The organism is Pseudomonas sp. NFACC24-1 (assembly GCF_900115235.1).
GTDB lineage: Bacteria > Pseudomonadota > Gammaproteobacteria > Pseudomonadales > Pseudomonadaceae > Aquipseudomonas > Aquipseudomonas fluorescens_AA.
Genome location: NZ_FOVS01000003.1, coordinates 1 through 114480, shown reverse-complemented (window position 1 = coordinate 114480; position 114480 = coordinate 1). Strand labels below are relative to the sequence as shown.

Annotated in this window: 106 protein-coding genes and 4 pseudogenes (1 of these 110 only partly in view); 57 read left to right on the top strand and 53 right to left on the bottom strand. The window is 61.2% G+C overall.

Going from position 1 to position 114480, the window contains the following annotated elements:
* The 4 genes and pseudogenes from BM317_RS04690 to BM317_RS04670 form a co-directional block, all read right to left on the bottom strand.
* Positions 1–271: the beginning of a HEPN domain-containing protein gene (locus BM317_RS04690; protein WP_092473270.1), read on the bottom strand. Its footprint begins 473 nt before the window's first position; 271 of the gene's 744 nt are visible here — the first part of the coding sequence; the start codon lies at positions 269–271; its stop codon lies beyond the left edge, outside the window.
* A gap of 242 nt (positions 272–513) precedes the next feature.
* A complete protein-coding gene (locus tag BM317_RS04685) occupies positions 514–1215 on the bottom strand; it encodes a hypothetical protein (protein ID WP_092473268.1) in 702 nt (233 codons plus the stop codon).
* A 96-nt stretch (positions 1216–1311) separates the two neighbouring features.
* A pseudogene (locus tag BM317_RS04680) lies at positions 1312–1656 on the bottom strand (phage major tail tube protein).
* Positions 1657–2051: 395 nt separating this feature from the next.
* Positions 2052–3008 carry a threonine dehydratase gene (locus BM317_RS04670; RefSeq protein WP_092165108.1) on the bottom strand — a complete coding sequence of 319 codons (957 nt, stop codon included), beginning with the start codon at positions 3006–3008 and terminating at the stop codon, positions 2052–2054.
* A 93-nt stretch (positions 3009–3101) separates the two neighbouring features.
* Here BM317_RS04670 and BM317_RS04665 point away from each other — a divergent pair, with 93 nt between their 5' ends.
* From BM317_RS04665 to BM317_RS04605, 13 genes are all read left to right on the top strand, one after another.
* A complete protein-coding gene (locus BM317_RS04665) occupies positions 3102–3917 on the top strand; it encodes a helix-turn-helix transcriptional regulator (RefSeq protein ID WP_092473266.1) in 816 nt (271 codons plus the stop codon).
* A 241-nt stretch (positions 3918–4158) separates the two neighbouring features.
* Positions 4159–6033, top strand: coding sequence for a 3-dehydroquinate synthase (locus tag BM317_RS04660; protein ID WP_092473264.1), 1875 nt, complete (start codon positions 4159–4161; stop codon positions 6031–6033).
* On the top strand, positions 6030–6920 hold the full coding sequence (locus BM317_RS04655; protein ID WP_092165105.1) for a UbiA family prenyltransferase: 891 nt from the start codon (positions 6030–6032) through the stop codon (positions 6918–6920). The genes BM317_RS04660 and BM317_RS04655 overlap by 4 nt, the downstream gene beginning before the upstream one ends.
* Positions 6917–7690, top strand: a complete 774-nt coding sequence (locus tag BM317_RS04650) for an EboA domain-containing protein (RefSeq protein ID WP_092165104.1) — start codon at positions 6917–6919, stop codon at positions 7688–7690. The genes BM317_RS04655 and BM317_RS04650 overlap by 4 nt, the downstream gene beginning before the upstream one ends.
* Positions 7691–7728: 38 nt before the next feature.
* Complete coding sequence (locus BM317_RS04645) at positions 7729–8613, top strand: TatD family hydrolase (protein ID WP_060741816.1); 885 nt, start codon at positions 7729–7731, stop codon at positions 8611–8613.
* Positions 8610–9839 carry a metabolite traffic protein EboE gene (gene eboE, locus BM317_RS04640; protein ID WP_092473262.1) on the top strand — a complete coding sequence of 410 codons (1230 nt, stop codon included), beginning with the start codon at positions 8610–8612 and terminating at the stop codon, positions 9837–9839. The genes BM317_RS04645 and eboE overlap by 4 nt, the downstream gene beginning before the upstream one ends.
* Positions 9829–11274: an alkaline phosphatase family protein gene (locus BM317_RS04635; RefSeq protein WP_092473260.1), complete on the top strand. Its 1446-nt coding sequence runs from the start codon at positions 9829–9831 to the stop codon at positions 11272–11274. Before eboE ends, BM317_RS04635 begins: the two co-directional genes overlap by 11 nt.
* A complete protein-coding gene (locus BM317_RS04630; protein ID WP_092473258.1) occupies positions 11253–12395 on the top strand; it encodes a hypothetical protein in 1143 nt (380 codons plus the stop codon). The genes BM317_RS04635 and BM317_RS04630 overlap by 22 nt, the downstream gene beginning before the upstream one ends.
* A gap of 10 nt (positions 12396–12405) precedes the next feature.
* The gene (locus tag BM317_RS04625; RefSeq protein ID WP_092473256.1) at positions 12406–14787 is read left to right on the top strand and encodes a hypothetical protein; all 2382 of its coding nucleotides are present in this window, start codon (positions 12406–12408) and stop codon (positions 14785–14787) included.
* A gap of 134 nt (positions 14788–14921) precedes the next feature.
* A complete protein-coding gene (locus tag BM317_RS04620; RefSeq protein ID WP_092165099.1) occupies positions 14922–15842 on the top strand; it encodes a hypothetical protein in 921 nt (306 codons plus the stop codon).
* Positions 15843–15861: 19 nt separating this feature from the next.
* Entirely contained in the window at positions 15862–17166 is a 1305-nt protein-coding gene (locus BM317_RS04615) for a hypothetical protein (RefSeq protein ID WP_092473254.1), read from the top strand.
* A gap of 3 nt (positions 17167–17169) precedes the next feature.
* The gene (locus BM317_RS04610; RefSeq protein ID WP_092473252.1) at positions 17170–18978 is read left to right on the top strand and encodes a hypothetical protein; all 1809 of its coding nucleotides are present in this window, start codon (positions 17170–17172) and stop codon (positions 18976–18978) included.
* A gap of 32 nt (positions 18979–19010) precedes the next feature.
* A complete protein-coding gene (locus BM317_RS04605) occupies positions 19011–20066 on the top strand; it encodes a hypothetical protein (RefSeq protein ID WP_092165093.1) in 1056 nt (351 codons plus the stop codon).
* A gap of 60 nt (positions 20067–20126) precedes the next feature.
* Here the strand turns inward: BM317_RS04605 and BM317_RS04600 are convergent, their stop codons facing one another.
* The 4 genes and pseudogenes from BM317_RS04600 to BM317_RS04585 form a co-directional block, all read right to left on the bottom strand.
* Positions 20127–20891, bottom strand: coding sequence for an SDR family NAD(P)-dependent oxidoreductase (locus BM317_RS04600; protein WP_092165091.1), 765 nt, complete (start codon positions 20889–20891; stop codon positions 20127–20129).
* A 279-nt stretch (positions 20892–21170) separates the two neighbouring features.
* Positions 21171–22328 (bottom strand): annotated as a pseudogene (locus BM317_RS04595) (hypothetical protein); the annotation flags it as partial.
* Positions 22246–22974 (bottom strand): ABC transporter permease, encoded by a 729-nt coding sequence (locus BM317_RS04590; RefSeq protein ID WP_256574035.1) that lies wholly within the window; start codon positions 22972–22974, stop codon positions 22246–22248. The pseudogene BM317_RS04595 and the gene BM317_RS04590, both read right to left, overlap by 83 nt.
* 7 nt (positions 22975–22981) lie before the next feature.
* Positions 22982–23935, bottom strand: coding sequence for an ABC transporter substrate-binding protein (locus tag BM317_RS04585; protein WP_256574034.1), 954 nt, complete (start codon positions 23933–23935; stop codon positions 22982–22984).
* A gap of 98 nt (positions 23936–24033) precedes the next feature.
* Here BM317_RS04585 and BM317_RS04580 point away from each other — a divergent pair.
* Positions 24034–24776 (top strand): annotated as a pseudogene (locus BM317_RS04580) (GntR family transcriptional regulator).
* 6 nt (positions 24777–24782) lie between these two features.
* On the opposite strand, the gene BM317_RS04575 reads toward BM317_RS04580, so the two are convergent.
* On the bottom strand, positions 24783–25694 hold the full coding sequence (locus tag BM317_RS04575; RefSeq protein ID WP_092165089.1) for a bifunctional helix-turn-helix transcriptional regulator/GNAT family N-acetyltransferase: 912 nt from the start codon (positions 25692–25694) through the stop codon (positions 24783–24785).
* 292 nt (positions 25695–25986) lie between these two features.
* On the opposite strand from BM317_RS04575, the gene BM317_RS04570 reads away from it, so the two are divergent.
* The gene (locus tag BM317_RS04570; protein ID WP_170866244.1) at positions 25987–27642 is read left to right on the top strand and encodes a sensor domain-containing diguanylate cyclase; all 1656 of its coding nucleotides are present in this window, start codon (positions 25987–25989) and stop codon (positions 27640–27642) included.
* Positions 27643–27646: 4 nt separating this feature from the next.
* Here BM317_RS04570 and BM317_RS04565 read toward each other — a convergent pair whose 3' ends face one another.
* Positions 27647–28312, bottom strand: a complete 666-nt coding sequence (locus BM317_RS04565; RefSeq protein WP_092165087.1) for a LuxR C-terminal-related transcriptional regulator — start codon at positions 28310–28312, stop codon at positions 27647–27649.
* Positions 28299–29099 carry a DUF3108 domain-containing protein gene (locus BM317_RS04560; protein WP_256574033.1) on the bottom strand — a complete coding sequence of 267 codons (801 nt, stop codon included), beginning with the start codon at positions 29097–29099 and terminating at the stop codon, positions 28299–28301. The genes BM317_RS04565 and BM317_RS04560 overlap by 14 nt, the downstream gene beginning before the upstream one ends.
* 223 nt (positions 29100–29322) lie before the next feature.
* On the opposite strand from BM317_RS04560, the gene BM317_RS04555 reads away from it, so the two are divergent.
* The 5 genes from BM317_RS04555 to BM317_RS04535 all read left to right on the top strand — a co-directional run bounded on the left by BM317_RS04555 (position 29323) and on the right by BM317_RS04535 (position 32236).
* On the top strand, positions 29323–29751 hold the full coding sequence (locus BM317_RS04555) for a DUF1810 domain-containing protein (protein WP_092473250.1): 429 nt from the start codon (positions 29323–29325) through the stop codon (positions 29749–29751).
* A complete protein-coding gene (locus BM317_RS04550) occupies positions 29744–30223 on the top strand; it encodes a DUF4760 domain-containing protein (RefSeq protein WP_060741778.1) in 480 nt (159 codons plus the stop codon). Before BM317_RS04555 ends, BM317_RS04550 begins: the two co-directional genes overlap by 8 nt.
* Before the next feature lie 14 nt (positions 30224–30237).
* Positions 30238–30993: an SIR2 family NAD-dependent protein deacylase gene (locus BM317_RS04545; protein WP_092473248.1), complete on the top strand. Its 756-nt coding sequence runs from the start codon at positions 30238–30240 to the stop codon at positions 30991–30993.
* Positions 30994–31093: 100 nt separating this feature from the next.
* Positions 31094–31351: a hypothetical protein gene (locus BM317_RS04540; protein ID WP_092473247.1), complete on the top strand. Its 258-nt coding sequence runs from the start codon at positions 31094–31096 to the stop codon at positions 31349–31351.
* 96 nt (positions 31352–31447) lie between these two features.
* Positions 31448–32236, top strand: a complete 789-nt coding sequence (locus tag BM317_RS04535) for a nucleotidyltransferase domain-containing protein (protein WP_092473245.1) — start codon at positions 31448–31450, stop codon at positions 32234–32236.
* A gap of 84 nt (positions 32237–32320) precedes the next feature.
* Here BM317_RS04535 and BM317_RS04530 read toward each other — a convergent pair whose 3' ends face one another.
* The 4 genes from BM317_RS04530 to BM317_RS04515 form a co-directional block, all read right to left on the bottom strand.
* On the bottom strand, positions 32321–32821 hold the full coding sequence (locus BM317_RS04530; protein WP_092473243.1) for a GNAT family N-acetyltransferase: 501 nt from the start codon (positions 32819–32821) through the stop codon (positions 32321–32323).
* Between the two features lie 411 nt (positions 32822–33232).
* Positions 33233–34477 carry a saccharopine dehydrogenase family protein gene (locus BM317_RS04525; RefSeq protein WP_041476374.1) on the bottom strand — a complete coding sequence of 415 codons (1245 nt, stop codon included), beginning with the start codon at positions 34475–34477 and terminating at the stop codon, positions 33233–33235.
* A 25-nt stretch (positions 34478–34502) separates the two neighbouring features.
* Positions 34503–35600 (bottom strand): carboxynorspermidine decarboxylase, encoded by a 1098-nt coding sequence (locus BM317_RS04520; protein ID WP_092165073.1) that lies wholly within the window; start codon positions 35598–35600, stop codon positions 34503–34505.
* Positions 35601–35851: 251 nt separating this feature from the next.
* A complete protein-coding gene (locus BM317_RS04515) occupies positions 35852–36787 on the bottom strand; it encodes a Ppx/GppA family phosphatase (protein ID WP_092473241.1) in 936 nt (311 codons plus the stop codon).
* A 222-nt stretch (positions 36788–37009) separates the two neighbouring features.
* Between BM317_RS04515 and ppk2 the strand changes: the two genes are divergently transcribed.
* The 6 genes from ppk2 (at position 37010) to BM317_RS04485 (ending at position 42409) form a co-directional block, all read left to right on the top strand.
* Positions 37010–37927, top strand: a complete 918-nt coding sequence (ppk2, locus tag BM317_RS04510) for a polyphosphate kinase 2 (protein WP_060743179.1) — start codon at positions 37010–37012, stop codon at positions 37925–37927.
* 317 nt (positions 37928–38244) lie between these two features.
* Positions 38245–39096: a putative selenate ABC transporter substrate-binding protein gene (locus BM317_RS04505; RefSeq protein ID WP_092473239.1), complete on the top strand. Its 852-nt coding sequence runs from the start codon at positions 38245–38247 to the stop codon at positions 39094–39096.
* A complete protein-coding gene (locus BM317_RS04500) occupies positions 39093–39893 on the top strand; it encodes a phosphonate ABC transporter ATP-binding protein (protein ID WP_092165069.1) in 801 nt (266 codons plus the stop codon). Before BM317_RS04505 ends, BM317_RS04500 begins: the two co-directional genes overlap by 4 nt.
* Positions 39887–40714, top strand: a complete 828-nt coding sequence (locus BM317_RS04495; RefSeq protein ID WP_092473237.1) for a PhnE/PtxC family ABC transporter permease — start codon at positions 39887–39889, stop codon at positions 40712–40714. Before BM317_RS04500 ends, BM317_RS04495 begins: the two co-directional genes overlap by 7 nt.
* Entirely contained in the window at positions 40711–41478 is a 768-nt protein-coding gene (phnE, locus tag BM317_RS04490) for a phosphonate ABC transporter, permease protein PhnE (RefSeq protein WP_092473235.1), read from the top strand. Before BM317_RS04495 ends, phnE begins: the two co-directional genes overlap by 4 nt.
* 187 nt (positions 41479–41665) lie before the next feature.
* Positions 41666–42409, top strand: coding sequence for an SDR family NAD(P)-dependent oxidoreductase (locus BM317_RS04485; RefSeq protein WP_092165063.1), 744 nt, complete (start codon positions 41666–41668; stop codon positions 42407–42409).
* A gap of 229 nt (positions 42410–42638) precedes the next feature.
* Here BM317_RS04485 and BM317_RS04480 read toward each other — a convergent pair whose 3' ends face one another.
* A complete protein-coding gene (locus tag BM317_RS04480) occupies positions 42639–43562 on the bottom strand; it encodes a LysR family transcriptional regulator (protein WP_092473233.1) in 924 nt (307 codons plus the stop codon).
* A gap of 112 nt (positions 43563–43674) precedes the next feature.
* On the opposite strand from BM317_RS04480, the gene BM317_RS04475 reads away from it, so the two are divergent.
* From BM317_RS04475 to yghU, 5 genes are all read left to right on the top strand, one after another.
* A complete protein-coding gene (locus BM317_RS04475) occupies positions 43675–44670 on the top strand; it encodes an aldo/keto reductase (RefSeq protein ID WP_092165059.1) in 996 nt (331 codons plus the stop codon).
* Positions 44671–44793: 123 nt separating this feature from the next.
* Positions 44794–45552: a substrate-binding periplasmic protein gene (locus BM317_RS04470; protein ID WP_092165057.1), complete on the top strand. Its 759-nt coding sequence runs from the start codon at positions 44794–44796 to the stop codon at positions 45550–45552.
* 1 nt (position 45553) lies between these two features.
* Positions 45554–46897: a GGDEF domain-containing protein gene (locus tag BM317_RS04465; RefSeq protein ID WP_092165055.1), complete on the top strand. Its 1344-nt coding sequence runs from the start codon at positions 45554–45556 to the stop codon at positions 46895–46897.
* A gap of 28 nt (positions 46898–46925) precedes the next feature.
* Positions 46926–47660, top strand: coding sequence for a substrate-binding periplasmic protein (locus BM317_RS04460; RefSeq protein WP_092473231.1), 735 nt, complete (start codon positions 46926–46928; stop codon positions 47658–47660).
* Positions 47661–47703: 43 nt separating this feature from the next.
* Positions 47704–48543 carry a glutathione-dependent disulfide-bond oxidoreductase gene (yghU, locus tag BM317_RS04455; protein WP_092473229.1) on the top strand — a complete coding sequence of 280 codons (840 nt, stop codon included), beginning with the start codon at positions 47704–47706 and terminating at the stop codon, positions 48541–48543.
* Positions 48544–48787: 244 nt separating this feature from the next.
* Here yghU and BM317_RS04450 read toward each other — a convergent pair.
* The 4 genes and pseudogenes from BM317_RS04450 to BM317_RS04435 form a co-directional block, all read right to left on the bottom strand.
* Positions 48788–48976 (bottom strand): annotated as a pseudogene (locus BM317_RS04450) (integrase core domain-containing protein); the annotation flags it as partial.
* A 117-nt stretch (positions 48977–49093) separates the two neighbouring features.
* Positions 49094–49351, bottom strand: a complete 258-nt coding sequence (locus tag BM317_RS04445; protein WP_256574049.1) for a DUF3077 domain-containing protein — start codon at positions 49349–49351, stop codon at positions 49094–49096.
* A 93-nt stretch (positions 49352–49444) separates the two neighbouring features.
* The gene (locus tag BM317_RS04440) at positions 49445–49735 is read right to left on the bottom strand and encodes a DUF3077 domain-containing protein (protein WP_092473227.1); all 291 of its coding nucleotides are present in this window, start codon (positions 49733–49735) and stop codon (positions 49445–49447) included.
* Positions 49736–49937: 202 nt separating this feature from the next.
* On the bottom strand, positions 49938–50228 hold the full coding sequence (locus tag BM317_RS04435) for a DUF3077 domain-containing protein (RefSeq protein ID WP_092473225.1): 291 nt from the start codon (positions 50226–50228) through the stop codon (positions 49938–49940).
* Between the two features lie 660 nt (positions 50229–50888).
* Here BM317_RS04435 and BM317_RS04430 point away from each other — a divergent pair.
* Positions 50889–51461 carry a DUF4291 domain-containing protein gene (locus BM317_RS04430; RefSeq protein ID WP_092473223.1) on the top strand — a complete coding sequence of 191 codons (573 nt, stop codon included), beginning with the start codon at positions 50889–50891 and terminating at the stop codon, positions 51459–51461.
* Here the strand turns inward: BM317_RS04430 and BM317_RS04425 are convergent.
* The 3 genes from BM317_RS04425 to BM317_RS04415 all read right to left on the bottom strand — a co-directional run bounded on the left by BM317_RS04425 (position 51450) and on the right by BM317_RS04415 (position 53336).
* The gene (locus BM317_RS04425) at positions 51450–51725 is read right to left on the bottom strand and encodes a hypothetical protein (RefSeq protein ID WP_218190542.1); all 276 of its coding nucleotides are present in this window, start codon (positions 51723–51725) and stop codon (positions 51450–51452) included. The two genes, BM317_RS04430 and BM317_RS04425, sit on opposite strands and share 12 nt — an antisense overlap.
* Positions 51726–51793: 68 nt before the next feature.
* Positions 51794–52540 (bottom strand): hypothetical protein, encoded by a 747-nt coding sequence (locus BM317_RS04420; RefSeq protein WP_092473219.1) that lies wholly within the window; start codon positions 52538–52540, stop codon positions 51794–51796.
* 124 nt (positions 52541–52664) lie between these two features.
* Positions 52665–53336, bottom strand: coding sequence for a transposase (locus BM317_RS04415; protein WP_256574048.1), 672 nt, complete (start codon positions 53334–53336; stop codon positions 52665–52667).
* Between the two features lie 148 nt (positions 53337–53484).
* Here BM317_RS04415 and BM317_RS04410 point away from each other — a divergent pair, with 148 nt between their 5' ends.
* Genes BM317_RS04410 through BM317_RS04400 form a run of 3 tightly spaced genes read left to right on the top strand, consistent with a single transcriptional unit; the run spans position 53485 to position 54996 of the window.
* A complete protein-coding gene (locus BM317_RS04410) occupies positions 53485–54057 on the top strand; it encodes a tetratricopeptide repeat protein (protein WP_170866243.1) in 573 nt (190 codons plus the stop codon).
* 22 nt (positions 54058–54079) lie between these two features.
* Complete coding sequence (locus BM317_RS04405) at positions 54080–54622, top strand: tetratricopeptide repeat protein (RefSeq protein WP_092473217.1); 543 nt, start codon at positions 54080–54082, stop codon at positions 54620–54622.
* Positions 54622–54996: a hypothetical protein gene (locus BM317_RS04400; protein ID WP_092473215.1), complete on the top strand. Its 375-nt coding sequence runs from the start codon at positions 54622–54624 to the stop codon at positions 54994–54996. The genes BM317_RS04405 and BM317_RS04400 overlap by 1 nt, the downstream gene beginning before the upstream one ends.
* 172 nt (positions 54997–55168) lie before the next feature.
* Here the strand turns inward: BM317_RS04400 and BM317_RS04395 are convergent, their stop codons facing one another.
* Positions 55169–56275, bottom strand: a complete 1107-nt coding sequence (locus tag BM317_RS04395; protein WP_092473213.1) for a hypothetical protein — start codon at positions 56273–56275, stop codon at positions 55169–55171.
* A 322-nt stretch (positions 56276–56597) separates the two neighbouring features.
* Between BM317_RS04395 and BM317_RS31345 the strand changes: the two genes are divergently transcribed.
* A complete protein-coding gene (locus tag BM317_RS31345) occupies positions 56598–58625 on the top strand; it encodes a methyl-accepting chemotaxis protein (protein ID WP_092165042.1) in 2028 nt (675 codons plus the stop codon).
* A 172-nt stretch (positions 58626–58797) separates the two neighbouring features.
* Here the strand turns inward: BM317_RS31345 and BM317_RS04385 are convergent, their stop codons facing one another.
* The gene (locus BM317_RS04385) at positions 58798–59193 is read right to left on the bottom strand and encodes a DUF4280 domain-containing protein (protein ID WP_072404866.1); all 396 of its coding nucleotides are present in this window, start codon (positions 59191–59193) and stop codon (positions 58798–58800) included.
* Between the two features lie 196 nt (positions 59194–59389).
* Here BM317_RS04385 and BM317_RS04380 point away from each other — a divergent pair, with 196 nt between their 5' ends.
* The 3 genes from BM317_RS04380 to BM317_RS04370 all read left to right on the top strand — a co-directional run bounded on the left by BM317_RS04380 (position 59390) and on the right by BM317_RS04370 (position 62595).
* A complete protein-coding gene (locus tag BM317_RS04380) occupies positions 59390–60457 on the top strand; it encodes a phosphotransferase family protein (protein ID WP_072404868.1) in 1068 nt (355 codons plus the stop codon).
* Between the two features lie 23 nt (positions 60458–60480).
* The gene (locus BM317_RS04375) at positions 60481–61248 is read left to right on the top strand and encodes an SDR family oxidoreductase (protein ID WP_003180553.1); all 768 of its coding nucleotides are present in this window, start codon (positions 60481–60483) and stop codon (positions 61246–61248) included.
* Between the two features lie 231 nt (positions 61249–61479).
* Positions 61480–62595: a Gfo/Idh/MocA family protein gene (locus BM317_RS04370; protein ID WP_092473211.1), complete on the top strand. Its 1116-nt coding sequence runs from the start codon at positions 61480–61482 to the stop codon at positions 62593–62595.
* Between the two features lie 153 nt (positions 62596–62748).
* Here BM317_RS04370 and BM317_RS04365 read toward each other — a convergent pair whose 3' ends face one another.
* Together BM317_RS04365 and BM317_RS04360 are read right to left on the bottom strand one after the other, a co-directional pair.
* The gene (locus BM317_RS04365; protein WP_092473209.1) at positions 62749–64197 is read right to left on the bottom strand and encodes an FAD/NAD(P)-binding protein; all 1449 of its coding nucleotides are present in this window, start codon (positions 64195–64197) and stop codon (positions 62749–62751) included.
* Positions 64198–64214: 17 nt separating this feature from the next.
* Positions 64215–64778, bottom strand: coding sequence for a helix-turn-helix domain-containing protein (locus BM317_RS04360; RefSeq protein ID WP_092171761.1), 564 nt, complete (start codon positions 64776–64778; stop codon positions 64215–64217).
* A 12-nt stretch (positions 64779–64790) separates the two neighbouring features.
* Here BM317_RS04360 and BM317_RS04355 point away from each other — a divergent pair, with 12 nt between their 5' ends.
* The 7 genes from BM317_RS04355 (at position 64791) to BM317_RS04325 (ending at position 72141) form a co-directional block, all read left to right on the top strand.
* Complete coding sequence (locus tag BM317_RS04355; RefSeq protein ID WP_170866245.1) at positions 64791–65795, top strand: DMT family transporter; 1005 nt, start codon at positions 64791–64793, stop codon at positions 65793–65795.
* A 276-nt stretch (positions 65796–66071) separates the two neighbouring features.
* Positions 66072–68996, top strand: coding sequence for a monovalent cation/H+ antiporter subunit A (locus BM317_RS04350; protein WP_092473205.1), 2925 nt, complete (start codon positions 66072–66074; stop codon positions 68994–68996).
* On the top strand, positions 68996–69340 hold the full coding sequence (locus BM317_RS04345) for a Na+/H+ antiporter subunit C (RefSeq protein WP_003202835.1): 345 nt from the start codon (positions 68996–68998) through the stop codon (positions 69338–69340). The genes BM317_RS04350 and BM317_RS04345 overlap by 1 nt, the downstream gene beginning before the upstream one ends.
* On the top strand, positions 69337–71022 hold the full coding sequence (locus BM317_RS04340) for a monovalent cation/H+ antiporter subunit D (protein ID WP_092473203.1): 1686 nt from the start codon (positions 69337–69339) through the stop codon (positions 71020–71022). Before BM317_RS04345 ends, BM317_RS04340 begins: the two co-directional genes overlap by 4 nt.
* Positions 71019–71507, top strand: coding sequence for a Na+/H+ antiporter subunit E (locus BM317_RS04335; RefSeq protein ID WP_092473201.1), 489 nt, complete (start codon positions 71019–71021; stop codon positions 71505–71507). Before BM317_RS04340 ends, BM317_RS04335 begins: the two co-directional genes overlap by 4 nt.
* Entirely contained in the window at positions 71504–71782 is a 279-nt protein-coding gene (locus tag BM317_RS04330) for a K+/H+ antiporter subunit F (RefSeq protein WP_003202841.1), read from the top strand. The genes BM317_RS04335 and BM317_RS04330 overlap by 4 nt, the downstream gene beginning before the upstream one ends.
* Positions 71779–72141 (top strand): Na+/H+ antiporter subunit G, encoded by a 363-nt coding sequence (locus tag BM317_RS04325; RefSeq protein WP_092473199.1) that lies wholly within the window; start codon positions 71779–71781, stop codon positions 72139–72141. The genes BM317_RS04330 and BM317_RS04325 overlap by 4 nt, the downstream gene beginning before the upstream one ends.
* Before the next feature lie 192 nt (positions 72142–72333).
* Here the strand turns inward: BM317_RS04325 and BM317_RS04320 are convergent, their stop codons facing one another.
* The 3 genes from BM317_RS04320 to BM317_RS04310 all read right to left on the bottom strand — a co-directional run bounded on the left by BM317_RS04320 (position 72334) and on the right by BM317_RS04310 (position 74522).
* On the bottom strand, positions 72334–72771 hold the full coding sequence (locus BM317_RS04320; protein ID WP_072404887.1) for a DUF3995 domain-containing protein: 438 nt from the start codon (positions 72769–72771) through the stop codon (positions 72334–72336).
* Positions 72772–72909: 138 nt separating this feature from the next.
* Positions 72910–73920, bottom strand: a complete 1011-nt coding sequence (locus BM317_RS04315; RefSeq protein WP_092473197.1) for an ABC transporter substrate-binding protein — start codon at positions 73918–73920, stop codon at positions 72910–72912.
* Positions 73921–74072: 152 nt separating this feature from the next.
* Positions 74073–74522, bottom strand: coding sequence for a hypothetical protein (locus tag BM317_RS04310; RefSeq protein WP_060741745.1), 450 nt, complete (start codon positions 74520–74522; stop codon positions 74073–74075).
* 784 nt (positions 74523–75306) lie between these two features.
* Here BM317_RS04310 and BM317_RS04300 point away from each other — a divergent pair.
* Together BM317_RS04300 and BM317_RS04295 are read left to right on the top strand one after the other, a co-directional pair.
* On the top strand, positions 75307–75537 hold the full coding sequence (locus tag BM317_RS04300) for a hypothetical protein (protein ID WP_060741744.1): 231 nt from the start codon (positions 75307–75309) through the stop codon (positions 75535–75537).
* 87 nt (positions 75538–75624) lie between these two features.
* Positions 75625–75861, top strand: coding sequence for a DUF2789 family protein (locus BM317_RS04295; RefSeq protein ID WP_060741743.1), 237 nt, complete (start codon positions 75625–75627; stop codon positions 75859–75861).
* Between the two features lie 185 nt (positions 75862–76046).
* Here BM317_RS04295 and BM317_RS04290 read toward each other — a convergent pair whose 3' ends face one another.
* The 14 genes from BM317_RS04290 to iolC all read right to left on the bottom strand — a co-directional run bounded on the left by BM317_RS04290 (position 76047) and on the right by iolC (position 93265).
* On the bottom strand, positions 76047–77651 hold the full coding sequence (locus BM317_RS04290) for a methyl-accepting chemotaxis protein (protein WP_092473195.1): 1605 nt from the start codon (positions 77649–77651) through the stop codon (positions 76047–76049).
* Between the two features lie 179 nt (positions 77652–77830).
* On the bottom strand, positions 77831–78235 hold the full coding sequence (locus BM317_RS04285) for a TraR/DksA family transcriptional regulator (RefSeq protein ID WP_003202859.1): 405 nt from the start codon (positions 78233–78235) through the stop codon (positions 77831–77833).
* A 328-nt stretch (positions 78236–78563) separates the two neighbouring features.
* Entirely contained in the window at positions 78564–79586 is a 1023-nt protein-coding gene (locus BM317_RS04280) for an ABC transporter permease (RefSeq protein ID WP_060741741.1), read from the bottom strand.
* Positions 79587–79798: 212 nt separating this feature from the next.
* Positions 79799–81352 carry a sugar ABC transporter ATP-binding protein gene (locus tag BM317_RS04275; protein ID WP_072404897.1) on the bottom strand — a complete coding sequence of 518 codons (1554 nt, stop codon included), beginning with the start codon at positions 81350–81352 and terminating at the stop codon, positions 79799–79801.
* Positions 81353–81426: 74 nt separating this feature from the next.
* Complete coding sequence (locus tag BM317_RS04270) at positions 81427–82353, bottom strand: sugar ABC transporter substrate-binding protein (protein WP_092171806.1); 927 nt, start codon at positions 82351–82353, stop codon at positions 81427–81429.
* A gap of 51 nt (positions 82354–82404) precedes the next feature.
* Positions 82405–82557, bottom strand: coding sequence for a hypothetical protein (locus BM317_RS30685; protein WP_170842345.1), 153 nt, complete (start codon positions 82555–82557; stop codon positions 82405–82407).
* Positions 82558–82699: 142 nt separating this feature from the next.
* Positions 82700–83752, bottom strand: coding sequence for a Gfo/Idh/MocA family protein (locus tag BM317_RS04265; protein WP_092171810.1), 1053 nt, complete (start codon positions 83750–83752; stop codon positions 82700–82702).
* A 139-nt stretch (positions 83753–83891) separates the two neighbouring features.
* Complete coding sequence (locus BM317_RS04260) at positions 83892–84902, bottom strand: bifunctional inositol 2-dehydrogenase/D-chiro-inositol 1-dehydrogenase (RefSeq protein ID WP_092171815.1); 1011 nt, start codon at positions 84900–84902, stop codon at positions 83892–83894.
* A gap of 33 nt (positions 84903–84935) precedes the next feature.
* Positions 84936–86867, bottom strand: coding sequence for a 3D-(3,5/4)-trihydroxycyclohexane-1,2-dione acylhydrolase (decyclizing) (iolD, locus tag BM317_RS04255; RefSeq protein WP_092473372.1), 1932 nt, complete (start codon positions 86865–86867; stop codon positions 84936–84938).
* Positions 86868–87033: 166 nt separating this feature from the next.
* Complete coding sequence (locus tag BM317_RS04250; protein ID WP_092473192.1) at positions 87034–87855, bottom strand: TIM barrel protein; 822 nt, start codon at positions 87853–87855, stop codon at positions 87034–87036.
* Positions 87856–87889: 34 nt separating this feature from the next.
* On the bottom strand, positions 87890–89392 hold the full coding sequence (locus tag BM317_RS04245) for a CoA-acylating methylmalonate-semialdehyde dehydrogenase (RefSeq protein ID WP_092473190.1): 1503 nt from the start codon (positions 89390–89392) through the stop codon (positions 87890–87892).
* 30 nt (positions 89393–89422) lie between these two features.
* The gene (iolB, locus tag BM317_RS04240; protein WP_092171832.1) at positions 89423–90232 is read right to left on the bottom strand and encodes a 5-deoxy-glucuronate isomerase; all 810 of its coding nucleotides are present in this window, start codon (positions 90230–90232) and stop codon (positions 89423–89425) included.
* Positions 90229–91119 carry a myo-inosose-2 dehydratase gene (iolE, locus tag BM317_RS04235; protein ID WP_092473188.1) on the bottom strand — a complete coding sequence of 297 codons (891 nt, stop codon included), beginning with the start codon at positions 91117–91119 and terminating at the stop codon, positions 90229–90231. Before iolE ends, iolB begins: the two co-directional genes overlap by 4 nt.
* A 208-nt stretch (positions 91120–91327) precedes the next feature.
* Positions 91328–93265 (bottom strand): bifunctional 5-dehydro-2-deoxygluconokinase/5-dehydro-2-deoxyphosphogluconate aldolase, encoded by a 1938-nt coding sequence (iolC, locus tag BM317_RS04230; protein ID WP_092171840.1) that lies wholly within the window; start codon positions 93263–93265, stop codon positions 91328–91330.
* 313 nt (positions 93266–93578) lie between these two features.
* On the opposite strand from iolC, the gene BM317_RS04225 reads away from it, so the two are divergent.
* The gene (locus BM317_RS04225; RefSeq protein WP_003202885.1) at positions 93579–94502 is read left to right on the top strand and encodes a MurR/RpiR family transcriptional regulator; all 924 of its coding nucleotides are present in this window, start codon (positions 93579–93581) and stop codon (positions 94500–94502) included.
* A gap of 29 nt (positions 94503–94531) precedes the next feature.
* Positions 94532–95143 (top strand): glutathione S-transferase, encoded by a 612-nt coding sequence (locus BM317_RS04220; protein WP_092171844.1) that lies wholly within the window; start codon positions 94532–94534, stop codon positions 95141–95143.
* A 224-nt stretch (positions 95144–95367) separates the two neighbouring features.
* On the opposite strand, the gene hcnC is transcribed toward BM317_RS04220, so the two are convergent.
* From hcnC to hcnA, 3 genes are read right to left on the bottom strand one after another with little or no spacing between them, the layout of a single operon-like run.
* Positions 95368–96627, bottom strand: coding sequence for a cyanide-forming glycine dehydrogenase subunit HcnC (hcnC, locus tag BM317_RS04215; protein ID WP_092473186.1), 1260 nt, complete (start codon positions 96625–96627; stop codon positions 95368–95370).
* A complete protein-coding gene (gene hcnB / locus BM317_RS04210; RefSeq protein ID WP_092473184.1) occupies positions 96620–98029 on the bottom strand; it encodes a cyanide-forming glycine dehydrogenase subunit HcnB in 1410 nt (469 codons plus the stop codon). Before hcnB ends, hcnC begins: the two co-directional genes overlap by 8 nt.
* Positions 98026–98349: a cyanide-forming glycine dehydrogenase subunit HcnA gene (gene hcnA / locus BM317_RS04205; protein ID WP_072404983.1), complete on the bottom strand. Its 324-nt coding sequence runs from the start codon at positions 98347–98349 to the stop codon at positions 98026–98028. Before hcnA ends, hcnB begins: the two co-directional genes overlap by 4 nt.
* Before the next feature lie 276 nt (positions 98350–98625).
* On the opposite strand from hcnA, the gene BM317_RS04195 reads away from it, so the two are divergent.
* Complete coding sequence (locus BM317_RS04195; RefSeq protein ID WP_039592999.1) at positions 98626–99309, top strand: response regulator transcription factor; 684 nt, start codon at positions 98626–98628, stop codon at positions 99307–99309.
* Positions 99287–100672, top strand: coding sequence for a sensor histidine kinase (locus BM317_RS04190; RefSeq protein WP_092171861.1), 1386 nt, complete (start codon positions 99287–99289; stop codon positions 100670–100672). Before BM317_RS04195 ends, BM317_RS04190 begins: the two co-directional genes overlap by 23 nt.
* 172 nt (positions 100673–100844) lie before the next feature.
* Here the strand turns inward: BM317_RS04190 and BM317_RS04185 are convergent, their stop codons facing one another.
* The 4 genes from BM317_RS04185 to BM317_RS04170 all read right to left on the bottom strand — a co-directional run bounded on the left by BM317_RS04185 (position 100845) and on the right by BM317_RS04170 (position 105887).
* Positions 100845–101093, bottom strand: a complete 249-nt coding sequence (locus tag BM317_RS04185) for a DUF1652 domain-containing protein (RefSeq protein WP_092171864.1) — start codon at positions 101091–101093, stop codon at positions 100845–100847.
* Between the two features lie 239 nt (positions 101094–101332).
* Positions 101333–102817: a PAS domain S-box protein gene (locus BM317_RS04180; RefSeq protein WP_092171868.1), complete on the bottom strand. Its 1485-nt coding sequence runs from the start codon at positions 102815–102817 to the stop codon at positions 101333–101335.
* 213 nt (positions 102818–103030) lie between these two features.
* Entirely contained in the window at positions 103031–104314 is a 1284-nt protein-coding gene (locus tag BM317_RS04175; protein WP_092171872.1) for a Zn-dependent hydrolase, read from the bottom strand.
* An 88-nt stretch (positions 104315–104402) separates the two neighbouring features.
* Positions 104403–105887 carry an NCS1 family nucleobase:cation symporter-1 gene (locus BM317_RS04170; protein ID WP_092171876.1) on the bottom strand — a complete coding sequence of 495 codons (1485 nt, stop codon included), beginning with the start codon at positions 105885–105887 and terminating at the stop codon, positions 104403–104405.
* A gap of 608 nt (positions 105888–106495) precedes the next feature.
* Between BM317_RS04170 and hydA the strand changes: the two genes are divergently transcribed.
* The 3 genes from hydA (at position 106496) to preA (ending at position 110752) form a co-directional block, all read left to right on the top strand.
* Complete coding sequence (hydA, locus tag BM317_RS04165) at positions 106496–107935, top strand: dihydropyrimidinase (protein ID WP_092171880.1); 1440 nt, start codon at positions 106496–106498, stop codon at positions 107933–107935.
* A gap of 174 nt (positions 107936–108109) precedes the next feature.
* The gene (locus tag BM317_RS04155; RefSeq protein ID WP_092473180.1) at positions 108110–109477 is read left to right on the top strand and encodes an NAD(P)-dependent oxidoreductase; all 1368 of its coding nucleotides are present in this window, start codon (positions 108110–108112) and stop codon (positions 109475–109477) included.
* The gene (gene preA, locus BM317_RS04150) at positions 109478–110752 is read left to right on the top strand and encodes an NAD-dependent dihydropyrimidine dehydrogenase subunit PreA (RefSeq protein WP_092171891.1); all 1275 of its coding nucleotides are present in this window, start codon (positions 109478–109480) and stop codon (positions 110750–110752) included.
* Positions 110753–110897: 145 nt separating this feature from the next.
* On the opposite strand, the gene BM317_RS04145 is transcribed toward preA, so the two are convergent.
* Positions 110898–111518, bottom strand: a complete 621-nt coding sequence (locus BM317_RS04145) for a TetR/AcrR family transcriptional regulator (RefSeq protein WP_060741719.1) — start codon at positions 111516–111518, stop codon at positions 110898–110900.
* Positions 111519–111736: 218 nt separating this feature from the next.
* Between BM317_RS04145 and BM317_RS04140 the strand changes: the two genes are divergently transcribed.
* Positions 111737–112864, top strand: coding sequence for an RHS repeat-associated core domain-containing protein (locus tag BM317_RS04140; RefSeq protein WP_092171895.1), 1128 nt, complete (start codon positions 111737–111739; stop codon positions 112862–112864).
* 163 nt (positions 112865–113027) lie between these two features.
* Here the strand turns inward: BM317_RS04140 and BM317_RS04135 are convergent, their stop codons facing one another.
* Positions 113028–113396, bottom strand: a complete 369-nt coding sequence (locus tag BM317_RS04135; protein ID WP_092171899.1) for a DUF6124 family protein — start codon at positions 113394–113396, stop codon at positions 113028–113030.
* A gap of 813 nt (positions 113397–114209) precedes the next feature.
* Between BM317_RS04135 and BM317_RS04130 the strand changes: the two genes are divergently transcribed.
* Positions 114210–114480 (top strand): OprD family outer membrane porin (locus BM317_RS04130; RefSeq protein WP_139236011.1); only part of this gene is annotated, 271 nt, incomplete at its 3' end.

The following is a 114480-nucleotide window of genomic DNA, read 5'->3' as shown; positions in this document are numbered from 1 at the left end:
TATCCAACCCAGCTTTCAGAAGCAAGGCGACGAGCGATTCGTCTGGCCTGTGCTTTTTCAGGTATGTGGCAAGCTTTTCGACAAAGACGTCAGTCACGTACGCATCTAATGCGGCAACCGCTAAAACGACCGCCCCGCGAATAATGTCTTTCGGCGCGGCGGGCACCTCCGCATCTGCTTCGTTCAGACCATGAATTGTCGTGTATGCATCGACCAGGGTGTCACAGCGTCTGACCGTTTTATGAAATTTTGCGAATGCTTTCGACGCCATCCCAGTCTCTCCATCATCCCTTTGGATATCATATTGCCATTATTTTTGGCCAAAGGTAAACCTACTGCTTTAGGGAATGTATTCAGGACTGATCCGGGTCAATTTCAGGTACGAGATTTGCCGACAAGTCAGGTTTTCTGGGAGCTTTCACTTTGCTTCGGGGGGAGCTCAGGTCTGCAGGCTTGTCAAAGCGCGCACAAGCTGTTGGTGGCGCTTTGTAGGGGGGCTCAAAGAGCGTTAAATCATGAACCGTTTGGTATGGCGGGCACCTTCGCAGCGCCTAAGTTAGTTAACGCTGCATCCAGCCTTCTTAGATAACTAACCGTAGATTTATCGTAGTGCTGTAGTAGCTCCTTGGCACTCTCTTCGGTTCGGCTCTTGGACTCTAATGCGTCGAATAGCTCTCCGGCTTTTCTGTCCTTGATGTCTTCATTGATCATGTCTTGTTTGAAGGTCACAAATCGGGCATAGCACTCGATCTGGGCTGAGAGTTTCGCCATATCAAAATCCTTGTCCTCTCCCGGTGGCGAGCAAACATCGGGGGAGGAAAAATTATCTACAGGACGAATGTCTATTTCATCGATATGAATCAGCTCATTTGCCTTATTTTTGCCAAAGTAACGCGACAACTTAAAATGCTCGGCGATCAGTTGCTGACGCCAGCCTCGGTGGAATTGCCTGTAGTCATCCCACGGCCCTTTGGAAAATTCTTTCCAACCTTTTTTATTCATCTCTCTTAATAATTTATCGAGGGCGTTGTAGCCATCGTACAATAGGCGGCTGGTTTCTTGCGCCGTTGCTTGGGCGCCATCCAGAAATTTAGCTTTGTCCGCTCGTTCATCTTGGTGAGCCTGCTGGCAGCTCGTGCCCATCAGAGTTATCGCAGCAGTGAACAGTGAAGCCGCGGCAGTCTGCGACAGTCTGCGGCCACGTAGAGTCAGCATCGGTGATCATCCTGTTTTACGAAATTCACGCTCAATATCGGCTGACGTCCCGGCTTCGTGAGTCACTTCCTTACAACCCTCGAATGGCAATGAAATTTAAGCCTGCCCTATGTTTTTCCGGTACTTGGCCAACTGATCCTCCCCACTTACCCGAAAAATATTCGCCAGATAATCCAGCAACACCACCTCATCCCCATTGATCATCTGCCTCACATGCGTAACGGCACTGCAACTGCACGCTCTTGAACGGCGTGACCAGCTTCTTGGCCGCCTCAAAGTAAAAGCTGTTCCAAGTGATTTTCCCTTCCAGCTTGTCGATACCATCGGGCAGTTCGATCAGCCCGACCATGCCGAGCCCTGAAAGTCGCTCATCACGGTTTTGATGGTGCCCAGGTCGATCTCTTCACACTTGCCAAAGAAGCTGGTGCCGTCGAGGTAGATGTTGGCGTTTGAAATACGGTGTGCGCTAATCGCAGGTCATGGTCGCCATCATCATCGGCATGTTGGCGTTCATCGGCATTGGCATCTGCATGGCGTTCATCATGGTGGTGTTCCCTGTAAGGTTCGAGAGTCGGACAAGCTGATGGGGCGGATTCTAAGCATTGACCCGGGCCCGACAAGATGGCGATCGAACAGCAGGAATGAACGTTCAGACAGGCTTACCGGAGCGACACACGCCAAGTCGTCTGCTGCTGCATGCGCTTCGTTTTCATTGCAGACACTTTCCAAGCGACAGCTTCGATTCTTCGGTCATGGATATGCCATCCAAACCTATATCAATAACCGTAAGAAATAATCGATCTAAATATCCCCCAAGGTTTCCCGCCACGAGGGGCTCAGCCAATCAACCGGGCATACACCGGCCGATCGATATTCCCACCGGACAGAATGACCCCCACCTTTTTCCCCTGCATCGCTTCACGTTCCTGCATGAGTGCCGCCAAGGCCGCGGCACCTGCGCCCTCGGCCAGGTTATGAGTGTCGGTGTAATACACCCGCATGGCCTCGGCTATTTGCGCGTCGCTGACCGCGACGATCCGCGCCGCAGCGGCCCCATAGATGGCAAAGGCCTCGGGAATGGGTCTGCGCACGGCCAACCCGTCCGCGAAGGTATTCGCCGAAGCGGTCTCACACAGTCTTCCCGTTTCAAATGACAACTTCGCCGCGACGGCCTCGGTGGACACCACGCCCACCACTTGGGTTTTCAGCCCCAAGGCATCGCGGGCGGCGATGACTGCGCAAATCCCCGACCCACAGCCTATCGGCACGTAGACCGTGTCGAGGTCCGGCACCGCCTTGAACAGCTCAAGCCCATAGGTCGCCACGCCCCTGACCAACTCCGGATGGAACGGCGGCACCAAGTAGAGGCCTTGGGCGTGGGCCAGGCGTGCAGCTTCTTTCCGGGCCTCATCGAAATCGCGGCCATACTCGACCACCTCGCCACCAAAGCCACGCATGGCATTGTTCTTCTCCACCGAGTTGCCTTGCGGCACGACGATCAACGCTTTCAGACCCAAGGCGGTGGCCGCCAGCGCCAGGCTCTGGCCATGGTTGCCGCGCGTCGCCGTGACGATGCCTTTCGCCTCGGGATGCTCGCGCTTGAGCCAGTGCACGAAGGTCAGGCCGCCGCGCACCTTGAAGGCCCCGGTCGGGGTGTGATTCTCGTGCTTGACCCACACCGTGCAACCCAGCCGCTCAGCCAGCAACGGCCAGGCGTACTGGGCAGTGGCGGGCATGAATTGATAGAGATGGCGGGCAGCGTGTTCGATGTCGTCGCGGGTCAGTGTGTGCATGATGGGCCTCCTGGTTTTGCCCAGTCTAATCAGCGCGACGGCGACGGGGCTTTCAGAAAACTGACCTGACTTTCAGGCCCGCTCTTCATTACTATGCTGTTCATGAGCCCGCGAAACCACCCACCGCCGCCCCTGTCTGAACCGGTCCGTCGTATCGAGGCTGGGCCCTGGGCGATCGAGTTGCTCCCCGGCTGTGCCTACGCGACCCGCTACGTCGCGACCCAGTCGGCGATCGGCTTTGCCTTCGACAGTCAGCGCGGCCTGCACGCCATCGGCAGCGACCACGTGTTGCCCTTCGAGGCGCTGCCCAACGGCCTGGCATTCGTTCCCGCCGGGTGCGACGTGTTCTCCGAATCCCCCCGGGGCGGTGAATACCTGCGGATAGTGCGCACCGACGGCATGGCGTTGCCGGCGAAACATGCGTTCAACAATCGTATTGACCCGCAGGCCATCACCCTCGCCTTGAGAATGCGCAGCGCACTGCTGCGTGCCACAGCAGAAGACGATTGGGAAGCCTGGGCGCTCGGGCTGGCTGAGCGAGTGAAGGACCACAAGCGGTTTTCGGCACACTCCCAAGGTTCGATCACGGGCGGCCGGATGCGCCTGCTCGATGAGTTCATCGACGCCGGTCTCGACGGCCCGCTGGGGGTCAAGGAAATGGCGGGGCTGCTTGGCTTGTCCGAAGGTTATTTCATGCGGGCGTTCAAGCAGGCAACCGGCAAAAGCCCACACAGCTACCTGATCGACCGACGCCTCGCCAAGGCACGGGCGCTGATGCACGATTCAACCGCCCGACTGACTGATATCGCCCACGCCTGCGGCTTCAATTCCCAGGCGCACATGACCACGCTGTTCAAGCAACGCCTGGGCGTCAGCCCGGCGCAACTGCGCGGGTATTCGAGGCCCTGAACCCTCTGGGCAATGGGTTGATGGGGGCACCTGAGGGGCGAAATGGCGCCCCAAACCAAATTGCCATCAGATGGCCTTGCAAAAACACCCTGGCCGTCTAGATTCAAACCTGTCTCCAACCAGATCTTCAACCACACCTGACAGCCCCTCGGGCGAGAGCGTCTATTGGCCTGAAAAACACACTTGGCGTTGCTTTCAATTACTGACACGGAATCAGTCATATCAACAAGAGGGATGCTTGATGAAGCATGGCCGTGGGTATCGTTCGCGCTCGCAAAAAGGACCAGCCGGACATTTCTGGCTGTCATTGGTTTGCTTTTCAGGCCTGGTGATCGCCAGCTTCCTGTTGTTCGAACAACAGATCCAAGATTTCCTGACCCATCTCAACCTGTACCTGCCCTCGACGCCCGCGCAGAAACTCAACCTGGCCTTGCTGCTGATTGCCCTGCTGGCACTGGACGTGGTGTTGCCGGTGCCGTCGAGCATGGTCGCGCTGCTGGCCGTGGCGATGCTTGGCAGCCTGGGTGGATACCTGGTGATTTTCGTCGGCCTGTGCCTGGGGGCCGGGCTGGGTTATGCGCTGGGAGCCGGCTATTTGCGCCTGCTGTCCGGCCGCCTGGGCCTGCATCAGCGCCAGCCGGGGCAACTGGCCTACCGGTTGGGCACGCTGTCGTTGATCTGCCTGCGCGGCGTCCCGGTGCTGGCGGAAACCTCGGTCGTCGCCGCCGGCATGCAACGCTACCCATTGCGCGCGTTCATCCTGGTCACCACCCTGGCCAATGCCGGCCTCGCGTTGGCCTACAGTGCCATCGGCACCTTTCTCGTCGAACAGAACGCGCTGCTGGTGACCCTGCTCGCCAGCATGGTATTGCCCGGGCTGTTCATCGCCGGGTACAGCCTGTTCAAGAACATTCGCCGGCGCGACACGGGGCAACCCTTGCACGGGCGCTTCAAGGTCAGCTACGACTACCCGGTAGTGTTCACCGATCATCTGTTCGACCCGCTCAATCCCTGCCTGCATCGTCAGCTCACCGCCGGACACCGCGGCCAGGTAACGGTGCTGGTGTTCGCCGATGAACAACTGCTGCACAGCGCTCCGCACCTGCTGGCACAGATCAATACCTACTTCGCCAGCCATTTTCCGGACTTGCATTTGCAGGCGCCCCCCATCGCGGTCCCGGCCGGCGAATCGAGCAAGGATTCCCAGGTGTTGCAGCAGCTGTACAGCGACATGCTGCAACATGGCCTGGACCGGCATTGCTATGTGCTGGCCCTCGGTGGCGGCGCCGTGCTCGATGCGGTGGGCTACGCCTGCGCCACCTTCCACCGCGGCATTCGCCTGATCCGCATCCCAAGCACCGTACTCGCCCAGAACGACGCCGGTATCGGTGTGAAAAACGGCATCAACGCCTTTGGCCAGAAGAACCTGCTGGGCGCTTTCTACCCCGCCACCGCGGTCATCAACGATTTTCAATTGCTGACCAGCCTGAGCCGACGCGACCAGATCGCCGGGCTGGCCGAGGCCGTCAAGGTGGCGCTGATCAAGGACCAGGCGTTTTTCCAATGGATGGAGCAACAGGCCGACGCCCTCGCCCACTTCGATCACGCGGCCAGCCGCTACGCGATCCGCCGCTGCGCCGAACTGCACCTGGCGCACATCACCGGTGCCGGTGATCCCTTCGAACGCGGTAATGGGCGGCCATTGGACTACGGGCATTGGGCCGCCCATAAATTGGAAAACCTCAGCCATCACCGACTGCGCCATGGTGAGGCCGTCGCCGTGGGCATGGCCCTGGATGGACTCTATGCCAATGCCCTGGGGCTGTTGAGCGACGCCGACAGCGACCGGGTGCTGCGCCTGCTGCTCAAGCTCGGTTTCTGCCTGAACCCGCCGGAGCTGACCCTGAAAGATGCACAGGGACGCTCGCAGGTTCTGCTCGGGCTGGAAGAGTTCCGCCAGCATCTGGGCGGGCAACTCTCCATCCCCATGCTCAGTCGGATCGGCGAGTCGGTGGACTTGCATGAAATCGATACCGCGCGAATGGAGCAGGCGCTGCAACGGCTCTGCACTCAGGCCGACCCTGCACTCACACTGAACGAGAGCTGTGCGCAATGAACCCGTCTTCGCCGGACCTCAAGACCTGGATGACCCTCGGCCGCGTGTCCAACCTGCCCACGGTGTGGACCAACACCCTGGCCGCCGCCCTGCTCGCCAGCAGCGCAGGGGCCCTGGCACCGCCATCGTCCCTGGTGTGGCTCCTGCTGCTGGCGGCACTGTCGCTGCTGTACCTGGCCGGCATGCTGTTGAATGACCTGTTGGACGCCGACTGGGATCAACGACACCACAATCCGCGCCCCATCACCCTGGGCCTGGTCAGCCGCCAGCAAGTGCGGTTGGCCACGGCCCTGCTACTGGTGCTGGCCGCGGCCGCGCTGCTGGGCCTGAGCCGGTTGATCGAACAACCGCACTGGCTGCTGGGCAGCGCCACGCTGTTGGTGGGTTGCATCCTCGGCTACAACCTGCTGCACAAGAAATATGCCCACAGCGTCTGGCTGATGGGGGCCTGTCGTTCGGCGCTCTACCTCACCGCCGCGGCCAGCCTGGCGATGCCACCCGAACCGATCTGGCTCTGTGCCCTTTTGCTCGGCGTCTACATCAGCGGCCTGACCTACCTGGCCCGCCAGGAACACCGCAATCAACTGATCAGCCGCCTCCCGCTGCTGCTGATGTTGAGCCCACTGGCGTTGGCGATCTACGCAGACAACGCCTGGTTCTGGCCAGTCCTGCTGATATGGCTTGGCTGGTTGGGCTGGCACTACTGGCGCAACCTGGCCAACCCGCGGCAACGGCAGGTCCGCGCCTTTATCGGTGCGGGCCTGGCCGCCCTGCCGCTGTTCGATGCCCTGGTGCTGGCCGTCGCCAACCAGCCGCTGGGCAGCCTGTTATGCGTCCTGGTGTTTTTCCTGCTTCCTCATTTCCAACGCTGGATCAAACCCACATGAACACGGACGTTACAGCATCGGCATCGGCAGCCCTCGACATGCGCCAGGATTGCCTGAACGAACAACGCCGGCATTTCACCCAGTCGCTCGATGAAACCGAGCGGCAATGGTGGCTCTCGGCGCAGGCGCAACTTGCCCAACGCCCGGACGCCAACACCGCGGCGTTCCTGAGCGGCCAGTGCAAGCGCCACCTCAAGGAGCGAGCCCAGCCCGGCACCGACGGCTGGAGCAATGTCCAACTGGCGCGGGCATTGCTGCTGGCCCAGGTCCTGGAGCTGCAACCCAGCGCCGGGCAAGTGTCCTTGCTGCGCCAGTTGTTCCTGTGGGGCGACGACCAGGAAAAGATCGCCACCTTGAAGGCCCTCGACTGGCTCGACAGCGGTGGGCTCTGCCTCGGGCTTGCACTTCAGGCCGGACGCACCAGCAACAGCCAGGTGTTTGCCGCCCTCGCCCTGGACACCGCCTACCCATCGCGTCACTACGACGAACGGGCCTTCAACCAACTGGTGTTGAAAGCCCTGGGCATGGGCCTCGATGTACATCGCCTGATCGGCCTGACGCAACGACAAAGCGTCACGCTCAACCAGTTGGCCCTCGACCTGTTGGACGAACAACTCGCCGCCGAACGAACGGTGTCTGTCGGACTGCCCCACGTGATTGCCTTTGCCCTGCTGAGCCCGGCGCAACGTCAGCGCCTGGCCGGGCTGACCCAGCAACAACGCTTGCCGCCGCCATGGCAGGCGTACCTGGGTGGCACTTTGCCGAACTGATACCCGCCCCTCCCCTGCCTTTTTGACGAGGATTCACCATGCTCAAGTACTTCGACCCGCATATCCATATGGTCAGCCGCACCACCGACGACTACCAGAACATGGCGGCCGCCGGCATCACCGGCGTGATCGAACCGGCCTTCTGGCAGGGCCAGGCCAGGACCAGCGTCGGCAGCTTCATCGACTACTTCGACACGCTGTTGGGCTGGGAGCGTTTTCGCGCCAGCATGTTCGGCATCCATCACTTCTGCACCATCGGCCTGAACCCCAAGGAGGCCAACGACTTGTCGGTGGCCAATGAAGTGCTGGAGATCCTGCCGCGCTACCTGGTGAAAGATGGCGTGGTGGCAGTGGGTGAAATCGGCTACGACGACATCACCCCGGAAGAGGATCGCTTTCTCGCCGCCCAATTGGAGCTGGCCAAACAATTCAACTTGCCGGTGCTGGTGCACACCCCCCACCGCGACAAGATCGGTGGCACCAAGCGCACACTCGCGGTCATTCGCGAGGTCGGCATTGCCGAACACCTGGTGATCATCGACCACCTCAACGAACTGACCCTGCCCCTGGTGCTCGACAGCGATTGCTGGCGCGGCCATTCCATCTACCCCAACACCAAGATGTCGGAACAGCGCATGGTCGCGCTGCTGCAGCAGTACGGCACGGAAAAAATGGTGGTCAACAGCGCCGCCGACTGGGGCATCAGCGACCCGCTCAAAGTGCCCAAGACCGGCCAGGCGATGCTGGCCGCCGGCTTCAGTGAAGCCCAGGTCGAACAGGTGCTGTTCCACAACCCCGTGGACTTTTTTGCCCAGAGCGGCCAGTTGGACAAAACCCTGGTCAGCACGCCCCTGCCCATCGATCAGCGGCGACAGTGGCAGGACAACTCTGCCCTACGGGGCCAGGAGCCGGTGATCAAATGAGTGCCCGCACGGGTTGGACGGCCACGCAGATCGGCTATTGCAGCAACGTGCACCCGACCCATGACCTGGGCGGGCTGCGCGCTTCCACCGAACGGCATTTCCAGACCGTGCGTACACTGCGCGGGCTCGACACGCAGGACAGTGGATTGTGGATCAGCGCCGTCGCCGCCGCCGAGCTCCAACAGGCGTCCGCCCGTGCAGATTTCCTCGACCTGCTGCAACGCAGCGGCCTACGCCTGACCTCTCTCAACGGTTTTCCCTACGGCCAATTTCACCAGGGCGCGGTGAAAGCCGACGTCTACCTGCCCAGTTGGGCCGATCCGCAGCGGCTGGCGTACAGCCTGGACCTGGCTCGATTTCTCGCCCAGGCCCTGCCAGCGGACTGTGCCCAGGGGGTGATCTCCAGCCTGCCGTTGGGCTATGCCGCCCACTGGAGCCCGACGTTACAGCAACGTGCCGAGCAGCAACTGCGCGAGCTCACCGCCGCGCTGGCCCGGTTGCAACGAGAGACAGGCAAGAAGATCGTGATCTGCCTGGAAATGGAGCCCGATTGCGTGCTGGAAAACACCGACCAGGCCATCGCCTTCTTTCGTCAGTGGCAAGCCACGGACCCGCACCATGAACACCTGGCACTGTGTTTTGACGTCTGTCACCAGGCCGTGATGTTCGAAGACTGTTATCAGTCACTGGACCGATTGCGTCGGGCCCGGGTCCCCATCGGCAAGATCCAGCTATCCAATGCGCTGATTTGCCACCTGCCTGAGGATGTGCAGCGGCGCGAACAGGTGCTCAAGACATTGGGCGGTTTTGCCGAACCCACCTACCTGCATCAAGTCAAAGCCCGCGCTGGGCAGGAGCGGTTATCGGCCTGGGCCGACCTTCCCGCGGCCCTGTACGAGTGTGAGCAGGACGGCCACGCCCCTCCCGAGCTGAGGATTCACTTCCACATTCCGTTGTTCAGCGAACACCTGCTGTTGCCCGAACTCAGCGGCAGCCAGGTCGCCCTGGCGCAGACCTTCGACTTTCTGGCCGACCATGGGGATTTTCGCCCGGTACTGGAAGTGGAAACCTACAGCTGGGGCGTCCTGCCCAGCCAGTTGCGCCCCACCACCGAGCACACCCAACTCCAGGGCATCGCGGCGGAGTTGCACTGGGTCGAGGGTCAGTTGCAGCAGCGCCAGTTGCTGCAACCCCAAGCGCTGGAGGCCTGCGCCGATGTCCTCTGAACCTGCGCGCCAGCCGTTGCTGCTGATCAACGTGGTCGGCCTGACGCCCGCACTGCTGGGGGCCGCGACGCCCTGCATCAATGCCCTGTTGAAAACGGCCAGGATGGCCACGCTGCAACCGGTGTTCCCGGCGGTCACCTCCACGGTGCAAGCCTCGATCCTCACGGGCCAGCCACCGTCGGAGCACGGCATCGTCGGCAACGGCTGGTATTTTCGCGATCAGGCCGAAGTGCGTTTCTGGCTGCAACCCAACGCACTGATCCAGGGGGAAAAAGTCTGGCAGACACTCAAGCGCCAGTACCCCGGGTTTCGCTGCAGCCAGTTGTTCTGGTGGTACAACATGTATGCCGACGTGGATGCCGCCATTACCCCACGGCCGCATTACCCGGCCGATGGCCGCAAGATGTTCGGCCTGTATTCGACGCCGGCCTCATTGCACGAGCATATCGAACAGCAGATCGGCGAGTTTCCCTTTCCGAGCTTCTGGGGACCGGCGGCCGGCATCGCCTCGAGCCGCTGGATCGTCGATTGCGCCATCGCCGAATTCCAGCTCGACCGCCCCGACCTGCAGTTGATCTACCTGCCCCATCTCGACTACAGCCTGCAACGCCTGGGCCCCGATCATCCGTCGATTGCCGACGAGGTGCGCGCCATCGACAGCGAAGTCGGGCGTCTGCTGGACTTTGCCCAAGCACAGGGCGCGGCGGTGATGCTGCTGTCCGAATACGGGATCGAAGCCGTCACCCAATCCGTTTCCATCAACCGGTTGCTACGCGCCGAAGGCTTGTTGCAGGTCCGCCAATCGCTGACCTGGGAGTTGCTCGATCCCGGTGCCAGCGCGGCGTTTGCCGTGGCCGACCATCAGGTCGCGCACATCTACGTGAAGCAGGCGCGCGACATCCCTCGCGTCAAGGCGCTGTTGCAGCGCCAGGCCGGCATCGAGCAAGTGCTGGATAAAACCGAACAACGGGCCTGGCACCTGGATCATCCGCGCAGCGGCGAGCTGGTGGCCGTGGCCTCCGCCGGTTGCTGGTTCGATTACTACTACTGGTTCGACGACCGCAAGGCCCCCGACTTTGCCCGCACCGTGGACATCCATCGCAAGCCAGGCTACGACCCGCTCGAGCTGTTCATCGACCCGGCCATTCGCTTCCCGAAATTGAAAGTGGCACGCCGCCTGCTCCAGAAAAAGCTCGGCTTTCGCTACTACATGGACCTGATTCCGCTGGACACCCGCCTGGTCCGCGGCAGCCACGGCCGGCTGCCCGCGAGCGAAAAGACCGGCCCGCTGCTCATCACCAATTGTGATCTGTCGTTGCCACAGCACCTTGCGGCCACGGCGGTGAAGCAACTGCTCCTGGAACACTTCCGGGGGCGCCCTCATGTCGATACGGCGAATGCCAAGGAGCTTCCATGCGGCGAGCCATTTCCATAACCGTTCTCAGTGCCCTGGCCGGTTTGGCCCAGGCACAGGACACCAACGACTTCGATTGCAGCAATTTCCTGCAGTTTGGAGCAGACATCAACAAGACCCGGACCGCGTTTGCCCAGAGTCCCGAGACCATGGCCTGGAACTGGTTCGTCTGTTTGAACCAACCCAGCACCGCGCAAAGCAGCAATCTCGTGTGGGAGACGATGAAGCCTTCGGACCAGGTCTACCTGCCCAACGGCGCGCCACCGGGCACCTATGACAGCTCAGCGCCGCTCCCGGCCGCAGTGATGACGCAAGCCAAGGCGCAGGGCATGGACCTGTCCCGATCCTTCCATAACATCAATGCCACCCAGCAGGTCGATGGCCTGATCCTGCAAATGGGGGGTGCCGTGCCCGATGCCCAACAAGGCCAGCCCGTACGCTTTCAGTTACTGATGGGCAAGGACACGTTCGATTACATCGTGAAGAAGCAGGTCTACAACGTGAACGGTCAGGCCGCCCTGGCCAACGACCTGGACTTCCCCCCCACCGCCTGGGAGTTGAAAGCCGCGTGGCTGTGGATCGGCACGGACACGACCTACCGACAAACCCTGGTGAACGACGGCTACTACATTGCCCAGGCCTACTACCAGCAGGACGACGGTACCTATCAGGTCGGCTATGTGGCATTGAGCGGCCTGCACGTTGTCAACAAACTGAATGCCGACTGGGTCTGGACCACCTTCGAAAACATCAACAACAGCAAGTACACCGTAACCAATGCCCCGACGCCGGCGCCGATGACCAACACCACCGGGCCGACTGCGGCCGCCAAGCCGGTCAATGCCAGCTTCCAGGCCAATAACCGGAGCCTGTCGAAGTACGAGTTGATCGGGGTCGAGTTCCAGCCCATCACCCAGGTACTGGCCAATTCACAACTGGAATCGGCATTCCAGAACACCTCCTCCTGCCTGGCCTGCCACGGCACCGCCGCCTACTCGAACGACAACGGCTACTTCAATTTCGCTCTGAACCAGGGGGGCGGCATCGTCTACCCCACCACCCCGCTGCCGCCCTCGGCATTCGATGGCTACAAAAAACTGGACTTTGTCTGGTCGCTGAAACGCGCCCAGTGGCAACGCTAAGGAGCATGACATGAGCGTATTGAATTTCCCCCGTATCTACCTCAACGGCCATATGTTCTGGAACCCACCGACGGCCAACAATAACGACGTGTTTCCGCTGTATGACGCGGTCAACGCGGACATCAACTGGCCGTTCATGAGCCACTTCGACATCAACGCCACGAACGCCCCCGCCCAGTTGATGCCCTGGGCCATCAAGCCCTTGGCAATGGCAGACCTGCCAACCTATGTGCTGCAGGTGCCGACCAATGCCAACCCGAACAACTACCCGTACATGCCCGCCGAATGGGATCTGTTTGGCGACAATGCCTGCGGCACGGTGAGCTACAAAGGGACTCGCTCAACGATCATTGGCGGCGAGCTGCAGGCCAACACCTACATCACCGAGGATGCGCTGGTTGGCAGGGACTACCAATTGCTCGGCAATCCCTTTGGCAGCAACACTCCGACGGCCGCGCGCTTCGTGGACGTCAGCCCGTGGCAGAACACCTTCACCGCGTTGTATTTCGACAAGCTGATGCTGGGGGATGCCACGTGTGGCCTGACCCTCAATCGCCAGTATCGGATGATGGATCGCTTCCTGAACTTCAATTGGGCCAGCACCTTCCGGGGCCTGGTGTATGTCACCACTACCTGGCAGACCTGCTTTCCCCAGGAAAACCTGGAATGGGTCATCGGCGATTCGGCGTTGCTGAATAACCTTCAGCAGCAGATGAAGCTGCAAGGTGCACAGGGCCTGATGTTCAGGTTCTCCACCTACCTGACCTGCTATGACAGAAACGGTGTTTTCAACGACTTCCCGTACGTCAACACCCGTTCCAACGCCCCCTCGGATACGGCTCGTCTGCAAGCGATGTATCAGAAAGGCCTGGACAACGTTTCCGGTATTTTCTTCAACCCGGCCTACAGCCGCACCGCCGCCACCCTGGGCCTCTGGTTCGCCGACGAATACCCCACCGCCCCCGCCGGCCGGCGCCTGGTGCCCGCGCAGGCCGTCGCCGTCGCCAAGCCAGGCGCGGCGGCCCAAAACACCAAGCTGGGCGTGACCTCGGTGCAGATTACCGGCAACACCCTGTCCCTGGATCTGGCCAACACATTCCCGTTCTATCCGATAGAGCCCGATGCCCCCATCCTGATCGCCGAAAAATTCCAGGCCGGCGACTATCAACTGGGTGTACGCCAGAATGACGTATTCACCCCGGTGGTCGACTTCGGTTTCGCGCAGTATCAACAGTCAGCCTTCGACCAACGCTCGGGGCTGCTGGACTTCACCCTCAGCGACGCGGACAAGGCGACCTTGCAATCAGCGCCGCTGGAGCTGCAACAACAGGGCCCGGCCCCGGCGGCATCGGTGGTAGCCGCCACTGCGCAGACGTGGACCGCCGAGGTCATCGAAAGCGGCAGTTTCATCGACGTGGGCGACCACAAGACGTTGACCATCATGGTGCAGAACAATGGTGTGCCGGCCGCCAACACCACGTTGTGGGTCGCGGAATACGGCAACCCCTACATGGTGACGACCAGCGACTACTACCTGGCATTCAGTAATGCGGCGAACTTCACGCTGTTCTATGACGATCCGACAGACCGTAACCTGAATCACGCCAACCTACCGCAGTTCAATGATGCGCCCCCCGTACCGAATTACCTGGCCACTGGCAGCGGCCGCCGGCTTACCGACCTGCAGAACATGCATCGGCCGACGAGCACACCGGTTGGGTACCAGGATTTCCTCAATGGTCCGGGCAAACCGATTGCGGTCAACTTACGCCCTTGCCTGGCATTCGACGCCGGCGTCTACGTCACTGGAACACTGAGCGACTACCCGGCCACCCAGGTGGATTACTCCTATGTAACGACGACTACCGACGCCAACGGCATCGCCCAGGTGAGCTTCAGGGCCGTGGCCCCGGGCTTCCCGACCTTGCGTTTTTTCGTCAAGGAAGGCGACAGCGATCCGGTCATCCCCTTCAGCTTCCCCGTTCCCCAAGCCTATATCGACTTCCTCGCCCCGCTCCGCGTCCTGCCCTTGGACCTGCAGCTGCAACAGGACTTCATCAACTACTGGAACACCGTCTACAAGGATCAGAACGCCGCCACGCAGCTGTGGGAGGGCTTCCTCTACCCACGCATCCTGCAGACCTTCTATTACCTGTACCCCATCATGAACAAGTACATGCCGCTCAACTCCCAGGCACGCGTCGAAGGCGCCATCGACCAGTTGATTGTGCTGATCAGCAAGCCCTACCAGGAAGAAAGCACGCTCTCGATGCCCATCACCCGTGACATGTCCCAGAGCCGCCGCGCGGTATTGGAGCTATGGGCCAAGAAGCTGGTGAAGCGCAACTATCCGCCACAACAACTCAAGATGAGCGACTACGACAACCTCTGACCGTAACGCTGTTATCCAAGGAGGATAAACCACTGTGGGAGCGAGCTTGTGTAGGAGCTGAGCCTGTGGGAGCAAAGCTTTGCTCCCACAGGCTCGCCCACAGTGTCACCCGGTATTTTTCAAAGGAGTGACCTATGAAAACCAGTATCTTGAACCGGCTGTTGCTGTTGATCCTGCTGTTCAGCCCACCGCTGTTTGCCCAGGACAGCGGTGCCGTCTACTTCACCATGGGCGTGCACAACACCGAGGGGTGCAACGAACAGAACGGCAACTGCATCGCCAAACGCGCACCGGGCGACCCTTCCGATCCGTTCTTCCCGGCGTTCTGGATCAGCGATTGGACGATGTACCGGGTGATGCACAACTACGAAAAAAACCCGCCGCCCTACAGCAATCCGCCCTCCACTCTGACCCCGGCGGACTACACCGTCTCTCGAGGCACCAGCTATTACGACACGGCTTATATACCGGCCGATGGCGACGGCTTCGGTGCGATGATGGAGCACTATGAGAAGTACTGCCTGCCGATCTTCCCGATCAAGAACAACAATTACACCTGCTCCTTCGTGTCCCTAGGCAACAAGGCGTACTTCCTGACCTATCCGCAGGATCGCCCCAAGGACATGCCCGCCTGCTGCATGTTCTCGCCGATGAATCATCCGCCGCGCCAAGACTTCATCCAGCACCTGCCCTACAGCGCCGAGCGCAGCCAAAACCTCGACGCCAGCGTGCAGGCCTACGCGCTGGACCTTCAATCACCACAGGGGCCGATCCTGTTCGGCTATGCCTTCTACAAAAAGATGTCGGGGCAACCGCCCTACCGGCAGCCCCAATCGTTCTTTTTCTCCGGTGACACCAGCGTCGCCAATGCCCCCATCGTCAGCCAGAACTACACCAACTTCCGCATCGCCAGACCGGACCCGGCCCAGACCTGGGCGCAGGTGGCCGCGATGTGCCCGGCGAATCCGCCGCCCTGCCAGTTGTTCGAGCCACCGGCTTCCCAGAGCAACGGGCAAAAGGCGCAGTGGAACAAGCTCATGCAGCGCAAACCCTGAGCAATGACGGAGAATCGCCATGAACACTTCACTGCGTTTCATCCTGGTACTACTGGGTCTGGCCAATCTTCCGGCCCTGGCCCTGGAGCAATCCCAGGAACAAGCCATGCCACGGCCGCAGGCCTCCAGCCTGAATTGCCAGCCCCCCAGCACGGCGCCGGCGGCCACCGCCAGCCAGGACCTGTTCGATCAATACAGCTGGCAGCTGTTCATCGCCGTGAACTGGCCCGCCCAGGCAGGGCAGCGCGGGGATCCCGACTGCAGCAAGCAACCGGGGGACCCTGGCTACACCGTCTGGCAGACCTACAAGACCGTGGAAGAAATCTTCCTGCCACGGGGGGCCGATCCAGGCCCCTGGAACACCCCGCAACTGGCCAAGAGCCTGGGCATCATCAACATCGCCGCGCTGAAGAACAGCTCCCAGGTGAATGCCGTCGACCAGGCCGTCGGCGGCTGGCTGATCGACCAGGCCGGCAACCCGACCTACTACGACATCTCGGCCAACGAGACCTCCTACAACTACATCGTCGCCAACCAGTTCTATAACGCCGACGTGGTGTCCAAAGCCAACAACATCACCTTTCCCTACGGGGTCATCGAGGTCAAATCGAGCTGGCGCATCCTTACCACGCATGACAACGCCAGCCGCTACCTGACCATGCTTGCACGCGTGGCCACGTTCGACGACCAAGGCCAGCGCACCGGCGTCACCGAGGCCTACCTGGGCCTGGTGGGGTTGCACATCATCACCAAGGTGAACGGTTATCCGCAGTGGATCTGGTCGACCTTCGAACAGGTCGACAACGTTCCGCCCAAAGTGCTGGTGAACGGCGTATGGGTCGACCAGCCGGTAGCCGGCACGGCCTATTCCTACTTCAATCCCAACGCGCCGGCAGCCAGCCTCAACCAGTCACCCTGCGACTGGCAGACCCAGGGCGCACACCTGGTCTGCGTGCCCAAACCCGGCACCACCTTCCAGACCCCGAACCCGTTGAACCGGTTCACCCCGATCGCCGAGATCACCAACCAGGTCAACGCCCGTTACCGCAGCGACCCGGACCTGCAACGCAGCGTGTTGAAGTACTACCAACTCATCACCACCCAACGCCCGCTGATGCCGGACAACCCCAGCAACCCACTGGGCCAGCCGACACCCGCCCTCTCGGCCAACGTGACCATGGAAAGCTACATCCAGCCCAACAGCAGTTGCATGAATTGCCACTCCATGGCGACCCCGGTCAAGAGCCCCTACAAATCCGATTACTCCTACCTGTTCAAATTCGCCAATTCGCCTGTCGGCAAAACCATCAAGGACGAGGAATAACTCATGAGCATCCTGAACGGACCACGGCTGAATTTCTGGGGCGGCATCCGCACGGACGTCAGCCTGCCGAACAACTCCCCGACCATTCCCTACGATGGCAACGATGACTGGCCGCTCTTCGACCTGACCACCTCGACCCTGGCACCGGGGGCCCAGTCCTACACCGACGACCAGTTGAACAACATGATCAATGCCCCCACCGGCAACTACTACACCGCCGGTGGCTGGAATCACTACGGGCAGCATGTCGTCGACATGCAGAACGCCTTGATCAGCTCCCAGGGCACTCCCGGCAGCATCAGCACCAGCGGCGACCTGGTGGGCCAGGCCGTCTACCTGCTCGGCTCGGTGGACCCGGTGACCGGCCAGGGGCCCGTCTCCGGCCCGATGATGGTGGACCTGGACCCCACCGCCTCGACGACCACCCAGATCTTCGTCGGCGGCCTGCAAATCGGCGGCAACGACAACATCCAGTTGCTGATTCGCAGCGACACCGTGTGCAGCAGTTTCTACATGAAGAAGCGTGTGCTGGAACCAGAGCAAATGGATGCCCCGGGCTCCTTCCGCTTCAGCGGCACATTTCAGCTGACCTTCCCCCTGAGTAGCGTCGTCAACTGGAACCAGAACAGCGGTGGGCTGCGTTCGATCATCCAAGCGCCGGGCGCAACGGGTATCGTCCTGCGTTTCGTCATGTTCGAGATGTGTCCCGCGATGACCACCGAGCAACTGGACGCCGACTACGCCGCTGGCCGGTACACGCCCAACCCGAGCATCGGCAGGGTCATCGGCACACTGGCCCCGGCCTTCACCGACGAGCCGCTGAACTGCCAGCCGGGCCGGCAGCTGATTAACCAGTGCACGGGGAACGCCGGCTATGCCGAACTGAGTGACAGTGGCCTCCTGAGCATCGACATGGTGAATGTCATTCCGAAGAAAACCTTCCGGGCTGTACGGGACGATATCACCAGCCCCATCGGGCCCAACGCCGATTACGGGACCGTGACCATCAGCGCCGGCACCACCACCCTGACCACATTAGACCCGACCAGCAGTCCCTTGGTTGACTACTACGTGTACGGCGGCATCGTCGACGTGCCCCTGACCACCAGTCAGCAGCAGACGGTGCGGACCACGGCACTGGCCATTACCGCGCCCGACAAGGTTTGCAACACCACACTTAATGCCACCGAATCGACCTATCGGATCTATGCCAACCAGCGCAACGTCTACCTGGAGGATTACCCCAACGGCCTGTCGATCACCCTGCAGGTCCGGTACCTGGGCGGCGCGGTGCCCAGCACCACCGAAATCGACCTGAAGGCGGCGGCTCCCGCGGTCTATGATCAACCGCAATACTGGGACTTCCTCGACTTCCCCGATTCGTTGACCGTCGACAGTGGCCAGCTTTCCGTCAGCTTCCCGGTCACCCTCAAGCCGGGCAGCGCCGCTCAAGCGGGCTTCGTCGCCCTGACCTGCACGGTCAACGATTTCCCCAGCAGCGCTTACTTCACCAACTTTCGCAAATATGCCCAGACTGACTTCGGCATTCCCCAGGGCACGACCATCACCTGGCCGCTGATGTACCCCAACGTGCTGCGCTTTCACTACCTGGCCTTCCCCGCCATGTCCCGCTATATCCCGCTGAATCAGCCCGACGCCATCATGGGCGCCAAGAACCCCATCCTCGCCCGCACCTCGGATGCGTACAAAGGCACCACGCTGTTCATGCCGGTGGTGCGCTCGATGTCGCCCTGCCAGCGGGCACTGCTGCGGGCCTACCTCACCGGTGAACCGTGGCAACCGCCGCAATGACCGCGTCCCCCTTTTGTTCACGGAGAGAGCCTATGTCAGTTCCCCTTCAGATCCCCGCACACCCGGAGGAAAGCCTGCGCCCCAGCACCCTTGTCGCCGAGGACCTGCTGAACCCTCGTGGTCTCTGCCTGCAAGCCGACGGCAGCCTGCTGCTCACCGAAGCAGGTTCCGGGCTGCCCGACCAACCTTTCAGCGGCCGTATCAGTCGACTGCGCCCGGATCCGCAGCAGCCCGGCGCCTACCTGCCCCGCGAAACCCTGGCGCAAGGGTTTCGCGCCATGAACATGCAGGCACGCATGCTGCGCGATGAAATCATGGGGCTGTCGGACATCGCCTACGGTGACGGACGCTGCCTGGCCAGCCAGACCGATTACGTCGCGGGTTCCAAACTGCTGGACCTGCAATTCACGCCGCCCGAGCCGGTCTTCCATAGCCGCGGCAATCTGAACGCGCTGTGCTACCACCCGACCCGCCGCAGTTGGCTGGCCGTCAAGCCCGATACCAATCAGTTGGTGGAGTTCGTCGCGGGCCAAGAGGAGCGCGTGCTGGCTCAACTGCCCGAACTGGATCAAGGCCAGGAAGCCGTTCCCGTGACCCTGGTGTACGAACCGGCGACAGACGCTGTGCTGATCAGTCTGTTCTCGGGGGAACTGCACGGCGACCCGAGCCGCAAGGGCATCGACTTTGCCGAAAAGGCCGGCCAGGTGATCCGGGTCTGGCCCGCCAGCGCCGAGATCGACCTCCTGATTCGCGGCCTGCAACTGCCCACCGGGCTGGCACTGCGCCCCAACGGCCAGCTGCTGGTGCTGGAACTCTGCGAGCGCTTGCAACAACCCCTGCTCCCCGACTGGAACGGCGAACCCCTGCATGGCGGCTTCACCCGGTTCAGTGGGCGACTGCTGAGCTGCGACTTGCAAACAGCCCAGGTCACCGTGCTTGCCCGAGGCTTGGATACCCCGTCCAACCTGTGCCTGTTACCCGACGCGGTACTGGTCAGCGAAGGCATGGGCCTGGTCGGACGACCACTGCCTACGCCCGAGAATAGCGTGGTCCCTTTGAGAGGCAGGCTTCGTCGGGTGCAACTCTGACAACAACACCGGCCGGGTGCACAGCCCGGCCGGTGCCCCAGGTGTCATCCACTACTCGCTTCAGCCTGCGGTAACGGTCATGCCGCCGTCGGCCATGACCACCGCCCCGACCACGAAACTCGCGCGATCGGAGGCCAGGAACGCAACCACCTCGGCAATTTCTTCCGGCTGCGCGGCGCGGCCGATGGGCGCGGCTTCACCGTGCTGGGCGAGGAACGCCGGACCGTCCTCGACCACGTCATTGAGGATGTTGGTGACCACATCGCCAACACCGATGGCATTGACGCGAATGCCATGCTCGATGACTTCCAGTGCCAGGGTGCGCGTCAGTTGTGCCAGGGCGCCTTTGGACGCGGTGTAGGCGGCAATGGTCGGGAAGGCAAAATAGGACGCGTAGGACGCAATGTTGACGATGGCCCCCGACTTGTTCGGCATCATCGCCTTGACCGCTTCGCGCGAATGCAGGAAAGCGGCCGTGGCGTTGACCGCCTGGATGCGCTCCCAGTCCTGGCGCGTCATGTCGATGACGAGTTTATTGATGATGATCCCGGCATTGTTGACCAGGATATCCAGCCGGCCGAACTGCTCGACGGCCAGGCCGACAGCGCGCTCGGCGGCGCCATCCGCGGTGATGTCGGCTTCCAGAGGCACCAGCCCGGGACGGGCCAGCTCATGGACGGCGGGGTTGATGTCTTCAGCGATTACCTTGGCGCCGCGGGCATGCAACAGCAATGCGATGGCCTTGCCGATGCCACTGGCGGCGCCAGTGACCAATGCAACCTTGCCTTGGACTTCGTGGGGAATGTTGTGTTGGATATCGGTCATGATCGCTCTCCTGCGTGAGCGGGCAGACGAGACATTCGCCCGCCCGGCGCCCGTGGGCGCTGTCGTTATCGACGACTTCACTTTCTCGCAATGGCGACTGCCAGGCTTTCGCAGGCTTGCTGGGACTGTCGGGGTTTTGCGCAAATATGGCCAGAGATGGCCACCGCCGGGCTGTGTAGGCGCTGGCGAAGCCTGCGATCTTTTGATCTTGATCTTGATCTTTCACTTGAGATTCAAGTGTCTGGGGAAAGATCGCAGCCTCGTTGCACTCGACAGCTCCTACAAGGTCAGGAACAGCGCGGAGGTCCAGACCCGTGACTGATCCCGCTGGCGGGCACAGATGAACAACGGGTGTTCACGCCCTGGATCAAGCCCCAGGCGGGCCAGTTCGATGCGCCCCTGCAACTCACGGGGCAACGGTGCAGCGGTCATCCGTTCCAGGGACAGCTTCAACTCCGCGCCCGGCAACTCTTCGACCACTTGCGATTGCGCCAACAACTCATCGCCGGACAGCTCCATCACCACCGTCGGTGCGTGCACGCAAGGTTGCGGTTCGGACGGGTCGCCGACCTTGACGTAATTGTCGATACGGCTGTGGATCTGCAGCGTGGCGCCGGCCAGTTGCGACAAGTCGATTTCGATGCTGTCGGTATCGCCGTTGGTGTCGGTGCGAAACGCCAGGACCGTGGCGTCCTTGCGCCATACGGTCTGCTCGGGATGGTCGAGGCCCAAGGCGCGGAAACCATTGATGACCGCGCCGGTGATACGGATTTCGCCAGTCCAGTACGCGCCGCGATAGCGGTCCTTGATCCGCGCGCCACCCAGGCGCAGGCGAATGCGTTGCGCGCAGAAACCCAGTTCCTGGTGCAGGTTGCGCGACCAGATCAACTGGTCGCCATCGAACAGATCGACCTGCTCCCACCCGGCCTCTCCCAGCAGTCGATAGTCCAGGGGGGCATTCGCATCGGCAGTGAAGACTTCACCCATGAAGTGCTTGCCCTGGCGCAGGCTGGCGAACGAACGCTCCCCGGTCGTGGCGAAGGTACGGCGGGCGCGCAAGGCCTTGCCGACACTGGCGCGGTCGAAAGCCTCGGCGACCACACCCGTCAACCCGCCACGGGAGCCGAACACCGCCGTGGCCGGAACGCCGCCCGCACAAGAGTTACCGCACCATTCGGTTCCGGGATAACACACGAATCGGCCCGGCTCATTGAGCTCGTGGATCAGCTTGACCGCCTGGTCCCAGCGTTGCTCGGTGATATTGAAGTCATTGGCGGTGTAGCCGAGGACGTCGAGCCCGGCGACATCGCGACCGTAGCTGAGGTTGTACAGCGTGTCGTTGGTGCCCACCGTGTCATCGGAGTGCACATGCAGGTCGGCATAGAGCGGGCGCAACGCCGTACCGGCCGGGTCGACAGTGACAAAGGCCTGGGCCCCGGCTGCTGTTGCCGATCTGCCCGCCCGTGGCGACCATCCAGCCGATGCCGCGGGAAGCGCCGATCATTTCCGCCGCGACCAGCGCCCGCCAGCCCTGGCTGAAGCCGATGCGCAAGGCGGCGGTCACGAACAGCAACGAGGCCGGTAAATAGACGTGGGCCAACAGTTGCCAGGCGTTGGCACCCAAGGTCCGTGCCGCGCGAACTTCACCGCCGCGGATGCTCTGCACGCCCTCCTGAATGGTCACCGCCATGGGGAACATCGCGGCAATGAAAATCACCAGCACGATGGAGACATAACCCAGGCCGAAAATGATCATGATCAGCGGCGCCCAGGCAATCGGCGGGATGGCCATGAACAGGCTGTTGAGCGGCGAGATGAAATCGCGAAAGCGCGAGGACAGGCCAGCGGCCGTGCCCAGCAGGAGCGCAACGATCACCGCGGCGCAAAAACCACCCAGTTCTTCCAGCACGCTGGCCTGCAGGTGCTGCCACAGCGAACGATCCCCCAGCCAGCGTAGCGCCTCGCGGGCAACGTCCCAGGGCTGCGGCAGGATATAGGTGGGAAAGCGGCTCGCCAGGGCGATCCAGATCAACAACAGGAATGGCAGCGACGCCCATCCCCAATTCGGTTTTGGCAAGGACATGACGGACTCAGTGCGCGGCTTTTTCCAGGTAGGAGGTATCCACGATCTGTTCGGTCTTGAGCGTGGTGTCGATAAAACCCAGGTCGTGGGAGTAATCCATCAGGCGCTGGATGAACTGGATGTCCGCCGCCTGCAAGTCCGCCGACCAGCCCAGGCGTGTCCGGGCCTGGGCGACGATAGCTTCGGGGGCGATGGTCTTGCCGTCCGGGCCTTGCACCGCTTCGAGCTTGAACGCCTCGGCGATGAGCCGGTTCGATTCGGCGGGATGTTCATTGAGGAAGGCGATGGCCTTGCGATGGGCGCGCAACAGCTTCACCACGTCATCCGAACGCTCCTGCAAGGTTTTCGGCAAGGCGATCACCACGTACCACGGGTACTGGGGCAGCGCCTGGTTGACGTCCAGCAGGATCCGGCTCGAACCGCGCAACACCGACTGGCTGACGAAGGGTTCCCAGGAAAATGCCGCGTCGATGCCACGTTCAAGGGCAGCGTTCATGTTGCCCGGCGGCATGTCGATGATGTCCAGGTCCTTGTCGGGATCGAGCCCGGCCTTTTCCTTCAGGACAAAACCACGCAGCAGCACATCCATGCCACTGCCCTTCTTGACCCCGGCGAGCTTTTTCCCCTTGAGCGCTTCCAACTGGGTGATCGGACTCTTGGCGTCGACAATCACCGCGGCCTGGCCGTAATTGACCTTCGCCAGGATCCGGCTTTGCAGCCCGCGGGAAAACCACTGGTACACCGGTGGGGTGCCGACATAGGCCACGTCCAGTTCACCGGCGGCCAGTGCCTGCTGGATCACCGGGCCATCGCCCAAGGCCTTGAGGTCGACGTTCAAGCCTTCTTCGCGGTAGTAACCTTGTTTGTCGGCGATCAGCGCCGGGACGTTGGCCATGGCGAAGACATAACCCACGCTGTTGCATGCCACCGGAAAGCTGGTGCGGCAACCGCTGCGCGGCATTCTCCAGACCGACCAGGCGCAGGTACTGCCAATAATCTATTTTTATAACCTTAGAAGTGAAGGCCCCCTACCCTCACTCAAGGCCATGGAAGCTGACAGTGTCCACCTCCATTCTTCGCGACAGCACCACCTCGCTCTACGAACAGATCGCCCATCAACTGCTGGAAGAAATCCAGCGCGGCGACTACGAACCCAGCGGCAAGCTACCGTCCGAGGCGCAGTTGGGCGAACGGTTCGGGGGGAGCCGCGTCACGGTTCGCCTGGCCGTGGACAAACTCAGCGACGACGGCGTGGTGGAGCGCAAGCAAGGCAAAGGCACATTTGTCGCGGCCAAGCAGGTACGCCACGGCCTGGATGCGTTGCGCAGCTTTCATGAGGCGTTGTTGTTGCAAGGGCTGCAACCGAGCACGCAGGTGCTCAGCCATGCCCTGCAGCCCGTTCCGGAAACCCTGCGGGTCTGTTTGAGCAAGCGCACGACTGCCTGCTTCTGGAGCGCCTGCACTTCGTCGATGACGAACCCATCGCATTGGGACGCAGCCACCTGCCGGCAGAGTTGGCCTGCGTGGCCTGGGCTGAGGTCGAACATCAGCCGATCTATTCCATTCTCGAATCGATCACCGGCCTGGCGGTCAGCCGCGCCGACCTGGCCATCAGTGCACAGGAAGCCGACAAAAGCCTGGCCAGCGCGCTGCACGTCAAACGCGGCGCCGCGCTGCTGGTCATGAAGCGCACGTCCTACTTCGCCGACGGCCGTTGCTGCGACCGCACGACGTTTTTCATCCGCCCGGAACGCTATGCCTTCGTGCTCAGTGGGGTGTTCAAATCCAATACCGCCACTTGATACGATTCAAATTGGCGCGATGGTTGGACCCGGCCTGACAAAACACTGTTCAGTGACCTGTCGCCCCCATTGCTGCCCCTCTTGCTCCTGCTCCAACCTGAAACCGAACGCTTCATACAGCTTGCGAGCAGCGTCGAGCCCCTGGAACGTCCAGAGGATCGTTGAGCTAAAGCCCCACTCGTCGCAGAACTTCATCGCTTCGGCCAACAGGCGCCTGCCAGCCCCCTTGCCGCGCGCCGAATCATCCAGGATGAAGCAGCGCAGCACCGCACTGCCGCCCTCGCCTTCGCCGTCGATGGCAATCGAACCGACTATTCGTTCGCCATCCAGGGCCACCCAGACCTCATTGCGCGGATTGTGCAGACGCCCCATCAGCTCGGCCATGTCCGATGCAACCAGGCTTTCGAACAACTGGCCGAAGTTCGAATGCCTGGAGTAGTAGTCCGCATGCATTTGCACAATGCGGCCAATGACGCCAGGACGGTAGCCACGCGCAATCTCCAACTGCGCCGGCGCAGGCGGCGCTGTACCGAGCCGATGAGCGTGTAGCGCGCTGGCATAGCAGGCAATCCCCTCACTAACGGCCAGACATTGCCCACTGGATAAGTGAGACATGGCCGCGACAACCTGTTGCGTGGCGAAAGCATCGATGGTTCGGAGGGTGTTTTGCCCCTGGGCGGTGAGTCGCAATCTCTTGGCCCGCGCATCCTGTTCATGGGCAACTTCTTCGATCTCGCCGGCCTCGATGAGCTTGCGCACCATCCGGCTCACGCTGGATTTTTCCAGGCCGAGCAGCTCGACAAGCTCGCCCGCGGTCAGGGATTGGCGATTGCCGAGCTCCACGATGGTGTGCACCGACGACGGCGGATAACCCGTCGCAGCCAACGTGGTGTGCATGAACCCCAGCTCTCGCACCATGAGACGCGACGCCGAACGAATTTTCTCAATCAGGGCTGGCGGGCAATGGTTCACGGGGACCTCGGATGCGATGGGTATTTAGTTGTACCGCACAACTAAATACCCATCCGTGCGTTCAGTCAAGCTTTCCGTTGGCTGGCCTATCAGCGATAAGGCGGGTAGTGACATTGCTCCTGTCGTCGCGCTCAGCGGTGAGCGGACCAGTACCCCAAACTGGAAAATTTTGAGAGGATGCGTGCCAAGAACGCCATGGAATAAAGGCCTTCCAATCCCATCCCCATGGCGGCCCGACATGTACATCCCTCTCTTCCAAAGCTTGCGGGCACGCTTCGCCATCGTCGTGGCGCTGGTGGTGCTGCTCCTCAGTTGCATCTTCGGCACCGTTATCGGCGAGTCCTCCATTTCGCGGCTCAAGGAGCAAACCGGGCTGCAACTGAGCGAATATGCCTACTCGATGATCGATCGCCTCGATCGCGACATGAGTAACCGTTCAAAAGCGCTCACGGTCCTGAGCAAGCTGGAAACCCTGCGCAACACGGCGAGCCCCGGCGAAGCACGCGCCCTGCTCGACCACCTTAGCCAGCAGTTCCCGAACTATTCCTGGATCGGCCTCACCGACGCCCACGGCAAAGTGGTCGCATCGACCAACGGGGTGCTCGCAGGTGCCGACATCTCGCAACGGCCGGTCTTTGCCAGGGCGCGTGAAGAGACATTCATTGGCGATGTTCACGAAGCCGTCCTGCTGGCCAAGTTGCTGCCGAATCCTTCCGGGGAAACGATGAAATTCGTCGATATCAGCATGCCAATCAAGGACGTCGCCGGAAATCTCACGGGGGTGCTCGCAACGCACCTTTCCTGGGAATGGGCCGCGGAAGTCGGTCGATCGCTTTTCGACCCCTTGCAGGAGCGCCTGCCTGGCCTGGAGTTCCTGGTCATCAGCAAGGACGGCACCGTCTTGCTGGGCCCCAAGGACATGATCGGCAAGCCCGCCGGGATCACGCTCGATGGGCGCGGACAAAGCTGGTCGGTCGAGCGCTGGCCGGACGGTAAGCTCTATATGGCAGGTGCGGCGCAAAGTGTCGGCGTCGACGACTATCCCGGCCTGGGCTGGACCGTGGTGACACGCCAGCCCGCCGAGATCGCCTTTGCGGCTGCACGTGAGATGCGCAATGAAATACTCCTCTGGGGCGGTCTGCTGTCCATCCTGTTCGCGGTCATCGGATGGATCATGGCAGGTATTCTCACCGGGCCGGTGAACGTCATCGCCGAGGCTGCCGCGCGCCTTTCCGAAGGCGCCGATGTGGGGATTCCCTTGCTCAAGGGGACGCGCGAAGTCGAAACGCTGAGTGTCGCGATCCGGCACCTCGTTGACAGCCTCACCCGAAAAAGGGGTCAGTTGGCCGTGGTCGAGGGTATCGCCTACCGCGATGTCGTCACCGGCCTGCCGAACCGGGCAGCCTTGGAAAAGTACATAGAGGCGGTACGCAGCGAGGTCGACGTACAGCCTGGCTTCGGCGTGCTGTGCCTGGATCTGGACGGGTTCAAGCCCATCAACGATTGCTTCGGCCATGCCGTCGGCGATGCATTGCTCCAGGAGGTCGGCCTCCGGCTCCTGGGCGCTGTGCGCGATGGCGACATCGCTGTGCGCCACGGCGGGGATGAATTCGTATTGCTGCTGCGCCTGCGTACCGGAGAATCCTTGTCCAGCATGCAGGGCGCCGCCCAGCGCATCATCGCAAAACTGGCCGAGCCGGTCATACTGGCCGGGGAGTCGATCACGATCGGCTGCAGCATCGGCGGGACGCTGTGGACCGGCGGTGAGTTTGCCGATGCGCTGGTCCAAGCCGATGAAGCGCTCTACCGGGCCAAGCGCGCGGGCAAGTCCCAGGCGAAATTCCATGACACCTCGCGCACCGACGAGGCTGCCCATGCCGGTTCGAAGGTCTGAGGCGCTAGCGCAAGGTCTGAAGCGCCTCGCGCCCGGCAAAACGGGCAGCGGCCACCGCCCTGTTGGGAACGTTCAGCGCACGGATCAACGAAGAGACATGAATGCGCACGGTGAAGGGAGAGATCTCAAGCGCTGAGGCGATTTCCTTGTTGGTCTTGCCTTCGGCGATCAATTGCCAGACCTCTCGCTGCCGTGACGTGAGCCGGCTCATATCATCGTCGGAACCCAGTAGGAGCGGGCCCGAAGGCTCGTACTTGACCAGCACTTCGCCACGGCGAATATCGGCGATGGCCTGGCCGACCTGGTCGGGAGAAAGGCTCTTGCCGACAAACCCGTCCACACCGGTGGCCATGACACGGCCAATGACATCGCTGTCATCCAGGGTCGAAACCACAATCATCACGGTGTGCTTGAGTGCCTGGCGCAACTGCGCGAGCTCGCTGATGGAGCCCAGGCCGGGAAGACGTATTTCAAGAATCAGCGTATCGAGAGGTTGTCCATTCGTTGCCAGCGTCCGTACTTCCTCCAGGCTGCCTGCTTGTTCGATCACTGCGTCAGGTATCAGGCGCTCCAGCAACACCATCATCCCCTCTCGGAACAGCGGATGCTCATCTGCCACGATAATCCGGCAAATCTTCCGACCCGAGACGCGTCTCTCATCGTGTCCCATACTGCATCTTGACGACTTCACTGATTCTCTGCGCAACGCCATTGGCCGGAGGCGTGACGGATCGGATCGACTGACCACGATAAGGTCCGTCCGCGGGAAACCAATTCTGGACAACGACAACCTGTTTCGGCTGCTCGGCCGAAACCGGGCCCGTGGAGATTTCATTGGTGAACTTGCAGGTATCAAACGTCCCCAGGGCCGTCTTGATCGTTTCACGCCCGTTATAAGTCAGCTTCTCGACGACATCGAACTCGACCGTTCCCCCGGCGCTCACCGCTTTGTTTTTGTAGCTGACGGTGACGGTCTGCCCAGGTTGCAGATCAATCGGTGTGGAAGCGGGAGGCTGGTAGATGGTGGTCATCAACGATGCCCCGGCACCATGGCGATCACCGTAACGAATCAGTCGACCGTCCTTGATTTCGGCGAAGGTCGTCGTCAGGAAAAACGGCGCATTGTTCAGGAACGACGTGTGCACCGAGGCCACCGGATTGGCGCCGGCAAACGCCTCGCGCCCGAGCGCCTCGGTTTTACCGCGACTGGTGGCTGGCGACAGGTTGTCGCGACTTTCATACTCCACCACCGTCCCGGCCTGGAAATCCGCCTCGTTGGTGCAAGCCGCCGAGGATGTCTCACTGGCCGTGGAAGCCGACGCACCGGCGATAAAAGAACCCCAGCCACTGGCGACAAGGGCCGAGACGGCAAATGCCGTTGCGAGGCGCTTGCGATAAGCCGGGCAGATGTTGGACTTTCTGGCAGGTGTGCTTTTCAAAAACAGATCCTTGTTCAAGTAGGCTCGTTGCGACCGGTCGAAAGCCGATAGCGTCCATAGGTTAGGGTCGAGTGCCGACCGGCGCTATAGCGCAAGTGTGCTATAGGCTTTGCCCTCGTTCTGGATGGGGGGATGATTGAGACTACCGATACGCGCCGGACCATGACATCATAAAGCCACCATTTTGTTCGAGCCTGGACGCGCTTCATTCTTCAGCCTTGAAACCGTATCAGGGGCTCGTATGACCGAATCACTGGAGCGCTTTGTCCAGGCGCAAGCGTCAACCTATGACCGCGCTTTGCACGAGCTACGGCACGGCCGCAAGGAAGGCCACTGGATGTGGTTCATCTTTCCCCAATTACGCGGCCTGGGTATCAGCGAGAACGCCACCTATTACGGCCTGCGCAATCTGGAAGAGGCGCGCGACTATTTGCATCACCCGCTTCTGGGACCACGACTCGAGCGCGCAACCCGCGCCGTCCTGGACTCGGACGTCGCGGTAGAGAAACTCCTGGGGACACTCGACGCCATGAAATTCGCGTCCTGCATGACGCTGTTCGCAGCGGCCGCGGGCGAGCATTGCGTGTATGCCCAGGCGCTGGAGGGTGAGGTGAATGTCGACTCAAGAACACTGGAACTACTGAAGGAGCAAGAGAGAAAAAATGTCTAATTACGAAACATGGACGTTGGTGGTACAGGTGGCCGTGGCCCTGGTGGCCCTGCTGTCGATGTACCTGGTTGTTCGCCAGGTGGTCATCCTGACGGCACAACTGAAGGCGACTCAACAGGCTTCCGAGGCCCAGAGCATCATTTCGATTGTCGAGTTCCTGCAAGCCAGCCAGGCCCGCGATGCCCGGCAAGCGGTTCGCGCCACGCTGTCGACCCTGCATCATGACCAATGGGACGCCACCCATGTCCAGCATGCCTCGCTGACCTGTGCGAACTACGACGTCGTCGCGGCGTTATTGCGGGCCGACTTGATCAAGAACAAGCACATCATCATCGAAAACTGGGCGCCGAGCATCAAGCACTGCCACCAGATACTTGCCCCTTTCATTGAGACAAAACGCGCCCAGCCCGGCGGCGACCGAAAGTACTGGAGCAACTTCGACTGGCTGCGCGAGCAGTGCTCTAAGGTCTGACGGGGGTTGTGACAGTGAATCCAGAAGCCATTTTCGCTGAAACGGTGAAACGCCTGCGAGCGGCCAGGCACCTTGCCATTTTTACCGGTGCCGGCATTTCCGCACAAAGCGGTATCTCCACCTTCCGTGATCCTTCGACCGGCCTCTGGGCACGTTACGACCCAAAGAAACTGGCCACCCCCGCCGCTTTCGCCAAAGATCCTGCACGGGTATGGGCATGGTACAGCTGGCGCCGAACGCTGGTTAACCAAGCGCACCCCAATGACGCGCACCGGGCAGTCGCCAGGCTGACCGAGAACTTGCCCCGCGTGACCGTCATCACACAGAACGTCGACGACCTGCTCGAACGAGCCGGATCCAAGGAGGTGATTCACCTCCACGGTGATCTGGCCAGCGCCCGTTGCTTCCAGTGCAATCGTCCCTACCTGGGCGCATTGCCCGTGGATGTCGGGCCCGACTGCGACAGCCTGGAACCCCCGCGTTGTCCACACTGCGACGGCCGGATCCGCCCCAATGTCGTCTGGTTCGGCGAGGGAATGCCGGAACGTGAACTGGACCTGGCCTTCAGCGCGGCCCGTGACTGCGACGTCATGCTCTCCATTGGCACTTCTGGAGAGGTCTACCCGGCGGCACGGATTCCAACATTGGCAACCGAGCATGGCGCCTGGCTGGTGCATATCAATATCAAACCGATGGGGGCCGCTTCCGATAAAACACTGGTGGGCGATGCGACATACTGGTTGCCGAGGCTGGTCGAGGCGTTGGGCTGATGCTTCCTGCAAAACCCGCCCATGATCCCAAAGAACGCCCTCGACGCGATGACCAAAGGCGCCCCCCCTGACGCCGCAACAACTGCTTGTCAGGCATCAAATGCTGGCAACCGCCTGGACAGACGCCGGTACCTTCGTGCTGGCCCTGCCCCGTCTGCGCTCAGCCAACGACAGCCGCCCCGTGTGGACCCAGATCAACCTGGCTGCCAGCAATTGGATCGCCGTCCTGAGGCGCCTGCAGCAGCACTGGGCCTCAGGGGCCGACGCCGCTGAACTGAACCAGGACCTCGTCGCAGCACGGGCCGGTTATGACGAGTTGCTGTCGCGCTATAACGCTGCGGTGGAGCATCAGTATTGATTCGTCGAAATTGTTACTTGGATAGCCCGGTTTTAACAGTCGCGCCATCACAAATAGTGTTATTGCACACAACATTCATCTGATTAGAGTGAGCATATGGTTTCCATAGCTGTTCGCGAAGAAGTTCAAGACCGTCTCCGCCGTGCTGAAAATGAACATGAGGTGAAGGTCCTGCTCGCCGTAGAGTCAGGCAGTCGTGCCTGGGGATTCGCGTCCCCCAATAGTGACTATGACGCACGCTTCATCTACGTCAATAAACCTGAGTGGTATCTCTCGGTCGGCCTCGAGGAGCAACGCGACGTCATCGAGTACCCGATCATCGATGACATGGACATCAATGGCTGGGATCTGCGCAAGGCCTTGAGACTGTTTTGGAAGTCAAATCCGGGGTTTGTCGAGTGGGTGCAGTCCACCATCATCTACGAACATTCCGGCTCCTTTCACGAGCGCGCCAAAGCGTTGCTACCGCAGGTGTACTCGGTTGAAAGCGGTATCTACCATTATCGCAGCATGGCGAAGACCAATTTCAGGGGGTACTTGCAGTCTCCTGAAGTACCGCTGAAAAAATATTTCTACGTCCTGCGGCCATTGCTGTCGGTACGGTGGCTGGAGCGCTTTAATAAACCTGCCCCCATCGAGTTTGACGCGCTGCGCCAAGTCATCGACGGTGAGCCCGAATTGCACCGGGCCATTGATGACTTGCTTGCGATCAAGCGCGCATCGCCAGAAATGGGACTTTCGCCGCAGATCATGCCTATTCAGAGATTCATTGAGCGGGAGCTGCATCGACTTGAAGCTGTCAAGCCGACCCGCAGCGAACGTAAGGAAGTCGAGCCGCTCCTGTCGGAGCTGTTTCGCTCAGTACTGAAGGAAACGTGGGATTAACCCAAGACATTGGCTTTATCGATTCGCCAGGACGGATTTAAAACGTACAAGCGACTCCTGACACTGTCCGGCGTGAACCGGGTTCTAGATCGAAAGCGCAAAACGGCCTCCACCCTCGACGGCCTCGCTACCCGACAGAGCTTCAGGCACAAACCCGCATCGCTCAAGGACCTTCCTTGAGCCGATGTTGTTCTCATAGACATAAGCCACCAACTGCGTAAGCCCCCAACGCATCCGCGCCGCCTCGATCAGATGTTTCAGGGCCTGCGTTGCCAGCCCTTGCCCGCAAGCGCGTTGATCAATGCGATAGCCCACCTCGGCGCAACCGCGTGGTGAATGAATGCCTTTCAAATTCGCCCGCCCCACTATTCTCCCGCTGGCGTCTTCGATCACAAACGGGTGCCAGGCGCCCACGGCGAAATCGGCCAGATAGCCTTCAATGTGCTCGGTGACGCCCGTCCATGAATAAAAGGCAGGGTCCCGTGCGTCGATCTGCGACTCGAACCATTCACGGTTATGGATTTCAAAGGCCAGCAGCGCTTGCACATCGGTCATTTGCAGCTCGCGAATTCTGAAGGGTTTCACTGATTGCTTCTCCTGGGCCGTGAAGCGCAATCGTAAGGTCGAGTGATCGTCATGACGAGATTTTCTGCTTGGACGGTCCTTTGTTAGGGGCCGCTGCACTTTGTAGGAGCTGGCGAAGCCTGCGATCTTTTGATTTTTCGCTTGGAGACTCAAGTGTCAGGGGAAAGATCGCAGCCTCGCTCCGCTCGACAGCTCCTACCACGTGCGCCCTGTGAAGCAGGCGCCCTCGCCGCGGGGTTATTTGATGGGGGCCCTAAACGAAAAATGCCCCGTACCTTTCGATACGGAGCATTTCTTCAAGGCTTCCCGCGGATTGCCAGGTATTCACGCGACGGTGAGTCTTCTGGTTCAATCGTCTGCAGAATCCAGAGCGATTCTGCAGTTCCTATCGGGGAACCCGCCTGGAGTCCTTCAGGCGTTCTGGTTCCAGGGACGGTCGCCATGTTCGTCCTTGATGCGTGTCGGCAGGCCCATCACATCCAGCGCCTCGAGGAACGCCTCGGCAGGCAGCTCTTCGACGTTGACCATGCGCTGCACGTCCCACTCGCCACGGGCCACCAGCAAGGCCGCAGCCACGGGTGGCACGCCGGCGGTATAGGAAATGCCCTGGCTGTCGGTTTCGGCGTAGGCATCCTCGTGGTCGGCCACGTTGTAGATGAACATCTCGCGCGGCTGGCCATCCTTGACGCCCTTGACCAGGTCACCGATGCAGGTCTTGCCGGTGTAGCCCGGCGCCAGCGAGCTCGGGTCAGGCAGCACGGCCTTGACCACTTTCAGCGGCACGACTTCCAGACCTTCGGCGGTCTTGACCGGTTGCTCGGAAAGCAGGCCGAGGTTCTTGAGCACGGTGAACACATTGATATAGTGCTCGCCGAAGCTCATCCAGAAACGCACGTTGGGCACGTCGAGATTCTTCGACAGCGAGTGCACTTCGTCGTGACCGGTCAGGTACAGGTTCTGCGAGCCGACCACTGGCAGGTCGTCGGTACGCTTGACCTCGAACATGGTGTTGCTGGTCCACTGGCTGTCCTGCCAGCTCCACACCTGTCCGGTAAACTCGCGGAAATTGATTTCCGGATCGAAATTGGTGGCGAAATATTTGCCATGGGAGCCCGCATTGACGTCGAGAATGTCGATCGAATCAATGCGGTCGAAATGCTGTTGTTGCGCCAGGGCCGCATAGGCATTGACCACACCCGGGTCGAAGCCCACGCCGAGAATGGCGGTGATGTTCTTTTCCTGGCACTCCTGGAGATGGTTCCACTCGTAGTTGCCGTACCAGGGCGGCGTCTCGCAGACCTTGCCCGGTTCTTCGTGGATGGCGGTGTCCAGATAGGCCACGCCGGTATCGATGCAGGCACGCAGCACCGACATGTTGAGGAAGGCAGAGCCGACGTTGATGACGATCTGCGACTCGGTTTCGCGAATCAGCGCCTTGGTCGCTTCGACATCCAGAGCGTTCAGTGCAAAGGCCTTGATGTCGGCGGGTTGCTTGAGGCTACCCTTGGCCTTGACGCTGTCGATGATGGCCTGGCATTTGGAGATGTTGCGCGACGCGATAGCAATACGACCGAGTTCGTCGTTGTGCTGCGCGCACTTGTGGGCCACCACCTTGGCGACACCTCCTGCACCAATGATAAGTACGTTCTTCTTCAATTTTTTTATTTCTCCTTCCGCCAGCTCAAGAGAGGCTGGACAAGTAGTCGTCGTAAACAAACTCGCGAACCACCTCGACGCTGCCGTCGAGTTGCTTCACAACGATGGACGGCATTTTCAGGCCGTTGAACCAGTTTTTCTTGACCATGGTGTAGCCCGCTGCGTCGATGAACGACAGCCGATCGCCGATGGACAGCGGACGATCGAATTGGTACTCGCCAAAGATGTCCCCAGCCAGGCAGGATTTGCCGCACACCATGTAGGTGTGTTCACCCTCGCTCGGTGCCAGCTTGGCGTTCAGGCGATAGATCAGCAGATCGAGCATGTGTGCCTCGATGGAGCTGTCCACCACGGCCAGGTGCTTGCCGTTGTAGAGCGTGTCGAGCACGGTGACTTCCAGCGACGCGCTCTGGGTGATCGCGGCCTCGCCCGGTTCCAGGTAGACCTGCACGCCATACTTCTGCGAGAAGGCCTTGAGCCGTGCGCAAAAGGCGTCCAGGGCGTAGCCCTCACCGGTGAAATGGATGCCGCCACCGAGGCTGACCCACTCGACCTTATGCAATAGATGACCGAAACGCTCCTCGATCGTGCCCAGCATCTGGTCGAACAAACCGAAATCGCCGTTCTCGCAGTTGTTGTGGAACATGAACCCGGAGATATGCTCGATGACCTGTTCGATTTTCACCGGATCCCATTCGCCCAGGCGGCTGAACGGTCGCGCCGGGTCGGCCAGCAGGTAATCGGAGCTGCTCACTTGCGGGTTGACCCGCAGGCCGCGGACCTTGCCGGCCGACGCCTCGGTGTAGCGCTGTAACTGGCCGATGGAGTTGAAGATGATCTTGTCGCAGTTGGCGAGCATCTCCTCGATCTCATCGTCGGCCCAGGCCACGCTGTAGGCGTGGGTCTCGCCCGCGAATTTCTGCCGGCCGAGCTTGAGTTCATACAGCGACGACGACGTGGTGCCGTCCATGTACTGCTGCATCAGGTCGAATACCGACCAGGTGGCGAAGCACTTGAGCGCCAGCAAGGCCTTGGCCCCGGACTGCTCACGCACGTAGGCGATCTTCTGCATGTTCGCCAGCAGCTTTTGTTTGTCGATGAGGTAGTACGGCGTTTTGATCATTTTCGAGGCCTCCGGGCAAGGCGAGCCAAAAAAGGATGCGCATTGTGCCTTCACTGACTGCAGATCGAAAGAGCGAAAAGCCCCGTTCGCGCAATCATCCTGATCCAAAACCACGCTTTGCGATCACCGGACATACCGGCCGCCCAGGCGACGAAATGCTGAATCTGGCAAAGGGAGGATAAGCAAAGAGCGCTGACGCTCGACTTTGAGCCGTCGCGGATAACCGGCCTTGCACAACAGGCCATGGGGGATCAGTGTTTATGCATCAGGTCATGCAGGACACCAAACCTCAGGCCCGCTTCGCAAACGATCATGTCTGTAACACCGAAGACCTTGAACGCCGCCAGCATGATCGCCAGGCCACCGGGCAGGATGCCCAGGCGATGGCTCTGCAAGCCGGCCAATCTGAGGCGGTCGACATGGCCGACTTCCAGCAGCCGCAACGACAGGCGCAACAACCCGCTGTAGGTAATGCCGCCTTGTCCAACGTCATTGAGACCATTGGCCTTGAGCACTTTGGCCAACATCCGCGCCGTACCGGAAGAGCCAATCACCTGCTGCCAGCCCTGCGCGCGATAACGCGCCGCCACCGCTTCAAACTGCAGGACGGCCACGCGTTCAGCCTCCAGCAGCGCTTGAGCGGTGATGCGTCCGCCCGCAAAGTAACGCGCGCCAAAGGTGCCGCTGCCGATGGCAATGCTTTCCGTCAACAGCGGCTGAGCACCCTGCCCCAGAATCAGTTCGGTCGAGCCTCCGCCGATGTCCACCACCAGTCGCGTCCGCTCGACACCGGGCACCGCATGGGCGACACCGGCATACACCAGCCGGGCCTCTTCATGTCCGGACAGCACGTCGATCCGAAACCCCAGGTGCCGCTCGGCACTGGCCAGGAACAATTGGGCATTCGCCGCTTCACGCACGGCACTGGTCGCCACCGCCCGTACCCGTCCGGCTTCAAAGCCACGCAGTTTTTTGCCAAATCGGGCCAAGGCTTGCCAGCCTCGATCCAGCGCCAGTTCATCCAGGGCCCCGGCTTGCAGGCCTTCGGCCAATCGGACCGGCTCGCGCAGGGTTTTCACTTCCTGGATCACCCGTTGTCGATTGCGCTTGACCGACTGGCCAATCATCAGGCGAAAGGCGTTGGAGCCCAGGTCAATGGCCGCGAACAGGGGGGCGTCGCCTTTCATAGCGGTGTTCCTTGATTCATCAGCCAGCAGGCACAAGCGCTGCGGGCATCCCACGATGGTTTGCGAAGATCCTGCCATGGGTTCGATGACACCTGGATGACACCCATTGAACCCCAGTAACTGTTTTAGCCATGGGCAGCACATGAAGCACAGATGACCGTCACTACTATGTAACAAATTGCAATTAGCGTGGATGGCGCCTCCACGACCGAGTTTTCCATCATGCTTTCCACCCAGGACACCTTGGTACAACGCATTCACCGGGAATTGCTCGATCACAGCGACGAAGAACTGGAGCTGGAACTCTCCGAAGACGGGCATGACCTGAACGCCTTGTTCGATGAACATGCCCCGGATAGCAGCGAGAAAGAAATCCGACGCCTGTATTTCAGCGAGCTGTTCCGCCTTCAGGGTGAATTGGTGAAGCTGCAAAGTTGGGTAGTCAAGACCGGGCACAAGGTCGTGATCCTGTTCGAAGGGCGTGACGCCGCCGGCAAGGGTGGCGTGATCAAGCGCATTACCCAGCGGCTCAATCCCCGGGTGTGTCGCGTCGCCGCCCTGCCCGCTCCCAACGACCGTGAACGGACTCAATGGTACTTCCAGCGCTACGTTTCGCACCTGCCGGCGGCGGGTGAAATCGTGCTGTTCGACCGCAGTTGGTACAACCGCGCCGGCGTCGAGCAAGTCATGGGGTTCTGCACCGACGAACAGTACGAAGAGTTCTTCCGCACCGTGCCGGAATTCGAGCGGATGCTCGCCCGCTCCGGCATCCAGTTGATCAAGTACTGGTTCTCCATTTCCGACCAGGAACAGCACCTGCGCTTCCTCAGCCGTATCCATGACCCGCTCAAGCAATGGAAGCTCAGCCCCATGGACCTGGAGTCCCGCCGGCGCTGGGAGGCCTATACCAAGGCCAAGGAAATCATGCTCGAACGCACCCACATCGCCGAGGCGCCCTGGTGGGTGGTGCAGGCCGACGACAAGAAAAAAGCCCGGCTCAACTGCATCCATCACCTGCTTGGGCAAATGCCCTATGAAGAGGTGGAACTGCCGACCATCGAACTGCCGCAACGGGTACGCCAGGAAGACTACTCCCGCAGTCCGACGCCACCGGAGCTCATCGTGCCCCAGGTCTACTGAGACCCGCCAGGCAAGCCCCCCACAAGCGGTTCTGACCTCGTGTTCGCCAGGGCCTTACGATCGAGGCCTCGGTTCTCCCGCCCGCCACAGCCCAGTGTGGGAGCGAGCTTGCTCGCGATAGCGCAGGATCAGTGACAAGGTTCGTGACTGACACGCCGCTATCGCGAGCAAGCTCGCTCCCACAGGGGATTGGGTGAGTTCACCGCCAGAAACGGTTAACATCCCTCTCCTTCGTCTACCCTCACAGAACGGCGTACCGCCATCCATGTGGGCGTGATGCTTCGACATTCCTTGCCTTTCTCTACCGGAGATCTTCCATGCTCAAGCCGTCCCTGGCATTGGCCGCTGGTGTTGCCCTGTCGTTTTGCAGTTGGCTGGCGCAGGCCGCCGACACCCTGAAAGTCAGCGCGATTCCCGATGAGGCCCCGACCGAACTGCTGCGCAAGTTCAAGCCGCTGGGGGCGTACCTGGAACAGAAAACCGGCATGAAGGTGGAGTTCGTCCCCGTGAGCGACTACCCGGCCGTGGTCGAGGCACTGGCCACCGACCGGATCGACATGGCCTGGCTGGGGGGCTTCACCTTCGTCCAGGCACGCCTGAAAACCGGCAACGCCATCCCGCTGGTCCAGCGCGAACAGGACGCCCAATTCACCAGCAAATTCATCACCGCCGACCCCGCCGTCAAATCCCTGGCCGACCTCAAGGGCAAGACCTTCGCCTTCGGTTCGGTATCGTCGACATCGGGCAGTCTCATGCCGCGCTATTTCATGCTCCAGGACGGCATCAAGCCAGAGAGCTACTTCAGCCGCGTCGGCTATTCGGGCGCCCACGACGCCACCGTCGCCTGGGTCCAGGCCGGTAAAGTGGATGCCGGGGTACTGAATGCCAGCGTCTGGGAAAAACTGGTGGCGGCCGGCAAGGTCGACACGAACAAGGTCAAGGTCTTCGCCACCACCCCCGCCTACTTCGACTACAACTGGACGGTGCGCGGAACCCTCGACCCTGCGTTGGCGGCCAAGATAAAGGCCGCCTTCCTCGCACTCGACCCGGCCAACCCCAAGGACAAGGAAATCCTCGACCTGCAAGCCGCCAGCCGCTTCATCGAAACCAAGCCTGAGAACTACAAGGGCATCGAGGAAGCCGCACGCGCCGCCGAACTGCTCAAATGACCCTGCGACTGACCCAGGTCAGCGTTACCCATGCCAACGGCGTCCAGGCGCTGCGTGGCATCGACCTGCACATCGGCGCCGGCGAACAGGTCGCCATCATCGGCCCGTCCGGCGCTGGCAAGTCGAGCCTGCTCAACCTGCTGGCCACCGCCCTGCGCCCGGGCAGCGGGGAGCTGCAGCTGCTCGGCGAACACGCCTGGCAGCTGTCGGCCCGCCAGCGTCAACGCCTGCGCGCGCGCATCGGCCTGATTCACCAATCGCCGCCCCTGCCGCCGCGCCAGCGTGTGGTAACGGCGATCCTTGCCGGAAAGCTCGGTCAATGGGGCATTGGCAAAAGCCTGTTGAACCTGTTGCACCCGCTGGATATTCCAGGCGCCAGGGCGGCATTGGCCCGGTTGGACCTGGGCGACAAACTGTTCGCCCAATGCCAGCAGCTGTCCGGCGGACAATTGCAACGCGTGGGCATTGCCCGGGTGTTGTACCAAGCGCCGGAGGTGTTGCTGGCCGACGAACCGGTTTCGGCCATGGACCCGGTATTGGCCGAGCACACGCTTTCGGTGCTTTGCCGCCACGCCCGGGAACACAACGTCACCCTGGTCGCCAGCCTGCATGCGGTGGAACTGGCCTTGGCGCACTTTTCCCGGGTCATTGGCCTGCGGGACGGGCAGATCCTGTTCGACTTGCCAACCGAGGCGGTCGACCGTCCGTTGCTCGACACGCTCTACGCCAACGAACAACTGCAGTCTTCACCAACAACGCCCCCCGCGTCCTTGAGCGTGCAGATTCCCCGATGCTGACCCGCGATACCCGAGACCCTGCCACCCGCCCTCGCCTGCTGCTCAGTCTGCTGGCGCTTGTGTTGCTGTGGCCAGGCATCCAATTCAGCGAATTGGACCTCGGCGTGCTACTCAAGAGCGATAGCCAGAGCGAAATGGGCCGGTTCGTAGCGGCGTTCTGGCCGCCCGCCCATGGCGACGAATTCGTGGAACTGCTGTGGCAGGCCACCTTGCAGACGCTGGCGATCGCCACGGCCGGCATGGCCTTGGCGTTGCTGTTGGCGGTGCCCGCGAGCCTGCTGGCCAGCCGCGCCCTATCGCTGTCAGCGGCCTCCCGCGCCGGCCATCCGGGCTATTGGGGCCAACTGCTGCGCTGGCCGGTACGCGGCTTGTTGATCTTCTTGCGCAGCGTGCCGGAAATCGTCTGGGCCTTGCTCTTCGTGCGCGCCGTCGGCCTCGGCCCAACGGCCGGTGTACTGGCGATTGCCATTACCTACAGCGGCATGCTGGGCAAGGTCTACGCGGAAATCTACGAATCGGTGGACCAGCGCCCGGCCCACGCGCTCTTGCAGTCCGGCAGCAGCCGGCTGGCGGCCTTCGGCTATGGGATCCTGCCCAATGTCGCGGCGGAACTGTTGTCGTACACGGTGTACCGTTGGGAATGCGCGATCCGCGCCTCGGTGGTGATGGGCTTCGTCGGTGCCGGAGGGCTGGGCCAGCAAATGGACCTGTCGCTGCGAATGTTCGCCGGCGGTGAAGTGGCCAGCCTGCTGCTGACGTTCCTGGCACTGGTGCTGCTCGCCGATCAACTCAGCCGCCTGCTGCGCTGGAGGCTGGCATGAATCGCCTGATCAACACGGTCATGGTCCTTTGCATCGGCGCGGCGGTCATCGCCTCGTTCGCCTACCTGGGCATCGACCTGGGCGAGCTCGGCGACAGTGGCAATCTGCAGCGGATGGGGGCTTATGCGCAACGCTTTCTCAGCCCGGACCTGAGCCCGGGCCACTTGAAGGCGATAGGTCACGGCGCTCTGGAAACCCTTGCCATGTCCGCCCTCGGCACCCTGCTCGCGGCGGTGTTCGGCCTGCTGTTGGCCTTGCCTGCGGCCGGACGCTTCGGCTGGCCTTTGCAGAGCGCGTCGCGCCTGGTGCTCAACGCCTTGCGCGCGGTTCCGGAGCTGGTGTGGGCCGCGCTGATGGTCCTGGCCGCCGGTCTCGGCCCCAATGCCGGCACCCTGGCACTCGCCCTGCACACCACCGGCGTACTCGGTCGCTTGTTCGCCGAGGCGTTGGAAAATACCCCTTGCGAACCGGCCGACGCCATCCGCTTGCAAGGCGGCAACGCCGTATTGGCGTTCTGCTACGGGACACTGCCCAACCTGCTGCCACAACTGCTGGCCTACGTCCTGTATCGCTGGGAAAACAACATCCGCATGGCCAGCGTGCTCGGCTTTGTCGGTGCCGGGGGGCTGGGGCAAATGCTCTATGTCAGCCTCAGCCTGTTCCAGGAAGCCCAGGGCAGCACGGTGATTCTGGCGATGCTGTTGCTGGTTCTGGCGGTCGATACGTTGAGCGGCTGGAGTCGCCAGCGTTGGGTAAAGGCTTGAAGGCTGTTGCACAGCAACGAGCAGGAAATTGGTCATAAAGACCAAGAACCAGGTCTTAATGACCATGCTTCATCCGAGTCAAAATAACCCAACAACCGCCAACCCATTGACGGACAAGGCATTATTAACTGGCACACTTTCTGATCAGGTCTTCTGCCCCTTTTGGCGAACTTGGGAAGAAAGCCACATGAGTAATGAATTCAAGCCTGGTCTTAGTGTAGTCACCGGTGCCAGTTCGGGTATTGGCCTAGCCGTCACCCAACGTTTGCTGGAGCGCGGCTCCAACGTGATCGCGATGTCGCGACAGATCGGTGGTCTCGGCGAACTGGTCGAGCGGTTTGGCGACAGGCTGTCCTGGCTGCCCGGCGACGTGACACAGGCGACCGACCAGGCCAAGCTGGCACAACTGGCCGCCTCCATCGGCCCGGTGGATTGCCTGGTACCCAATGCGGGAATCGCGCAACTGGCCGACGGCCTGGACCTGGCCGCTTTCGACAGGCAATGGGCCGTCAATGGCGCGGGCGCCCTCAATACCCTGAGCAGCCTGCGCGAGCACCTGGCAGCCGAGGCGTCCGTGGTGTTCATCGGCACGTTCCTCGAACAGGTCACCTTCCCGGGGTTGGCCGCGTACATTGCATCGAAAGCGGCCTTGCGCGCCCAGATGCGCACCCTGGCCGTTGAACTGGCGCCTCTTGGCGTTCGTCTCAACATGGTTTCGCCGGGGCCTACCTCCACACCGATCTGGGGCACCCTGGGCCTCGATGCAGAGGCTTTGGGTTCAGTGGCCAGCGCCGTCAACCAGCGCCTGCTGAACGGGCAATTCCTCGAACCCGGAGCCGTGGCAGATGTCATCCTGTTCCAATTGGGCCAGGGTGCACGGGGCGTGTATGGTCAGGACTGGGTGGTGGACAGCGGCTACACCTTGCGTTGATTGCGGCGCGCCCTGGCTAGAAGAGACAGTATGTTTGGCTGCGCATGTAACCCTGTGGGAGCGAGCTTGAACGCGATAGGGTCGGGCCAGTTAACATCAATGCCGGGCGGGTCGCCGTCTTCGCGAACAAGCTCGCTCCCACTGGTCGTTCTTTCGTGCCGAGCTGTGGCGAGGGAGCTTGCCCCCTCGCCACAAGGGCGGTCGGTCCTCCCCAAGGGGTTCAGCAACCTTACGCCCTCTCCATCAACGCCCGTTGCCCATCCGCCTCTCCCTGCAACAACTCAACCACCCAATCGATAAACACCCGAACCCTGGGCGACAGCTGTCGATGGGGCGGGTATACCGCTGAGATCGGCCATGTCGGCACGCCGTACTCGCTCAACACTTCAACCAGCCTGCCCTCGGCCAATTGCCGCTGCACGTGGTAACGCGGCACCTGGATCAAGCCGAATCCCGCTTCACAGGCCGTTACATAAGCGTCGGCATTATTGACGGTCAACTCACTCGGCAATTGCATTTCGCGCACCCGCCCTGTCACCTCGAATTCGAACGGGAAGAACCGTCCATTGCCAGACGCAAAGCCGATGGCCTGGTGCGCCGGCAGGTCCTCCAACCGCCAAGGCGTGCCGACGCGAGCGAGGTAGCCGGGGCTGGCGCAGGTCAGCTGGTGCAGCCGCACGATGGGCCGCGCGACCAACCCTTGATCAAGGACAGTGCCGGCGCGGATTGCACAATCCACGCCCTCGCGCTGCAGATGGACCTGGTGGTCATGAAAGCCCATGTCCAGTTGCAACGCCGGGTAGCGGCGATAGAAATCCGGCAGGCGCGGCAGGATCCAGGTGCAACCAAAGGCAATGGGCATGTCCACCTTCAAGGTGCCGCGCGGCTGGCTCCGTTGCACCGACAGCGAACTTTCCAGGTCATCGAGGTCGTCCAGCAACTGGCCGCAGCGCTGGTAATACGCTTGACCGTCGAGCGTTGCGCGCACCTGCCGGGTGGTGCGCTGCAACAGTTGCACGCCCAGATGGGCTTCCAACTGCTGGATCAACAGGCTGACGGTGGCACGGGGTAACCCAAGGTCATCGGCCGCCTTGCCAAAACCGCCCAGCTCGACGATACGCCGGAACACTTGCATGGCCTGTAATCGGTCCACTGTCGCGCCTCATTATTTAGATATCCCGAATAGTTAAACCAATAATCGAGGATTTATCCAGAAAACCACTTGCTGGAGACTGCACAGGTCGTTCACTTCAGGAGCTATCAGCATGAAAACCCGCCAACTCGGCCAATACGGCCCTAACGTTTCGCCCATCGGCCTGGGCTGCATGGGCATGTCGGACTTCTACACCACGGGCGTGGACGAGGCAGAAGCGATTGCCACGCTCCACCGCGCCCTGGAATTGGGCGTGACGCTGTTCGACACCGCCGACATGTACGGGCCGTATACCAATGAGGAGCTGCTCGGACGCGCCTTGCGAGGCAAGCGTGAAAGCCTGTACCTGGCGAGCAAGTTCGGCCTGGTGCGCAGCAGCGATCCCCATGCCCGCGGCGTCAACGGCCGCCCCGAATACGTCCGGCAATCGGTCGACGGCAGCCTCAAGCGCCTCGCCACCGACTACCTCGACCTTTACTACCAGCATCGCATCGACCCTGAAGTGCCCGTCGAGGAAACCATCGGCGCCATGGCCGAGCTGGTCCAGGCCGGCAAGGTCCGCCATATCGGCATCTCGGAGGCCAGCGCCGAGACCATCCAACGGGCCCACGCTGTGCATCCGCTGGCGGCGGTGCAAAGCGAATACTCGTTGTGGTCCCGCGAGCCTGAACACAATGGCGTGCTCGATACCTGCAAGCGCCTGGGCATTGCGTTCGTTGCCTACAGCCCCTTGGGCCGAGGCTTCCTGACCGGCGAACTGAAATCGCCGGAGGATTTTGCCGCCGATGACTATCGCCGCTTCAACCCGCGCTTCCAGGCCGACAACTTCAAGCGCAACCTGGCGCTGGTCGAACGGGTCAAGGCCTTGGCCGCGGACAAGGGCATCAGCGCCTCGCAACTGGCCCTGGGTTGGGTATTGGCCCAGGGTGACCACGTCATTCCGATCCCGGGCACCAAGCAGCGCAAGTACCTGGAGAGCAACGTGGCGGCGGCTTCAGTGGTGTTGAGCGCTGACGAACTGGCCCGGCTGGATGGGATTTTCGCAGGCGAAGGTGTGGTAGCGGGCGACCGATACCAGGCGCAGACCATGACGTTGTTGAACGGTTGATCCGTCGGCTGGGCTGTCGGTTTCGACAGGCCGGACTCAAGCAGGCGCCAGCCCAGCCGATAACCCTATCAATAATAGCCCCAGGCTTCGCCGGGCTCTGCCAGTTGCATAGGGTAACGATCAATGAGTTTGCCGCTGAATCGCCTGCTGACGTGGGGCGTCCTGATGTTCCTCGCTGCAAGCGCTTGCGCGGCAGAGACACCCCTGCGCATCGTGACGGAGGAGCTGCCGCCCTACAACATGACGCAGAACGGACGCGTGACCGGCATGAGCACCGAAGTGGTCCAGGCCGTGCTCAAGGAGGTCGGCATGGACGCGCCTATCCAGCCCATGCCCTGGGCCCGGGCCTACGAACTGGCGCTCAACGAAAGCAATGTGTTGATCTATTCGATCGTCCGCACGCCTGCTCGCGAATCGCTTTTCCAGTGGGTGGGCACCATTGGCCCGACGCAGTGGTACATCTACTCGCTGGCGGACCGACCGGTAAAACTCGACTCGCTGGCCGACGCCCATGGTCACCAGATCGCCACGGTCAATCAGGACGTGGGCGAGCAATACCTGGTCTCGAAGGGCTTTCGCATCGGCGAGGAACTGCAGTCGAGCACCAAGTACGAACACAACTACCGCAAGCTCAAGGTCGATCACGTGGAGCTGTGGATTTCCAACGAGCTCAACGCGCTGTACCTGACTCGCCAGAATGGCGAAGACCCGGACAAGGTGCTGATCCGCTCGCTGGCGCTTCCCGAACTGAGCAGCCCGGACGGCCTGAGCATGGCGTTCAGCCGCAAGACGCCGGCCGAAACGGTGGAGAAGTTCCGCGCCGGCCTTGAGACCATCCGTCGCAATGGGGTCTACGACGCCATCCTGCGCAAATGGTTATGACATGGGGGACTCTTTCCGCACGGCAGCGTCCCAGCCACCACCGACCAAGGCGTTCAGTTCCCTGGGCCGGCGCCTGGTGCTGGCAACGCTGTTGTTCTGCCTGTTCTTTACCCTGGCGATGGTCACCTGGCGCACCTGGCTGGCCTGGGAAAACAACCTGGCGGAAATGAATTCGGAGCTGGCCCTGATCGATCAGGTGTTCCAGAACACCTTGGCCTACGCCATTTGGGAACTGGACCGCGAATCCCTCGACCAGCAAATCACCAGCGTCGCCGCGGCGGCCCCCGTGGGGCGCGTGGTGTTGAACATCCTGCGTCCCGGGCAAGCGCCGGAAGTCATCGAACTCAATCGATACGCCGTCGGTCAATCGGGCGTGGTGCCGGTGCTGCATCGCCAGCTCATCGCCGAGCCCTACGCCGGGGCCCATGAGAAAGTCGGTGAACTGACCATCGAAGGCGACAACAACCTGCTGTGGGAGCGTCTCTGGAGCGAAGCACGCAGCATCGTCATCACCCAGCTCATCCAGTCCCTGCTGCTGGCCGGATTGGTCATGACCATGTTCAACCGCCTGGTGACCGTGCATGTGGTGCATATCGCCCGTCACCTGGGCGAACTCGCGCCACATACCCTCAAACATCACCTCAAGCTGCAACGGGCGGTGAATCGCCAGGACGAACTGAGCCTGCTGGAATTCCAGGTCAATGAACTCCAGGACAATCTGTACGCCCACCTCGAACGCCAGCATTCGGACGAACTGGCCCTGGCCGCCAGCCGCGATCAAATGGCCGAACTGGTGGAGGCACGCACCGCGGAACTGAAGGCGGCCAACCAGTCGCTCGAAGCGCTGTCCCGTCACGATGCCTTGACGGGCCTGGCCAATCGTCGCTACTTCGACGAATTGAAGGAAATCGAGTTTCGTCGGGCCATCCGCCACAACACCCCGCTGGCCGTACTCATGTGTGACGTCGATTTCTTCAAGATCTACAACGACACCTACGGCCACATGCAGGGCGATCTGTGCCTGAAAGAGATCGCAGAAACCCTGCGCAGCGTGTTCGGCCGCTCAGGCGAACTGACCGCCCGCGTAGGCGGCGAAGAATTCGTCGTGGTCCTGCCCAATGTCGACGCCGCACAGGCCTGCCAAGCGGCTCAACGCTTTCGCACCAGCCTGGCGGAACGCGAGCTGCCCCACAGCGGTTCCAAGGTCTCGCCTTTCGTCACCGTGAGCATCGGCGTTGCCGAGCTGGACCCGGAGACCATGGACCATTTCGATCAATTGCTGCAACGCGCCGACCAGGCGCTGTACCGGGCCAAACACCAGGGACGCGACCGCGTTGCCCTGTAAAGACCACCGCGCGCCAAGAGGTCTGCATATGCACATTCGCCTGACACTCTGCTCATGCCTGCTACTCGCCTCGATCAGCCTGGCAAGCCACGCCGACACAATCGAAGTCGTCACCGAAGACTCCTTGTACGCCTATCAGCGTGACGACAAGGTCGTCGGGCCGGGCATTCGCATTGCCGAGGAGACACTCAGAAGCGCGCAGCTCACCGACTACAGCCTGTCGCTGTACCCGTGGGCCCGGGCCTACGAAAAAGCGCTGCACGAGCCCAACGTACTGATCTTCCCGCTGGACCGCACCCCGGCCCGCGAGACATTGTTCAAATGGGTGGGTGAAATACACCGGGTGGCGAGCCGGCTCTATAAACTGCGTGATAACCGCGACATCACCGTCAGCAGCCTCGAGCAGTCCAAGCAGTACAGCATCGGCGTGGTGCGAAACGACGCCAAGCAGATTTACCTGCAGCAGCGCGGGTTCACCCGGCTGGTCATCTCGGCCAACAACCACGACAACTTTCAGAAACTGCTCAATCGCCAGATCCAATTGCTGCCGATGCCAGAGAACACCGCACGCCTGATGAGCCAGGATGCGCACGTGGATTTCGCTTCTCTGGAAGAGGTCTATACCCTCGACGAACAACCCCACAGGGTCCACTTGGCCTTCAGCCTGAGCACGTCGGACGAAGTCGTCGCCAAGGCCCAGCGCGCATTCGAAGAACTCAAAGCTTCCGGTGAAGTCGCACGCATCATGAACGAACAGCGGTAGACTCTGGGGGATCACACCGCAAGCAACGATGAGGTATGTCCCGATGAGTAAAGCGTCCTACGTTCCGCCCAAGGTCTGGAAAAACGACGCCCCGTCTGGCGGCCATTTCGCCAGCATCAACCGCCCTGTCGCCGGGCCGACCCATGACAAAACCTTGCCGGTTGGCAAGCACCCGCTGCAGCTCTATTCCCTGGCCACGCCCAACGGCGTGAAGGTGACCATCCTGCTGGAGGAACTGTTGGCGCTGGGTCATACGGGCGCGGAGTACGATGCCTGGCTGATCCGCATCAACGAGGGCGACCAGTTCTCCAGCGGCTTTGTCGAGATCAACCCCAACTCCAAGATCCCGGCCCTGCTGGACCGCAGCGTGGAACCCGCCATTCGGGTCTTCGAATCCGGCTCGATCCTGCTTTACCTGGCGGAAAAATTCGGCGCCTTGCTGCCCACCGATCCGGCGGGCCGCACCGAAACACTGAACTGGCTGTTCTGGCAGATGGGCTCTGCCCCCTACCTGGGCGGTGGTTTCGGGCATTTCTACGCGTATGCGCCGGAGAAACTCGAATACCCGATCAATCGCTTCACCATGGAAGCCAAGCGTCAACTCGACGTCCTGGACCGCCGCCTCGGCGAAAGCCAATACCTGGCAGGCAACGACTACACCATCGCCGACATCGCGGTCTGGCCCTGGTATGGCCAACTGGTGCGCAACAACGTATACGGCGCCGCCGAATTCCTCAGTGCCCACGAATACACCCATGTGCAGCGCTGGGCAGAAGACATTGCCAAGCGCCCCGCCGTCCTGCGCGGACAGCGGGTCAACCGCACGTGGGGGGATGAGGCGAGCCAGGTGCCGGAGCGGCATGGGGCTGGGGATTTGAGCTGAGGCCAGGTCGCACGCCGGCTCGGTGATGAACCTGGATTCCTCAACTGACACAGCCCCCCTGTGGGAGCGAGCTTGCTCGCGATAGCGGTGGATCAGTTGGCCTCGATGCTGGAGTGCCGACGTCATCGCGAGCAAGCTCGCTCCCACATTGGATCGGTGATGAACCTCGATTTCTAGACTGGCACCGCCCCCCTGTGGGAGCGAGCTTGAACTGGTCAAGTAATTCTGGACACCAGTTAAGGTTTCACGCCGCCAGTTTCTCCATAGCTACCGGCGACCGGTAATCGTTGTAGCTATGGAGCCTGACGTTGTTGTAACGCATCACATAACGCTGCACATCCACACGAGCTTCATGCTCCGAGCTGTAGCCATCTTCTGGCACCCACTCTGACTTCAGGCTCCCAAAGAAACGCTCCATCGGGGCGTTGTCCCAGGGGAACCGGGGACAGACCACGATTTGAGTTCCTGTAATCGGTCCGCCCCATAATCGTGGTCTACCCCGTTTTTCCCCGTTCCGGCGAATCTAATGCTTGCTGTCTCGATGTGTCCGTTAGCTATTGGAGTGTCTTGATTCCTCAGGCCTAACCGTCATGACTTTCACTACATCATCAATCACTGCTTTGCTCATCTCCATTAAATAATGAGCGGCCCAAGCATGGCGGTCCGTTTTCCTTTCGAAAGTGGCGTCCTCTGCAAGCCGGTAGGCGAGATGCAGGAGATCTGACGCTTGTTGCAACGCTTCATTTAACGGAACGCCGCCGTTAACGCGAGGGAACCGGGGACAAGGGAACCGGGGACAGACCACGATTTGAGTTCCTGTAATCGGTCCGCCCCATAATCGTGGTCTACCCCGTTTTTCCCCGTTCCGGCGAATCTAATGCTTGCTGTCTCGATGTGTCCGTTAGCTATTGGAGTGTTTTGATCCCTCAGTCCTAACCGTCATGACTTTCACTACATCATCAATCACTGCTTTGCTCATCTCCATTAGATAATGAGCGGCCCAGGCATGGCGGTCCGTTTTCCTTTCGAAAGTGGCATCCTCTGCAAGGCGGTAGGCGAGATGCAAGAGATCTGACGCTTGTTGCAACGCTTCATTTAACGGGACACCGCCGTTAACGCGGAACAGCGGACGGTCGGAGCAATAATGGAATGGGGTGTAGCCGATAGTTTTTGCTTCTGCCTGTTCGGTCATTTGCTATCTCCACTGACTGAGATGCAGCGGGACCGCGATACAGAGTTGCGGAGCAGATGAGGCCGTTTTCTTGATCTATTGATATGGGGAACCGGGGACAGACCACGATTTGAGTTCCTGTAATCGGTCCGCCCCATAATCGTGGCCTACCCCGTTTTTCCCCGTTCCGGCGAATCTAATGCTTGCTGTCTCGATGTGTCCGTTAGCTATTGGAGTGTTTTGATCCCTCAGGCCTAACCGTCATGACTTTCACTACATCATCAATCACTGCTTTGCTCATCTCCATTAGATAATGAGCGACCCAGGCATGACGGTCCGTTTTCCTTTCGAAAGTGGCATCCTCTGCAAGGCGGTAGGCGAGATGCAAGAGATCTGACGCTTGTTGCAACGCTTCGCTCAACGGAACACCGCCGTTAACGAGGAACAGCGGACGATCGGAGCAATAATGGAATGGGGTGTAGCCGATGGTTTTTGCTGCTGCCTGTTCGGTCATTTGCGGTCTCCACTGACTGAGATGCAGCGGGACCGCGATACGGAGCTGCGGAGCAGATGAGGCCGTTTTCTTGATCTTTTGATATGCATTGTTCAACTCCCTTGATTCGAAGAGCTGCCGCATCCGTTACCAAGCGAATGGGTGGCAGCTGTGCGCAGGTTGGTAAACCGGGGAATCAAGGAAACCGGCACGTCAGAAGACGTCCCACGCACAGCTGCCATAAAACAAAATCGCAGGCCTGAAAGCCTGCAATCCTGTCTGTGCACTGTTACGCCTTATTCCACCGGGTTACCAAGCCCGGTCGCTGAATGTGCAGCGACATCCAGAGCGTAACGCGACAGAAAACCTCCGGCGAGAGGCTTAGGGCCAGAATAGTGCTTTTGGTGGGATTTTCAGAAGTTTCCTACGCGAGGGCCCAATGTTCGCAGTCCCTCAGGGACAGACACGTTTTGAGGACGCAGCTGAAATTTTCGAAGAACCTTGGAGAGGCTTGGCCGCGCGTTGTGAGCAGAGGTACATCAAGAGGCGCGGATATCGCAGTAGATTTGTGGGGATCCCTCAGGACCTGTCCCCGTTTCTCCCCGTTAAATCTTGGAATTTTATGTAGCAAAGGAGGAAAAATTAGAGAAAAATAAAATCTTCCACTTCCGAAGAATACATATGATCACATCAATTCCAACGCAACAGATTCGCGCCGTTTACAACAACACCACGATCCGAGTTTACCAAGCCTACTCCGACGTCATCGCCGACAGCGCACTGGAATATCAAACGTTTGTCGCGCCCCCCTTCAAGATCGAACGCATGACGTGGATCAAGCCTTCGTTTCTTTGGATGATGTATCGTGCTGGCTGGGGATTTAAGGACGAAGGCCAAAAACGTATCCTTGCCATCGATATAACCCGAGAAGGTTTCGAGTGGGCACTGGCACATAGCTGCTCTAGCCACTCTGCCCCTAACATGAGCCACGAGGAATGGAAACAACTTAAAAATCGCTCCCCTGTACGTATTCAGTGGGATCCGGAGCGCAATCTATTACTGCAACCGCTGCCGTATCGCGCCATCCAGATTGGCCTCAGCCAAGAGGCCGTCCAATTATATATTAAAGAATGGATTCAGCGAATTACTGACATAACACCACTGGCCCACAAGATCAATTCACTTGTGATAAACCAGCAGATGGATGAAGCTAAAAAACTACTACCTCCTGAGAGTCCACTTCTAGGAATATGAACCAAAAGGTCCATATACTACTTTGTTGTTCTGAATCACCTCTTCAAACTCAAACTGAGTTGGCAGAGACTCAAAGTGATCAGGCCATTGCTCTTTTATGTGCTCAGACCAGTCTTCAGAGCTCATCTCAAGGATTGGCTGCAAAATTTCAACTGGATAAAGGCCATCATCAGAGAGTCGCCTTAGTGCTTTCTGAGATGCATCAACATAATCAACTCCAGATACATAACAACGTACATATGCGCCAGAAAAATCAGACGGCATGATTGACGACTCAAATGGTTTAACATGAAAAGGAATAATAAAAACTATCGCCACCTTAATGCCTCGACTTATAAATCTTTCGGATCGATGATACGGACCGTATTCGGCCTTATGGCATCCCTTAGCCATTGAAAATGCTCAGGAGTCCTCAGGCCAAATTGATCCGACGCCTTATTAATATCAACACTTAAAGGAGAAGTCGGATATAACCCTACATCGGGGGCTTTGTCGTAAATAGCCGTCGCCCTTAGCCGCTCATAAAAGGACACATCAACCTCCACTGCAGTAACAGTTGCCTTACCGCCGCGATTTTCCAACGCGAACTCCTTCGCTCTCTCCGGCTGACCGATATTAATGAAAAGTGCACGCTCATCACCTTTCTTAGTAGCAACGACTGGCACGGAGCCATCCGACGCAATGCGTGGAGCAAAATCTGCGTCATCAACTCGATACAAGGTAACCGTCTCGCCACCACTATTTGCGACACTTTTACCACTTATATGCCTCACATACTGCTTGGCTCCATCCACCGCAGACATGACGCGACCAACGAGCGTTTCTACACCAAAAACTGTACCACTAGCAAGGATGCCGGCATTGTCAGTTCGTACGCCTTTAGTCTGGTAGTATTCACTGACCTTTTCTATGGCGTAATCTCGAGCCTGATCCAGCGCCGATCCGAGGATTGCCTGAGTCGCTACGTCGCGCATGGCAGCAAACGGCCCCATCACCGCATAGCTGACCGCCTGTGCCGCATAGCTAAGCAGCTTGGTTGCCCCCTCATGCTCAGCAGCGAAGTTACCGAAGCCGACCAACCTTTCATGGACGACTGGAGTAAGGTCGTTCGCCCAGTCTACCCAAGTGTTGTTTCCATTGAGACTCGCAACACCTTCCAGATCACCAACCGAGAGGACAACGGGGACAGACCACGTTTTCCAACTAAGACAGTGATCGTTTTCCCGGACGTCCCGGGTGGCCTCGTTGAGCTCGGCGTCCGATCATCGCTTCAATTTCTGCAGCAAATCGCGAGCCACCGAGCACATAGTTACCATTGGTGGCGGCCCGAATTTGGTCAACCATCCCTACTCCCAACTCGTCTCTAAAAAGGTCCCTGTAAGCCTCTGCACTCGATGTATTTGGCCCTCCAAGCGACAGATACTGAGAGTGCGGGGTAATAAAATATGAAAATTCTGATTGTGCGTTAACACGATAACTCGACCAACGATATTCCGCCGGATGCACTACCATTTTTGCCCGAACAGGATTCATTTCTATATAACGATAGCAGGCCAAAACATAACTTTCACTTTGGACAAGGCATGAGCGAAAGCGCCCCTCCCATAGAGTTCCACTGCGCCCATATGTACGATTCACGTACTGAACATATCTCTGTCCTATCCCCTTCATAAGCGAGCCTGCACTACTTTGCTCTTGAGGGCTAATCAATAAATGAACATGGTTACTCATCAAGCACCACGCGTGAACTTCACACCCACTTTTGCTGGCTTGCTCTGCGAGCAACTCCATATAAAAAACATAATCATCATCCGAGAAAAAGCAAACCGATCGATTATTCCCTCGCTGAATTAGATGCAAGGGTACACCCGGCATTAAGACGCGTGCTCTGCGTGGCATATATGGAGAGTCCTTTTATACAAGTCGAGCCAAAAGCTTAGCCAACTCAAGAAAGGACATCACCTCTTTCTATTTCCTACTATTTCAGCCAATCAGAACACGCTACAGCAAACGTATAGAAAACGTGGTCTGTCCCCGTTTTCGCAACATCACTGCATCACGCAACGCCTGGCTTCATACAGTCGCAGTGCATCCTGAATGCGGCCGGGCATGGTCCGGGCTGGCTCGACTGGAATTCAATGAACTGGAATTCGACGCGGCTGAAGAGCATCTCAAGACGGCGGTCAAGTTCATGCCAGACCACATCGGTACCTGGCATCTTTTGGCCTGGATCTACATTTTGCGAGGGGACAGCATTCAGGCCCGCCGGGCGCTCGACTGCTCTTACGCACTGGACCGAAATTTTGGTGAAACCCATGGTGGATTGGCAATCGTCGACATCCTGGAGGGAATGACGGAGCGCGCCCAAAAAGGTATTCGCCGTGCACTCAAACTCAAACCTGACGGTTTGTCGGCTCGATACGCTGAAGCCCTTCTCCTCCAGCAAGCCGGACACCCAGAAAAGGCAGCCCAAGTAATCGATCAAGTTCTTGACCGTACGAGACCCGACAGCAGCGACACTGGCAGGGTCCTGATGGAGAACTGGCTGCAAACACACCAGAACAAGATTCCTGACCGTCATCCGGACCAACACTAAGCCATCCCACGCGGAGCCCCACATGCTGGACGCATCGGAATATCTACACTTGGCCATCAATGCCAGCCAGAACGGTGACCACCACGCCGCCCTGAATTATCTGAACGCAGCACTTGAAATAGAACCGAAGAATGCAGCGGTCCATTACTTTCGCGCCGCCGAACATGCCGAGCTCGGCATGCTGGAGCGTGCACATGCGGAAATGATCGAGGCACTTGAACTAGATCCCGAGATGGATATTGCGCGGTTCCAATTGGGTTTGCTCAGCCTTCAATTATCGAAGCTGGATGAGGCCCGAAACGCCTTCAACTCACTGCTGAACACATCGCAAGATATGAGCCTCAGGGAGTTCTCCGGGGCCTATCTGGAACTGCAAGACGAACGTACGTCGAACGCTATCACCCGTCTGACTCAGGGCCTGACAGATTGCCCTAATCCGGCATTAAAGGCAGATATGGAACGAGTGCTGGCCAGTCTTTCAGACCCTGCCGCCCACACCACTCCTGATCCTACCGAACCTGCGGTATTTCTTGGCGCCTACCGCAACGCCTTCGAGACGCCCTGATGAGCAAGATCGATTCGACTCGCCTCTCCCAGGTCCTGGCTGCGCTGGCCAAGCCTAAGGAACGAGTAACATCGAGCGCAACAAACAACACCAGCGCCGCCAAGACCAAAAAGGGCGAAAAAGATCTCGAAGTGCTGCGCGTACATTTGCAAAGTCGTCTTCGAGACCTCAAAAGACATACTGAAGATTTCCACGAGGCAGCCCCAGTCATCACCGTGCAGGAAATCCTGCGCTGGGAGTTCGGCGAAAGCATTCTGGAACATCCCGAATTCGGCAGCATTTCAAAAAAAGTCGCTGAAACCATGCTGGAAGATCAGGCATTGGAGAGGGCCATCTACGGGATCGTTGATCGGATGGTGTCGCCTGAGCCCTGACCGGAAGATCCGGGAGCGCGGCCCCCTGATATAGGCCTGTGCACGACATCGGATGAGCTGTGCAACGGTGCAAACGCGCTGTACTCAATGGCGGCGGATTAGCTGGCCTCTGATGCTGAATATGCCGACGTCATCGCGAGCGAGCTCGCTCCCACAGTTTTTCGTCAAATGTTCAGCGGTTGGCTTCCAGCTTGTACCCATCACCCGCCGACGCCGGAGTCGTCTCATTGGCCAGGGCAAAAACGCACTCGTCCAGATAAGGCCTGACCTCCGCCCATTTCTTGCGATCGGCTATAAAGCCCCGCAGCTTCTTGCCGGCATCCACGACATCCGGCTCATGGGCCATCAACATGAGCCTGGCGACTGAACTGGCGTCATCGTCCTTGTGCTTGGCATGATCCTGCCGAGCGTAAGAGTGAAACTCCTCGATCCGCCCCAGCACAGCCTCGGCACCGCCCATGCACTTGTCACCCAGGATCTCTTCGCGCCGCTGCGCATGTCCACCGGCAAAGCTGTCCTGGACAAGATGAAGCAAACTGCCAAACGCCACCTGATTCACATTCGCCCGCAACCATGGACGCCCCACCGCAAAAAGATCCTGCACGGTTTGTCCGTTATTGAAATGCTGTTCCCAGCCTTCGATCTGGATGTCTTTCAAATAGGTATTGAGGGGGTAGGTACCATCGGCAACCCCCCAGGCGAACTCGGCCCACATCATGATTTCGCGCTTGGTCTTCTCTGGCGCGTCGCCCTCTTGGGACGCCATTGCATGCAAGAATTGCAGGTCGCCAAAATGCGAACGGGAGATGTAGTTCCCCGCCCCCATGAACGCCATCGGATCGGAAGCGCTTATGTCCTCGGCTTTCTCGAAGAGATTGACCCAGCACCGCGTCTGCGAGATGAAACCAACCGAGTAGCGTCCATCGCAGCCCTTGGTCTTGGCATCTTCCGCGCCAGGCATGAACACCGGATCATCGTTCCAGCGAACCCCGGCAATGACATAAGCGCCGGCGTTCTCCAGGTTGGGGTTACTGCAATCCTGCCAATCCCCGTCACACCCATAGATCTTCTGCGTCAACGCCTCGTGGGCAGGATCGGAAAAGTTATGCAGCGCGAAACTGGCGAAAGGCACCGTCGCCTTATAGGAAACCCCGTATTTCTTGGCCATCTCCCGTTCAGCCAACGTGCCATCCGGCGAGAGTTGAAAAGCGTTGGCCTGTCCGATGCAACCCAACAGAACACCCCAGACAACTCCTGACACGGCTTTGTGTTTGTTCATGAATCGTCTCTGCAAAGGGCGGTAACGGGCAGGTTCTCGTGCCTGGGGCGTGGTGAATGGCAAGACGCCATCGTCGATAGCATAGCGGGTGGGGCTTTGTCGTCCAGCGAGCAAACGCTGATTTTTTCCGCAGGTTTCCCGGGACCAATACGAAAGTCGCCATCCAACAGACGGAGTAAACCCCAACCAAAAGCCCCTATGGACCGCCCCCGCAAATAGCACAAGCTCACGCCCATACAAGTCCCCAGCCGTGATCGCTACAGGGAAAGGACTCCGCACGCATACCTCGTACGCGTCACGTCGCGCTCAACCGAGTCCTGCCATGAACCTATCGAATCTCTTCAACAAAGCCCGAGCCCGCACACAAGGGGCGGTCAGCGTGGCCTGCACGTTGAGCGAACTGGACCGGGCGCTGGCCAACGTACGCATCACACCGGTATTGATCGCCGGGTTCGTCTCCCCTCACCTGGACATCGACCGGGTCGCCGCCAAGGTCAAGCAGCGTTTTCCCCAAAGCGCCATCAGCTTGTGCACGACGTCGGGTGAGCTGTGCAACGGTGCGAACACGCTGTACTGCCAGACCGGCGAGACCTGGGACCGGGTGGTGCTGCAGCTGTTCGACACCAGTGTGATTGCGTCAGCCGAGGTGGTGATGGTGCCGCTGGAGTGCGAGGACATTCGCGGTGGCGGCAAGCGCCTGGCCATGCGTGAGCGAATCGCTCGGTTGGTGAATAACATCAAACAGGCGCAGGTGAGCACGCCCATTGACCATCGCGATACCTTGGCCTACGTGGTGTTCGATGGTCTTTCGGCTTCCGAGTCGTTCTTTATGGAGGCGCTCTATGAATCAGGCCGTTTCCCCTGCCTGTTCGTCGGCGGCTCGGCCGGTGGCAAGGCGGATTTCAAGAAGACCCTGATCAGTGATGGGCAGCGCAGTTACCAGAACCATGCGCAGATTGTCTTTTTGAAAACCGCGGTGGATGTGCGCTTCGGGGTGTTCAAGAGCCAGAACTTCCAACCTGCCGGGCTGACATTCAGCGTGCTCACCGCGTCGGTCGAAGACCGCACCATCGACCAGGTCATCGACAGCCGTGGAAACATCAAGAGCATGGTCCAGGCGCTGTGCGAGGCCTTCGAGTGCAGTGCCCAGGCGCTGGAAAAGAAGCTGGCCGATTATTCATTCGCCATCCGCGTGGGTGATGAGCTGTTCGTCCGTTCCATTGCCCGCATCGACCATCAGCAGCAGATCATCCAGTTGTTCTGCGACGTGGCGCCCGGCGAAGAGCTGGTGATGGTCAAGCGCACGCCCCTGCGCGAGGCGACCCGGCTCGACTACGAGAAATTCCTCAAGGGTAAAGGTGGCCAGCCGGTGGCCGCCATTCTCAACGATTGCATCCTGCGCCGTCTCAACAACAGCAGCGACCTGGGCAGCATGGCCGGTATTTTCGGGGATGTGCCTCTGGCCGGCTTCTCGACGTTTGGTGAAATCCTCGGTTTGAACCTGAACCAGACACTCACGGCGATTTTCTTCTTCAGGGTCACCAAGGGCGCCGGGTTTGTCGACGAGTACGTCGATCACTTCATCACTCACTATGGCGAGTTCAAGGCATTTTTCCTGCGCCGCCAGATCAAGAAGCTGGCGGGCCTGAACCATGTCGTGGTCAAGCAGATCATGGCGTTCAAGATGAATGACTTCAGCAGCGCCTTGGACACTCGCGGCCTGGACCAGACGATCCTGCCGGTGTTCGACGGCCTGACGGACCTGGGCCAGGTATTGGCGCAGGCCAGCCAGCAACAAGCGCTGATGGCGACGCAAATCAAGCATTACTCCGGCGAACTGCACCTGTCGATGGATGACCTGACGGGCACCATCGACCGGCAAAACAGCGTGGCCGAGCAGGCCGGCACCACCGTCGAGCAGCTTGCCACCCAAGCGGGCGAAGCGGTGGTCGGTGCCCGTGCGCTCGCCAGCTCGAGCTTGCGTATCCAGTCGATCGTACAGGTCATCCAGCAAATCGCGGGGCAGACCAACCTGTTGGCCCTCAACGCCGCCATCGAAGCAGCGCGGGCCGGTGAGATGGGCAGAGGCTTTGCGGTGGTGGCCGATGAGGTCCGCAAGCTTGCGGAAATCACCCGCCAGAATGCCGCGGAAATCGGCGTGGACATCGACCTGCTCTCGACGGAGATCCAAGGCGTCGCCCAACAGATCGAAGACCAGTCCGTCGCCGTGAGCGCCCTGCGGGAGATGCTCGATGCCCTGGAAGACTCCAGCCGTACCACCGAAGGCACGGCACAACGCACGAAGGCCATCGCCGACACCTTGACCGGGCTGACCCACGCCAATGCGTGAGGCCGAGTCGCCCCGGCGATGGATCAAGATTGAGCGATCAGCACACTTCCCTTTGTGGGAGCGAGCTTGCTCGCGATGACGTCGGCACAGTCAATCACCGCAAACTGATCTACCGCTATCGCGAGCAAGCTCGCTCCCACAGGGAATTTGTGGTTGCTCACAGGCGTCACCGTCAGGGAATCAACATCTGCACCTGCCCCGGCACGACGATCTTGATCACCCCGGCCCAGGTGCACATCAAGGTGCTGTTGGCGTCGATGGCCGGCATGTTGCCCAGCAGCAAGGTCGGTGCGCCGCCGGGGATCCATGGCGCCGCAGTGGCCGGGATGCAGGGCATGGGGGTCAGCACGCCCAGGGCCGCCGCGGTGGCGGCGGCCACGGTGGGGTTCGCCAGGCTCATGCACATGCCGAAGGTGGTGATGTTCACCAGCGGGATGTGATCCATGATGTTCGCCGCCGGCATCCCGCCGGTCAGCAGGCGATTGACCGGCAGCACATTGAGCACCGCCGGGGCTGCGCCGAAGCTGCATTGCAGGGTCGCGGTGCTACAGACTTGCGGGCATCCCATCGCGGTGGCTCCTTTGACAGCGACTCCCCCAAACCATAGCTCGCCCGCTTCCGACGCGCACGCCGCCATGCATCAAGCCCGCTGATTATCCGGCAACACGCTAACCTATAAGACCCTGGCGTGCTTGTGACGCCTCCCACGCGCCATTAGATTAGCCAATGATCGATGGCCTCCAAAATAAGCAGAAGGGATAAGCATGGCGTTTACTGATCAGTCCACCCGCGTGCGCGACGGTGAAGAACTCGATGCCAACCTGATCGACCCGTACCTCAAGGCCCACATTCCCGGCCTGACCGGCCTGCCACGGATCAGCCAGTTTCCCGGTGGCGCGTCGAACCTGACCTACCTGCTGGAATACCCCGAACAGGAATTCGTCCTGCGTCGGCCGCCGTTCGGCCACAAGGCCAAGTCCGCCCACGACATGGGCCGTGAGTTCCGCATCCTCAACCAATTGCGCGAAGCGTTCCCGTACTGCCCCAAAGCCTACGTACACTGCACCGACGAGTCGGTGATGGGCGCCGAGTTCTACGTGATGGAACGGGTCAAGGGCATCATCCTGCGCTCCGACCTGCCGCCGGAGCTGGGTTTCGACGCTGCCCGCACTGAAGCGCTGTGCAAGAGCTTCATCGACCGGCTCGTCGAATTGCACCGCGTCGACTATAACGCTTGCGGCCTGGCCGACCTGGGCAAACCCGAAGGCTACGTGGCCCGGCAGATCCGTGGCTGGAGCGACCGCTACGAAAAAGCTCTGACCCCCGATGCGCCCAAATGGGAGACGGTCAAGGCCTGGCTCAACGACAAGATGCCCGCCGACCACCCCACTTCGAGCATCGTCCACAACGACTACCGCTTCGACAACGTGATCCTCGACCCGGAGAACCCGATGCAGATCATCGGTGTGCTGGACTGGGAACTGACCACCCTGGGCGACCCGTTGATGGACCTGGGCAACAGCCTCGCCTACTGGATCGAGGCGGACGACCCGGCGCCGGTGCAACTGATGCGCCGTCAGCCGAGCCACGCCCCCGGCATGCTGACCCGCCGCGAGTTCGTCGATTACTACGCCGAGCGCGCCGGGATCCGCATCGACAACTTCGACTTCTACTACACCTACGGCCTGTTCCGCCTGGCCGGGATCGTCCAGCAGATCTACTACCGCTTCTTCCACGGCCAGACCCAGGACAAACGCTTCGCGCAGTTCGTTCAGATGAACAAACTGCTGGAGCAGATGAGCCTGCAGGTCATCGGTAAATCCACGCTCTGAGCGCCACATCACAAGGAAACAGCATGTCCAAGACCCAGTTGTTCGACCTCGACGGTAAAATCGCCTTCGTTTCCGGCGCCAGCCGCGGCATCGGCGAAGCCATCGCCAAACTGCTGGCCCAACAAGGCGCCCATGTGATCGTGTCCAGCCGCAAGCTCGACGGTTGCCAGCACGTGGCCGATGCGATCATCGCCGCCGGCGGCAAGGCCACCGCCATCGCCTGCCACATCGGGGAAATGGAGCAGATCAGCCAGGTGTTCGCCGGTATCCGCGAACAGTTCGGGCGCCTGGACATCCTGGTGAACAACGCCGCCACCAACCCGCAGTTCTGCAACGTCCTGGACACCGACCTGGGTGCGTTCCAGAAAACCGTGGACGTGAACATCCGCGGCTATTTCTTCATGTCGGTGGAAGCCGGCAAGCTGATGCGCGAGAACGGCGGCGGCAGCATCATCAACGTGGCGTCGATCAACGGCATCTCGCCGGGGATCTTCCAGGGCATCTATTCGGTGACCAAGGCCGCGGTGATCAACATGACCAAGGTCTTCGCCAAGGAATGCGCGCAGTTCGGCATCCGCTGCAACGCCCTGCTGCCGGGCCTGACCGACACCAAGTTCGCCTCGGCGCTGGTCAAGAACGACGCCATCCTGAAAACCGCCCTGGCGCAGATCCCCCTCAAGCGCGTGGCCGACCCGAGCGAAATGGCCGGTGCGGTGCTGTACCTGGCCAGCGATGCGTCGAGCTACACCACGGGTGTGGCGTTGAATGTGGATGGTGGGTTCCTGTCCTGATAGCGAACGCCATGGCAGACCTGTGAGAACCCTGTGGGAGCGAGCTTGCTCGCGATGGCGGTATGTCAGCCAAGATCTTTTTCACTGACACGCCGCCATCGCGAGCAAGCTCGCTCCCACAAGGGATCCTCCGCGATCGAACAAATGAATATTTATTCCAACATTTGCAATTTGAGAATATTTATTCCATAAAGAGCCTTCTGAAAATAACAATTCAAAGGGCTCTTTCTCATGCGTGAACTCGGCATCGGTCTGATTGGCACCGGCTTCATGGGCCGTGCCCATGCCTTGGCGTTCCACAATGCCAAGGCAGTGTTCGACCTCCCCCTGAACCTGACACTCGCGGCCCTGGCCGACGCCGATCCACAGCGTGCCCGGCAGTGCGCCCAGAGCTGGGGGTTCGAGACGGCCCACAGTGACTGGCAACGGCTGATCGACGACCCGAAGGTTCACCTGATCGCTATCACCACCCCCAACCACCTGCACTTCCCGATGGCCATGGCGGCATTGGCGGCGGGCAAGCCGGTCTATTGTGAAAAGCCCCTGGCGGTGTCCCTGGAACAGGCCGAGCAGATGCGCCAGGCGGCCAAGGCCGCGGGGGTGGTGACTCGGGTCGGCTACAACTACCAGCACAACCCGATCATCCAACAGGCGCGGGACATGATCCAGCGCGGCGAACTGGGGCAGATCATCAGCTTCCAGGGTGAGTTCAGCGAAGACTTCATGGCCGATCCCGCTTCGCCGTGGTCATGGCGTTGCGAAGCGACCCACGCCGGTGGCGCACTGGCCGACCTGGGCAGCCACTTGCTGGCCATGGCTCGGCACTTGTTGGGCGATGTCGAGGCCGTGTGCGCCGACAGCCAGACCGTACACAGCCAGCGCCCTGCCAGCGCCGGCAATGCCGAACAACGGGCCATCGCGGTGGACGACCACGTCCACGGGCTGCTGCGTTTCGCCAATGGCGCCCGAGGCACGGTGAGCAGCAGTTGGCTCAAGCATGGCTGCAAGAACCACCTGAGTTTCGAGATCAGCGGCACCCTGGGCACATTGGCCTTCGATCAGGAACGGCTCAATGAACTGCGCCTGTGTCGCGCCGGCCAGCCAGGTTTCCAACGCCTGCTGGCCGGTCCGGACCTGCCCGGCTATGCCGCATTCAGCCCCGCCGCCGGGCACCAGTTGGGCTACAACGAATTGAAGACGCTGGAGGTGCAGGAACTGATCATGGCCCTCGCTGGCGAAGGCGGCAGCGGCACGGACTTCGACGAGGCCTGGGAAGTGGAGCGGCTGGCGGCAGCGATACGCATCGCGGCGCGGGAGGAGCGTTGGATCAAGGTCAGCGAGCTATAGCCGCTCACTTTAGAACTCCCCCTGTGGCGAGGGGATTTATCCCCGTTGGGGTGCAAAGCGCCCCTAAAACTGCCTCCTCGGTATGTCAGGCTAAATTTGGGGGCCGCTACGCGGCCCAGCGGGGATAAATCCCCTCACCACAAGGGACCGCGTTTAGCCTGAAGCCTGGGTATCCAGCTCAACCAACCGCCCCGCCAACGCCTTGGCCTGACTCGCCACATCAGTCACGGCAGTACTTTCCCACCACATCCCCCGCAGCGGCGGGCCCATGGCGAACAGGCGCTCGGCGGGTTTGCCTTCGGCATTCAGCACCGCACCATCGGCACGGGCGGCGATGCCCAGGGCCAGCGGCCCCGGCTGGACCAGCCCCCGGGCCAGCAGCTGTTGCGGCAACGGCCGCGCAACGCGGCGCCAGTCGTACTCGATACCACTGGAGTTGATCAACGCTGCGCCCTCCACCACCGTCAGCCCGGCCTCGCCCCGTCGGCGGATACGAATACCCACTGTCCCCTCGGGAGCCGACGCCAGCCCCTTGAACGACGCCGCCTGGATCCGCAACCGCCCTTCCCCGTGCAGACGCGCCACCAGCTCCGCACTCAACGGCGGCGAACGATGGTGATGACTCTCCCACCATGGCCGCACATGCCGCACGAACTGCCGGCGCTGCACATCGCTGGCCTGGTTCCACAAGCGCCCGATATGCGCACGCACGGTGTCCAGCGGCGCTTGCCAATCGATGCCCTGGGCCATGGCCTGGCGGCATTGCTCACGCAGGGCGCGCATCAACTGGCGTGGCGAACGCAGGCTGTGATCTTCGGCGAGGAAATCCACCCAGGCCGGCGGCTGGCGGCGCACGTGTGGCAACAGCCCATGGCGGGAAAACACTTCGATGGGGCCACGGTGCCCGGCCTGCTCCAGGGACACCACGGCGTCGACCATGGTCAGTCCCGAGCCGATGATCAGCACCGTGGCCTGGGGATCGAGCTGGCGCATCGCGGCCACATCCCAGGGATCCAGGGCCGCGGCATTCAAGCCGCTGGATTCGGTTTGCGGGGTGTGCGCCGCCGGGAACATGCCGGTGGCCAGCACCGCGAAACCGCCTCGCAAGACTTGGCCGTCGGCAAGCGTAACCATCACGGCATCGTCGGCAAGCCGCAGATCCACAGCCTCCCCGCGCACATGCTCGGCGGTCGAACCGCTTCGTGCACCCAGCTCGCGGGCCTCGGCCAGGCGTTGCTGCACATACAAACCAAAGATTCCCCGGGGTGGGAACAACTCGCTGATCGGCACGTACTGCTGATCCGACTCGGGCCAGCCGCCGACTTCGATGAATGCGGTAAGCCATTGGGTCAGGTCGTCGGCGTTGTCCGGATCGACGCTCATGCGCGCCGCATTGCCGTTCAAGGTGTGCCCCAGTTCCACGGCACTGTAGGCCTCGCCCCGGCCCAGTTCGCTGCGCGGTTCGACGATCAGCACCTTGCGCCGGCCCGGCAGGCGCAGTAATTGCGCCGCCAGCATGGTGCCGCTCAGGCCGCCGCCGATGATCAGGATATCGGCTTGGCGAGTGAAGTCGCTCACCGGTCGATCCAACGCTGTGTCCATACCGCTCTCCCCAGGAATCAAATCACCACGTTGCGTACGAATCTTGCCGCCACCAGGCCATCGTTGCGATAGGCATGGGGCTGGTTGCTGGCGAACATGAAAAACTCACCGGCGCCAATGCGGCGCTCCTCGCTGCCCAACAGCAGGGTCAGGCAACCCTCGAAGACATAGAGCTGCTCGCTCCAACCGTCGGCGTCAGGCTCTGAAGGGTAATGCTCGCCGGGCTCCAGGCGCCATTCCCAAAGCTCGACTTCACGGCTGGCGGTGGCCTTGGCCAGCAATACGGCCTTGCTGCCGGGGATGGTGCCGGCCCAGGCCAGTTCATTGATGCGGCTCGGATCTCGCGCCTCGGGGGCCTGGATCAAGTCGCTGAAGGCCACGTCCAGGGCTTCGGCGACCCGATCAAGCGTCGTCAGGCTGACGTTCTTTTCGCCAGCCTCGATGGCCACCAGCATGCGCCGGCTGACCCCGGACAATTCCGCCAGCGCCGTCTGGCTGAGCTCGGCGGCATGGCGCAGACGACGGACGTTCTGGCTGACGTGTTGCAGGACGGAGGCCCGCTGGCCGGATGCTTTGTGCACTATATTGCTCACATGGCTGGGTTGCGCATTATACTGCCCACCTTCGGGCGCATTGTGCGTCCGCCTCAAGTGGCGCGCAAGGTCATGGCATCGGTGAACTCTCCTCAAGCTTCCCCCCGTTTCTCCCGGTTCAGCAAGGCCGAATGCGTGCTGGTGCTGATCACCATGATCTGGGGTGGAACGTTCTTGCTGGTACAGCACGCCATGACGGTCAGCGGGCCGATGTTTTTCGTCGGCCTGCGCTTCGCGGCCGCCGCCGCGTTCGTCGCACTGTTTTCCTGGCGGCACCTGCGCGACCTGACGCTGTTCGAACTCAAGGCCGGGTGCTTCATCGGCGTGGCGATCATGCTCGGCTACGGTTTGCAGACCGTCGGCCTGCAAACCATTCCCAGCAGCCAGTCGGCGTTCATCACTGCGCTTTACGTGCCCTTCGTGCCCTTGCTGCAATGGCTGGTGCTGGGCCGTCGCCCTGGGCTGATGCCCAGCATCGGGATCATGCTGGCGTTCACCGGCTTGATGCTGGTGTCGGGGCCGGCGGGCGCTTCATTGAATTTCAGCCCCGGTGAAATCGCCACGTTGATCAGCGCCATCGCGATTGCCGCCGAGATCATCCTGATCAGCGCCTATGCCGGCCAGGTCGACGTGCGCCGGGTGACCGTGGTGCAACTGGCGAGCACGGCGGTGCTGGCGTTCCTGATGGTGGTGCCGACCCAGGAAGCGATCCCGGATTTTTCCATGTTGCTGCTGGTCAGTGCCGTGGGCCTGGGCGCCGCCAGCGCCGCGATCCAGGTGGCGATGAACTGGGCGCAGAAAAGCGTCTCGCCGACCCGCGCCACGCTGATCTATGCCGGCGAACCGGTGTGGGCCGGCATCGCCGGGCGCCTGGCCGGTGAGCGGTTGCCGGCGATTGCCTTGTTCGGCGCGGCGCTGATCGTGGCGGCGGTGATTGTCAGTGAGCTGAAGACCCGCAACAAAGATGTCGTCGAGGTGGATGAGGTGCTTGAGCACGAACAGTGAGGCCGGGGCGTTTGAACCTGTGTAGGAGCTGACGAGTGCAACGAGGCTGCGATCTTTCCCCAGACACTTGAATCCCAAGCGAAAGATCAAAAGATCGCAGCCTTCGGCAGCTCCTACACAAGCCCGGCGGGAGCAAGCGCCCTCGCCGCGGATGATATTTAGAGCGCAAAGTCAGAAAACTCAATCTACCTTGTAGGATTCTGCGACACCCTCACGGTTGGTGATCGGGAATACGCCACGTATGATCCCTCACAACCTCCCGCCGAATAGAAGCCTATGTCACTGATAGTTCTATTGCTTTTGCCCTTCATCGGCAGCTGTGTCGCGGCGCTGCTGCCGCATAACGCCCGTAACGCCGAATCACTGCTGGCCGGCCTCGTCGCCCTGGCCGGCACCGTTCAGGTGGCCTTGCTGTACCCGCAGATCGCCGACGGCGGCGTGATCCGCGAGCACTATGCCTGGTTGCCCAGCCTGGGCCTGGATTTCGTGCTGCGCCTGGACGGTTTCGCCTGGCTGTTTTCGTTGCTGGTGCTGGGCATCGGTACGCTGGTGTCGCTGTACGCCCGCTACTACATGTCGCCGGACGATCCGGTGCCGCGCTTCTTCGCCTTCTTCCTGGCGTTCATGGGCGCCATGCTCGGGCTGGTGATCTCCGGCAACTTGATCCAGATGGTGTTTTTCTGGGAGCTGACCAGCCTGTTCTCGTTCCTGCTGATCGGTTACTGGCACCACCGCTCCGACGCGCGGCGCGGTGCCTATATGGCGTTGATGGTGACCGGTGCCGGCGGGCTTTGCCTGTTGGCGGGGGTGATGCTGCTCGGCCATGTCGTGGGCAGCTATGAGCTGGACAAGGTCCTGGCCGCCGGCGACCTGATCCGTGCCCATGCCCTCTACCCCATCCTGCTGCCGTTGATCCTGATCGGTGCCCTGAGCAAAAGCGCGCAATTCCCTTTCCACTTCTGGCTCCCCCACGCCATGGCCGCCCCGACGCCGGTGTCGGCGTACCTGCACTCGGCGACCATGGTCAAGGCCGGGGTGTTCCTGCTGGCGCGGTTATGGCCGTCGCTGTCGGGCAGCGAAGAATGGTTCTACATCGTCAGCGGCGCGGGGGCCTGTACCTTGCTGCTGGGCGCCTACTGCGCCATGTTCCAGAACGACCTCAAGGGTTTGCTGGCCTACTCCACCATCAGCCACCTCGGGTTGATCACCCTGCTGCTGGGCCTGAACAGTCCGCTGGCGGCCGTGGCGGCGGTGTTCCATATCCTCAACCATGCCACCTTCAAGGCGTCGCTGTTCATGGCCGCCGGGATCATCGACCACGAAAGCGGCACCCGGGACATTCGCAAGCTCAGCGGCCTGGTGCGGCTGATTCCGTTCACCGCCACCCTGGCCATGGTCGCCAGCGCGGCCATGGCCGGGGTGCCGCTGCTCAATGGTTTCCTGTCCAAGGAAATGTTCTTCGCCGAGACGGTGTTCATTTCCGCCACGGCCTGGGTCGAGCTGGCGTTGCCGATCATCGCCACCATCGCCGGGACGTTCAGCGTCGCCTACTCCCTGCGCTTCACCGTGGATGTGTTCTTCGGCCCCACCGCCACCGACCTGCCCCATACCCCCCACGAACCACCGCGCTGGATGCGCGCGCCGGTGGAGTTGCTGGTGTTCACCTGCCTGTTGGTGGGGATTTTTCCGGCCCAGGTGGTCGGCTCGTTGCTCGCGGCCGCCGCGTTGCCGGTGGTGGGCGGCACGCTGCCCGAGTACAGCCTGGCGATCTGGCACGGCCTGAACGCGCCGATGATCATGAGCCTGGTGGCGATGTCCGGCGGCATCATCCTGTACCTGTTGCTGCGCAATCAGTTCCGGCAAGGCCACATCAAGCACCCGCCGTTCATTGGCCGACTCAGCGGCAAGCGCCTGTTCGAGCGGTGCCTGGTGCTGATGATGCGCCAGGGCCGGCGCCTGGAACGGCGGATCAGCACCCGCCGCCTGCAGGCCCAGTTGTTCTGGCTGGTCCTGGCCGCTGTGCTCGCCGGGTTGATCCCGATGCTGCACAGCACGCTGGTCTGGGGGGACCGGCCGAAGATCCCCGGGTCCATCGTTTTCGTCACCCTGTGGCTGCTGGCAATCATCTGTGCCCTGGGAGCGGCCTGGCAGGCCAAGTATCACCGCCTCGCGGCCCTGACCATGGTCAGCGTTTGCGGCTTGATGACCTGCGTGACCTTCGTCTGGTTCTCCGCCCCCGACCTGGCCTTGACGCAACTGGTGGTGGAAGTGGTGACCACGGTGCTGATCCTGCTGGGCCTGCGCTGGCTGCCACGGCGGATCGAGGACGTCTCGCCACTGCCCAACAGTGAGCGGCGCGCGCGCATCCGGCGCCTGCGGGACTTGCTGCTGTCCATCGCGGTGGGCGGCGGCATGGCGTTGCTGTCCTACGCCATGCTGACGCGGCAGACGCCCAACGACATTTCTTCGTTCTACCTCAGCCGCGCCCTGCCCGAAGGCGGCGGCAGCAACGTGGTGAACGTGATGCTGGTGGATTTCCGTGGCTTCGACACCCTGGGGGAAATCACCGTGCTGGTGGCGGTGGCCCTGACGGTGTTCGCCCTATTGCGGCGTTTCCGCCCGCCGAAGGAAAGCATGCAACTGCCGGCGCAGCAGCGCCTGCTGGCACCGGACGTGGTCACCGACCTGGTCAACCCGCGCCATGCCAGCGACACCGCCTTGGGTTTCATGATGGTGCCATCGGTGCTGGTGCGCCTGCTGCTGCCGATCGCCCTGGTGGTGTCGTTCTACCTGTTCATGCGCGGCCACAACCAACCCGGTGGCGGCTTCGTGGCCGGGCTGGTGATGTCGGTGGCGTTCATCCTGCAATACATGGTCGCCGGCACCCAGTGGGTCGAGGCGCAAATGAGCCTGCGCCCGCTGCGCTGGATGGGCACCGGGCTGTTGTTCGCCACCGCCACCGGCCTGGGGGCGATGGCCGTGGGTTATCCGTTCCTGACCACCCACACCTGGCATTTCGAATTGCCGTTGCTGGGTGACATTCACCTGGCCAGCGCGCTGTTCTTCGACATTGGCGTGTACGCCGTGGTGGTCGGTTCCACCCTGTTGATCCTCACCGCCCTGGCTCACCAGTCGGTGCGGGCCCATAAGCCGGGCCTGCAAGCCAAACCCATCGCCCCCGTCACAGGAGCCACCGTCTGATGGAAGAAGTCATCGCAATCGCAATCGGCGTACTGGCCGCCTCCGGCGTCTGGCTGGTGCTGCGGCCACGGACCTTCCAGGTGGTCATGGGCCTGTGCCTGCTGTCCTATGGCGTCAACCTGTTCATCTTCAGCATGGGCAGCCTGTTCATCGGCAAGGAACCGATCATCAAGGACGGCGTGCCCCAGGACTTGCTGCACTACACCGACCCATTGCCCCAGGCCCTGGTGCTGACCGCCATCGTGATCAGCTTCGCCATGACCGCGCTGTTCCTGGTGGTGCTGCTGGCGTCCCGGGGCCTGACCGGTACCGACCATGTGGACGGCCGGGAGCCCAAGGAATGATCGTGACGCCCCATCTGATCGCCGCCCCCATCCTGCTGCCGCTGCTGACCGCCGCGGTGATGCTGATGCTGGGCGAGAAGCACCGCCCGCTCAAGGCCCGGATCAACCTGTTTTCCAGCCTGCTGGGCCTGGGCATCGCCGTGCTGTTGCTCTACTGGACCCAGGACCAGGCCTTGCCCGCCTCCATTGGCGTGTACCTGCCCGGCAATTGGCAGGCGCCGTTCGGCATCGTCCTGGTGGTCGATCGCCTGTCGGCGCTGATGCTGGTACTGACCGGCATCATCGGCGTCAGCGCCCTGCTCTTCGCCACGGCCCGCTGGGACCGTGCCGGTGCCAGTTTCCATGCGCTGTTCCAGATCCAGTTGATGGGCCTCTACGGTGCCTTCCTGACGGCGGACCTGTTCAACCTGTTCGTGTTCTTCGAAGTGCTGCTGGCGGCTTCCTACGGCCTGATGCTGCACGGCTCGGGCCGGGCGCGAGTGTCGTCGGGCCTGCATTACATCTCCATCAATCTGCTGGCCTCATCGTTGTTCCTGATCGGCGCGGCGCTGATCTATGGCGTCACCGGCACGTTGAACATGGCCGACCTGGCCCTGAAAATCCCGCTGGTGCCGGAGGCCGACCGCGGCCTGCTGCACGCCGGGGCAGGCATTCTCGCGGTGGCGTTCCTGGCCAAGGCCGGCATGTGGCCGCTGAACTTCTGGCTGGTGCCGGCCTATAGCGCCGCCAGCGCACCGGTGGCGGCGCTGTTTGCGATCATGACCAAGGTCGGCGTCTACACGCTCCTGCGTCTGTGGACGCTGCTGTTCTCCGGCCAGGCCGGCGCCTCGGCGTATTTCGGCGCCGACTGGCTGGTCTACGGCGGCATGGCAACCATCGTCTGCGCCGCCATTGCCATTCTCGCCGCCCAACGCCTGGAGCGCATGGCGAGCCTGAGCATCCTGGTCTCGGCCGGGATCCTGTTGTCGGCCATCGGCTTCGCCCAACCGAACCTGGTGGGTGCGGCGCTGTTCTATCTGGTGAGTTCGACCCTGGCGCTCTGTGCGCTGTTCTTGCTGGCCGAACTGATCGAACGTTCGCGCTCGGCCAATGAACTGTCCCTGGACGACGACTTCGACACCTTGCCGCGACCGCTGGAATCCTTGCAGCCGCCCAAGGGCATCAACCTCGATGACGAGCAAAAAGCCGTGGTCGGGCAGGTGATTCCCTGGACCATGGCCTTCCTTGGCTTGAGCTTTATCTTCTGTGCGCTGTTGATCATCGGCATGCCGCCGCTGTCGGGGTTCATCGGCAAGCTGAGCCTGCTCAGTGCCCTGCTCAATCCCCAGGGGCTCGAGGCCAGCGCCGGGACGCAGGTGTCGAACCAGGCCTGGGGCTTGTTGGCGTTGTTGATCCTGTCGGGGCTGGCCTCGTTGATCGCCTTCTCGCGCCTGGGTATCCAGCGCTTCTGGACGCCGCAAGAGCGACCCTCGCCGTTGCTGCGACCGTTCGAATGCCTGCCGATCGTCGTGCTGCTGGGCCTGGGCATCGTCCTGACCTTCAAGGCCGAGCCGTTGCTGCGCTATACCCAATCCGCTGCCGATGCGCTGAACAACCCGGAACATTACGTGATGTCGGTACTCGCCACCCGCGTCGTGCCCAACCCCGAAACCCGCGCCGCGTTGCGGGAGGTGCAGCCATGAAGCGCCTGTTTCCCGCCCCGTGGTTGTCCCTGGCGCTGTGCTTGTTGTGGCTGGTGTTGAACGTGTCCCTCAGCGCCGGCCATCTGCTGCTGGGCGCTGCACTGGGGTTCCTCGCCCCGTTGATGATGCGCCCGTTGCGACCGCGGCCCATCCGTATCCGCCGGCCGTGGGTGGTGTTGTGCTTGTTCCTGCTGGTGGGCCGCGACGTGCTGGTGTCCAACCTGGCGGTGGCCTGGGGTGTACTGAACGCCGGGCGCCGGCCACCTCGCTCGCGGTTCATCAAGGTGCCGCTGGACCTGCGCGATGCCAACGGCCTGGCTGCGCTGTCGATGATCACCACGGTGATTCCCGGAACCGTCTGGTCGGAACTGGCCCTGGATCGCAGCATCCTGTTGATGCACGTGTTCGACCTGGCCGACGAAGCGTCATTCGTCGCACATTTCAAGGCCACCTACGAGCGCCCGTTGATGGAGATTTTCGAATGAGCCCGTTGCTGTCCAATGCGATCCTGTTGAGCCTGTTCCTGTTCTCCCTGGCGATGGTGTTGACCCTGTGGCGGCTGTTCAAGGGCCCTTCGGCACAGGATCGGGTACTGGCCCTGGACTACCTGTACATCGTGGCGATGCTGATGATGCTGGTGCTGGGCATCCGCTATGCCAGTGACACCTATTTCGAGGCGGCGCTGCTGATCGCCCTGTTCGGCTTTGTCGGCTCGTTCGCCCTGGCCAAGTTCCTGCTGCGTGGCGAGGTGATCGAATGACCGGCGAACTGTCGATGTGGGTCGAAATCCCGGTGGCGATCCTGCTGGTCCTCAGCAGCCTCTTCGCCTTTGGCGGGGCGATCGGCCTGGTGCGTTTGAAGGATTTTTTCCAGCGCATGCACCCACCGGCCCTGGCCTCCACGCTGGGCGCCTGGTGCGTGGCGCTGGCCTCGATCGTGTATTTTTCGGCGCTCAAGTCCGGGCCGGTGTTGCACGCCTGGCTGATCCCGATCCTGCTGTCGATCACCGTACCGGTGACCACCCTGCTCTTGGCTCGGGCGGCGTTGTTTCGCAAACGCATGGCCGGGGATGATGTGCCGGCGGAAGTGAGCAGTCGCAGGACAGAGGACGGTCGCTAATCAGTGAGGTAAACCGAGCCCCTGAGCCGGACATAGTTGTGGCGAGGGGATTTATCCCCGCTCGAGTGCGCAGCGCTCGCCAGACTCTCGATTCAAATACAAAAATTTGGGGCCGCTTCGCAGCCCAGCGGGGATAAATCCCCTCGCCACAAACCACCGCATCACTCAAACCCATTTGCACCGCACTGCCGTTCAGGCCCACGCCACCGTCAACAACCCGGCCCCAAGCACCACGCACAACGGCGAATAAACCCAGGTGTCGAGCCTGGCGAATGTCGAGCCCTTGACCTCCTTGAAGAAGCCCACCAGGTTCGACTCGCCAATGGCCCGGGCGAACATCAGCAAGGCGATCGCGCTGATCAGCCACTGCAACGCCCGATGAGTGACCGGCTGGGCCAGCAGGCCGACCCGCAGGCACACCAGCAGCGCAATCATCAGCAGTGCCAGGGCGACCAGCAACGTCAGCCAGCCCGAGGGATCGAACGCCGGTCGCAGCGCCTCCCCCTGCCTTACCGGCACCTGGGGCACCACCGCCAGGGCCGCCCATCGCCCACCCAGGGCCCAATACAAATGAATCAAGCTGATGGTCGCAAACACTGCGACCAGCGACCGAGCCAATAAAAGCGTCATTCGCCAGCCTCCTGAAAAAGGTTGAACAATCATCCTAGCTCGAATTTGGCATTTCGCTGGACGGGCGCAGGTTGCCAGTTTCCAGTGAATGATTCATTGCCCAGGATCAAGCGTTCAACCCGCTGGCACGCGCGCCCCTTACAGACCGGCGGAAACCTTGTCGGCGACCTCCTTGGGCAACCAGGCTTGCCAGACCTCAGGATGAGCCTTGAGGAACGCCTCGGCGGCTTCACGGGGTGGCGTGCGTTTCTCGCTCATGTCGGCCAGGGCCTTGTTCAACGGCTCGATGGGCAAGTCGACCTTGCTGAAGAACACGGCAATCTCCGGATACTGCTTCTGGAATGGCACCGAGACACCGATCGACAGTTTCGAGGCCAGGGAGCGGGTCGGTTTCGGGTTGGGGTTATCGGCGTCGGTCAGGGTCTTCCAGGCCTCGGCATCGAACGGCGGTTCTTGCAGTTGCACCAGCTTGAAGCGCCCGAGCAGCGGCGTGGGCGACCAGTAGTAAAACAGGATCGGCTTGCCCCGACGGATCGTCGAGCTGATTTCCGCATCCAGCGCCGCCCCCGAGCCGCTGCGAAAATTCACGTAGCTGTCAGACAAGCCATACGCCTTGAGCTTCTGTTTGTTGACCACCTCGGAGGTCCAGCCGATGGGGCTGTTGAGGAAGCGGCCCTTGTCGGGGCTCTCCGGGTCCTTGAACACGTGCTTGTAGCGCGCCAGGTCTTCGACGCTGCGCAGGTCCGGCGCCAGGGGCTTGATGCCCTTGGCCGGGTCGCCCTTGATGACGTACTCGGGTACCCACCAACCTTCGGTCGCGCCTTTGACCGTATCGCCCAAGGCGACCACCTTGCCCTCGGCCTCGGCCTTGACCCACACGGGGCTGCGGCCGGCCCATTCTTCGCCGATCACCTGTATGTCGTTATTGGCCAGGGCGGTTTCCAGGGTAATGGTGGTGCCGGGCAATGTATCGGTCTGCAATCCATAGCCCTTTTCCACGATGACTCGCAGGATATCGGTGATCAGGCTGCCACTTTCCCAATTCAAGTCGGCAAAGTGGATCGGCGCGTTGGCGGCCGACACCGGAAGGGGTGAAACCAACACAGCGAAGGTGGCCCAGGCAGCCAGCCACTGTCGAACTCGTTTCATGCTTTGCACCTCATGCCAGATACCGCAATAGCTGAACGGCCCTGCGTAACCGAACGCAAGCCCCTGAATAGTTCAGTCAATTGACTGTAGCCGAGGTTCCAGCGAGTTCTTGCGAAACTGTCAGTGGTGTGGGCGCACAGGCTGGGAAACGGTCACTCGCTGGCCTTGAAAGTCACCAGCTCGCCCTTGCGCCACTTGGCGGCCTTGGCGGTCACCGCCTTCAAGGTCTTGGTCAAGCCTTCCTGCAACTGTTCGTTGGCCGCAAACACGGTCACCACGCTGTGGCCTTCCTTGAACAGGATGGCATGACCACCGGGGGTCGTGACGAACGCGTAATCGCCCAGGCCATAGACCGTCAGCTTGATTTCGCGAAAGCGGATTTCAAACTTGCCACCTTCGCGACTGGGCAATACCGCCGCACGAAAATGATCCCCCACCTTGAGTTCAAGCCTGGGCTTGTCATCCACCACCAGGGCCGACTCGGTGTCGATTTCGGCGACATAAATACCTTCGGCGGTCTGCTCGGTGATGTAGACGAAACGTGACTGGAATTGTTTGACCAGTTTTGCCCGCAGGTCACCAAGTACAAACAACGCATGCATGTCGAGATTACTTACTGCCAAGGAAACATCCCCATTTTTGAAAAAGACCCGCCCTGCGCAAAGGACGGACCACGAGAACCCGTACCGACTGTAGTGTCGTAATGGACCTGTCACTGAAATTCGAAATGAACGGCGCGCCCCTGTCCCGGGCCGAGAGCAGACTAAAGGTTGCCGCTCTCGCCGTCTTTCCCGGGGGGTCGCCAGAGGCTGAAGGAAAACACCACTCTGAGCATCGGAAAAGATGGGACTACTAACTTTAGGGAAATTTCTCACTTAAAAAAGCATTTTTCTGACATCGAGCCCAAAAAAAATTGCTTTAGATAGGCGCAACCGTCCACACGACGCTGCCGATTCTAGAGTAGCCGAAGGCGTGGAGACTACTCGAAGTACCCGACAATTCGTCGGTAAACCATGAAAAGGAATTCACAATGGCCACTTTCACCACCCACGCCCCATGCATCGTTGAACCAGCCAACAGCCCTGACGGAGCCGATTGCCTGCCAATTTCGTTGATTCAACCGCGTTATCGGGTCGTCTTGGCCGGCAAGTGTTTTTTTCACATTGAAGAAACATCGACTGGACGTGTAAGAGGATTCCGCACCGACCATAACGAGGCTTGCTACCTGGCCAGGCGCCTCGAAAACAGCGCCTGAAACGCATATGTGCCCGTCCATGACTTAACTCAGCCGCCGACAGGCAACTGCTGCCATACTGCCCGCCCAGCGAAGACCGTCGTAAATCGGCGGATCGCGCACCCATAATGGTTTCGAGGAGAAGGCGCGACGTGACGGAATTTGATATTGGCGAGTTTTTTATCCGGGGCGAAGCCAGAGAAGTCGAAGGCGAGTTCCAGGCCGTCATCGTGATGCGTGCCAAGCCACCGTTGACCACCGTCAGTTGCCACCAGGTGGAAAAGGATCGCTGGTTCAAGACTTCGCAGCTCGCGGCCGAGGCGGCCAGGGAAGCAGCCAGGGCGTTGAAGGCCGCCGTGGATGAAGGGGCCTTGAAAGCCTGATTCCAATCGAACTCCTGATGACCGCTTGCCTCAGATAAAGGTAAGCACCGAGGCGCCATGACGGCGTCCCACCCAAAGGAGACCTCCATGGAACAACCTTCCCACGAACTCAGCACCCTGTTCGACCAACTCGGCCTGCCCTCGGACGGCAACGCCATCGACGATTTCATCGTCGCACACCCATTGGCTCCGGAGATCAAGCTGGTGGAGGCCGACTTCTGGTCGGACCAGCAAAAAGACCTGCTGCGCGAATGGCTGCTGGCCGACGGCGAAGAGGCGGTGCTGGTGGATCAACTGAATGTGCGGCTGCACGACGGTAAATAATCAACCAAGCTGCATTGAACCCTGTGGCGAGGGGATTTATCCCCGCTGGGCTGCGCAGCAGCCCTGAAGCCTGAGGGTGCGGGGTGTCAGTATGAATGGAGTTGCAGCTTGGGGTTGCTGCGCAACCCAACGGGGATAAATCCCCTCGCCACAAAGGCGTCCTGCCACATCGATGCCGTTCCGGCCTAACGCGGCTTCTCAGGTTTGTAACCCAACCGCAAACCACCCCAGTGACGCCCCTTGAGCATGATCGGCACGGAGAGATCGTGCATCAGTTCTCCCGTGTCGCGGGTGTAGGTCTGGAGCAATACGGGCTGTTGGTGGCTGCCGCAGCGGATCCCGGTGCGATCGGAGAACTTGCGCTTGGTGCGATTATTCAGCGTGTCCACCTGGGGATCGCCGGTCAGTGGCTGGCTGAACACCTTGTTATGGGTCGGCACGTAGCCCTGCTGGGTGCAGGCAATCGCAAACACCAGGCCCTCGTGGCGGGCGAGCAAGGGCTCTTGGATCCCCGGCAGGACCTGGTCGGTGTAACGGTCGAAACGGGTCTGGAACTTGGCCGGTTGGGTATTGGGGATCGGCTGGTAATTACGGTCGAACAGATCCTCCAGGCTGACACGGCCCTCGTCGATGTCCGCCTCGAACTGCGCGGCGATCTGGCTCGCCCCTTCCCGCGCCAGGTCGTATACCCGCTGGTGATAATCGTCGAGCCCCACCTCGGCCAGGCGTTCGCTGATGGTTTCGGCCTGGCCTTCCATCTGCACCGCCGCCTCGGCCAGGCGCTGGGTCTGCTGGTCGCTGATGGACAGGTCGCTGCGCATCTGCTCGATGGCGTGGAACAGGCTGTCGAGTTGTTCGCGGTTGGTGTCGGTGCCCTGGGCGATGGCGCTGACCTGGGTCTCGACCCCTTCTGCAAGCCTGGCAATGTTTTCCAGATGCTGGCCGGTGTGCTCCACCTGCTGCACGCCGCTGTCCAGGTCAGCGGCCAATTGACGGATCTGCTCCACCACCTGGGTCGTGCGCTGCTGGATGTCGGCCACCATCACCCCGACTTCGCCGGTCGCCGCGGCGGTGCGCCCGGCCAGCCCGCGCACCTCATCGGCCACCACTGCGAACCCGCGGCCATGCTCACCGGCCCGTGCCGCTTCGATGGCCGCGTTCAGTGCCAGCAGGTTGGTCTGGCTGGCGATCGACTGGATCACCAGGCTGACCCGCTGGATTTCATCGCTGCGCACGCTCAAGGCCTCGATCAACTCGCGACTGTCGTTGGCGCGCTGGCTGAGCTGGTGCATGCGGCTGATGGACTCCACCAGTTCACTGCGCCCGGCCACGCTGCTGCGATGGGCCTCGCTGGCGGCGCCCAGGGCTTGCTGGCTGAGTTGCGAAGTGGCCTGTTCGGTGGCGATCATCGATTCGGCATTGCTGACGATTTGCGCCGCCGCATCGAGTTGCGACTGGACCTTGCCGGCCAGTTGCCTGACCGAATAGGCGACGCCGGCCGCCGACAGGGCGTTATGGCTGGTGGTGTAGGACAGGTCGCGGGTCAGCTCGGCCAATGTGTCGGTCGTGGCGGCGGGTGCCGCGGCCACGCGCGAACGCAGGCGCGGCAACCAGACGATGAGCATGACCAGCGGCAGCCCCAGGTACAGCGACCAGCCGCCCAGGGCCATGCCGCACAGCAGCAAGGCCAGGGCGAGGCTCTGCAAGGTCGGCGTCAGCCAGCGCGCCGCGCCTTTTGTCACAGGTTCCGAGGCCGGCACCGCACCCGCCAGCGTTCCGTCTGTCGCCATGTTCGTCACCCACACTCTCGTTGTTATGACCGCATTAAACGCCACTACCGAGCCATTATCCATGGTCCATTAGTCGTGTTCTTGCAGCAGGTCAACGGAAGTAGACGAACAGCCACGGGCGAAAGCAAAAGATCGCGGCCTTCGTCAAAAGGTCGCGATCTTTTTTCGGAAAACGCGAATCAGGCCTGACGCTGGTGCTTGTCGATCTGTTCGTGACGTTCCTGGGCTTCGATGCAGTACTTGGTGGTCGGGCTGATCAGCAGGCGCTTGAGGCCGATCGGCTCGCCGCTGTCGTCGCACCAGCCGAAGCTGTCGTCGTTGATACGGTCCAGCGCCTGCTCCAGTTGAGGCAGCATGCGCTGATCGCGATCGATGGCGTTGACCAGCCAGGTACGCTCTTCTTCTACGGAAGCAGCGTCCGCCGGGTCGGCCGGGGTGTCCAGGCTCTCAATGGCGATTCGGTTCTGTTCGATGCGCTCGTGGGTTTCGACCTTCATGTTCTGCAACAGCTTGGTGAAGAAAGCCAGCTGCTCGGCATTCATGTAGTCATCCGCCGGCATGGCCAGCAACTTTTCCTTTGTCATTGATTTCTCTATAAAAAAACGTGCATTAAGGCGAATTATGGAGCGTCCCGCAGCGCAGCTGCCACGCTCATCGGGAAAGGCGCCGTCTATTCCAAGCGCCACCCGGCACTCAATTTACGAGGGGCGGCAGTCTAAGGCCGAGTCGAGGCCTCAGCAACTGAAAACATAGGGAAAATGTCCGACAACCCCCTCAAATGTTCTCTGACAGGCTTTTGGCAGTCATCGGAGTGCGTTTATAACAAGAAATTCGCTGCAATAGCTGTATTAAGAAGACAAATGGCAACGCCACGCGGGTCAGGCGTGGCGCTTTGTCGCAACCTCAGGGGATTCAGCGCTTGAGTTTGCGCTTGTTGCGGTACTGATCGATGACCACCGCCACCACGATGATCAAGCCCTTGATGATGTCCTGGATATAGGCATCGACGCCGACGAAGGTAAAGCCGCTGGCCATCACCCCGAGGATCAGCGCCCCGATCACGGTCCCGGTGATGCGCCCCACCCCGCCCGCCAGGCTGGTGCCGCCGATCACCGCCGCCGCAATCGCGTCCAGCTCATAGGACATGCCCATGCCCGCCTGCCCGGTCGCCGCTCGCGCCGAAGCCACCACACCGGCCAAGCCCGCCAGCAACCCGGCAATGCTGTAGACGATCACCAGGTGGCGCTTGACGTTGATGCCCGAGGTCCGCGCCGCCTGCATGTTGCCGCCAATGGCGTAGGTGTACTTGCCGTACTTGGTGTAGCGCAGGGCGATGTGGAAGATCACCGCCACCACCAGGAAGATGATCACCGGCATGGCGCCATGGCCGATGGCGGTGTACGAATCGGACAACATGCTCACCGGCTGGCCTTCGGTGTAGTAGCGCGCCAGGCCACGGGCCGAGACCATCATGCCGAGGGTGGCAATGAACGGCGGGATGCCGGTAATGGCAATGATGCTACCGTTGATCGCCCCGGCCAGCAGCCCCACCCCGAGCCCCGCCACCACCGGGATCCACACCGGCAAATCCGTCAGCGAGGGAAACACCGCCCGGGCGAAGTCCGAGGTCTGGGCCAGGCTGGCGGCGATCATGGCCGACAGCGCCAGCACCGAGCCGGACGACAAGTCGATACCGGTGGTGATGATCACCTGGGTCACGCCGATGGCCAGCAGGCCGATGATCGACACTTGCAGGATCATCAACACCAGGCGCTGGGAGTTCATCAGGAAACTCTGGTCACGCATGATCCAGCCGAACATTTCGAACACCAGGCCGATGCCGATCAGCACCAGGAAGATGCTCAGTTCCGTCGGCAGGCGCCGCCGGGACCTGGTCGGTGCTGCCGCAGGTTTGTTTTCCAGTATCGCGTTCATAGCCATTCACCTTTTTTATCTGTTCGCTCCCGCCGGGCGTAGGAGCTGGTAGGAGCTGGTAGGAGCTGTCGAGTGCAACGAGGCTGCGATCTTTCCCCAGACACTTGAATCTCAAGCGAAAGATCAAAAGATCAAAAGATCAAAAGATCGCAGCCTTCGGCAGCTCCTACAGCAGCTCTACAGCCGTTCCTACAGTGGCGAGTTCCTATTTATCAGGACAGCCCCGAAGCCAGTTGCATCACTCGTTCCTGGGTCGCTTCGCTGCGGTCGAGGGTGCCCATCAGGTCACCTTCGTGCATCACCATGACCCGGTCGCTCATGCCCAATACTTCCGGCAGTTCCGAGGAAATCATGATCACCGCCATGCCTTCGCTGGCGAGGTAGGAAATCAGCCGATAGATCTCGGCCTTGGCGCCCACATCGATGCCGCGGGTCGGCTCGTCGAGAATCAGGATGCGCGGGTTGGTCATCAGCCAGCGCGCCAGCAGCGCTTTCTGCTGGTTGCCGCCGGACAAGGTGTCGATGCACTGTTCCAGCGACGGGGTCTTGACCCGCAGCTTCTTGCACATGTCCTCACACAAGGCGCGCAGGGCTTTCTGCTGGATGAAACCGTTGCCGACGTAATGGGGCAGCACCGCCATCTCCATGTTCTCCAGCACCGACAGGCACGGGAACAGGCCGCTGAGCTTGCGGTCCTCGGTCAACAGCGCGAAGCCCTTCTCGATGGCCATGTGCGGGTCGCTGATGCGCACGGGTTGGCCGTCCAGCCGGATCTCGCCGCCAGTGCTCGGGGTTACGCCGAAAATCGCCTCGGCCACGTTGGTCCGGCCCGAGCCCATCAACCCGGCGATGCCCAGGATCTCCCCGGCATGCAGGTCGAAGGACACGCCTTTGAAAATGCCGTCCAGGCTCAGGTCGCGCACCGACAGCACCAACTCACCGATGGGTTGCTCCCGCACCGGGAACAACTGGCTCAATTCACGCCCGACCATCATCGAAATCAGGCTATCGCCATCCATGCTGTCGGCCCGTTGCAGGCCGATGTAGGCACCGTCGCGAAACACCGCCACTTCATCGGCGATGGCGAACACTTCGTTCATCTTATGGGTGATGTAGATAATGCCCTTACCCTGGGACTTGAGGTCGGCAATGATCGAGAACAGGTGGGCGACTTCGGTCTCGGTGATGGCCGAGGTCGGCTCGTCCATGATCAGGATGTCGGAGTCATACGAGACGGCCTTGGCAATCTCCACCATCTGCCGCTCGGCGATGCTCAGGTTGCCCACCTGCTCCTCGGGATCGAGCTTGATGCGCAGGCGCTCCAGCAGCCGGGCGGTGCAACGGTGCATCTCGCCATGGTCGACCATGTGCAGGCCGTTGAGCTGCTCGCGGCCGATCCAGATGTTTTCGGCGATGCTCATGTGGGGCATCAGGTTCAGTTCCTGATGGATCATCGCGATGCCGGCCTGCAACGCCGCCAGCGGCGTGTCGAACCTCACAGGCTTGCCGCGCAGGCGCAGCTCACCGGCGTCGGGCTGGTAGATGCCGGCGATGATCTTCATCAAGGTGGATTTGCCCGCACCGTTCTCGCCCATCAGGGCCAGCACGGAACCGGGGCGTACCCGCAATTGAACATCGGACAGGGCCACCACACCGGGAAAGCCCTTGCTGACATTGACGACTTCCAGCAGGTACGGCTCATCAAGTGATACATCCGGCTGGAAAGTCATGGCCGGGGCGCTCGAAGCAGTCGCTGAAGCGAACATGATCAGGTACTCCCTCGGCAAGGTCGGCGTTGCAACCTTGCCTGCTTATTATTGTGGTGGGACCGGGTTGAACGTCACTTGAACTGATCGACGTTTTCCGGCGTGATCAGGCGGTACGGCACCCAGACGGCCTGCTCGACCGGCTGCTTCTTGACCATTTTCACCGCCGTGTCGATCGAGCCATCGGCCTGGCCCTTGGCGTCCTGGAACACCGAGACCGCCATTTCGCCTTTCTTGATCGCGTTCAAACCGTCCGGCGTGCCATCGACCCCGGCAATCAATACCGTGCCCGGCTTAGTGCCCACTTGCTTGAGTGCCATGGCGGCGCCGATGGCCATCTCGTCGTTGTTGGCCACCACCGCCTGGAACTCGCGTCCCTGGGTCAGCCAGTCGTTGACCAGGGTCATGCCCTTGTCGCGCAACCAGGTGCCGGTCTGTTCCTGTTCGATCTTGATGCCCGGGTACTTGGCCAGCACATCCTTGACGCCCTTGGTGCGGTTGGTGGTGGAGTTGTTGGCCAGGTCACCCAGCAGGATCACGATGTTGCCCTTGCCACCCATCTTCTCAGCCAGGTACTGCATCTGCATGCGCCCGGCTTCCAGGTCGTCGGAGGCCACGGTGACCACTCCTTCCGGTAACTTCGGTTCGTCCGGGCGGCGGTTGACGTACACCAGCGGGATGCCGGCCGCCACGGCGGCCTTGGTGATGCGCTGGGTCGCGGCGGTGTCCACCGGGTTGACGATGAGCGCATCGACCTTCTGGCTGATGAAGCTTTCCACCTGGCTCAACTGCTTGACCACATCGCTGCGGGCGTCCTCGAACTGCAGGGTGACGCCGTCCGGCAGGGACTTGGCTTTCTTGTCCATGGATTCGCGCAGGTAGGTCAACCAGGTGTCATCGAACTGGGACATGCTGACGCCGATCTTCAGGTCCGCCAGGGCAGCGCCGCTGGTGAGCATCAACGACAGGGCCAGCGAGGCGATACGGGTCTTGGTCTTCATGAACGGTCTTTCTCCACTTTTTTGTTGGTTTTATGGATAAGGCGTAGCGGATCAGGAACGGGGCAAACGCACGATGGGCGCGCCGGGCATGCAACAGACCACGGCGCCGTTGCGCTGGATACACAGGGATTCGAACAAGGGAAAGACTGCGGACAGACGCAGTAGACGTGGCAGGTGAAACGCAGAGCGGCTGAAGGTTTTCATCGACGGTACCTAGCTGTGTTTCTTGTTTTTGTTTCGTCTGTCGTCCGTTCAAGACTGGCTTGGCGGAAGACAAACAGGATTGTCGGTAACCTGGAATCGACTTTATTGGAAAATATTTTCCATATCAACCTGTTTTAGAATTTTATTCGTTTTTTATTCCATGACCCACCGGCGTGGACAACCGCACCACTTCGCCCTGCCCGGCACTCTGCCTGGCAGCGTCGAGGATGCGGGTGGTCGCCAGCGCATCACGGGCCTCCACGGGCAGCGGGCTAGTGCCCTGGAACGCGGTTTGCAGGTGTTGGTAGAACGCCAGCCAGCAGCCACGTTCCGAGGTCACTCGCTCGCGCTCGGTGCCATGTTCGAACCAGCCCCAGCGCCGATGTTCCTCAGCCCCCCAGCGCTCGCCCTCGGTCGCCGGGCTCAACCCGGCCAATGCCTGGGCCTCCTGCCCGTCCAAGCCGTCGACGGTGTAGCAGCCCTGGGTGCCGTTGACCCGGAAACGTGGGCGCGGAGCGTTTTGCACGCAATTGCCGCTCAGGTGAGAGATCACGCCGCTGGCATGGGTCAAGGACATGAAGAAGCCGTTGTCGAACACCTGGCCTGGCTGACGGTAGTCCAGCTCGGCGTAGACCCTGGTCACTGGCCCGAACAATTGCAGCGCCTGGTCCACCAGATGGCTGCCGAGATCGCGCAGGAATCCGCCACCGCTACCTTTCCCCACCGACGTTGGCGAATAGCGCTCGACACTGGATTCAAAACGAATGACCTGGCCCAAGGCGCCGGATGCCAGCAGCTTGCGCAGGGTCAGGAAATCCGAATCCCAGCGACGGTTCTGGTACACACAGAGCGGCACATTGCACCGCTCGGCCGCCACCACCATCGCTTCAGCCTCGGCGGCATCGCGGGCAAACGGTTTGTCGCTGACCACGGCCACGCCACGTTCAATGGCTTCCATCACCACGGCCGGGCGGCCGTCCAAAGGCGTGGACACCACCACCGCATCGATGCCCGCCGCCACCAGTTCGGCGAGGGTGTCAAAAGCCTGGACGTGTGGGTAATCACTCGCCAACTGCTGGCGTCGCTCGACGGACCGGGTCACCACGCCGACGAACGTAGCCCCCGGCAAGCTGCTGATCAGCGGCGCGTGAAAGAACCGCCCACCCTTGCCGTAGCCGACTAGCCCGATTCGCATGAAAACTCCTTGTTAATCACTGAATGAATGCAATCCCTGTGGGAGCGGGCTTGCTCGCGAAGACGGCGGTACATTCAACATTGATGTCGACTGACACTCTGCCTTCGCGAGCAAGCCCGCTCCCACAAGGGATTGCGGGTTAGCCATAGAAGGGTGGGCGCTCGGGCAGCTCGACCTTGACGATCTGCCCGCTCTGCTGCGCTTCGACACAGGCATCCGCCGCCACCGCCGCGGCAAACCCATCCCAGGCCGAGGGCCCGCCCACTTGCCCGGCGCGCACGCCGTCGATGAAGGCCTGCAACTCGACGTCATAAGCGGCGATGAAGCGGTCTTTCCAATCCATCAGGATCGCATTGGACAGCTTGGCGCCGCTACGCAGTTGCACCTGGGACGGTTCCGGCAGCTTGGCGATGCCGGTCTCTCCCACCACTTCGCACTGGATGTCATAGCCGTACTGGCAATTGACGAACACCTCGACGTCGATGCGCGTGCCCCGGGCGGTTTCCAACAGGACGATCTGCGGGTCCCGCAAGTGAGCCAGGGCCTTGCTGGTCTTGCGTGGGAACACCACCTGCACCGACACGTAGTCATCGGCCAGCAACCAGCGCAACACATCCAGCTCGTGGATCAGGGTGTCGGTGATCGCCATGTCGGTCTTGTAGTTCTCGCCCACGCGCGGGTTACGGTGGGCGCAGTGCAGCATCAGCGGCTCACCGATCTGGCCGCTGTCGATCACCGCCTTGAGCGCGCGATAGCCTTCATCGTAGGGCCGCATGAAACCGACCTGCACCAGGCGCTTGCCATGGGCCACTTCGGCGTCGACGATCTTGCGGCAACCTTCAGCCGTGACCGCCAGGGGCTTTTCGCAGAACACCGGTTTGCCCGCTGCAATCGCCGCCAGCACGAATTCTTCATGGCTCGGGCCCCAGGAGGTGACAAGGATCGCCTCCACGTCCGGCGCCTTGATCAGCGCATGACCGTCGGGGTAGACCTCGGCGGTCAGCTTGAGATCGGCAACGACATTGGCCGCTTGTTGCAGGTTGATGTCAGTCACCGCCACCACCTGGCTGTTGAGCAAGGTCTGGCTGCAACGACGAATATGGTCCTGGCCGATGGCCCCGGTGCCGATGACGCCCAGCTTCAAAGACATGTAGAACTCCTTTCGTAGGGGGGGTTGGGGCAATCAGTATTGACGGGCCTTGGCCAGTCGTTCGTTGAGGGTCTTGGCGACGGCATCGGTGCGGGCGCTGGTGGAGACTTGCGCCACGCCCACACGCCACCACGACAGGTAGCTGTGAATCATGGTCTTGGGCAGGACCTTGATATCGATCAAGGTGGAGACCGTCTGGCGCCGCGCATCCGCCAGGGCCGCGCGCAGCTCCTCCAGGGTCGTCGCCTTGTAGGTCTTGCAGCCGTAGGCCGCAGCGTTCATGGCGAAGTCCACCGGCACGAAGTCACCGTCGAGCTTGCCGGTGTCCGGGTTGCGGAAACGAAATTCGGTGCCGAAGCTGTCCATGCCATTTCCCATCTGCAAATTGTTGATGCAGCCGAAGGCCATGTTGTCCAGCAGCACCACGTTGATCTTGCGGCGCTCCTGGATCGAGGTCGCCAGTTCCGAGTGCAGCATCATGTAGGAGCCATCACCCACCAGGGCGTACACCTCTTTATCGGGCTCGGCGAGCTTCACACCCAAGGCCGCGTTCACCTCATAGCCCATGCACGAATAGCCGTACTCGACGTGATAGGTGTTCACCCCCTTGCTGCGCCAGGCGCGCTGCAAGTCGCCGGGCAAGCTGCCGGCGGCGGCGACGATAATCGCATCGTCGGCCAGGGTTTCGTTGAGGGTGCCCAGCACACGGCTCTGGGTCAGGCAGGAACCGGTGAGTTCGATGAATTCGCGAAACACCGCCGGGTCCATGTGGTCGTCGATTTCCGGGAGGAAATCCTCGGTTTGATAATCGGCCTGGTAGATCCGATCGACCTCGGCATCCAACTGGGCCTTGGCGTCGGCGGTCTGCCCGCCCCATTCAGCGCGATAGTCACCCAGCGCGGCGGACAGTGACTCCAGGCCCGAGCGGGCATCGGCCAGCAGTTGCACGCCGTCGAGCTTCAAGGCGTCGCAGGGGCTGATGTTGAGGTTGAGGAACTGCACGTCCGGCTGCTGGAACAACCATTTGGAGCCGGTGGTGAAATCGCTGTAGCGCGTGCCGATGCCGATGATCAGGTCGGCTTTCTTGGCCAGCAGGTTCGCCGCCAGGCAACCGGTTTCACCGACGCCGCCGACGTTCAGCGGGTGGCTGGACACCACGGCGCTCTTGCCGGCCTGTGTCTCGGCGAAGGGAATGTCGAAACGCTCGGCGAAGGCCTGCAACGCCGCATTGGCCCCGGAATACCGCACGCCGCCGCCACAGATGATCAACGGTCGGCGCTTGCCCTTGAGCAGCGCCAGGGCGTCGCCGAGCATTGCCTCGGTGGCTGGGCGACGGTCGATGCGGTGCACGCGTTTTTGCAGGAAGTAGTCCGGATAATCGTAGGCTTCGGCCTGGACGTCCTGGGGCAGCGCCAGAGTCACCGCGCCGGTTTCAGCCGGGTCGGTGAGCACGCGCATGGCCTGGATCGCCGCGGTCATCAACTGCTCGGGGCGGTTGATGCGGTCCCAGTATTTGCTCACGGCCTTGAAGGCGTCGTTGGTGCTGATGCTCAGGTCGTGGAACTGTTCGATCTGCTGCAGCACCGGGTCCGGCTGGCGACTGGCATAGACATCGCCGGGCAATAACAGCAACGGAATGCGATTGGCCGTGGCGGTGGCCGCGGCGGTCAGCATATTCGCCGCACCAGGGCCCACCGACGAGCTGCAGGCGTAGATCTTGCGCCGCAGATGCTGCTTGGCAAAACCGATGGCCGCGTGAGCCATGCCCTGTTCGTTACGGCCCTGATGGACCACCAGGTCGCCGCTGTCCTGCTCCAGCGCCTGGCCCAGGCCCAGCACGTTGCCATGGCCGAAAATGGTAAAGACCCCGGCGACGAACTTGCTCTGGACGCCATCGACCTCGACGTATTGGTTATCGAGGAATTTCACCAGGGCCTGGGCCATGGTCAGTCGTGTTGTGGTCATGCTTGCACCTTTTTTGGAATGCACATCTTGCGGCTGGCCCAAATCTCCTGTGGGAGCGGGCTTGCTCGCGAAAGCGGTGTGCCAGGCGAAATCGATGTTGAATGCGCCACCGCCTTCGCGAGCAAGCCCGCTCCCACGTGGGGTCTGCGCCAGACCAACAATCGTGTCAGGCCTGGGGATTGCGCAGGTGATTCATGCTCGCCCCCAGCGCCTGGCGGATATCTGCCAGTTCATGGACGCTCTCGGCGAACGGTTCGAAGGACAGGTAGCCCTCGTACCCGCCGACCCGCAACGCCTCGATCTGCCCGGCATTGCCGAGAATGTCAGCCGCACCCACCAGCACCCGGTGGCCGTCACGAATGGTCGCCAAGGGGGCCTGGGCATCTTCGACGCCGGAGATGTGCACCAGCCCGGTCAGTTCGGGAAAGAACGCCTGCTCCCCTGCCAGATGATGGTGAAAGGTGTCGTGCACCAGGCGGAACACATCCAGCCCGCCAATGGCCTGGATCGCGTCCACTGCCGTGCGCTTGCGCCGCAGCGAGCACTCTTCGAAACCCAGAGGCTCGATGAAGCCGTAGATGCCAAAGGCGCGCAGGATCGGCGCCAATTCGCTAAGGGCCGTACGCAGCCCTGTGGCACGCTCGGCTTCGCTGCGCGAGTCGGCGCGGTCATTGAGCGGGCACATCACCAGCCCTTCGGCGCCGCATTCGCGGGCGTAGTCGGCCAACCTCACCGCTTGGGTCCGACGCTCCTCGTTCCACACGTCGAAGGGGTAAAGGGCATTGATCGACAACACCTTGATGCCCCTTTCCTCACATAACTCGCGCACCCGACCGGGCGGCATGCCGTCTTCGATCTCCACACCCTTCAGATCGTTGCGGATCTCGATGGCATCGGTTCTCAACGCCAGCGCCAGGTCGATGAACTCGGGCAGTGACAGGCGCGGTGCAACCATTCGGTTCAAGGCAAAACGCAGGGGCTTGTTCATTGTTATTCTCCCTCCGGCACTTGTAAAAAACGGGTTATTGAGCAGTCGGCATGCTGAACTCGGGCCCCTTGGCGATGCTGTCGGGCCAGCGTTGCATCACGCTTTTGTAGCGGCTGTAGAAGCGCAGCCCTTCTTCGCCGTAGGCATGGTGATCACCGAACAGCGAACGCTTCCAGCCGCCAAAGGAATGCCAGGCCATGGGCACCGGGATCGGCACATTGATGCCCACCATGCCGACCTTGATGTTGCGGGCGAACGCACGGGCGATGCCACCGTCACGGGTGAAGCACGACACGCCGTTGCCGAACTCATGGGCGTTGATCAGCGCCACCGCCGTGGCGAAGTCCGGCACACGGACAATCCCCAGCACCGGCCCGAAAATCTCTTGCTGGTAGATGCTCATCTCAGCGGTGACCTGGTCGAACAGCGTCGCCCCGACAAAGAACCCCTGCTCGGCCCCCGGCACCTTGAAACCACGGCCATCGACGATCAGGCGCGCGCCCTCGGCCACGCCGGCGTCGATGAAGCCTTCCACCTTGGCCTTGTGCTCGGCGGTGACCAGCGGCCCCATATCGGTGCCGGGCTGCTGGCCGTTGCCGATCTTCAGTTGATCAATACGGGGCAACAGTCTGGCAATCAATTCATCCCCCACATCACCCACCGCCACGGCGATGGAAATCGCCATGCAGCGTTCGCCGGCCGAGCCGTAGGCCGCCCCGATCAACGCATCCGCGGCCTGGTCGAGATCGGCATCGGGCATGACGATCATGTGGTTCTTCGCCCCGCCCAGGGCCTGGACACGCTTGCCGTGCGCCGTGCCTTGCTGGTGGATGTACTCAGCGATCGGTGTGGAGCCGACAAAGGAAATCGCTTCGATGTCCGGGTGCTGCAACAGCGCATCCACCGCCACCTTGTCGCCTTGGACGACGTTGAACACGCCATCCGGCAGGCCGGCTTCCGTCAGCAAGCGGGCCATCAGCAAACTGGCGGACGGGTCGCGCTCCGAAGGCTTGAGGATGAAGCAGTTGCCGGCAACCAGCGCCAGGGGAATCATCCACAGCGGCACCATCACCGGGAAATTGAACGGCGTGACCCCAGCGCATACGCCCAGGGGCTGGCGCAGGTTCCAGTTGTCGATGCCGCCACCGATGTTGTCGCTGAAATCGGTCTTGAGCAGGTTCGGCGCACCGCAGGCGTACTCGACGATCTCGATGCCCCGGGTGACTTCACCGTGGGCGTCGGACAGCACCTTGCCGTGTTCACGGCTGATGATCTGCGCCAGTTCGTCGTGATGCCGATCGAGCAATTCCTTGAACTTGAACATCACCCGCGAACGACGCAGGGACGACTGCTCGGACCAGCCCGGGAACGCCGCCAGCGCCGAAGCCACCGCCGCGTCGACAGTGCCCGGTTCGGCCAGGGCCACCCGGGCCTGCACCGCGCCGGTGGCCGGGTTGAAGACATTGCTCAGGCGCGCGTTGTCGCTGGCCTGCACTCGACCGTCGATGTAATGGCCTACTACCGGGGCGTCGCTCATTGTTCTTGTTCTCCCTGCGTATGTATGGGGTCAGAGATCCAGCAGCCAGCTGTGCTGCGGATCGTTATGGAATTGCCAGACCCGCTTCGGGCCGGCCATGACGTTCAGGTAATACGACTCGTACCCGTAGGGCACACTGACCGGGTGATAACCCTTGGGTACCACCACCAGGTCACTGTTTTCCACCGCCATGGCCTGGTCGATGCTGCGATCGTCGGTGTAGACCCGCTGGAACACGAAGCCTTGGGACGGGTTGACCTGGTGGTAATAGGTCTCTTCGAGAAAGCTCTGGTGTGGCAGGTCGTCGGTGTCGTGCTTGTGTGGCGGGTAACTCGAGGAGTGTCCCGACGGCGTGCGCACTTCCACCACCAGCAGCGAGTGGGCCGGTTCGCTGTCCGGCAGGATGTCGCAGACATAACGGGTGTTGGCGCCCTTGCCGCGCACGCTGCGTTTCATGCTCTCCGGGCGGATCAGCCGTGGGCCGTATTCGTTACGCGCCGAACCTGGCGCGGCACACACCGCCACCTGCACATCGCTCAGGGCAGTGACCTGGGCCTGGCTGCCCGGTGGCAGGTAAGCGGCATAGGGTGACTTGTCCTCGAACACCGACTGGCGATCACCCAGGTTGTCCCAATCGAAGGCGCCCTGCCCCGGCGCTTCGCCCTTGAGACTGATGCGACCACTGAGCAGCACCAGGCACAGCTCCTGGTCCCCGGCGGCCACCGGCAGGGTTTCACCCAGGCCCAGGCGGTAGGCGGCGAACCCGACGTATTCCAACTCACCCGCTGGCAACTGGACCATGGTTCGGCCGCTGGGATGGCTCTTGATCAACAGGCTCATGACGCACTCCTTTCCAGCAAGGCACGCAGAGTGTCGTAGCCCTTCTTGGCGTAGGCATAACTCGGCGCTACGGCGGGATCCTGCTCGGCTTCCACCACCAGCCAGCCTTGGTAGTCGGCGGCCAGCAGCACATCGAGCAACGCGGCAAAGTCGATGTCACCATCTCCCGGCACGGTGAAGGTGCCGTTGATGATGCAGTCGGGGAAGCTCCAAAGGTTATTGCGCGCCAGTTGCACCACCGGCTTGCGCACGTCCTTGAAATGCACATGGCAGATCCGTTCGATGTGTTTACGCAGCACCTGCAACGGTTCGCCACCGCCCATGTAGCAGTGACCCGAATCGAACAACAGGCCCACTTCGCTACCGGTCAGGGCCATCAATTTGTCGATGTCCGCGGGTGACTCGACATAAGCGCCCATGTGGTGGTGATAGGCCAGGCGCACGCCTTGGGACAAGGTGAAGCGCGCCAGTTCGGTGAGTTTGTCAGCGTAGGCTTGCCAGGCTTCGTCGGTGTGAAAACGCGGCCGCTCGACCAATGGAATGCGTTGGCCTTGAATGGAGTCGGCGACCTCGCCGTACACCAGTACGTTGGCGCCGTTCTGCGCCAACAGCTCGACGTGGCTGGCGATGGCGTCGATCTCCTGCGCCGCCGAGCGCCGGGCCAGGCGACTGGAATACCAGCCGGAGACCAGCGCCAGGTCATACGGCCGCAGCACATCGCCGACGCCCTTGGCGTCCTTGGGGAACTTGCCGTTGAGCTCGAAGCCTTCGTAGCCGATGGCTTTGCCTTCACTCAGCGCGGTACTCAACGGCGTCTCGCCGCCCAGCGATGGCAAGTCGTCGTTGCTCCAGGAAATCGGGTTGATGCCAATTCGAATAGCGGGCATGGCTGCACCTTTTATTGTTCTCAAACTGAATATCGAAAACCATTTGTGAATACATCACTGTGGCGAGGGGATTTATCCCCGCTGGGCTGCGAAGCAGCCCCTTGACGGCTGAATGTAAATTGCCTGACACACCGCGTTGCCAGAGTTTGGGGCCGCTTCGCAGCCCAACGGGGATAAATCCCCTCGCCACAAAGGCCTTGTAACGCCATCACGCCCGCGCAGCACGCCAGGCCTCGATCAGCTCCACAAACCGGCCCTGCACCTGTTGGATCAGCGTTTCATCATCGATTTCCCCGGCCAGCCAGGCCCGGCTCGGTTCCTGGAAGATCGTGCGGCCCACGGCAAAACCGCGGCAAGTGCTGCTCTGGCTGGCCTGGCGAAACCCTTCGGCCAACGCGGCGGCCGGGGCGTTGAGGCCCAGCAGCACCACGCCACGGCAATACGGGTCGCGCTGTTGGATCAGCTCATCGAGCTGCTGCCACTCATCCGCGCCCTGGGCTTCGATCTTCCACCACGCCGGAAAGATGCCCAGGTTGTAGAGGCGCTTGAGGGCGCGATAGAGCACATCCGGGTGCGGTGATGGATGATCCTTGGGCGGAATGACTTCCAGCAGCAATTCATGACCGCTGGCCTGGGAGGCCTTGTACAACCCCATCAATTGCGCCTCTTGCTCCAGGCGCAGCAGCGGTTCGTCGTCCGGGTGAAATTGCACCAGGCACTTGATGATCTGCTCCTGGGGCCAGGCGATCAGGTTGCTGCCAATGGAGCGCCCGTGTTCGAAAGCCAGTGGCCGCGAACCCTGCACTTCCACCGGCCGTGCCACCCACCAGCCGCGGCCAGTGGCAGCGTTCAGCGAATCCTGGCCAAAGCGCTGGTCGGCCAGCAGACCGACATCAGCCTCGATGCCCTGGTGCCGCAGGTCGGCTTCGACCCGCGCCACCGCCTGGATGAACAGTTGCTTGAGTTCGCCGATGCTGCTCAACGCGCGGCCGCCCTTCTGGGCCAGCTCCACCAGTTGTCCGCGATGGTCGAAGGCGAAGATGAACAGCTGTTTCCAGGTCTTGCGGGGCACGCTGACCTGATGCAGGCGTTGCAGCACGACATCCTGGTCCGGCCGGGTGATGGGCACCGGGCTGTCGAACAAATAGTCGAGTTCGGCCCGGGTCGGCATTGCCGGGGCGCAGGCATGGCGCGACACCACCAACCCACCGCAGGCATTGGCCAACTGGCAGCAGCGTTCATCGCTGGCATCCTCCAGCCAGCCGGCGAGAAATCCGGACATGAACGCATCGCCGGCGCCCAGTACATTCAAGACTTCGACCCGCACGCCAGGGTAAATGGCGCCGTCTTCGAGCCGGGCCGGAATGGCACCATGGATCACCGTGCAACCCTGGGGGCCTAGCTTGACCACCAAGGTCGCCGCCGTCAGCGAGCGTACGGTACGCAGCGCGGTCAGCAGATCTTCACTGCCGCCGGCGATGAGAAATTCTTCTTCGGTGCCGACGATCAGATCGAAACGCGGCAGGATGCTCTGCACGTGCTGGCTGACTTTCTGGTCGGCCACAAACCGCGTTTCCCCATCGGCCTTGCCCGCCAAGCCCCAAAGCACTGGCCGGTAATCGATGTCGAGGACTCGCTTGACCTGATGTTTTTGCGCATAGTCCAGCGCCTGGATACTGGCCTTGTAGACGCCGTCGGTGGAGAAATGCGTGCCGGTGATCAGCAACGCCTTGCTGGAAGCAATGAAGGTTTCGTCGATGTCTTCGGCGCGCAACGCCATGTCGGCGCAGTTTTCCCGGTAGAACACCAGGGGAAAGGTTTCCCGGTCCTTGATCCCCAGCAGGACCATGGCCGTCAGGCGTTCGGGATCGACCTTGATGCCACTGACATCGCAGCCTTCGCGGGCCAGGGACTCCACCAGGAAGCGGCCCATGTGGTCATCGCCTACCCGGCTCAACATCGCCGACCTGAGGCCCAGGCGCGCCGTGCCGAACGCGATGTTGGCCGAGGAACCGCCAAGGTATTTGGCGAAGCTCGAAACATCTTCCAGGCGCGCGCCGACTTGCTGCGCGTAGAGGTCGACGCCCAGGCGTCCCAGGCAAATCACATCCAATTGACGCCCACTGGCAAAACGAGTCTGGCCCATGCTGGCTCCTGTTATTTTTATCAGCCTGCGCTTGTCGCCGACACCGGCGCCAACGCTGTTGGTGAATGCAGACTAAAACGAGCAGCGCGCAATAATCAATAATTATTCTATAAATTTTTTATGTGGAATATTTTTTCCAACTCACCACAACCAAAGCGAACCAGACGCAGTGCATCGTTTCAGCATCTGCTGCAACATTTGTCCGCCCATGATTTTCCCTGCGCCTACGCTGTAGACTGCGAGCAGCCAACCTATTGTCGAGGGCCGGCCTTTTTTCGGGCCGCCCTATAAGAACAAGCCAGAAGGATTTTCTATGACCCGCCCCGATGATCTGCCGGCGCCGTCCGAGAGCGCGTCCGAACCCGCCCTCCCGAGCCCACCGATCAATGCCGAGCGCCTGCTGCAACTGATCACCGACGAATACGAAAGCCTGCCGCGTCAGCTCAAGCGCATCGCCAGCTACATGAGCCAGCAGAGCGACCGGATCATGGTCGACCGCATCAGTGACATCGCCCGGGAATGCGAAGTGCACCCCTCGGCCATCGTCAGGTTTTCCCAGCGCTTCGGCTTCAGCGGGTTCAGCGAAATGCAGGCGTTGTTCCGCGAGGCCTACACCCACAAGACCACGCCGGTGCAGAACTATCAGCAGCGCATCCGCAGCATGATCGCCAACAAGTCGCAGAAAGCCAGCGGCGGCGACCTGGCCCGTGAGTGCGTCAATGCGACCCTGTCGGGCATCGAGCGCCTGGGGTTGGAGCTGGACGACCAGGCGTTCGAAAAGGCCGTGGACCTGGTGGTCAATGCCGACAATATCTACGTGGTGGGCGTACGCCGCTCGTTCGCGGTCGCCGATTACCTGGTCTACAACCTGCAACACACCAACAAACGCATTCACCTGGTATCCGGCCTGGGGGGCAGCTACCGCGAGCAGATGCGCAGTGTGCGGGCCAACGACCTGGTCATCGCCATCAGCTTTACGCCCTACGGCAAGGAAACCCAGCACTGCCTGCGCATTGCCCAGCATCACCAAGCCAAGACCCTGATCATCACCGACAGCAACCTCTCGCCCCTGGCCAAGCGGGCCAACGCAGTGTTGCTGGTGAACGAAGGCAGTTCGTTCGCCTTTCGTTCGTTGAGCGCCACGTTGTGCCTGTGCCAGGCGTTGTTCATCGCCGTGGCTTACCGGCTGGAACTCAAGGTCGATGAGATCCATGAACAGGTCGGGTTCGAGGATTAACGCCCGCAAGATTTCCTGAAGGAGACGTCATGAAACTGATCGGCATGCTGGACTCGCCCTACGTGCGACGTGTCGCCATTTCCGCCAAGTGCCTGGGGGTTGCCCTGGAACACGAGTCCGTTTCGGTGTTCAGGCATTTCGAACGGTTCCAGCGCATCAACCCGGTGGTCAAGGCCCCGACCCTGGTGCTGGACGATGGCAACGTGCTGATGGATTCAACGTTGATCATCGACTACCTCGAGGCCTTGGCCGCGCCGGGAAAAAGCCTGATGCCGGTCGACAGTGGGCAACGGCTGCGCACACTGCGCCTGATCGGCCTGGCCCTGGCGGCGTGCGAGAAGTCGGTGCAGATCTACTACGAACGCAACCTGCGGCCGACAGAAATCCAACACGCCCCCTGGGTCGAACGTGTGGAAGGCCAACTGGCGGCGGCCTATGGCATGCTCGAACAGGAACTGGCGAAACAGCCACTGGCCACCGATGGCACACTCGATCAGGCGGGCATCACCTTGGCAGTGGCCTGGAGCTTCACCCACCTGGTGGTGTCGGACCAGGTGCAGGGCAAGTCATTCCCATCGATCAGCGCGTTCACCGCCTATGCCGAAGGGCTGGAGGCGTTTGTCAGCACCCCGATGGAATAAGCGCAGGGTTCCGATCCACCCTGGATCCCTGTGGGAGCGAGCTTGCTCGCGATAGCGGTGTACCAGTCAACATGGATACTGACTGACCTGACGCCATCGCGAGCAAGCTCGCTCCCACAGTTTGTTCCCGGATGTCTGCGGGATATGCACTCACCACAACTCCACAGTTTGTTTTCGGTTGACTGCGGGATATGTATTGATCACAGACCCCACACAGGATTTGCTCAGGCCAGCTCCATTTCCTTTGGCTTTACCACCGGCGCCACCTCGAAGCGGTCCGCCAGGAATGGCGTGATGTCCAGCGGCAAGGGCTCGTTGTTCACCAGTTTGTCCAGCAACACGCCGGTGATGGCCGAGGTCAGGATGCCGGTGCGGAAATGCCCGCACGCGTTGAGATAGCCTTCCACCCCGCGCATCGGTCCCAGGATCGGTAGTTCATCGGGCGAGCCCGGGCGCAGGCCGGCCCAGGTTCGTTTCAGGTTGATGTCGACCAACTGCGGAATACAGCGCACCGCGCCTTGCACCAGCCCTTCGATCTCCGGATAAGTCGTGGTCACGTCGAAACCTTTGTCTTCGGTGGTGCTGCCGATGAGGATTTCACCGTTGTCTTTCTGCGCCACATAGCAGTCGCTGGTGGTCAGGCAGCCATTGAGGATTTTCGGCATGCGTTCGGTCAGCAGGATCTGGCCCTTGACCGGCTTGACCGGAATCCGCACGCCGGTGGCCTGCTCGCTCAGGTCCGCCGCCCAGGCGCCGGCCGCGTTGATCAGGGTCCGGCAGTGGAAAGTCCCCGCCTCGGCGGTTTGCACCCCGGTCACCCGCGTGCCGCTGCGCAACACTTCGGTCACGTTGGTGTTGAAGAACAGGTCGACGCCGTTCTGCCGGGCGCCTTCGGTGTAGGCGTCGGCCAGGCGGAACGGGCTGAGCTGGTGATCGCAGAGAAACTCCAGGGCGCCCAGGGCCTCATGGCTCACATTCGGCTCTGCCTCGCGCAAGGCCGCCTGGTCAAGCCAGCGTACCTGGTCTGCCAGGTGGGGAATGCAGGCGACGATGTGCTCGGCGTACAAACGGTCTTCGTCGTCGTAGATCACGAACTTGAGCCCGGTCTCCTCGAACTTGAAATCCATACCGTGGCGGTCGATCAATTCCCGGTGCAACTGCGGGTACATCGCATTGGACTGCAATGCGAACTCGAAGAACGACTGCGGCAGGATGTGCGGCGTGCTGGCATCCACCGCCACGGCGGCGCCCTGGGTCTGACGCTTGCGGTTGGCCGACATCATGCGAAAGAAGATCACCCCGCAACCCAGGCCCACCGACTCACCGATGGCCCACAGCCCACCCGCCGAGGCGCGGGTCGCGTTGCCGGGGCGCTTGGCATCGATCAGGGCGATCTTCAGATGCTTGCGCTTGGACAGTTGATAGGCACACGAGGCCCCGATCACACCGCCACCGGCGATGACCACATCGTAGTCCTTAATCATGGGAAACGGCCTCCGTGCCGGCGTTCTGGAACGCTGAAAAGGGAATCGGATCGATGGGGAAACGCGGCCGCAGCCAACCCACGTCGGCACGCCCGGTGGCTTCGCACAAGCGGTCACTGCAGTAGCCGACGCACATCCGCCCCTGGCAATCGCCCATGCTCACGCGGGTGCGCATCTTCAGGCTGGCCATGTCTTGCACGCCTTGCTCCAGCGCCCGGTCGATGTCGGCGCGGGTGGCGTGCTCGCAGCGGCAGATCACCGTGTCGGCGGCAGGCAACGCGGTTTGCCCGGCACCACGCCGGGTGTAGCGATCCACGGCGGCGCGAAAGCGAATGATCCGCGCCAGTTGCGCCTGGTAACGCTCCCGGTGGGCCAGGGCCGTGGACGGATCCAGCACGTTGCGTTGCATGAGGATCGACAACGCCGCGATGCGCCCGCTGAGCATGGCCGCTTCACCGCCACGGATCCCGCCCATGTCGCCGGCCAGGTGAATGTGCGCTTCGCTGCTTTGTTGCCAGGCATCGGACACGGCCCGCAAATAGCCGTCCTCGCTGAAACCGTGCTCCAGGCCCATCTGCTGGCTCAATTGAGTCCGCGGGATAAACCCGTAGCCCACCGCCAGGGTCTGGGCCGGCACCTGTTCGGCGCGTTTGAGGTCCGGTTCCCAGGTCGCGGAATAAGGCGCGACGGTGACGTGGCTCAACTCACCCTCGCCATCAGCCTGCACCACGCCCCAGCCATAACGCACGGGAATGCGATTGAGCTTGAGGTAGGCCAGCATGCTCAGGCCGTCGAGGAACAACTGCGGCTTGTTCAGCAACGCCAGGCTTTCCTTGGCGATCCGGCCGAACCCACAGGCTTCGAAGACACCCGCCACCGCTACGCCCGAAGCGTGCAACTGGCAGGCCACCAGCGGCAGCAACGGCCCCGTGCCGGCGATCACCACCGGGCTCGGCGGCCGGACCACGCCGCTCTTGATCTGCAATTGCAGGCCCCCGAGCATCATCACCCCCGGTAGCGTCCAGCCAGGAAACGGCACGCTGCGTTCGTGACAACCGGCCGCCAGGACCAGATGGGAATAGGCGACCTCCCCCAGGCGCTCGTCGGCATCCAGCAGCATCAACGCCCGGAAGCCTTCGGCACCGATGACACGGTTGCCCAATCGCACATCGATCAACCCGGCATGGCGCTGGTATTCTCCGTGGAGTTTTTCCAGGGCTTCGCTGTAGCGCGGCCCCAGGTAATCCAGGCTGACGCCATCGCGCAGCGGCCCGCGGTACACGACGCCGCCGAGGCGCGGCGCCTCTTCGAGCAAGGTGCAACGCACCCCGTGGGTGGCCAGCTCGATGGCCGCAGCCATGCCCGCCGGCCCACCGCCGACAATCACCGGATCGAGGCTCATGGCGCCTCCGTTTCGGTCATGCGGTTGGCCCGGGTTTCGATCTGCATGCCAGGGCGCACCAGGGTCTGGCAGGCGCGGCGCTTGTGGCGGCCGTCGATCTTGACCAGGCAGCATTGGCACACGCCCATGCCGCAGTAGGCGCCGCTGATCTGGTCGTGGTCGTTGCGGGCGACCTGGCGTTGCCCCAGGGACTGGATGACGGTGAGGACGGTTTCCCCGTGGGCGGCGTTGACGGCTTGCCCGTCCAGGCGCACCGTCATATCGGCGCGGGTCAACGGCTGGATATCGAATGTTCGACGTAGAACGTCTTGAGGTTGCATCATGCTGCTCTTCCTTGAAGGTTCAGTGAAGTTTCGGCTCCTTGCGGCACACATCCACCGGTTCGCGTCGGTACCCGGCAACGGCGCACCGAAGCGGGGCAACAGACGCAACATGATAGTGCGCGCGAAATTCATGTTAGGGATAATTTGTGACCAAGTGTTGATCCAGGCCAGCGAATCGGCGTGCCGGTCCATGAACTTTTTTTCAGAAAGCCGACAGGTAATTTTTGGCAGAATGCTGTGCAATCGCTCCAACTTCCCTACACGGTACCGCCCATGAACCGCATCCTGACCATCGAAGACGACGCCGTGACCGCCCGTGAAATCGTTGCCGAGCTGACCCGCAACGGCCTGGACGTCGATTGGGTCGACAACGGCCGCGAAGGCCTGGAACGGGCGGTCAGCGGCGACTACGACTTGATCACGCTGGACCGCATGCTGCCTGAGCTCGACGGCCTGGTGATCGTCACCACGCTGCGCACCATGGGCGTGGCCACACCGATCCTGATGATCAGCGCCCTGTCCGATGTGGATGAACGCGTGCGCGGCCTGCGGGCCGGCGGCGACGATTACCTGACCAAGCCGTTCGCCACCGACGAAATGGCCGCCCGGGTCGAAGTGCTGCTGCGGCGCAACAATGGCGCCCGCGAGCCGGAAACCGTACTGCGGGTAGCCGACCTGGAGCTGAACCTGATCAGCCGCGAAGCCAGCCGCAACGGGCAACTGCTGAGCCTGTTGCCCACCGAATACAAGTTGCTGGAATTCCTGATGCGCAACAGTGGGCAAATCCTCTCGCGCATGATGATTTTCGAGGAAGTCTGGGGCTATCACTTCGACCCCGGCACCAACCTGATCGACGTCCACATTGGCCGCCTGCGCAAGAAAATCGACCCGCCGGGCCTGGAACCGCTGATTCGCACGGTACGGGGTTCCGGCTATGTCATTGCTGAACCCCGCTAAGGGCTGGCGCTCCTCCAGCAGCCGCCTGCTGGCGCTGTACAGCTCGCTGTTCGTGATCTGGAGCGCGATCCTGATGGGGGTGATGTATTACGAAGTGTTTGGCTACCTCGACAGCCTGGCCAAACACTCCCTGATGCAGCGCCAGCACCTGTTCGCCCGGATCCACGGCGACCAACTGGAAGATGCGCTCATGGCCAGCCTGACGCTGGACGAGCGCGGTGTCGACGCCTACGGGCTGTTCGATGCGCAACTGCGCCATTTGAGCGGGCCGATCCTGCGCGTGCCTGCCGACCTGCCCCTTGACGGCAGGATCCACATGCTTGGCGGCTGCGTCGATTCCGATGATCCGGGCGTGCCTTCCGATAGCTGCGACGCGGTGGCGACCCGGACCCAGGACGGCCGCTGGCTGATCCTGGCGCGGGACAACGGCTCGCTGTTCGCGGTCACACGGATCATCTTGCACGCGCTGTTCTGGGGCGTATCGCTGACCATCCTGCCGGGCATCGCTGGCTGGCACCTGCTGCGCCGCCGACCGCTACGACGGATTCGCCAGTTGCAGGCCAGCGCCGAAGCCATCGTCGCCGGCGACCTGACCCATCGCCTGCCGCTGTCGAGCCGGCGCGATGAGCTGGACATGCTGGCGGCGATCGTCAATGCCATGCTCGAACGCATCGAACGCCTGATGAATGAGGTCAAGGGCGTGTGCGACAACATCGCCCACGACCTGCGCACCCCGCTGACGCGCCTGCGTGCCCAGCTTTATCGCATCCAGCAGCAAGCGCCGGACGGCTCCCCCGAGGCCTTGCAGATGGACCAGGTAATCGCCGAGACCGACACCCTGATGGCGCGGTTTCGTGGTTTGTTGCGGATTTCCGAACTGGAAGACCAGCAACGGCGCTCGGGCTTCGTACGCCTCGATCCGTTGCAGTTATTGCAGGAGCTGCATGATTTTTACCTGCCCCTGGCCGAGGAAGGCGAACTGACCTTCATCCTGGAGGCGCCCGACGCCCTGCCCCTGCTCAACGGCGACCGGGCCTTGCTGTTCGAGGCGGTGTCGAACCTGCTGAGCAACTCCATCAAGTTCACCCCGCCAGGGGGCACCGTGATCCTGCGTGGGGTCGACCAAGGCGACAGCACCCGCATCGAAGTGCTCGACTCCGGCCCGGGCATTCCCGAGGCGGAGCGCAAGGCGGTGTTCCGCCGTTTCTACCGCGCAGAGGGCAGCAGCCAGCACGGCGGATTCGGCCTGGGCCTGTCCATCGTCGCAGCGATTGTCAATCTGCACGGTTTTACGTTGGAGGTGGGCAGCAGCGAACACGGTGGCGCGCGGCTGGTGCTCGATTGCCGGGGGGCGTTGTTGTAGGGAAACCACATCCCCTCAGCCTTATAGGAGCTGTGTAGGAGCTGTGTAGGAGCTGTCGAGTGCAACGAGGCTGCGATCTTGTTCCAGACAATTGAGTCGAGAGCGAAAGATCAAGATCAAAAGATCGCAGGCTTCGCCAGCTCCTACGGAGGGTGGGGTGCCTGATGTTTATCTATAGAGGTTCACTGCGATGCAGCGGAGTGTTTTCAAGCTCATAACGCAACTCCTCGATCAGCTTCGCCAGGCTTTCTTCCGAACGGACGCTGTCGACACTCATGCCGCTCACCACCAAGTCCACCTCACCGCTTTCACGGTGATACAGGCGCACGGTGAGGGTGCCGTCGCCATTGAGGCTGCATTCGCAGGCCAGCGGCGTAAAGCTTTCTTCGAGGCGGGCACGCAAGGGGGCCAAATGGGTCATGGGATGCACCTCAGCCCTGAGCGAAATAATGAACGGTGGACAGCGCCGGCCTCCTGGTCCGAATAGATATCCTGTCGCGCTCGTATCGGGTTCGTTCACTGCACATCGTGGCATATTCCTTGAGTGTTTCGCGGGGACGCGACATCACAAACGATGCCGCACCCCCATAGCCTAAGGAACCGTTCCCCGGTTCAAAACCCGAATTTGCACCAGTGTGCCCGGTACATTTGCACTGGCTATCATGGTGCCTTCATTCGCCATTCGCCGGCGAACAGACCCCGCTCTCGCGCCCAGACAATCGCCTCGCTGCGGCTGTGGACATCCAGTTTCGAATACAGTGTCGCCACGTGATTGCGCACGGTGTTGGGCGCCAGCTTCAGCCTCGCGGCGATTTCCTTGTCTGCCAGCCCCTCGCAGATCAGCCCCAGCACGTCCCGTTCCCGGGCCGTCAGTTCGGTGAATGACACGCTCGGCACCTGGGCGTTGATGCTCTTCACGTTGGCCAGTTTTTCAATCAGGGTCCGACTGAACCAGGACGCGTCTTTCATCACCTCCTCGATGGCCGCCACCAGCTCCAGCTCCGAGCGCTTGCGTTCGGTGATGTTCATCAGCACCAGCAGGTAACAGGGCTTGTCCTGGATAAGCACCGTGTCGGCAGCGACCTCACAATCGATGAGCTCACCGCCTTTCTTATGCACCTTGACGTCGATACTGGAGACCGCGGCAGCCTTTTCCAGCCGGGCAAACAGCGCGGCGCCGGCGTCCTTGTCGAGAAAACCGATCTCCTCCACGGTTTTACCCAGTAACTCTTCGCTGGCGTAACCGGTGGTCTGGAGAAACGCTTCGTTGATTTCCAGCAATTGTTGTTCGGCGCTGCACACCAGGGTGGGCACGGGCGACAGGCGGAACGACTTGGCAAAACGCTCCTCGCTCTGGCGCAGCGCCGTTTCCGCCTTGCGACGCGGCTCCATGTCCATGAAGGAAAACAGCATGCAGTCTTCGTCATGCAGGTCCAGGGGCTGGCCGGCGACGACCACCTGCTTGGTGGTGCCATCGGGCAATTTCAACTCGGCCTGCATCTGCGGAATCGTCGCGCCCTGCCCCAGGCGCTCGACGGCCAGGTCGCGCTTTTCGGCGGCTTCGAGCACATCCAGTTCATACACCGAACGCCCGATCACCTGCTCGCGGCTGTAGCCGGTCATCTCCAGGAACCCCGGATTGACCTTGATGTAGCGCAGGTCGCTGAGACGACAGATCACCGCCGGCGCCGGGTTGGCCCCAAAGGTTTTCTCGAAGCGCTGCTCGGCGCTGGCCCATTCGGTGGCATCACTGAGGATCAACACAAGCAGCTCCGGCTCGCCGTTGCGGTCGGCCAGGACCATGCTTCGGATCCGATGCACCCAGGTGCGATCCGGGTCGGCCTTGGGCGTGACCTCCACCAACACATCGCTGAACTCATCGCCACGGGCAACCCGGGCGATGGGGTAGCTGTCCTCTGTCAGCGGATGGTTGTTGCGGTAACGCAAGTTGAATCGTTGGGCGTATTGCCGGGCCGTGGTGCCCAGCTCAGAGAGGTCCTGGACCCCGTGCATGGTCAAGGCCGCGGCGTTGGCCCAGGCAATGGTCTGGTCAACCTCGATCAACATCACCCCGTCGGACAATCCGGCAATGATCTGCAGCAATTGACGACGGTTGGTATCAGTGGTCGGGACTTGCTGATTCATTGGGTCTCCATGTGATTCAGGCGCGCATGGAAGTTACGACCATCCCCATTGATGACACGTTCCCCATAGCAGCGACGTAGGAGCTGTCGAGTGCAACGAGGCTGCGATCTTTCCATTACCAATTGAGTCGAGAGCGAAAGATCAAGATCAAGATCAAGAGATCGCAGGCTTCGCCAGCTCCTACATAAACGTTCAGCTGCGATCTTCTACCCTTCACGCCGCCATGCGCCCCTCGGCAATCGCCTGGGAGGCCGCCAGCATCGCTCGCAGCAACACCGCGCAACCGGCGGCGAGATCGTCGGGGGCGGCGTTTTCGATTTCGTTGTGGCTGATGCCGCCTTCGCAGGGTACGAAGATCATCCCGGCCGGGCCCAGTTCGGCGAGGAAGATCGCGTCATGGCCGGCACCGCTGACGATGTCCAGGTGAGACAGGCCCAGCCCCTGGGCGGCCCCGCGTACGGCATCGACGCAGCCCTGGTCGAAATACAGCGGCGGGAAGTCGGCGGTGGGTTTCAAATCGAAGGTCAGGCCGTGCTGCCGGCAGGTGTCTTCGATCACTTGCTTGACCTCGGCGATCATCGAGTCCAGGCGCGCCGGTTCCAGATGACGGAAATCCAGGGTCATGCGCACCTCGCCGGGAATCACGTTGCGCGAGCCCGGATAGGCCTGCAGGCAACCGACCGTACCGCAGGCGTGGGGCTGATGACCGAGGGCGGCGCGGTTGACGGCGCCGACGATGATCGACGCGCCCACCAGGGCGTCCTTGCGCAGGTGCATCGGGGTCGGACCGGCGTGAGCCTCGACGCCTCGCAAGGTCAGGTCGAACCACTTCTGCCCCAGGGCGCCCATCACCACCCCGATGGTCTTGCCCTCGTCCTCGAGGATCGGTCCCTGTTCGATGTGCGCCTCGAAATACGCCCCCACCGGATGCCCACTGACCGGGCGCGGGCCGGCATAGCCAATGGCATTGAGCGCCTGGCCCACGCTGATGCCCTCGGCGTCGGTCTTGGCGAGGGTTTCTTCGAGGGTGAATTTCTCGGCGAACACCCCGGAGCCCATCATGCAGGGGGCGAAGCGCGAGCCTTCTTCGTTGGTCCAGACCACCACCTCCAACGGCGCTTCGGTCTCGATGTTCAGGTCATTGAGGGTGCGCAGCACCTCCAGCCCGGACAGTACGCCAAAGCAGCCGTCGAACTTGCCGCCGGTGGGTTGGGTGTCGATGTGGCTGCCGGTCATGACCGGTGGCAGGTTCGGATTGCGCCCCGGGCGCCGGGCGAAGATATTGCCCACCCCATCGATGCTGACGGTACAGCCAGCGGCTTCGGTCCATTGCACGAACAGATCCCGGGCCTGGCGGTCGAGGTCGGTCAGGGCCAGCCGGCACACACCGCCCTTGACCGTGGCACCGAGCTGGGCCAGGTCCATGAGCGATTGCCACAGGCGGTCGCGGTTGATGTGCGGGTGGGTGGATTGCAGGACGTCGATGGCTGCGTTCATGGGGATCTCCTTCAGGCCGTTATCTCATTTCAACGCGGTCCAGTGTGGGAGCGAGCAAGCCCACTCCCACAGGAACCGCATTCATCTGTTATTGCAGAGGTGACTTGGCGACAGCCGGGCTAGCCCCCTGCATGCTGCACAACCCGTAATAAATCACCCCACCCAGCGCCGAGCCGGTGAACCAGCCGTAGCTGTAGAACCAGCTGAACGCGTCGCTGCCCAGGGACAACAAGGTCAGCACCACCGGCACGCCAAAGGCGATGAAGCCGTTCCAGTTCCACGCCGGGTAAATGTCGTCGCGGTACAACCCGGCCAGGTCCAGTTGCTGTTTCTTGATCAGGAAATAATCCACCACCATGATCCCGGCAATCGGCCCCAGCAGGCTTGAATAACCCAGCAGCCAATTGGAATAGACCGACTCGAGGCTGACCTCGGAGACGATCAGGCCGAGTTTCTTCAACAGTTCGTGGGCCATCAGTGCCAACCCCACCAGCCCGGTGAGCATCACGGCCTTGGTGCGGCCGATCAGTTTCGGCGCCAGGTTCTGGAAGTCATTGGTGGGCGAAACGATGTTGGCGGCGGTGTTGGTCGACAGCGTGGCGACGATGATCAGCACCATGGCCAGCGCCACCCACACCGGGCTCTGGATGTGCCCGATCAGGGTCACCGGGTCGGAGACGGTCACCCCCACCAGTTTTTCCGAGGCGGCGGTCATGACCACGCCGAGGGAGGCGAACAGGAACATGGTCAACGGCAGGCCGATGATCTGCCCCACGACTTGGTCTTTCTGGCTCTTGGCATACCGGCTGAAGTCCGGAATGTTCAACGACAGGGTGGCCCAGAAACCGACCATGGCCGTCAGCCCGGCGAGGAAATAGCCGGTCACCCCGGCACCTTCGGGCCGCTTGGCCGGGACCGCCATCAGTTCAGTCAATGAAACGTTGGGCAATGCCCACACCAACAGACCGACGCCCACCAGCACCAGCAGCGGCGCAGACAAGGTTTCCAGCCATTTGATCGACTCGGCGCCGCGCAACACCACCCACAGGTTGATGACCCAGAACACCATGAAGCCGATCACTTCGCCGGTGCCCCCCAGGCTCTTCCAGCCGTCGAACACCGAGCCAAGAAAGAGGTGGATCGCCAGCCCGCCGAACATCGTCTGGATACCGAACCAGCCGCACGCCACCAGGGCACGGATCAGGCACGGTACGTTGGAACCGATGACACCAAAGGACGAGCGCAACAGCACCGGAAACGGAATGCCGTACTTGGTCCCGGCGAAGGCGTTCAGGGTCAGGGGGATCAGCACGATGATGTTGGCAAACAGAATCGCCAGCAGCGCCTCGCCCACCGTCAGGCCGAAATAGGCGGTGAGCACGCCGCCGAGGGTGTAGGTCGGCACGCAGATCGCCATGCCCACCCACAGTGCGGTGATGTGCCATTTGTTCCAGGTTCGCTCGTGCACCTTGGTCGGTGCGATGTCGTGGTTATAACGGGGGCTGTCGAGGACGTCGCTGCCGGCTTCAAGCTCGAACAATCCGTCGCGCTCGGTCACTGTTGATCTGGTCATGTCCGCTCCACTGTTTTCATTATTTTTGCTCATCGACGGGCGATGGCCGGAGTACTTGCACGCGTGCTACCGACCACCCCGCCAGACCCACGACGGCACTCAATAACCGTGCCGGATAATGCGCCGAGCTGACCGGATGATCGATATAACCCTTTCAACCTTTTGATGTTTAACGTTTTAAAGCCACGTTATTGCCTTGTTTCACTCCCTGCATATCGCCCTTTAGGCTAGATGACCTTCACGCCCTGTCGAGAGGAAGATTCAAAGTGGTGCACCCCGGATCGACGCGAGGTGTCTAGGCCGCACTTGCAACGCTTTCAAGCCGCTGATTTACCATGACAAATCTCGCTCAAATAATAATCCTGTCAAGTGCGTCAAAATGGTGAGCAGGCTCACCATTTTGGTGAACTTATAATTTAATCTTTAAATTTCAATAAGTTATTTAACGCATAAGCTTATAAAAAATAATCTTGCTCATTTCACAAACTCCAGCTAGCGTCTAATCCTGACAGTTGTGACAAGAATATAAACCGGCACGACTTTACCTACCGTGATCGATAAAACATAAAGAACCGGCAACAGTCGGTCATGCCTGCGAGGAACTCGGAATGTCTCTGTTGATCCGTGGCGCCACCGTTATTACCCATGATGAAAGTTATCGCGCCGATGTGTTTTGCGCCGACGGCGTGATCAAGGCCATTGGTGACAACCTGGATGTTCCGGGCGCTGTCGAAGTGCTCGATGGCAGCGGTCAATACCTGATGCCCGGCGGCATCGACCCCCATACGCATATGCAGTTGCCGTTCATGGGCACGGTCGCCAGTGAAGACTTCTTCAGCGGCACGGCGGCGGGTCTCGCCGGCGGCACCACCTCGATCATCGACTTCGTGATTCCCAACCCCCAGCAGTCGCTGATGGAAGCCTTTCATCAATGGCGGGGCTGGGCCGAGAAAAGCGCCAGTGACTACGGTTTCCACGTGGCGATCACCTGGTGGAGCGAACAGGTCCGCGAAGAAATGGCCGAGCTGGTCAGCTATCACGGGGTGAACAGCTTCAAGCATTTCATGGCCTACAAGAATGCAATCATGGCCGCCGACGACACCTTGGTGGCGAGCTTCGAGCGCTGCCTGGAATTAGGCGCGGTGCCCACCGTGCACGCCGAGAATGGCGAACTGGTCTATCACCTGCAACGCAAGCTGCTGGCCCAGGGCATCACCGGCCCCGAAGCCCATCCGTTGTCACGCCCTTCGCAAGTGGAAGGCGAAGCCGCGAGCCGCGCCATCCGCATCGCCGAAACCCTGGGCACGCCGCTGTACCTGGTGCACGTGTCCACCAAGGAAGCCCTGGACGAAATCACCTACGCCCGCAGCAAGGGCCAACCGGTCTACGGTGAAGTACTGGCCGGGCATCTGCTGCTGGACGACAGTGTCTATCGCGATCCCGACTGGCAGACCGCCGCCGGCTACGTGATGAGCCCGCCCTTCCGCCCACGCGGGCATCAAGAGGCACTCTGGCACGGCTTGCAGTCCGGCAACCTGCACACCACTGCCACCGACCACTGCTGCTTCTGCGCCGAACAGAAGGCCGCCGGGCGTGACGACTTCAGCAAGATCCCCAACGGCACCGCCGGTATCGAAGACCGCATGGCGGTGCTCTGGGACGAGGGGGTCAACAGCGGCAAATTGTCGATGCAGGACTTCGTCGCCCTCACCTCCACCAACACCGCGAAAATCTTCAACCTCTACCCACGCAAGGGGGCGATCCGCGTCGGCGCCGATGCGGACCTGGTGCTCTGGGATCCCCAGGGCAGCCGCACGATCTCAGCCAAGACCCACCACCAACAAGTGGACTTCAACATCTTCGAAGGCAAGACCGTGCGCGGCGTGCCCAGCCACACCATCAGCCAGGGTCGGCTGGTGTGGGCCGACGGCGACCTGCGGGCCGAGCGCGGCGCCGGGCGCTACATCGAACGACCGGCCTACCCGGCGGTGTTCGATTTGCTGAGCAAGCGGGCGGAGTTGAATAAGCCAACCGCCGTGAAACGCTGAAATTGATCGTTCCCACGCTCTGCGTGGGAACGCAGCCCGGGACGCTCTGCGTCCCAAAGCGGAACGCGGAGCGTCCCCAGAGGCATTCCCACGCGGAGCGTGGGAACGATCAAGTCCCCCAAAAAAACCACTGCCCACCAGAGGCAGCACCTCAAACACCGTGAGGCCCACTCCATGATCCAGCCCTTGAGTCACCTCCCCCATTCCCAGGAAGACCCGGCCACCCTCGCCGCCCGCTTCAGCGACCTGGCGCCGCCGCTCAACGCGCGCCAGGCCCACCTGGAAGCGTCCCGTTGCCTGTACTGCTACGACGCGCCCTGCGTGAACGCCTGCCCGAGCGAGATCGACATTCCTTCGTTCATTCGCAACATCCACCAGGACAACGTCCAAGGCGCGGCCCAGAAAATCCTCTCGGCCAACATCCTCGGCGGCAGTTGCGCCCGGGTCTGCCCCACGGAGGTCCTGTGCCAGCAAGCCTGCGTGCGCAACAACGCCCATGAGTGCGCGCCGGTGTTGATCGGCTCGCTGCAACGCTACGCGGTGGACAACGCCCACTTCAGCGAACATCCGTTCAAGCGTGCCGCCACCACCGGCAAGCGCATCGCCGTGGTCGGGGCCGGGCCGGCGGGGTTGGCGTGTGCGCACCGCAGCGCGATGCATGGCCATGACGTGGTGATTTTCGAAGCCCGGGACAAGGCCGGCGGCCTCAACGAATACGGGATCGCCAAGTACAAACTGGTGGACGATTACGCCCAACGCGAGCTGGATTTCCTGCTGGACATCGGCGGCATCGAAATCCGTCACGGCCAGAAACTCGGCGAGAACCTGAGCCTGAGCGACCTGCACCAGCAGTTCGACGCAGTGTTCCTCGGCCTCGGCCTGGCCGCCAGCAAACAACTGGGCCTGAGCGACGAACAGGCCCCGGGGCTGCTGGCCGCCACCGAATACATCCGCGAACTGCGCCAGGCCGACGACCTCAGCCAGTTGCCGCTGGCCGACCGTTGCATCGTGCTCGGTGCCGGCAACACCGCCATCGACATGGCCGTGCAGATGGCTCGCCTCGGCGCCCGGGACGTCAACCTGGTCTACCGTCGTGGCCTCGAGGACATGGGGGCCACCTTGCATGAGCAAGACATCGCCAAGGCCAATCAGGTGCGTCTGCTGACCTGGGCCCAACCGCAACAGGTGTTGCTCGATGACGCCGGGCATGTGCGCGGCATGCGCTTTTCCCGGACCCATCTGGAAAACGGTCGACTGGTCATCGGTGCCGAGACCTTCGACCTGGCCGCCGACGCCGTTTTCAAAGCCATCGGCCAAGCCTTCGATGACAACGCACTGGTGGACCCACTGGCCCGGGAGCTCAAGCGCCAGGACGGGCGAATCCTGGTGGACGAACACCTGCGCACCAGCATTCCCGGTGTCTATGCCGGCGGCGATTGCACCAGCCTGGACCAGGACCTCACCGTGCAGGCCGTGCAGCACGGCAAGCTCGCCGCCGAGGCGATCAACGCTCAACTGATGCTTAACGTGGAGGCTGCGTAAATGGCCGATCTGTCGATTGTCTTCGCCGGCATCAAAGCCCCCAACCCGTTCTGGCTGGCCTCCGCGCCACCCACCGACAAGGCCTACAACGTGGTCCGCGCCTTCGAGGCCGGCTGGGGTGGCGTGGTCTGGAAAACCCTCGGTGAGGATCCAGCGGCGGTGAATGTGTCCTCGCGTTATTCGGCCCACTACGGTGCCAATCGCGAGGTCTTGGGCATCAACAACATCGAGCTGATCACCGACCGTTCCCTGGAGATCAACCTGCGGGAAATCACCCAGGTGAAAAAGGACTGGCCGGACCGGGCGTTGATCGTGTCGCTGATGGTGCCCTGCGTCGAAGAATCCTGGAAACGCATCCTGCCCCTGGTGGAAGCCACCGGCGCCGACGGCATCGAGCTTAACTTCGGCTGCCCCCACGGCATGCCGGAACGGGGCATGGGCGCGGCGGTCGGCCAGGTGCCGGAATACGTCGAGCAAGTGACCCGCTGGTGCAAGACCTATTGCTCGCTGCCGGTGATCGTCAAGCTCACGCCGAACATCACCGACATCCGCGTCGCCGCGCGGGCGGCCCATCGGGGCGGTGCGGACGCGGTGTCGTTGATCAACACCATCAACTCCATCACCAGCGTCGACCTGGACCGCATGGTCGCCCTGCCCAGCGTCGGCAGCCAGAGCACCCATGGCGGTTACTGCGGTTCGGCGGTCAAGCCCATCGCCCTGAACATGGTCGCCGAAATCGCCCGCGACCCGCAGACCCAAGGCTTGCCGATCTGCGGCATCGGCGGCATCGGCAGTTGGCGCGACGCGGCGGAATTCATCGCCCTTGGCAGCGGCGCGGTGCAGGTCTGCACGGCGGCGATGCTGCATGGTTTTCGCATCGTCGACGAAATGAAGGACGGCTTGTCGCGGTGGATGGACGAGCACGGCCACGCCAACCTCCAGGCGTTCTCCGGTCGCGCGGTGGGCAACACCACTGACTGGAAGTACCTGGACATCAACTACCAGGTCATCGCCAAGATCGACCAGGAGGCCTGCATCGGATGCGGTCGCTGCCACATCGCCTGCGAAGACACCTCACACCAGGCCATCGCCAGCCTCAAGCAGGCGGACGGTACGCGTAAATATGAAGTGATCGATGAAGAGTGCGTGGGTTGCAACCTGTGCCAGATCACCTGCCCGGTGCAGGACTGCATCGAGATGGTGACGGTGGACACCGGCAAGCCGTTCCTGGATTGGAACCATGATCCGCGCAATCCCTATCATGTCGCGGTTTGAAATTTGAGGTGTCAGGGCTGGCCTCTTCGCGAGCAAGCCCGCTCCCACAAATGGATCGCTGTCGTTCACAGATAGTGTGTTCACTACAGACCCAATGTGGGAGCGGGCTGGCCCGCGAAGGGGCCATCAGCCTCACCAAAAATTCTCAAGGCTCCAACCCGATCCCCCGCAAAATCACCCCGGTCACCGTCTGCACCGCCCGTTCGAATTGCATGTCCGACAGCGGCTGGTGGTCGTTGAGAATATTGATCTGGTGGTCGAAGTCGGCGTAGTGCTGGGTCGAGGCCCAGATCATGTAGAGCAGGCTGGAGGGCTCCACCGGGAGGATGCGTTTGTCCTCCACCCACTGGCGGATTTTCGCTTCCTTCATCTTGGCCCAGTCATAGAGACTGGCGTCCAGTGCCTGGCCCAGGGTCGGGGCACCGTGGATGATCTCGTTGGCCCATACCTTGGAGCCGTAGGGCCGGCTGCGGGAGTGGTTCATCTTGGCGCGGATGTAGCTGCTGAGCACCACCCGCGGGTCGTCGAACATTTCGAAGCACAAGGCATCCTGTTTCCACACCTCCAGCAGATCGAACAGCACGGCGCTGTACAGTTCACTCTTGGTGCTGAAGTAGTAATGCAGGTTGGAACGAGGCAATTGCACTTCGGCGGCGATGTCGGCCATGGCGGTGCTGCCGAAGCCTTTCTCGGCAAAGACCTTCTCGGCGGCCAACAGGATTTTCTCGACGTTACTGCGACGAATCTCGATCTTGTGATTGCCCATGAGGGCTCCCTGGCAACAGCGTTGCTCAAGACTAGCATTCACCCACTTTTGAAAACACTGGGGATCCCTGCGGGAGCGAGCCTGCTCGCGATAGCGTCATCAGCCTCACCTGAATTATCTAATGCCCTCCCTATCCCGGACTAACAGTTCTGCTAGTAGACGTCCTCCGAGAAATACCCGAGCCTGACACAGCCGAGCGCACCCGGGAGACCCAGTCCATGTCAGCTTCGTCGAAAAACATCCTATGCCGCTATCACTACGATCCACTGGATCGCCTCACAGGCCTGACACCGCTCGGGCATCCCGGTACACAACGCTTCTATCAGAACAACGAACTGGTCAATGAAATCGACAGCGAGGCACAGCTCACGATCGTGCGCAACGGGGAACAGCCGCTGGCTCAGCGGCTGAGTGTCATCGGTGTGACCGAGACGACACTGCTGGCGACGGATCAACAGCGTTCGCCGTTGGCGGCGGTGACGGACACAGATTTGCAACGGATGGCCTATACCGCCTACGGTCACCGTACGGGGGAAAGTGGGTTGAGCAGTTTGCTCGGATTCAATGGCGAGCGGCCTGAACCGATCACCGGGCACTATCTGTTGGGACAGGGTAATCGGGCTTTCAATCCGGTGTTGATGCGGTTTAACAGTCCAGACGAGTTGAGTCCGTTTGGTGATGGGGGGATCAATGCGTATGCTTATTGTGGGGGGGATCCGGTTAATTGGTATGATCCAACTGGGAACGTTCTAATAAAAATTTTTAAAATAGACTTCCTCATCGGCAACCCTGTGTTAGACCTTTCATCTAGCGCGCCCCTGGACCTTTCATTAAAAACTATTACCCGTCCTGCCTCCCAACTTCCCGCAGTTCCGCAAATAAATCCGCAAACCTTCCCAATAGCGGGGCCGGCCCTGACCAATACCGTTACGCCCTCGGCTGCCCCAAAGACGCCCAGTGTGGCAGCACGATTACCCCCCCGACAGAGAGCTACACGACCTTATTCTCGAACCGCAAACCCAACGAAAAATCAAAAAAGAGTTTATGCCTTTGAAGATAGACAAGCGAAAAGGGTCGAGTTATGGGAGCGTTTTGTAAAAAGAAATCCAGATACCACCATAGATGCCAGTCGAGAAGTTCGAAGACGGCTTACGGACGCTCTAGCAAATTTGGATTTTTCCAAACAAGGTGGGCTCGTATTAGGTGATGGAGGAGAAGTGCTGAATAGATCAGCCCTCCGAAAGGCAGTCTCGAGAGCCCAACTGGCGGTCAAGGCCGATGCTTGGAAAAAGGTCCAACGGCTCAGAGAGATCAAAAGGGCCAATAGGAACATTCGTGCTCAATAAATTTAATAACTCCTAACTAAATTAACGTGCTGACCCATTGGGTCTTTGGCGAGCAAACGACCTGAGTTAAAACAGTTTGCATAATTATGCGTATGTGTACCTGGGCCACGGTACTCAGAAGCGCCCGTGGCGAGGGAGCAGCCTCCCTCGCCACGGGTGTGCGCTAGGTCGGTTGGCGCTGTTCGACGTTATCCAGTGCGCGGTTGGCCAGCAGACTGCCCAGTTCGATCAGTTGTTGGATACCCAGGAGGAAATGTCGGCGCGAACCGTTCAGGTCGAAGGCCAGGTCCTCAACCATGGCGTTGGCCGAGGCCAGGGTTTCGCTGAGGTTGGCGAGCAGGCTTTCGGTGTCGATATCTTTGTTGACGGTGAAGAGCTGGCCGGGGGCAGGATCCGTTTCGGGTTTGTCCGGTTTGGGGTTCAGGTAATGGTCGAGGACGCGGTCGGTGACTTCGTCGTGTTTTTGAGGCTTGGTTTTTTTGCGCGGCGAGGCTGGATCAGTGTTCGGTGGGTTGGGGGTTACTTTGAACATAGTTGAAGCTCCGATGCTGTAGAAGGGAGCCAACACCCTCTCGCTACCAAACGAATTAGGGTGGCGGCCATACGAAGGTTGGTAGACCGGGCATCGGAGCCGGCGCCTCCGAAGAGACCCTGCGCATGGCCACCAAAAAGCGAAGTGCGTGATTGCACTCGCAAGAGATGACGCTATGCACCGACAGCCCGGGCTACCAAACCCGATCACTGATTCAATTCAGTGACCCGGAAACGATAGAGCCCTGGCCCCCAGGCGCACAAGCCGGCGGATTCTGGCGCAGGTGTAGGCAACGGCGCAAGACGACGTAGCCCGATCCAGAACGATCCTACATCTGGATAAACACAACCCTGTTTAGACTGGGAATAGGATCAACCACACACCTGTGGCGAGGGGATTTATCCCCGCTGGGCTGCGAAGCAGCCCCGATTACTGTCGCAGCGGTGTGTCAGGCTGATTGCATTCAGCCGTCTTTAGGGCTGCTGCGCAGCCCAGCGGGGATAAATCCCCTCGCCACAAGAGACCTCACTGTCAATTAGATCGTGGGCATTCGACTAATGTCTTAGACCAGTCATCGCACAACCAAGCACCCTTCCCACTATCCTCAAACCACAGATCTGCCCGGCGCTACGCCTGGGATCTTGACCTCGTCCAGCGACAGCCGTTGAAACGCCTCATCTTGAAGCACAGCTGAGTTGGATAATTCCGATAATGGCCAGTTGACAATGAGCAGCCGCTTCCAAATAATCCCTCCAATGTTGTACGACGACGTATGACAAAAATAAAAACAACAAAAAAGTAGGGAGCGTCATAGTGAGCACACGTGTCCGTTTTTCGCCCGATCGCCGTCCAAACCGCCGTACCCTTCTCAACGCCAGCCCCGCCCTGATCCTGCTCGGTTGCAGCAGCCTTGCCGCGTTTCTGCCAACCGCCGCCAGCGCCGAAGGCTTCGTCGATGACGCCAAGGCCACGCTGAACCTGCGCAACGCCTACTTCAACCGCAACTTCACCAACCCGAACAATGCCCAGGGCAAGGCCGAGGAATGGACCCAGAGTTTCATCCTCGACGCCAAGTCCGGCTTCA

Coding starts and splice junctions, on each gene's coding strand:
- BM317_RS04685 (WP_092473268.1), bottom strand. CDS start 1,215: ATGCTGACTCTACGTGGCCGCAGACTGTCGCAGACTGCCGCGGCTTCA.
- BM317_RS04670 (WP_092165108.1), bottom strand. CDS start 3,008: ATGCACACACTGACCCGCGACGACATCGAACACGCTGCCCGCCATCTC.
- BM317_RS04665 (WP_092473266.1), top strand. CDS start 3,102: ATGCTGTTCATGAGCCCGCGAAACCACCCACCGCCGCCCCTGTCTGAA.
- BM317_RS04660 (WP_092473264.1), top strand. CDS start 4,159: ATGAAGCATGGCCGTGGGTATCGTTCGCGCTCGCAAAAAGGACCAGCC.
- BM317_RS04655 (WP_092165105.1), top strand. CDS start 6,030: ATGAACCCGTCTTCGCCGGACCTCAAGACCTGGATGACCCTCGGCCGC.
- BM317_RS04650 (WP_092165104.1), top strand. CDS start 6,917: ATGAACACGGACGTTACAGCATCGGCATCGGCAGCCCTCGACATGCGC.
- BM317_RS04645 (WP_060741816.1), top strand. CDS start 7,729: ATGCTCAAGTACTTCGACCCGCATATCCATATGGTCAGCCGCACCACC.
- eboE (WP_092473262.1), top strand. CDS start 8,610: ATGAGTGCCCGCACGGGTTGGACGGCCACGCAGATCGGCTATTGCAGC.
- BM317_RS04635 (WP_092473260.1), top strand. CDS start 9,829: ATGTCCTCTGAACCTGCGCGCCAGCCGTTGCTGCTGATCAACGTGGTC.
- BM317_RS04630 (WP_092473258.1), top strand. CDS start 11,253: ATGCGGCGAGCCATTTCCATAACCGTTCTCAGTGCCCTGGCCGGTTTG.
- BM317_RS04625 (WP_092473256.1), top strand. CDS start 12,406: ATGAGCGTATTGAATTTCCCCCGTATCTACCTCAACGGCCATATGTTC.
- BM317_RS04620 (WP_092165099.1), top strand. CDS start 14,922: ATGAAAACCAGTATCTTGAACCGGCTGTTGCTGTTGATCCTGCTGTTC.
- BM317_RS04615 (WP_092473254.1), top strand. CDS start 15,862: ATGAACACTTCACTGCGTTTCATCCTGGTACTACTGGGTCTGGCCAAT.
- BM317_RS04610 (WP_092473252.1), top strand. CDS start 17,170: ATGAGCATCCTGAACGGACCACGGCTGAATTTCTGGGGCGGCATCCGC.
- BM317_RS04605 (WP_092165093.1), top strand. CDS start 19,011: ATGTCAGTTCCCCTTCAGATCCCCGCACACCCGGAGGAAAGCCTGCGC.
- BM317_RS04600 (WP_092165091.1), bottom strand. CDS start 20,891: ATGACCGATATCCAACACAACATTCCCCACGAAGTCCAAGGCAAGGTT.
- BM317_RS04590 (WP_256574035.1), bottom strand. CDS start 22,974: ATGTCCTTGCCAAAACCGAATTGGGGATGGGCGTCGCTGCCATTCCTG.
- BM317_RS04585 (WP_256574034.1), bottom strand. CDS start 23,935: ATGCCGCGCAGCGGTTGCCGCACCAGCTTTCCGGTGGCATGCAACAGC.
- BM317_RS04575 (WP_092165089.1), bottom strand. CDS start 25,694: ATGGTGCGAGAGCTGGGGTTCATGCACACCACGTTGGCTGCGACGGGT.
- BM317_RS04570 (WP_170866244.1), top strand. CDS start 25,987: ATGTACATCCCTCTCTTCCAAAGCTTGCGGGCACGCTTCGCCATCGTC.
- BM317_RS04565 (WP_092165087.1), bottom strand. CDS start 28,312: ATGGGACACGATGAGAGACGCGTCTCGGGTCGGAAGATTTGCCGGATT.
- BM317_RS04555 (WP_092473250.1), top strand. CDS start 29,323: ATGACCGAATCACTGGAGCGCTTTGTCCAGGCGCAAGCGTCAACCTAT.
- BM317_RS04550 (WP_060741778.1), top strand. CDS start 29,744: ATGTCTAATTACGAAACATGGACGTTGGTGGTACAGGTGGCCGTGGCC.
- BM317_RS04540 (WP_092473247.1), top strand. CDS start 31,094: ATGCTGGCAACCGCCTGGACAGACGCCGGTACCTTCGTGCTGGCCCTG.
- BM317_RS04535 (WP_092473245.1), top strand. CDS start 31,448: ATGGTTTCCATAGCTGTTCGCGAAGAAGTTCAAGACCGTCTCCGCCGT.
- BM317_RS04520 (WP_092165073.1), bottom strand. CDS start 35,600: ATGATCAAAACGCCGTACTACCTCATCGACAAACAAAAGCTGCTGGCG.
- BM317_RS04515 (WP_092473241.1), bottom strand. CDS start 36,787: ATGAAAGGCGACGCCCCCCTGTTCGCGGCCATTGACCTGGGCTCCAAC.
- ppk2 (WP_060743179.1), top strand. CDS start 37,010: ATGCTTTCCACCCAGGACACCTTGGTACAACGCATTCACCGGGAATTG.
- BM317_RS04505 (WP_092473239.1), top strand. CDS start 38,245: ATGCTCAAGCCGTCCCTGGCATTGGCCGCTGGTGTTGCCCTGTCGTTT.
- BM317_RS04500 (WP_092165069.1), top strand. CDS start 39,093: ATGACCCTGCGACTGACCCAGGTCAGCGTTACCCATGCCAACGGCGTC.
- BM317_RS04495 (WP_092473237.1), top strand. CDS start 39,887: ATGCTGACCCGCGATACCCGAGACCCTGCCACCCGCCCTCGCCTGCTG.
- phnE (WP_092473235.1), top strand. CDS start 40,711: ATGAATCGCCTGATCAACACGGTCATGGTCCTTTGCATCGGCGCGGCG.
- BM317_RS04485 (WP_092165063.1), top strand. CDS start 41,666: ATGAGTAATGAATTCAAGCCTGGTCTTAGTGTAGTCACCGGTGCCAGT.
- BM317_RS04475 (WP_092165059.1), top strand. CDS start 43,675: ATGAAAACCCGCCAACTCGGCCAATACGGCCCTAACGTTTCGCCCATC.
- BM317_RS04470 (WP_092165057.1), top strand. CDS start 44,794: ATGAGTTTGCCGCTGAATCGCCTGCTGACGTGGGGCGTCCTGATGTTC.
- BM317_RS04465 (WP_092165055.1), top strand. CDS start 45,554: ATGGGGGACTCTTTCCGCACGGCAGCGTCCCAGCCACCACCGACCAAG.
- BM317_RS04460 (WP_092473231.1), top strand. CDS start 46,926: ATGCACATTCGCCTGACACTCTGCTCATGCCTGCTACTCGCCTCGATC.
- yghU (WP_092473229.1), top strand. CDS start 47,704: ATGAGTAAAGCGTCCTACGTTCCGCCCAAGGTCTGGAAAAACGACGCC.
- BM317_RS04440 (WP_092473227.1), bottom strand. CDS start 49,735: ATGACCGAACAGGCAGAAGCAAAAACTATCGGCTACACCCCATTCCAT.
- BM317_RS04435 (WP_092473225.1), bottom strand. CDS start 50,228: ATGACCGAACAGGCAGCAGCAAAAACCATCGGCTACACCCCATTCCAT.
- BM317_RS04430 (WP_092473223.1), top strand. CDS start 50,889: ATGATCACATCAATTCCAACGCAACAGATTCGCGCCGTTTACAACAAC.
- BM317_RS04425 (WP_218190542.1), bottom strand. CDS start 51,725: ATGCCGTCTGATTTTTCTGGCGCATATGTACGTTGTTATGTATCTGGA.
- BM317_RS04415 (WP_256574048.1), bottom strand. CDS start 53,336: ATGCCGGGTGTACCCTTGCATCTAATTCAGCGAGGGAATAATCGATCG.
- BM317_RS04405 (WP_092473217.1), top strand. CDS start 54,080: ATGCTGGACGCATCGGAATATCTACACTTGGCCATCAATGCCAGCCAG.
- BM317_RS04400 (WP_092473215.1), top strand. CDS start 54,622: ATGAGCAAGATCGATTCGACTCGCCTCTCCCAGGTCCTGGCTGCGCTG.
- BM317_RS04395 (WP_092473213.1), bottom strand. CDS start 56,275: ATGAACAAACACAAAGCCGTGTCAGGAGTTGTCTGGGGTGTTCTGTTG.
- BM317_RS31345 (WP_092165042.1), top strand. CDS start 56,598: ATGAACCTATCGAATCTCTTCAACAAAGCCCGAGCCCGCACACAAGGG.
- BM317_RS04385 (WP_072404866.1), bottom strand. CDS start 59,193: ATGGGATGCCCGCAAGTCTGTAGCACCGCGACCCTGCAATGCAGCTTC.
- BM317_RS04380 (WP_072404868.1), top strand. CDS start 59,390: ATGGCGTTTACTGATCAGTCCACCCGCGTGCGCGACGGTGAAGAACTC.
- BM317_RS04375 (WP_003180553.1), top strand. CDS start 60,481: ATGTCCAAGACCCAGTTGTTCGACCTCGACGGTAAAATCGCCTTCGTT.
- BM317_RS04370 (WP_092473211.1), top strand. CDS start 61,480: ATGCGTGAACTCGGCATCGGTCTGATTGGCACCGGCTTCATGGGCCGT.
- BM317_RS04365 (WP_092473209.1), bottom strand. CDS start 64,197: ATGGACACAGCGTTGGATCGACCGGTGAGCGACTTCACTCGCCAAGCC.
- BM317_RS04355 (WP_170866245.1), top strand. CDS start 64,791: ATGGCTGGGTTGCGCATTATACTGCCCACCTTCGGGCGCATTGTGCGT.
- BM317_RS04350 (WP_092473205.1), top strand. CDS start 66,072: ATGTCACTGATAGTTCTATTGCTTTTGCCCTTCATCGGCAGCTGTGTC.
- BM317_RS04345 (WP_003202835.1), top strand. CDS start 68,996: ATGGAAGAAGTCATCGCAATCGCAATCGGCGTACTGGCCGCCTCCGGC.
- BM317_RS04340 (WP_092473203.1), top strand. CDS start 69,337: ATGATCGTGACGCCCCATCTGATCGCCGCCCCCATCCTGCTGCCGCTG.
- BM317_RS04335 (WP_092473201.1), top strand. CDS start 71,019: ATGAAGCGCCTGTTTCCCGCCCCGTGGTTGTCCCTGGCGCTGTGCTTG.
- BM317_RS04330 (WP_003202841.1), top strand. CDS start 71,504: ATGAGCCCGTTGCTGTCCAATGCGATCCTGTTGAGCCTGTTCCTGTTC.
- BM317_RS04325 (WP_092473199.1), top strand. CDS start 71,779: ATGACCGGCGAACTGTCGATGTGGGTCGAAATCCCGGTGGCGATCCTG.
- BM317_RS04320 (WP_072404887.1), bottom strand. CDS start 72,771: ATGACGCTTTTATTGGCTCGGTCGCTGGTCGCAGTGTTTGCGACCATC.
- BM317_RS04315 (WP_092473197.1), bottom strand. CDS start 73,920: ATGAAACGAGTTCGACAGTGGCTGGCTGCCTGGGCCACCTTCGCTGTG.
- BM317_RS04310 (WP_060741745.1), bottom strand. CDS start 74,522: ATGCATGCGTTGTTTGTACTTGGTGACCTGCGGGCAAAACTGGTCAAA.
- BM317_RS04295 (WP_060741743.1), top strand. CDS start 75,625: ATGGAACAACCTTCCCACGAACTCAGCACCCTGTTCGACCAACTCGGC.
- BM317_RS04290 (WP_092473195.1), bottom strand. CDS start 77,651: ATGGCGACAGACGGAACGCTGGCGGGTGCGGTGCCGGCCTCGGAACCT.
- BM317_RS04285 (WP_003202859.1), bottom strand. CDS start 78,235: ATGACAAAGGAAAAGTTGCTGGCCATGCCGGCGGATGACTACATGAAT.
- BM317_RS04280 (WP_060741741.1), bottom strand. CDS start 79,586: ATGAACGCGATACTGGAAAACAAACCTGCGGCAGCACCGACCAGGTCC.
- BM317_RS04275 (WP_072404897.1), bottom strand. CDS start 81,352: ATGTTCGCTTCAGCGACTGCTTCGAGCGCCCCGGCCATGACTTTCCAG.
- BM317_RS04270 (WP_092171806.1), bottom strand. CDS start 82,353: ATGAAGACCAAGACCCGTATCGCCTCGCTGGCCCTGTCGTTGATGCTC.
- BM317_RS30685 (WP_170842345.1), bottom strand. CDS start 82,557: ATGAAAACCTTCAGCCGCTCTGCGTTTCACCTGCCACGTCTACTGCGT.
- BM317_RS04265 (WP_092171810.1), bottom strand. CDS start 83,752: ATGCGAATCGGGCTAGTCGGCTACGGCAAGGGTGGGCGGTTCTTTCAC.
- BM317_RS04260 (WP_092171815.1), bottom strand. CDS start 84,902: ATGTCTTTGAAGCTGGGCGTCATCGGCACCGGGGCCATCGGCCAGGAC.
- iolD (WP_092473372.1), bottom strand. CDS start 86,867: ATGACCACAACACGACTGACCATGGCCCAGGCCCTGGTGAAATTCCTC.
- BM317_RS04250 (WP_092473192.1), bottom strand. CDS start 87,855: ATGAACAAGCCCCTGCGTTTTGCCTTGAACCGAATGGTTGCACCGCGC.
- BM317_RS04245 (WP_092473190.1), bottom strand. CDS start 89,392: ATGAGCGACGCCCCGGTAGTAGGCCATTACATCGACGGTCGAGTGCAG.
- iolB (WP_092171832.1), bottom strand. CDS start 90,232: ATGAGCCTGTTGATCAAGAGCCATCCCAGCGGCCGAACCATGGTCCAG.
- iolE (WP_092473188.1), bottom strand. CDS start 91,119: ATGCCCGCTATTCGAATTGGCATCAACCCGATTTCCTGGAGCAACGAC.
- iolC (WP_092171840.1), bottom strand. CDS start 93,265: ATGGGCCAGACTCGTTTTGCCAGTGGGCGTCAATTGGATGTGATTTGC.
- BM317_RS04225 (WP_003202885.1), top strand. CDS start 93,579: ATGACCCGCCCCGATGATCTGCCGGCGCCGTCCGAGAGCGCGTCCGAA.
- BM317_RS04220 (WP_092171844.1), top strand. CDS start 94,532: ATGAAACTGATCGGCATGCTGGACTCGCCCTACGTGCGACGTGTCGCC.
- hcnC (WP_092473186.1), bottom strand. CDS start 96,627: ATGATTAAGGACTACGATGTGGTCATCGCCGGTGGCGGTGTGATCGGG.
- hcnB (WP_092473184.1), bottom strand. CDS start 98,029: ATGAGCCTCGATCCGGTGATTGTCGGCGGTGGGCCGGCGGGCATGGCT.
- hcnA (WP_072404983.1), bottom strand. CDS start 98,349: ATGCAACCTCAAGACGTTCTACGTCGAACATTCGATATCCAGCCGTTG.
- BM317_RS04195 (WP_039592999.1), top strand. CDS start 98,626: ATGAACCGCATCCTGACCATCGAAGACGACGCCGTGACCGCCCGTGAA.
- BM317_RS04190 (WP_092171861.1), top strand. CDS start 99,287: ATGTCATTGCTGAACCCCGCTAAGGGCTGGCGCTCCTCCAGCAGCCGC.
- BM317_RS04185 (WP_092171864.1), bottom strand. CDS start 101,093: ATGACCCATTTGGCCCCCTTGCGTGCCCGCCTCGAAGAAAGCTTTACG.
- BM317_RS04180 (WP_092171868.1), bottom strand. CDS start 102,817: ATGAATCAGCAAGTCCCGACCACTGATACCAACCGTCGTCAATTGCTG.
- BM317_RS04175 (WP_092171872.1), bottom strand. CDS start 104,314: ATGAACGCAGCCATCGACGTCCTGCAATCCACCCACCCGCACATCAAC.
- BM317_RS04170 (WP_092171876.1), bottom strand. CDS start 105,887: ATGACCAGATCAACAGTGACCGAGCGCGACGGATTGTTCGAGCTTGAA.
- hydA (WP_092171880.1), top strand. CDS start 106,496: ATGTCTCTGTTGATCCGTGGCGCCACCGTTATTACCCATGATGAAAGT.
- BM317_RS04155 (WP_092473180.1), top strand. CDS start 108,110: ATGATCCAGCCCTTGAGTCACCTCCCCCATTCCCAGGAAGACCCGGCC.
- preA (WP_092171891.1), top strand. CDS start 109,478: ATGGCCGATCTGTCGATTGTCTTCGCCGGCATCAAAGCCCCCAACCCG.
- BM317_RS04145 (WP_060741719.1), bottom strand. CDS start 111,518: ATGGGCAATCACAAGATCGAGATTCGTCGCAGTAACGTCGAGAAAATC.
- BM317_RS04140 (WP_092171895.1), top strand. CDS start 111,737: ATGTCAGCTTCGTCGAAAAACATCCTATGCCGCTATCACTACGATCCA.
- BM317_RS04135 (WP_092171899.1), bottom strand. CDS start 113,396: ATGTTCAAAGTAACCCCCAACCCACCGAACACTGATCCAGCCTCGCCG.